The following is a 112,319-nucleotide window of genomic DNA, read 5'->3' on the forward strand; positions in this document are numbered from 1 at the left end:
CCAATGCGGTAGGCACGGCCGTAGTTCGGCTGTGCCGCAATCTGGGTTAGCCCTGCTGCGGACGTCTCGCCGCTTGCTACCTCACTGAACAGCGGCCCAAACTGCAGTTTATGAGCTCTCCTGTCTAGGTGTCCGAGGTCCTCCAGTCGCCGCTCCATGCGGAGAACTTGCTCTTCTGGAGGACTTCCAAGCTTTAACTCTCTGACCTTGGCTTGGATTGAGGAGAGCGCCGCCCTGAACCTACGCAAGAGCGCGAGCATCGCCCGATTTGCAGGGGTGTCGAAGGTAGGCGTGGAAGTTTGACTGCTGACCTGCAACGAGTCCATCGCATCCGAGGTGGGTGCAATGCCGCTGGCCATCGCGGCAAGCCTGCGGTCGTGAAGCGCCGAATGATGCAGCCGCCGAACCCTCGAGAGGGGCAAGACCTTCGCTTCTGCCGCGAGCGAGCGATGAGGAGACCTGGCGATGGCCTCTACAGCATCCAAGAACACCGGGCCGTGCTCCCTAAGCCTGGTCAGCAAGATGTCGTGAGCAAGTTTGCCAGGATTGCCTGAGTGTCCAAACCCCATCGATGCAGCGGACACACCGCCAAGCAAGCCTTGGTCGAAGCGCCGGATATCAGCCACCATGTCGTCAAACTCCGCCTGCCCGGCCTTAGATGGGCTCGGGCTGACGTCTAGGAAGTACCTGGTGCGCTGTTCCGCGGGAAGGACAATGTCCACCGCAACGCGTCCAGCATAGAAGCTGGGTCTCCACTTCAGCAATGAGGTCGACTCGCGGCGGAGTTCCACGTCGTCGACAAAGACGCGCGCTTCGGGCCTGGCTCCGGTGCTGAGTAGGTAGTCGGTGTCTTCAGTAAGGCCCGTCACTATCTCGCCGGGCGACAGCTCCGTCCACCCATCGCCAGGCACCTCAATTGCTTTGCGAAAGCTGAGCATTGCTTGGCCCCACCAGGCCTATCGCCAGAAGCGGGCTGACCCGCTGACTGAGAGGTCCTCCTGCATGCTTTTGACCTTGGCGCAGCACCTTGTGAGGCCATGGTCAGCCAGCGCCTTATGCGTTTCCTGCAGCGCCTTCTGAAACTTGACTGACGTCTCGCCCCGGAGCTTTGGTAGCACCTTCGCGTAGATGACATGGTCGAGGGCTGCCTCGTTGTTTGGTGCCAATGCGGCGTGGAAAGCGAGGTAGCTCACAACGTCATCGATTGTTCGCCAGCCAAAGTGGAGCCTAACTGGCGCGAGAGCGTCCCCCAATGCGACCAGTACAGCCTGTGTCTTCTCTTTCAGCTCGGGCGCCAGTGCGGTGGAGTTCCATCCGGGGAAGGCTTGAACGCTGATATTCCAGAACTCCAGCGTGAATGCACGGTCGAGCACCTTGTCGGAGAGACCGTGCGTGGTCTCGTCCATGTTGAGTGTGCCGATGATTGCCAGATTCGCCGGGTACTTGACCCGGGGGGGCGTTGGTACGGAGTCGTCCCCAAGCTGATGAAGGTCCAGCCAACCATGTGTTTCCATGGCAGAGAGGACAGGAGCCAGGTACTGCTCAGGGTGTGACAGGTTCATCTCGTCGAGGACGGCGACGTACGGGTTCTCAGGGTCGGCTGCTGCACGCAGCAGCAGTTCTAGGAACGGCGCGCTGCGATACGACGACTCCTGAATTGGATTGACATAGCCCAAAAGTGGGCTGGGGTCGTACCACCCGGGTTGAACGGGGATGACTCTGACGCGGTCGTTCTCCTCGGTCATGGCCATACCGCACAGAGCCGACGCGTAGTTCTGCGCGAGCTGTGTCTTTCCAGACCCAGATATCCCAGTCAACACAGCAAAGTGTCGAACGGGATGGAACCATAGACCCGCATGTAGTTGCTCAATCAATGATTGGTCCAGAACGAGCTTTCCTGCGACCAACTCTGCGAGCCGCTTGGAAAGGTCGGAAAACGAAGGTAGCTGGACCTTCTCAGCAACTTGAGCCTTGATTTCGGCGACAGTCTCCGCCTGCAATGGCAGGCTCTGCGGCACCCAGGTGACCAGTTCGGCCCATCGCTTACCGCGCTCAGTGGTTCGCAGAAGTTTTCTGCCGTTGATGTCCGCAGCTTCAATGAGTCCGAGGCTGATGAGCCAGCTGAGCAGCGCTGTCGGCGCATAGTCTGAGGTCCATCCGGGATGAACGGACTGGAGCAGTGTGACCAGTTGAGGCTTCGGTTGGGGCGCTTGATTCAGGACCGTCAGGACATGGTCGACCCCAAGCACTTTCGTGAGGAGGTGGTCGGCGAGTTCGTCTGGGTCCTGCGTTTCCAGAAGGTTGATACCGCGCGCACTTAGGCGATAGGTGTCTCCCTCCCGTTTGCACAGGTCAAATTCACGGGAGACTACGTTGATGCTCGTGTTTAGGCTGTTGGCTGCGAGTTCTGGATTCGCCTGCCTGATGAGGTCGGCGAACTCGTCCTTCGAGACACCTTCGTTGAGTTCCGGCAGGAGCCCCAGCAGTGTCTGAAAGCCGCCCTTCATGGAAGTCAGTCCCTTGCGCCTCAGCGTGGCCGGGAGCGGTTTGAGCGCCGGCTCGTCATCGGATGGGTTGGCAACAGATTCGGCCCCCTCATCGGCAATGCGCTCGTAGACCATCCAAGGCAAACATACCCGACGCACGAGGTCCATCTGGGTATCGCCAACTGGTCCAAGGATGGCGTCTACTCGCGCTCGAATTGCTTTGTGTGCACGGACCGGGTGGTCGTTTGCTCCGCCGCCCATCTCTTTGTGCAGATAGAGCAATTTGCCTTGGTCTGCGACTGAGGTGAAGTGCTCAGGGAAGAGCGCGCAGAGCACGCGATTGAGCTTCAGGCGTGGCGCTCGGCCGCAAAGGGCCTTTGTTCGGTCACGCAGGCCATTGTAGAACTCGGTCAAATGAGCTTCGATGGCCGCCGGGTCGCCTGGCAGTGGCTTCATCACCTCGCCCGCGAACCAGTCGCGGAAGCCTTCGTCCGCGATGGCGGGTGCGGTCTTAACCGAACCCATGCCAAGGCCTGCGACTGGATTCTCATCCCAGAGCTTCTTCAGGAACTGAACGTCGTGGAGGCGTTCAGGGATTGCTGCTTTGACTTCATCGAGGAAGCTGTGAAGCCTCGCATACCATTCTTGGGCTCCCTTGGACGCGGCGGTACCTGCTAAAGCCGCGTCAAGCTGGCTCTTCAGAGCGACATCGCTCTCGAGTTTTCCTGGCATTCTTCTCCCTCCGGCTTCTGCTCGGCCTACGGCAGAAATCGTTGTTGGACTTACATTGTGACAAGCTAGCCTATGACCGCGGTCGCTCAACCTCACGAGTGGTCTGTTCTGAAGGGCCCTCTCGAAGCTTACGTGTCAGTCGCATTCCGCCGGATGTCGCGACGACGTCACCTCTTTCTGGAGAGATGTCGTTGGCAACGGAGGCAAGTCGAGCGGCTTCGTCGGCAAAGCGGTTGAGGTCCAGCGCGCTGCTGACACGAACGAGGAACCCATCCGTTCGATAGTCGAGTGCCAGCTCGACGAGTTGATTGCGCTCCGGTGAATCGCGAAACCGCAGCGCATGCCCGGCGAGCTCCTTGTCCACTGCCTGCGTGAATGCGGCCTTAGGTCGAAGAGAGAAGCTTCGAAATTTCTCGCTTTCAATGGCATCTCTGGTGGCAACGAACAGGGCAAGACGGTCGCGGGCTTCAGCCTCCAGGGCAAGAAGTCCAGCTGGCAAGCTGGCGCGCACGCCCGGAAACTGGCGGCAATCCCGTTCCACCCAGCTCTCGCCAATGGTGGGCCGCAGCTCTGCAGGCATGTCTGTCAATGCGCGGAACTGGTCAATGGTCTCCAAAGTCTTCATCAGCACAGCGACTTCAGGGATTAGCGCTACCGGCTGAGACTCGGGACGCGAAGGCGCGTCTGCTGGCGGGTCGACGACTGTCACCTGTATTGGCTGGTTGGCATCGAGGCTGGCGTGCACGCAGGCCATCGAGGTAGCGGCGGCTGGAGGATGTGTAGCCCAGCCGATTTGCGGAACGGCGTTGAGCTGAAGTAGACCTTCAGTGACACGTCGCCATCTATCTCGCCTGACGCCACCTTTGCTTTCGAAGACATGCCAACCGCCCGACGCTGTCACGGCAAGGTAGTCTGGCCACTTGGTAGCGGTTGAGTTGTACTGGACGGGGCTTGGTGCCCCTGCAATCGCTTTCGTGAAGATGCCGACGTGGAGGAATTTATCAAGCCGCTCGCCCGCGGCGGACAACCACTCCCGCGCAGCAAGATAGGTCGCTATGCCGCCCGCCGCGAATGACATGGCGGCCTTCTCTGAAGTCTCCATGGTTTTGTAGAAGCCTCGGGGCGTGCGTGCGCCCTGACTGTCGATATAGATGCAGGAGAGAAGCATCTGGAGGCGGGCTAGCAGGTAGGCGGCGAGGTCTTGCGCCTCTGAGGGATTCAGCAGGAGCAAGGCTGTCCAATCGCGTCGTTTTCCATAGCCGCACTCCAGCGCGGCGCGAAGGACATCAATGTCTTGAATCGGCACGTTCTTTGGCAATCCACCCGGTGCGCCGAAGGGCGGGTGCGCCGTCACCTTGAAGTTCTTCTTGACGAACGTGGCGGGAGCCTTGACTGCCTTCGCTCCTGGGCCGATAGGTAACGCCGGTTTAGTTCCGGCGACTCTCGGGACATAGAACTCGAACCGATTTCCGTTGGTCTTGCTTGTCGGCTTGCGTGCTGGCACTTCTCACTTCCATGATGCTTGGGGCGGATTGTGCCGCTCGCGCGCTCGCTCATGCCTCAGATATCACATGCTTCACCGCTGCCAGGAAAGCTTGGGCCGGTGCTATACAGGTGTATGAGGTAAGTTGTTGTGGCGTTTGATTTTTCCTTCACCCAACGACATATTTGTCTGGGCTGGAAATCGACTTGGCGCAAAGCCAAGGACTATTTGTTCGATTGCCAAACGCCAAGGACTAATTGTCTAAACCAAGGACTAATTTGTCCCTAACCAACGAAGACTTCGGCGGCGGTCAGGCGGTCCATGATTTCATCGAATGAAGCAACAAAGCATTGCATGCTAGATGGTTTTTTAATCGAATGGAGCAACTTACGATGGCGGACATGGCGCTGCATCCCGCAGCGCTGCGCAGCACGAAAGAGGTTCTCCATGTCCAACATCGCCATCCTCGGCATCACCGGCAACGCCGGCTCCCGCATCGCGGCAGAACTGCTGGCGCGCGGCCACCGCGTGACCGGCATCGCGCGCGATCCGTCCAAGGCCCCGGCACGTGCAGGCCTCACGCTGGTGGCGGCCGACGCCACGCAGGCCGCCACGCTGGCGCCGCTGCTCGAAGGCCACGACGTGGTGGTCAGCGCCACGCGCTTCGTCGGCGGCATCGATGCCGCCACGCTGGTGGCGGCAGCCAGGCAGGCCGGCGTGCCGCGCATTGCCGTGGTCGGCGGCGCCGGCAGCCTGGAGGTGGCGCCCGGTGTGGCGCTGATCGACACGCCGCAGTTCCCCGAGGCTTACAAGGCCGAGGCCGGCGCGGGCCGCGTGTTCCTGCAGGCGCTGCGCGGCGAGCAGGGGGTCGACTGGACCTTTTTATCGCCGTCGGCGCTGTTCGCACCGGGCGAGCGCACCGGCAAATTCCGCCTGGGCGGCGACCAGCTGCTGGTGGATGCACAGGGCAACAGCCACATCTCGATGGAAGACTTCGCGATCGCGCTGGCCGACGAGATCGAGCGCCCGCAGCACGCGCGCCAGCGCTTCACGGTCGGCTACTGATCCGCCCGGCGCTCACTCGATCGCCACCTTCGCATCCTTCACGAGCCTGGCGTACTTGGCGGTGTCGTCCTTGATGCGTGCGGCCATCTGCTCGGCCGTGTCGCCCACGGGCTCGGCGCCGATCTCTTCCATGCGCTTCCTGAACTCGGGCGAGTGGATGATCTTCGCCATCTCGGTGTTGAGCCTGGCCACGGTGTCCCGGGGCGTGGCCGCGGGCGCGAGGATGCCGAACCAGGTGCCCTGGTCGAAGCCCGGCAGGCCGGACTCGGCCAGCGTGGGCACCTCGGGCAGCGTGCTGGAGCGCTTGGCCGTGGTCACGGCCAGCGCGCGCAGCTTGCCGCCCTTGATGTGCTGCACCAGCGGCGTCAGCGTGTCGAACGACAGGTCGATCTGCCCACCCAGCAGGTCGGTGGTCAGCGGTGCGCTGCCCTTGTAGGGCACGTGCACGAGCTCCACGCCGGCCAGGCCCGAGAACTGCGTGCCGATGAGGTGCTGCACCGTGCCGTTGCCGTTCGAGCCGTACGCCACCTTGCCCGGCGCCGCCTTGGCCAGCGCGATGAGGCCCTTCACGTCCGTGGCGGCCGACTTGGCGTTGACCACCAGCACATTGGGCACCAGGGCCACGGTGGTGATGGGCGCGAAGCTCTTCTCGAAGTCGTAGGGCAGCTTTTTGTAGACGCTGGTGGCGATCGTGTGGTGCACCGCGCCCATCAGCAGCGTATAGCCGTCGGCCTTGGACTTGGCGACGAAGTCCGCGCCGATGGTGGCGCCGGCACCGGGCCGGCTCTCGACGATGACGGGCTGGCCCAGCGCCTGCGACAGCGGCGTGGTCAGCGAGCGGGCCAGTGCATCGGAACTGCCTCCGGGCGGGAAGGGCACGATCAACGTGATCGGCTTGGTCGGAAAGGCCTGGGCGGCGGCAAGCTTGCAGGCCAGGGCCAGTGCCAGCATGGCGAAGGTGTTGCGGCGGTTCATGCGTGTCTCCAGGAATCAGCGGGCAAAGACCATCCCCGCAGCGCTTGGCGGCTGCTTCGTGGGCGAGGGAAGGACGCGGGCGTGAGCCCGCGGGAGTCAGGCTGTCAGGCGGCCTTGCGCTTGGCGCTGCCGGCCACCAGGGCGCAGACGGCCTGCGTGACCTGGGCCGTGGTGGCCCGGCCACCGAGGTCGCGCGTGTGCAGCCCGGGGTCGGCCGTGACCTGCTCGATGGCGGCCATCACGCGCTGGGCGGCGGCGTGCTCGCCCAGGTGCTCCAGCAGCATCACGACCGACCAGAAGGTTCCGACCGGGTTGGCCAGGCCTTGGCCCATGATGTCGAAGGCCGAACCGTGGATGGGCTCGAACATCGAGGGGTAGCGGCGCTCTGGATCGATGTTGCCGGTGGGCGCGATGCCCAGGCTGCCCGCCAGCGCGGCGGCCAGGTCGGACAGGATGTCGGCATGCAGGTTGGTGGCGACGATGGTGTCCAGCGTGGCGGGCTTGTTGACCATGCGGGCCGTCATGGCGTCCACGAGTTCCTTGTCCCACTTCACGTCGGGGAAGCCGGCCGCCACCTCGGCGGCGATCTCGTCCCACATCACCATGGCGTGGCGCTGGGCGTTGCTCTTGGTCACCACGGTCAGCTGCTTGCGCGGCCGGCTCTGGGCCAGCTGGAAGGCGTAGCGCAGGATGCGCTCCACGCCCACGCGGGTCATGATGGACACATCGGTCGCGGCCTCGATCGGGTGGCCCTGGTGCACGCGGCCGCCCACGCCGGAGTACTCGCCCTCGGAGTTCTCGCGCACGATGACCCAGTTCAGGTCGTCGGGCCCGCAGCGCTTGAGCGGCGCGTCGATGCCGCGCAGGATGCGCGTGGGCCGCACGTTGGCGTACTGGTCGAAGCCCTGGCAGATCTTCAGGCGCAGTCCCCACAGCGTGATGTGGTCGGGGATGTGCGGGTCGCCGGCGGAGCCGAACAGGATGGCGTCCTTGCCCTTGAGCGCCTCCAGGCCATTGGCCGGCATCATCTCGCCGTGGGCGCGGAACCAGTCGCCGCCCCAGCCGAAATCCTCGAAATCGAAGGCGATGCCGCTGCTGCTGGCGGCCACCGCCTCGAGCACTTCGCGGCCGGCCGGCACGACTTCCTTGCCGATGCCGTCGCCGGGGATGGTGGCGATCCTGTAGGTCTTCATGGTCCGTTTCCTTGGAGAGCAGTGTTGGGATGGATGGACTGTAAGAACCACGGCAGGTGCTGGATCGGCGCTAAAGTGAATCCATTCTTAACCTGGATTCAACACATGGGCCACGGCATCCAGCCCGCCGACCTGGGCTTCTTCTCCACATTGGCCGGTGCGGCCAGCCTCAGCGCGGCGGCGCGCGAACTGGGCGTGACGCTGCCGGCCGTCAGCAAGCGCCTGGCGCAGATGGAGGCACGGCTGGGCGTGCTGCTGGTGAACCGCTCCACACGCCGCATGGGCCTCACGCCCGAGGGGGAGATCTACCTGGAGCATGCGCGCCGCATCCTGGCGGACATCGACGGCCTGGGCGAACTGCTGGGCGTCTCCAAGGCCACGCCGCAGGGGCTGCTGCGCGTGAACGCCACGCTGGGCTTCGGCCGCAGCCATGTGGCGCCGCTGGTCTCGCGCTTCGTGCGCAGGAACCCGCAGGTGCAGGTCCAGCTGCAGCTGTCGGTCAGCCCGCCGGCGCTGACCGACGATGTGTTCGACGTCTGCGTGCGCTTCGGTGCGCCGCCGGACAGCCGCGTCATCGCGCGCAACCTCGGCGCCAACCGCCGGCTGCTGTGCGCCGCACCGGCCTACCTGGCGCGGCACGGCGTGCCCAAGGTGCCGCACGACCTCGCGGCGCACAACTGCATCGGCATCCGCCAGGGCGAGGAGGCCTATGGCGTGTGGCGGCTGACGCCGGCCAAGGGCAAGGGCCGCAGTGCCCGGCCCGAATCTGTGAAGACGCGCGGCAGCCTGGCGACCAACGACGGCGAGATCGCGGTGAGCTGGGCGCTGGACGGCCACGGCATCGTGATGCGTGCCGAGTGGGACGTGCAGCGCCACCTGCGCAGCGGCCGGCTGGTGCAGGTGCTGCCGCAGTACGACACGCCCGACGCCGACATCTACGCCGTCTACCCGCAGCGCCACCAGACCTCGGCCCGCGTGCGGGGCTTCGTCGACTTCCTTGCGCAGGCCTTCACGCAGCAGGGCGCGGCCGTGCCGGCCTGAATCTCACAGCCAGGCCAGCCAGAGATTGATCGTCAGGAAGGAGAGCGTCATCGCGGCCAGCAGCGCGGCCGCGCAGAGCCCTTCGAGCTGGTATTTCTGCGCCAGCACGGCGTAGACGCTCATCATGGGCACGCAGGCATAGACCAGCGCCGCCTTGGCCAGCTCGCCGTCGCCGGGCGGCAGCAGGGTGACGGCCAACAGCACCATGAGCGGATGCAGCACCAGCTTGCCCAGCGTGATGGCTGCGACATCGGCCAGCATGCCGCCGGGCTTCAGGCCGACGAGCGTGCCGCCGATCGCGAACAGCGCCAGCGGGCTCGCGCTGCCCGCGACGATGTTGATGGTCTGGTGCAGCACGGCCGGCACCGGCAGGTCCAGTGCCGAGACCGTGATGCCCACCGCGATGGCCACGACCAGCGGGTTGCGCACCATGGCATGGGCCAGGCCCGCGAGGCGACGCAGCACGCTGCCCGAGCCGCCGCCGCTGTCGGCCACCGACAGCGCGAGCGGGATCATGAGCAGGTTCTCCACCAGCATCACGAGCGCCAGCGCGACGCCGGCCGTGGGCCCCAGCAGCTGCGAGGCGATCGGGTAGCCCACGAAGGCGCTGTTGGAGCCCGACATGCCCATGCCCATGATCGCGGCCTTGGTCACGCCCTCGCGCCGCACCCTGCGCGCCCAGACGAAACCCAGCGCGAGCGCGGCAAGCGAGCCGGCCGCGTAGGCCACCAGGAAGCGCGGGCTCAGCACCTCGCCCAGCGGCCGGCTGGCCAGCGCGCGCAGCAGCAGCGCCGGCAGCGCGACCAGGGTGGCAAAGCGGCCCAGCACGCGCACCTGCGTGGCATCGAACACGCGCAGGCGAACGCACAGGAAGCCGGCCAGGATCAGCAGGTAGATCGGCCCCGTGGCCGCGAGCACATTGCCGACAGCGTTCATCTGGAGGGGAAAGGAGCGGCGCGCATCATCGGAAGCAGGCGGGATTCTGACCGGAGACGGCCATCACGCAAGTCGCGTGCCGTGCCGGTGCAGCGGGCCTCAACGCCGTGCCGCGTGCGCGAGGACCTGCAGCACCGCGCGATCGGATCGCGCGTCGAGTCCCAGCTGCAACAGCACGAACGAGGCCAGCAGGCCGAAGCCGCCCGTGAGCGCAACGATCAACGCCATCTGCAGCCGCGGGAAGCTGTCGCGGGAAAGGCGCTCCGTCATCAGCCGGATGACACGGGCGCGCGGATTCATCGGCGCCAGGCCTGCAGCAACGGCGCATGCAGGACGACGAAGGCCACCACGTTGAGCGCCACCGTGCCCCAGAACGCCGCACGGAACGCCGCCTTGCTGGTCTTGTGGCGCAGCAGTTGCTGCGCGACGATGGCGCCCGGCCAGCCGCCGGCCAGGCCCAGCAGGAGCAGCGTGCTTTCGGCGATGCGCCAGCGGCCCGCGGTGGCGGCCGACTTGTCGATGGCATAGGCCAGGAAGCAGGCGGCGCTGGCCACCAGGTACAGCCCCGCGACCCAGGCCGGAACGCGCCACAGCAGGGCCACGGCGGCGTAGACGAGGACGAATGCGGGAATGGCCAAGGCGCTCGCCGCGCTCCATGGCGCCGGGCTGTCCTGGCGCCGCGGTGCACGGGGAGCAGGCGCACGCGCCGCCTGCACCAGCGCGACCTTGCTGGCGCGCTTCTTTCCCTCGCGGCCGATCTCGACCTCGAAACTCACGCGCTGCCGCGGCTGTGGCCGGCCGTTGCGTGCCGGGAAAGACTTGATGTGGGCAAAGATTTCCGGCCCGCCCTGGTCGGCCTGGATGAAGCCGAAGCCGCGTTCGTCGTTCCAGGCGCTGACGGTGCCGGTGAAGCGCGGCGCAGCCATCAACGAACGGGCCGGCCGGTCATGAAAGCCGCGTTCCGTCCCGGGGGGAATCTGCGGGTGAACCGCTTCAAGACGGGCGCGCCTGCAGCATCGCCGCCATCTTCTGGTGCACGAGGTTGATGGCCTTGAGCGGGCGGATGAACACCTTGAATTCGGTGATGCGGCCTTCGGCGTTCCACCGCAAGCTGTCGATGCCGTTGACGGCGATGCCGTCGATGTCCACCACGAATTCCAGCACCGCCGAGGCCGGGCCCGTGGTTTCCTGGACGTAGCGGAAACTGTCGTTGAAGAAGACCTGGAAGGCCGCCGACAGGTACTGGGTCGTCACCGCCTTGCCGACCTGCGGGGTGTGGACCACAGGCGAGTGGAACACCACCTCGTCGGCCAGCAGATCGGCAAGGCCGCGGCTGTTGCGCGACGCGACCAGGTGGTGCCAGGTGGAGAGCGTGTCGATGGCCATGGGATCGCTTTCTGACGAAATCCTTCTCGGCCAAACTGTACTTGAAGGCGCCGAACGCCTACCGCAGCGCCGCGTGGATCAGGCCCTGCACCGCCAGCACCGGCCCCAGCTGGTCCGGGCGGTTGTAGTTGCCCATGAACAGCACATACACCAGCTGCTGCGACGGCACCACCACCAGCCGCTGCCCGCCCCAGCCGATGCCCAGCGAGCCGAAGGGCGTGCCGTCGGCGCGCTGCGCCAGGTACCAGTGGTAGCCATAGCGCACGCCCTCGAAGGCGGCTGTGCGCGGGGTCAGCGAGGCCGTGATCCACTCGGCCGGCACCACGCTGCGGCCCTGCCATCGGCCCTCGTCCAGCACCAGCTGGCCCACACGCGCGAGGTCGGGCGCGCGCATGCGCAGGCCCGAGGCCGCGGCGGCCTCGCCGTTGAGGCCGGGCGTCCATTCCACGTCCTCGATGCCCAGCGGCGCGAACAGCCTGGCGCGTGCGTAGTCCAGCAGCGGCATGCCGGTGCCGCGCGCGATCAGGTGGCCCAGCAGGGCGGTGGCGCCGCCGCTGTAGCGCCAGGCCGCACCCGGCACGCCGACGATGGGCTGCGACAGCACGTAGTGGTAGCGGTCGCTGCTGCGCTCCATCGCGATCTCGCTGTTGGCCGGGTCGGTGTAGGGCAGGTCCTCGTTCCAGGCCAGGCCCATGGTCATGGACAGCACGTGGGCGATGGTGATGGCGCGCCGGGCCGGCTCGGCGGCCAGGTCGGCGTAGCTGGGGAAGGCGTCCAGCACCGGCTGGTCGGGCGCGGGCACCTTGCCTTCGGCCAGCGCGATGCCGTAGAGCAGGCCCACGATGCTCTTGCTGACCGAGCGCAGGTCGTGCCGTGTGCGGTCGTCGAAGGCCACGCGGCCCAGCGGTGTGCCCCAGCGCTCGTCGGGGCCGGTGTAGTAGCGTTCCAGCACGATGGCGCCGCGCCGCACGACGACCGCCGCATGCAGGTCGGGGAACTTGCCGCCGCGCACCCCCTCGTCGAACTGGGTGCCGAGACCGGCGGCAAAGCTGGCGGCAGCCGCATCGGCGCGCGGCCAGGCGAAGTGGTCCACGGCCGGGGCGGCGATGGTGGGGGCGCAGGCCAGGGCGGCGGCCGCCTGCAGCAGCCTGCGGCGGTCGCATGCAGCGGGCTGCGCGGGCGGGTGCGCGGAGTGCATGGCGTGTTCTCGGGAGATGGGTTTCCGCGGCACTGTAGCGCCACCGCGCGGCGGCGCCTGTGTGCGGGCGTTACAGGCCGGGCAGGGCCGGCACAGCATCGCCTTCGGGGCATGCCGGCGAAATCCCGCATGCGCTGCCGGCCATTGCGGGCCCGGCGCATGATGCCGCGTCGCACCAACCGGAACCCACCATGGAAAGCCTGCAGGCCTTGTTCTCCAGCCCCGCCGCCTGGGCCGCACTTGCGGCACTGGTCGTGATGGAGGTCGTGCTGGGCATCGACAACCTGATCTTCATCTCCATCCTGTCGAACAAGCTGCCCGAGGACCAGCGCGCGCGGGCGCGGCGCCTGGGCATCGGCCTGGCGCTCATCATGCGGCTCGGCCTGCTCTCCATGATCGCCTGGCTCGTCGGCCTGACGGCGCCGGTGTTCGACCTGGGCTGGCAGGGCGATGTGGGTCCGGGCGGCCTGCCGAGCTTCGAGACCGAGTTCTCGTGGAAGGACATGATCCTGATCGCCGGCGGCCTGTTCCTGATCTGGAAGGCCACCAAGGAAATCCACCATGCCGTGGACCCTGTGCCCACGGGCAGCGTGTTCGAGAAGGGCGCCGGCACGGCGGCGCTGTCGTTCTCCTCGGTGATCGTGCAGATCATCCTGCTCGACCTGGTGTTCTCGATCGACTCCATCCTGACCGCCGTGGGCATGACCGACAACCTCGCGGTCATGGTCATCGCGGTGCTGGTGGCCGTGACGGTGATGCTGCTGGCCGCCGAGCCGCTGGCCAACTTCATCAACAAGAACCCCACCGTGGTGATGCTGGCGCTGGGCTTTCTGCTGATGATCGGCGCGGTGCTGATCGCCGAGGGCTTCGGCGTGCACGTGCCCAAGGGCTACATCTATGCGGCCATGGCCTTCTCCACGGTGGTGGAGATGCTCAACATGCTGTCGCGCCGCGCCAGGCAGCGCGGCACGGGCCAGGCTTCCTAGTCCGGCTGGATGTTGGCGGCCTTGACGACCTTGGCCCACTTGGCCAGGTCCGACTTGATGACCGCCGCATAGTCCTGCGGCGTGCCGCCCTGGATCTCGATGCCAGCGCCTTCGAGCTTGGCGCGCACGTCGGGCAGCTTCAAGGCCGCGTTGATCTCGGCGTTGAGCTTGTCGACGATGGCCTTGGGCGTGCCGGCCGGCGCGAGGAAGCCGCCGTTGGTGTTGGCGTCGTAGCCCTTGAGGCCTTGCTCGTCGGCCGTGGGGACGTCGGGCAGCGCCGCCGTGCGCTTGAGCGTGGACACCGCGACGGCGCGCACGTTGCCGGCCTTCACCTGCGACTGGATGGCGCTGATGGTGTCGATGTACAGCGCGGTGCGCCCGCCCAGCAGATCGGGGTGCGCGGCCGAGGAGCCCTTGTAGGGCACCAGCAGCATCTCGGCGCCCGACGCCATGCGGAACATCTCGGCCGCCATCTCCTGCGCGCTGCCGCGGCCCGAGGTGGCCACCTTGGCCTGGTCGGGGTGGGCCTTCATCCAGGCGATGAATTCGGGCAGGGTCTTGGCCGGGATCTGCGGGTAGATCGCGAACACCAGCGGCACGACGTGGGTGTAGACGATGGGCTCGAAGCTCTTCTCGGGGTCCCAGCCCAGGTTCTTGAACAGGAACTTGTTGATGTTGTGGCTGCCGCCCACGATGCCGATGGTGTAGCCGTCGGGCGGCGACTTGGCCAGCACGTCGGTGCCCAGGTTGTTGGAGGCGCCGGGCCGGTTGTCCACGATCACGGGCTGGCCCATGGAGACGGCGAGCTTGTCGCCGACGACGCGGGCCAGGGTGTCGATGGCGCCGCCCGGCGGGGCCGGCACGATGATCTTGATGGCGCGCGTGGGGTAGGCCTGGGCCGAGGCCAGGGCGGGCAGCAGGGCCAGCACGGCCGTGGCGGCCAGGGTCTTGATCAGGGTCTTGCGTTGCATGCGTGTCTCCTCAAAGTGGGGTTTCGGAAAATCGTCTTCAGCCGCGGCCGACGAAGGGCATGGCGCTGGCCATCACGGTCATGTTCAGCACGTTGGCCGACAGCGGCAGCGCCGCGATGTGGCGCACGGCATCGGCCACGTGCTTCGCATCCATCATGGGTTCAGGCGCCGTGGTGCCGTTGGCCTGCAGCACGCCGCGCGTCATGCGCTCGGACAGCTCGGTCAGCGCGTTGCCGATGTCGATCTGGCTGGCCACGATGTTGAAGGCGCGGCCGTCCAGCGCCAGCGACTTGGTGATGCCGCTCACGGCGTGCTTGCTGGCGGTGTAGGGTGCGGTGAACGGGCGCGGCACATGGGCCGAGATCGAGCCGTTGTTGATGATGCGGCCGCCCTGCGGCACCTGCTTGCGCATGAGGCCGAACGCGGCGCGTGCGCACAGGAACACGCCGGTCACGTTGGTGTTGAGCACGGCGAACCACTTCTCCAGGGGCAGCTCGTCCATGGGCACGGCGGGGGCGTTCACGCCGGCGTTGTTGAACACCACGTCGAGCCGGCCGTAGGTCTTCTCGATGGTGTCGAACAGCGCCTGCACGCTGGCCGGATCGGTCACGTCGGTGGGCACGGCCAGCGCGGCGTGGCCGCTGGACGCGGCCTGGTCGACGAGCGCGTTGAGGGGCTCGGCACGGCGGCCGGCCAGCACGACGGTGAAGCCGTCTTCGAGCAGGCCCAGTGCGGCGGCGCGGCCGATGCCGCTGCCTGCGCCCGTGACGAGGGCGATGCGGGGAGTGGTGGTGGTGTTCATGTCGGTTCCGAAGTGACGGTCATGGAGAAGTCGCCGATGCCGGTGATGCCGCCCGTGACGCGGTCGCCCGGTCGCAGTGGGCCGACGCCGGCAGGCGTGCCGGTGAAGATGAGGTCGCCCGGCAGCAGCGCGACCGAGCGCGACAGCATGGCCACGAGTTCGGGCACGGGCCACAGCAGGTCGGCCAGGTCGGCGCGCTGGCGTTGCGCGCCGTTGACCGCGAGCCAGATGGCGCCGCGGTGCGGGTGGCCGATGGATGTGGCCGGCACGAGCGGCGTACACGGCGCGGAGTGGTCGAAGGCCTTGGCCGGCTCCCAGGGGCCGCCCGCGCGCTTGGCCTGCTGCTGCAGGTCGCGCCGCGTGAGGTCCAGGCCGGCTGCGTAGCCCCAGATGTGTTGGGCCTCCACCTGGGCCGGATCGATGTCGCGCCCGCCTTGGCCGATGGCCACGACGAGTTCGATCTCGTGGCAGAAGTCCTGTGTCTGGGGCGGGTAGGGGAGCGTGCCTTGCGCCGGCACGACTGCATTGGCGGGCTTCATGAACCAGGCGGGCATGTCTGCCGGCTTGGGTTCACCCGCGCTCCAGGCGTAGTTGCGGCCGATGCAGACCACGCGGCCGACGGGGAACACGGCTGCGGTTCCCGCGACTGCCAGGGTGGTGGGCTCCGGTGGTTGGATGGCGAAGTGGGTCATGTCAGCGGCCTTGCGATCGGGTTGGATGGGGTGCCTGGGCCGACGCCACCGGGTGGCCTCTTCCGCTCATGTCACCCGCCTTCGGCTCCTTCTTTACTTCGCTGCAGAGGCCACCCGATGTCCTCGGCCCTGGAGACGTCGCGTGGTGCTGGCTTGTGCTGCGCGACGCCGATAGACCGCGTCGATGGTGTGCTCCGCGCAGCGAAATCAAGGAGGAGCCCCGGGCCGCCCGCGGCCCGGGGCGGGGGACATTCGCGGAGCGGAGTACACCGTCGGCGCGGTCGGGCCGCAAGCCTGCGCAAGCATGCATGTCGGCGCTCACTCGATCGTGATCTTGCGGGCGCGGATGATCTGCGCATAGCGCGCACGATCGTCTGCGATCAGCTTGCCGAACTCGGCCGGCGAGGTGGCGCGCGGCACGCCGCCCAGGGCCACGAAGCGCGCCTTCACGGCCTCGTCGGCCAGCACGGCGCGCACGTCGGCGGCGATCTTGTCCTGCACGTCCTGCGGCGTGCCGGCCGGCGCCAGCAGGCCGATCCACGAGATCGCGTTGAAGCCGGGGATGGTGCCTTCGGCCAGCGTGGGCACATCCGGGAACGCAGAGACGCGCTTGTCGCCGGTAACGGCCAGCGCACGCAGCTTGCCGGCCTTGATGTGGCCGGAGGCTTCCAGCACGGTCATGAACGACAGCTGCACATGGCCGGCCAGCAGGTCGGCGATGGCCGGGCCGCCGCCGCGGTAGGGCACGTGCAGGATGAAGGCGCCCGTCTGGTCCTTGAACATCTCGGCCGCCAGGTGCGGCGCGCCGCCCGCGCCCGAGCTGCTGTAGCTCAGCTGGCCCGGCTTGGCCTTGGCCAGGGCGACGAACTCGGCCGCCGTCTTCGCGGGCACGGCCGGGTTGACCATCATGGCCAGCGGCAGTTCGGCCACGAGCGAGACCGGGGCGAACGCCTTGTCGGCGTCGTAGGGCATCTTGGGGTAGAGCAGCGGGTTGATGGCCTGCGTGCCGATGTTGCCCAGCAGCAGCGTGTAGCCGTCGGGCCGGGCCTTGGCCACGAAGTCGGCTCCGATCTGGCCGGCCGCGCCGCCCTTGTTCTCCACGATCACGGGCTGGCCCCAGCGGCGGCCCAGCTGCTCGGCGATCACGCGCCCACCGGTGTCGGTGCCGCCACCGGGTGGGAAGGGCACGACCAGCGTGACCGGCTTGTTGGGAAAGCCCTGCGCGAACACGGGGGCAGCAAAGGCCAGAGCCAGCGCGATGAGAAGGTGGCGTTTGATCATGGGTTGTCTCCGCAAGGGTGTGGTCTCAGGTCGTGAGGCTCAGCGTGGGCCGCTGGCCGGCCAGGGCCTGGTCGACGCTGTCCAGCACCATCTGCGCCATGGCCGTGCGTGTCTCCCAGGTGGCGCTGGCGCGGTGGGCTTGCAGCGTCACCTGCTCGTGTTCGCGCAGTGCTTGCGGCACGCGCGGCTCGTCGACGAACACGTCCAGGCCCGCGCCGGCGATGCGGCCGGCCACCAGGGCCTCGGTCAGATCGGCTTCGTTGACGAGGCGGCCGCGCGCCACGTTGACGAGGAAGCCGCGCGGGCCCAGCGCGTCGAGCACGGCGGCGTTGACGATGCCCTCGGCCTTGTCTGCCGCGGCGCACAGCACCAGCGCGTCGGACTCGCGTGCCAGGTCGACCAGATCGGCGACGAAGCGGTGCGGCACGTCGTCCATGGCGCGCAGGTCGGTGTAGCTGATCGGGCAGCCGAAGGCGGCGGCGCGCTGGGCCACGGCACGGCCCACGCGGCCCATGCCGACGATGCCGACGCGCATGCCCGAGAAGCGGCGCGCCAGCGGGATCGCGCTGGGCGAGGGGTTCTTCTCCCACAGGCCGGCGCGCACGAAGCGGTCGCCCGCGCAGATGTTGCGGCAGGCCGCGATGAGCAGGCCGATGGCCAGGTCGGCCACGTCTTCGGTCAGTGCGCCGAGCGTGGCGGTGACGGGCAGGCCGCGCCCGCGGCAGTAGGCCAGGTCGACCGCGTCGGTGCCGACACCGTTGACGGCCACCACCTTGAGGTTGGGCAACTGCTCCAGCATGGCGCGCGAGATGCCGGTGTGGCCGCCCGTGGTGACGGCCTGGATCGACGCGCCGTGCTCGCGCAGCCAGCCCTCGGGATCCTTGAGCTCGAAGTGCTTGTGCACCTCGTAGCGCGCAGCCAGCTGCTCGTTGATGGCCGGGATCAGGATCGGGTTCAGTTGCAGGACACGCGGTTTCATGGCAATCAGGCTCGGTTGGCAGAAGGTGGCGCATGGTAGGTTTATGTTGATGTCAATGTAAATATTGATGTATAAAATCAACATATAGACATTTGCGACGACCGACCATGGCCTCCTGGATTTCGATGGACGAGGCGTGCCGCCAGCTCGGTGTGCGCGCGCAGACCGTGTACGCCTACGTCAGCCGCGGCAAGCTGGAGGTCATGCCCGACCCGGCCGACACGCGGCGCAGCCTGTACCGCGCCGAGCATGTGGCGGCACTGGCCAAGCGCAAGCAGGCCGGCCGCAAGCACGAGACGCTGGCGGCCAACACGCTGTTCGGTGCCGAGCCCAGCATTCCGACGGCGCTGACGGCCTTCTTCAAGGGCCGGCCGCACTACCGCGGGCGCGATGCGGTGGAGTTGGCCGAATCGGCCACGCTGGAAGAGGCCGCCCAGTGGATGTGGGAGGCCGAGCAGCCGGCGGACTTCGCCTCGCTGGGCGCCACCGCGCCCGTGTCGGCGCCGGGCCGCGCCGCTGCGTTCACCGCGCTGGCGCAGCTGGCGGCCTCCGGCCACTCCACGCGCGGCCGTCTCACCCGCGTGTTGCACCAGGAGGGCCAGGGCCTCGTGGGTTTGGTGGCCGATGCTTTCGGCGCCAAGCCCGGGAGCGGGCCGCTGCACCAGCGCCTGGCGCGCGGGTGGAAGCAGCCGCCCGCGGTGGCCGAGTTGCTGCGCACGGCCATGGTGCTGCTGCTCGACCACGAACTCACCAGCTCGGCCTTCGCCGCGCGCATCGCCTCGTCCAACGGCGCATCGCTGCCGGCCTGCCTGCTGGCCGGGCTGGCCACGCTCTCAGGCCCGCTGCACGGCGATGCCTCGGGCCGTGTGCGCGCGCTCTTCGCCGAGGTCGAGCGGCTTGGCGAAGAGCAGGTGGTGGCGCACTACCTGTCGACCGGGCAGCCATTCGCCGGCTTCGGCCACTTCCTGTACCCGGACGGCGATCCGCGCGGCGCGGCGCTGCTGGCGCGCTTCGCGCCGCCGCCCGTGATCGCGCGCTTCATCGAACGCGTGACCGCGCTCACCGGCCTGCAGCCCAACGTGGATGTGGCGCTGGCCGCCCTGGTGGCGCACCACGGCCTGCCGCCCGATGCGGCCTTCGGCATCATGGCCACGGCGCGCAGCGTGGGCCTGTTGGCGCACAGCCTGGAGCAGTTGGGCGTCACCCAGGTGATCCGGCCGCGCGGGCGCTATGTGGGCGCTGTGCCGGCCTGAGGCAGTGGCCGGCGTCCTCCCGCCGGTCCGGATGACCGTGCGCTTGCGGCACGCCCCTGCGTGTCAGTCCGCGATATTGCATTCCCGGCGCAGCAGCGCCAGCGCGTCCGCGGTGGCGTGCACCCGGTCGCTGCGCAGCACCGGCTCGGCTTCGGCGACGAAGGCGTTCCACAGCTTCAGGTAGTCGTTGCGCAGTGCGACCGGCGCATGCTGCCCGATGAACTGGCGCGGTGCGTCGGCGTCCAGGCCCGACTTCTGCACCTTCTTCACGAGGCCCAGCGCGGTCTTCTCGCTCAGCAGCGTGGCGTGCTTGCCGCCGGTCGCGATGCGCAGGAACAGGGTCAGCAGCGAACTGTCGTCGCTGTGGCCTTCGGTGGCCTTGTCCCACAGCGCGCTGTTGCTGCGCTCGAAATGCTCGAGGTCGGCCAGCGCATCCTCCGACCAGAAATAGCGGCCCAGGAAGGCCGGGGTCTGGTCGAACAGCTTGCGCACGCCGACGGCGGCATCGAGGATCCGGGGCAGGTCCTGCACGACGGAGGCCTGCACGGACTGCAGCACCTCGACATAGGCGGCGGGCAGGTCCCTGGGCAAATCGATCGGCACCTGGGCCGGCTCCGCGTACTTCTTGCGCAGGCCCAGCACCATCTTCTCGAAGGCGCGCCAGTCCGGCATGGCGCTGCGCCGGCAGGCGCGCACCAGCAGGGCGGTGCGCAGCACGGCTTCGGCGTCCTTGCCGGCGTCTTCCAGGTCGTCGGCGTCCAGGCCCAGCTGCGCGGCCATCCAGATGGCGGCCTCCACCAGCTTCGTGGCGTGGCTGCGCGCGGCGCGCTCGGCCTGGTACTCGGTCAGGCTGCGCAGGGTCCACTTGGCGAGCAAGGGGATGTGCTTGTCCTCGAAGGCGCCGTGTTCCTGCATGCCGAAGTGGCTGCTCTGCGGCATCACGATCAGCGCCTTGAGCATGTCCGATCCGCCCTTGGAGCGCGACAGCAGGCTGTGGTCGCGCAGCGATTCGGCGGCCAGGTCGAGGTCGCCACCGCTGCTGTGCTCCAGGTACAGGCTCACCAGGTTGACCAGCCGCGTGCGGGCCAGTTCGAGGTCGGGCCGCAGGTACTCGGTGCCGAAGTAGCGCGCGATCTGCACCATGCCCTTGGGGGCCTCCTGGCACATCGCGGCCAGCTTGTCGGGCACGAGGATGCCGTGGCGCACGCCGTGCTGCAGGGCCTTCTCGAAGAAGGGCCGCTCGTCGAACAGCGCGACGGCCTGGGCAGCCTGGTCGGGGTGGTCCATCAGATCGCGGATTCTTCGTCGTCTTCGCGCGCGGCGGGGGTGCTGCGGCCACGGTCGGTGTCGCTGGTCTCCACGCGCACGTCTTCCTCGCCGGCCTCTTCCTCGTCCTCCGTGCCCAGGTGGTGGGCGCGGGCCTGGGCGCGCAGGACCAGCAGGGTCTCGGTGAACAGGTCGGGGGTCTCGTAGCGCATGCGCCAGGCCAGCTCCATCCAGTCCTGGTCGGCCACCTCTTCCAGGTCGATCCGGGGGCTGGCGTAGGCCGAGCCCAGCAGCGCCTGCTCGGACAGCATCTCGCCGTCTTCCTCGACGGTGTCGAAGGTTCCGGTGCGCGCGAAGGCCTCGATGCGGGCCCACTTCTCCGCGAAGTAGTTGGCCATGGCCTCGCTGCCGCCTTCCAGGTCGCCGACGGCGGTGAGGAACGCCACGGGGTCGGCGTCCTCGCGGAAGATGATGGAGTTCACCATGCCGCGCAGGTGCGTGTGGGTGAGGTCCTTGTAGCGCTTCTCGATGACGATGGCCCGGGCGAACTGCTCGGGCGTGACCAGCAGGTTCACGACCGATTCGCGCGAGGGGTCGTACTCGCGCATGACCGCCAGGATGTCCTTGGGGGCCAGCTGGTCCAGCACCACCATCAGCGCGCGGTCGCCCTCGGCGTCGGCCAGTTCGGTAAGGGCCGACTCGGCGCCGGCGATGTCGCCTGCGGCGATCAGGCTCTGGGTCTTCTCGATCAGGGCGAGGTGGTTGCTCATGTTCAGTCCTTGCGGTCGAAGCCTTGCTCGGCCATCCAGTCGGCGCGGGCCTCTTCGCGGGTCTGGGCGTCGGCGTCGTCCAGGTCGTCGGCCGAGAGCGGCTGGCGCGCGTCTGCGTCCTGGTCGCCGTCGCGGTCGTCTTCGCGGTCGGCGTCGTCCGCGTCGTCGCCGTGGTCTGCACCGTCGGCGGCATGCCGGGTGCTGCCCACCATGTACTCCAGCGCGGCAGCCACGCTGAGGAAGTTGTCACCGGCCGGGTGCTGGCGCAGCGTCTGCACCGTGGCCTGCGCCCAGGGGGCGATCTCGATGCCTTCGCGCAGGCTGTCCCAGGCGGTCAGGTTGCCGGCCTCGCAGGCCAGCAGGCGCTCCATGGCCGGCCCGGAGCGGAACTGGAAGGCCTTGTGCAGCACCACGGCCACCATCTCGGGGCTGAGCTCCAGCATGGCGACCAGGAAGCTGAGTTCGCCGCGCCGTTCGGCCAGCCGCCGGTCGAGCACGTGCTGGCCCTCGGAGTCGTGGCGCATGTCGTCGAGTTCGGCCAGGTAGGCCGAGCGCAGGTTGCGGAAGAAGGGTGAAACGTGCATCGGGGGGGCTAGGTCAGCGTGCGGAAATAGTCTGCCCAGATCTCGCGCGCCGTTTCCAGCGGGTCGTCGAGCAGGTTGCGCTTACGGTTGGTGTCGTAAGCCTCGCGTTTGGCCTCGTCGCCCAGGATGTCGTAAGCCTCCTGGATGGCGCGGAAACGGGTGGCGGCATCGGCTGCGGTGCTGCGGTCCGGGTGGTGGAGGGCTGCCTGTTGGCGGTAGGCCTTCTTGATGTCCGCCAGGCTCGCGCCACTGCTGACACCCAGGGCGAGATAGTGGTCTTGCATGCGGTGTCTTGCTGCCGTCCGCAGGTTGGGGCGGGCGGCAAAAGGCGGCGATTGTAGGTGGCAGCGGTTTTTCAGCCGCCCGGGCTGTCCAAAGCCCGTACCGCCACGCCCATGTCGCGCCACAGCGCGCGGTGGCAGGTGAACAGCAGCACCTGGTGGCGCTGCGCGGCGTCGAACAGCACGCGCTTCATGCTGGCCAGGCGGTCGCTGTCGCTGTGCACGAGCGCGTCGTCCAGGATCAGCAGGGTGGGCCGGCCGGCCTGCTGCAAGAGGTCGGCATAGGCGAAGCGGCTGATCAGCCCCAACTGCTCGCGGGCGCCGAAGCTCAGCGCATCGACGGCGCCCGACTCGGCCGCACCCGTGCTGCGCGGGCGTGTCAACAGTGCCGGCGCCAGCTGCTCGTCGATCTGCACACTGGCGCCGGGCAGCAGCAGCGGCAGGTAGTGCTGCAGGCGCTGGGCGAGTGGCGCCTGCAACCGCGCCAGCGTGGCCTGGCGGCGTGCCTGCAGGCGTTCGCAGAGCAGGTCGAGCGCGGCGGCGCGGCGCTGCAGCTCGTGCTGGCGGCGCCATGCGCGCTGCAGTTCGCCGTCGCGTGCGGCGCGCTGCTCCTCCAGCCCCTGTGCGCCCGCCTGTTGCAGTGCGCTCTGCAGCACGAGGATCTGCTCGTGGCGCTGCTGGTGGCTGGCGCGCAGCTGCGCGATGCTGCGCGCCAGCCGCGCGATGTCCTGGGCCACGATGTCGGGCCGGGCCGACTGCAGGCTGGCCGCCGTCTGCGCCACGCGGGCATCGAGCGCCTGGTGCTCGGCCTGGGTCTGCAGCAGCTGCTGTTGCGCGGTGTCCTGCTGGGCGCTGCGCTCGGGCGCGGCGAGCCTGGCCTGGGCGGCCTGCAGTTCGGCGCGCGCGGCATCGCGCCGGCTGGCGGCCGCGGCCTGCTGGGCCTGGGCCTGGGCATGGGCGTCGCGCGCAATGGCCAGGGCCTGCTGCGCGGCCTTGTCGGCGGCGGCGGCCTCGGCCGCAGGCCGGGCGTCCTGTGGCGCTGCCGGCAGGCGGGCGAGGGCGGCGTCGGCTGCCTGGATGCGCGCCTGCACCTGGGCGCAGGCCGTGTGCAGTGTGTCCAGCCCTTGCGGCGCGACGATGGCCAGGGCTTGCTCGGCCAGTTGCACGGCCGCCTGCGCGGCGCTGCAGGCGGCCAGCCGGGCTTCGGCGTCGGCCAGGTCGGCCAGGCCCAGCGCGGCCAAGGCCTGCTGCAGCTGGTGGCTGGCCTGCTGGTCGGCTCGGGCGAGGTCGGCCAGGTCCTGCCCGCCGGGCGTGATGCGCAGCTCGCCGCCGCCGGGCAGGCGCAGCAGCGCGGGCGCCGTCAGCAGCAGTTCACCCTCGCCCTGCAGCGGCTGCGCGTCCAGTTGCAGGCCCTGGCCGGGCGGCAGCTGCCAGGCCAGCCGCGTGGCCACGGCCTGGTGGCGCAGGGCGGCCTGCTCGCGCGCCTGCACCAGCGTGCGCAGCTGCTGCAGCTGCCGGGGGGCGATGGGCTGCAGCGCGGCGGCCTGGGCCCGCTGCCTGGCAAGTTCGGCATGGGCCGCCTCTGCGCGCTGCAATGCCTGGGCGGCGCGCGCGGCATCGGCCTGCGCCTGTGCGCGCTGCTGCTGCAGGCTGTCGCGCAGCGCCTGTTGCTGGGCGGCCTGGGCCTGCAGCTGGGTGGTGTGCGCCTGGGCCAGGGCCGCCTCGGCGGTGTGCCGCGACAGCGCGGCGGCCGCGTCGGCCGTTTGCACGGCCGTCTCGGCCTGGTCCAGCGCGGCCTGGCGCCGGGCCAGGTCGTCTTCCTGCTGGCGGAACGCAGCCAGGCGCTGGCCCAGCAGTTCGCGCGTGCGGCCCAGGTCGGCCAGGCGCTGGCGGTCTTCGCCCAGCTGGCGCGCGCTGGCGTCCAGCGCGGCCTGCCGTTCGCGCGCCTGGGCCAGGTCGTGCTCCAGCGCGTCCCAGGGCTGCTGGCTGCTGTCGGCGGCATGCGCGCGGCGCAGCTGGTCGAGCCGGTCGACCTGCTCGCGGTACTGCGCGATCTGCGCGTCCAGTGCGGCGATCTCGGCCTGGTGCTGGGCCACGGTGTCGATGGCCTGCTTGTGCTCGCCAGTGGGCTTGCCGGTGCCCGTCAGCAGCTCGGCGCGGTCCTTGCGCAGGCGCTCGAGCAGCGCGTCGCCGCCGGTGGCGGCGAGTGCGCCTGCGGCTTCCCCCTGGCCGTGCAGCGCGTCGTGCAGGTGCTCGCGCGCGTGGCGCACGTCCAGTTCCTGCCCGCTGCCCTGTTCCACCCACAGCAGGCCCGGGATGCCCTGGTGCTCGGTCTTGCTGGCGCCCTTGGGCGAGTAGGCATAGCCGAACAGCTGGGCCAGGTGGTCCTCGGCCTCGGCGCCCTCCAGCTGGCGCGTGCCGATGGCCAGCACGCAGCGCTTCTTGCCCAGGAAGCTCTTGACCAGGTGGTGCGGCTGCCCGGCAAGCACGAAGTCGATCTCCACGCGCGGCGCGGCGCCGCTGCCCTCGTCCCAGGGCCGCAGGTCGTCGACCATGCTGGACTTGTGGCGCTCGAAGAAGGCCGCGCGGATGGCGCGCACCAGCGTGCTCTTGCCGGCCTCGTTGGGGCCGGCCAGGATGTTGAGGCCGGGCGTGAAGCCGCTGAGTTCCAGCGGCGCGCGGAAGCGGCGCAGCTGTTCGACGCGCAGGCGGGTGATCTGCATGGTCATGTCAATGCGCCGTCAGAATGCAGTGGCCGAGCGCAGGGATGGCCCGTGTGGGAGTTCCCCCTGTGCCCCTGCCGAGGAGCGCAGTGGACTGGGCGGCCGGCGGCATATCCCGGCCTCTGGTGCTCGTGCGAACGCAGTGTTTTCTATGCACACCACTTGCTGATCGGCGTTCGGAGGTGGGGCTATCCACCCCACACCCGGACTTACTTTTCTTGTCTCGCCAAGAAACGTAAGCAAAAGAAGGCGACCCCGGTGCCCCTGTCCCTGCGCTAGCGCTCCGGGCAACCTGCGGTGCTCGCGCCATGGGCTGCATTGCGCAACTCGCACCGTTCACTGCGGGAACGTAGATCGAACAAGCGCAATGAGTCCGTTCACGAAGCGCGAGGTTCCCCGCACAGCCCATGGCGCTGCGCTCCTCGGCAGGGGCACAGGGGAAATTCGCATCCGGGCCATCGCTGCGCTCGGCCTGGAGCTCGGGCCATCGCTGCGCTCGGCTTTGGAATGGGGGTGGGGGTTTTCTCATGCGCGCTCCGCCAGGAGCCCCGCCAGCAGGGCCAGCGCATCCTGCGCCTGTTCGGAATCCCCCTCGGCCCGCAGTTCGGCGATCACGTCGCCCAGGTAGCCATCGGCCTGCAGCCCGGCAATGTCGGCATCCGTGGGCACGAGGCGCAGCGCGGCCTGGTCGGCCTGCAGGTGGCGCACGCGTGCCTCGGCCGCGCCAAGCCCGGCCTGCAGCCGTGCGCGCGCCGCCAGGTCCAGCTGGCCGCGCAGGCGCAGGTCGACCACGTGCTGCGGCGTGAGCGCGGCCAGCTGGTCGAGCAGCGCATCCAGGTCGCTGTCGACCTGCAGCGCCGCATCGATCTGCTGCCAGCGGTACTGGCCCACGGCCACGCTGCGCACCTGCGGTGTGGCGCCCGGTGCGGCGATGTCCACCAACAGCGCGTTGCCAGCCTCGTTGGCGCGGAAGCGGTCGGGCTCCGGCGTGCCGGCGTACCAGATGCGCGCATCGATGGCCTTGGTGCCGTGCCAGTCGCCCAGCGCGAGATAGTCCAGCCGCGCGCGCACGGCGCGGTCCGGCGCGATCGGGTTCGCGGAGTCGATGTCCTCGGCCAGGATGCCTTGCACGCTGCCGTGCGCGATGCCGATGCGCAGCAGCCCGGCCGGCGTGTCGGCGGCATCGAACCAGGCCGTGAGGTCGTGGTGGGTGTGGCGCTGCGTGAGCGGTGCGGGCAGGGCAGCGAAGCCCTGGGCTTCGAAGCGCTGCACGCAGGGCTCCAGGAGCAGGTGGGCGTTGGGCGGCACGGCGCCCAGGCGCTGGGCGCGGCTCCAGACGCTTTCGGCCAGCGCCGCGTCGTGGTTGCCGGGCAGCAGCAGCCAGGGGCCGGCAAACCCGGCCAGTGCGTTGAACAGCCGGCGCACGGTGCGCTCGGAGACGGTCTGGGCGTCGAACACGTCGCCGGCCACGAGCACGGCGTCCACGCCCTCGGCGCTGGCCAAGGCCGCCAGGCGTTCGACAGCCTGCAGCCTGGCCTCGGCCAGCATGGGGGCGTTGTCGGGGGAGAGGGTGGCGAACTGGCGGCCGATCTGCCAGTCGGCCGTGTGCAGGAAACGGGGCATGGGCGCGGATTGTGCCGCGCGGGGTGATCCCGATCCGCCCCGCCTGCGTAGCACCCCCAGCTGCCGGCCGTGGTTGTTGCCGTGCGGAAAGCCGGCGCTACGATGCGCCATCGCGGCGGCCCGAAGGCGGCGCCCGGTCCGGCCCGTCCATCCGTCATGGCGGCCGCCTGTGCGTGCGATCGCTGGAACGTCTTGTAACCGGTAGGTGCGCAGTCCACGCAGTTCGGGGGAGACATGGCAGAGCGGTCTGCAGACGATTTTCTGGGCCAGGGCACGGCCGCCGGGCGCATCCGCGCGATCGATTGGGCCGCCACGCCCGTCGGCGCGATGGCGCAGTGGCCCGACAGCCTGCGCAGCGTGGTGGGCACGATGCTGCGCACGCGCCAGCCCATGGTGCTGCTGCTGGGCAGCGAACTCGTGCAGCTCTACAACGACGCCTACATCGAGCGCGGCCTGAGCCGCCACCCCCGGCAGATGGGCGCCCGCGTGGCCGACACCTGGCCCGAGAGCATCGGCGCGCAGGCCGGGCAGTTCGCCGCCGTGCTGCGCGACGGGCAGCCGGTGTTCCAGCGCGACACGCTGGTGCCGCTGATGCGCGCGGGCCGGCTGCTGGACACCTACTGGTCCTATGACTGCACACCCTTCATCGATGCCCAGGGCGTGGTGCAGGGCGTCCTGGTCAGCCCGGTCGAGACCACGCAGCGTGTGCTGGCCACGCAGCGCGCGGCGGCGCTGAAGGACTTCTCCGCGGCCATGGGCGCAGCCCGGGTGGCCGCGGAACTGCCCGACCTGGCGGTACAGGCCTTCGCCAACAGCACGCGCGATGCGACGCAGCTGAGCTGCCACCGCACGCCGCGCGCGCACTTCGTGCCCGAGCCGTGGTCCGGCGCCGGGCTGGCGCCCATGCCAGGCGCGCAGGCCATGCGCAACTGGATCGCCAGCGACCCGGACCTGTGGGACCGCCTGCGCAGCGGCGAAGACGTGCACGACGGCAGCATCGTGCTGGTGCCGCTGGCCGACAAGGCGGGCGCCGACGCGATCCGCTTTGCTGCGTTCGCGCTCGACCCCCGCCTGGCGCTGGACGAGCCTTACCGCCAGTACCTGCTGCAGGCCACCCGGCGCATCGGCCAGGCGTTCGACCGCATCGAGGCCGAATCGGCGCGCGCCAGCAGTGCCGGCGAGCTGGAGGCGCTGCTCATGGACGCGCCGGTCGGCGCCGCCATCCTGACCGGGCCCGACCTGGTTCTCACGCTGGCCAACACCGCCTGCCGCCACTGTGTGGGCCAGCGCGACCTGGTCGGCAAGACCTTCGAGCAGGCCTTCCCCGAGGTCGCCGGCACCGCGCTGCCGGGCATCCTGCACGCGGCCTACGACACCGGCACGCCCTATGGGAGCCCGGAGACGCTGGTCCGGCTGGACAAGCGCGGCGGCGGCGTGCTGGAGGATTGCTGGTTCCAGTTCAACCTGCAGCCGCTGCGCACGCTGGAAGGCGACGTCTACGCGCTGATGGCCATCGTGATGGACCTCAGTGAGCAGGTGCGCGCGCGCCAGGCCGTGCAGGACCGCGCCGCCCAGCTGGAGAAGACGGTGCGCGCCCGCACCCGGCTGTTGCAGGAGGCCAACCTCGCCATGGGCCGGGCCAACGAGGCGCTCAGGGCGGCGGTGGACCGCACGCACAACGTGACCGAGATGATGCCGGGCCGCATCGCCTACTGGGACGCCGACCTGCGCTGCCAGTTCGCCAACCAGCGTTTTTGCGACTGGGTCGGCAAGCGGCCCGACGAGGTGCTGGGCCTGCAGGCGCAGCAGCTGTACTCGCCCGAGACGCTGGCGCGCACCAGGCATTTCGTCGAGGGTGCGCTGGCCGGCGTTGCTCAGCACTTCGAGACGCGCACCGTGCGGCCCGACGGCCGCGTGGTCTACAGCCAGGTCGACTACGTGCCCGAGCGTTCTGCGGCGCCGCGTCGGCCGGGCTTCTACCTCATGTCCGTCGACATCACGCCGCTCAAGGAGGCCGAGATCGCGCTGCGCGACGCCAACGCCGACCTGGCGCGCTCGCGCGATGCGGCCGAGACGGCCAGCCGCACCAAGAGCGCCTTCCTGGCCAACATGAGCCACGAGATGCGCACGCCGCTCAACGCCATCATCGGCATGACGCATCTGCTGGCGCACCGCACGGTGGACGCCGACCAGCGGCGCAAGCTGGGCCAGGTGGACACCGCGGCCAAGCACCTGCTGGGCCTGATCTCCGACGTGCTGGACCTGTCCAAGATCGAGGCCGGCAAGCTCGTGCTCGAGCGCAGCGACTTCCTGCTCGCCGACGCCGTGCACTGGGCGCTGGACATGGTGCGCGGCACCGCGCAGGCCAAGGGCCTGGTGCTGCGGCACGAGACCGCGGCCCTGCCCACCCGCGTGCGCGGCGATGCGCTGCGGCTGTCGCAGATCCTCATCAACCTGCTGTCCAACGCCGTCAAGTTCACCGAACGCGGCAGCGTGGAATTGCGCGGCCATGTGCTGCAGACGCAGGCCGGGCGCTACCAGCTGTGCTTCGAGGTGCAGGACACCGGCATCGGCATCGCACCGGCCCAGCAGGCCCACCTGTTCGGCGCCTTCGAGCAGGCCGACAGCTCGATCACGCGCCGCCATGGTGGCACCGGCCTGGGCCTGGCGCTGTCGCGCGAACTGGCGCGCGCCATGGAGGGCGAGGCCGGTGTGGAAAGCCAGCCGGGCGTGGGCAGCACCTTCTGGTTCAGCGCCTGGCTCGAGGAGGCGCGCGGCGAGAGCGGCTTCGCCCCCCTGGGCGCCCTCGACCTGGACAGCCCCCTGCCATCCCTCGACCCGCAAGAGCGGCTGCGCCGCCAGTACCGCGGCCGCAGCGTGCTGCTGGCCGAGGACAACGCCGTCAACCGGGAGGTCGGCGTGGCACTGCTGGAGCATGTGGGGCTGCGCGTGGCCACCGCGGCCGACGGCAGGGAGGCCCTGGCCATGGTCCGCGCCGGCCGCTACGACCTCGTGCTCATGGACATGCAGATGCCGCACATGGACGGCCTGGAGGCCACGCGCGCGATCCGTGCAGACCTGAACACCGTGCCCATCGTCGCGATGACCGCCAACGCGCTGGTCAACGACCGCCATGCCTGCCTGGAAGCCGGCATGGACGACCACGTGGCCAAGCCGGTCAACCCGGAACTCCTCTACGCCGCGCTGCTGCGCTGGTTGCCCGGACCGGACCGCTGAGCGATTTGCGCAACAACTGTTACAAATTCAGGGGATTACCCGACTGTCTGATGAGCAGGTTGGTATGACATGTTCCAGGCCGGGAACAGTTTTTGCCCCTAACGAGAGGAGACCATGAAGAACGCCATGATCCGCGCCACGGTTCGCGCTGTGTGCGCCGCCACCCTGCTGCTGGCCGGCCACGCCGGTTGGGCCCAGCAAAAGGCCGAGGAGGAGCCCGGCTGGGCCAAGGGCCGGCCAAAGACCGACACCGCCATGCGCATGGCGCCGGTGCCGGCCTTCCCGATCCCCACCGCCGTCGACCAGCTGCCGACCAAGAAATTCAAGCTGCCGCCGGGCTTCAAGGTGGAGACCTTCGCCTCGGGCCTGCTCGACGCGCGCGGCCTGCGCCAGGGCGAGAAGGGCACGATCTTCGTCAGCACGCTGTTCGTGGGCAACAAGGTCTACGCGCTGCCGGCTGACGGCAAGGGCCAGGCCAAGACCATCATCGACAAGATGCCGTTCGCCACCGGCATCGAGTTCCACAAGGGCGCGTTGTACGTCGCCACCAACACCAAGATCCTGCGCTACGACAACGCCGAGGCCAACCTGGACAACCTGGGCGAGCCCAAGGTGCTGTACGACAAGCTGCCCGGCGGCGGCGACCACAGCTGGAAGTACCTGCGCATCCGTGACGAGAAGCTCTACTTCGCCATCGGCGCGCCCTGCAACATTTGCGACCCGGGCGAGTACGCCAAGATCTACCGCATGAACCTGGACGGCACGGGCATGGAGACCGTGGCCGCGGGCGTGCGCAACACCGTGGGCTTCGACTTCAACCCCAAGGGCGGGCAACTCTGGTTCACCGACAACGGGCGCGACTGGCTCAGCGAGGAGATCCCCAACGACGAGCTCAACGTGGTGAGCGGGCCGAACCAGCACTTCGGCTACCCGTTCTGCCACCAGGGCAACATCTCCGACCCGGAATTCGGCTGGGGCAAGGATTGCACCGGCAACGAGTTCGCCAAGCCGGCCGCGCTGCTGGGCCCGCACGCCGGCTCGCTCGGGCTGAAGTTCTACACCGGCAAGATGTTCCCGGCCAAGTACCAGGGTGCCATGTTCATCGCGCGCCACGGCCCGTGGAACCGCACCGTGAAGTACGCCGACGTGTCGGTCGCCTGGCCCGACGGCAAGGGCGGCGCCAAGGTCGAGCCGTTCATGACGGGCTTCGTCGAGAACAACACCTACCTGGGGCGCCCGGTGGACTTCATGGTGATGAAGGACGGCTCGCTGCTCGTCTCCGACGACCACGCGGGCGCGATCTACCGCATCACCTACGGCGGTAAATGAAGCCTCGGGCCAGCCTCAAGCCAGCCCTGGTCGTCGCCGCCGCGCTGCTGCTGCCGCTGGCGGCGGCGGCGCAGCAGCCGCCCGCCGCCGGCAACGCCTACGCCCAGCGCTTCGCCAGCGTGTGCGCGGCCTGCCACGGGGCCAACGGCCGCAACGACATGGCGCTGACGCCGGCCCTGGCGGGCCAGCACTCGTTCTACGCGATCACGCAGCTGTTCCTGTTCCGCGAAGGGCGGCGCAGCAACGAGGCCATGTCGGCCATCGCCAAGACGCTGACGGATGCCGACCTGCGCGGCTTTTCCGACTACATCGCCACCTTGCCGGCGGTGCCGGCGCCCCCGCCGGCCCAGCCGGCCGACGCCACCCGCATGGCGCGGGGCCAGTCGCTCGCGCAGGAGCACAAGTGCTTCGCCTGCCACGGCGCCGATCTGTCCGGCGGCCAGCAGGTGCCACGCATCGCGCAGCAGCGCGAGGACTACCTGCAGATGGCGCTGCAGGAGTTCAAGTCCGGCAAACGCCCTGGCTACACCATGGCCATGGGCGAGGCCGTGGGCCGCATCCCGGTCGAGGACTTGGACACCCTGGCCTACTTCGTCGCGCGCTTCACGCCCGCCGCTCCGGCCCGCAAGTAGCGCCGCGCTCCCGGCCTGCACCTGCTGCGGGCCGGGTTTTCGGCCGGTTTTTGCCGCATCCGATACAGTTCCGAACAAATGCCGGACGGCTTCCGTCAGGTAACTGCACAAATATGTGCTAGCACGGCACAATCCCCGCCGATGGGCCGGGCCGCCGTGGCGGGACGCCGGCGAGGGCCTGGGCAACACGGTGGGACATGGCTGAGACTGTTTTTCGATTCGACCGGGCCGAGCTGCGGCTGGACACACGTGAGTTGTGCGTGGACGGGGCGCCCGTGGCCGTGGGCGCGCGCGCCTTCGACCTGCTGCAGGCGCTGGTGACCCACCGCGACCGGCTGCTGACCAAGCACGAGCTCATGGAGCTGGTCTGGCCCCGGCTCGTCGTCGAGGAGAACAACCTGCAGGTGCAGGTCAGCACGCTGCGCAAGCTGCTGGGCAGCAAGGCGATCGCCACCGTGCCCGGCCGCGGCTACCGCTTCGCAGCCCCCTTGCTCGACGAGAGCCCCGCGCCGGCCGCGCCGCCGCGCGTGGTGGCGCCACCCGCCGCGCGCGGCCATGTCGGCAATTTGCGCCAGGGTGCGCCGCTGCTGGGCCGCGGCGCCGACCTCGCGGCCGTGGCCGCGCTGGTGCGCTCGCAACGCCTGGTCAGCCTGCTGGGCGCCGGCGGCATCGGCAAGACCAGCCTGGCCCGCGCGGTGGGCTGGGAGCTGGGCCATGCCTTCGCCGACGGTGTCTGGCTGGTGCCGCTGGCCGAGGTCGCCGAAGCCGCCACGCTGCCGCTGGCCGTGGCGCGCGTGCTGCAGATCAACCTGCCCGGCCCCGACCCGCTGGCCGCGCTGGCCGAGCGGCTGCCGCCCGAGGCGCTGCTGGTGCTGGACAACTGCGAACACCTGGCCGGCGCCGTGGCGGAGCTCGTGGAGCGCCTGTTGCAGGCCAGCCCGGGGCTGCACGTGCTGGCCACCAGCCAGGAGCCGCTGCGCCTGGTGCGCGAACAGCAGGTGCGGCTGGACGCACTGGCCGTGCCCGAACCCGGCGCACGCGAAGCGGCGCAGTCGCACGGTGCCGTGGCGCTCTTCCTGGCACGGGCCCAGGCCGCGCTGCCGGGCTTCGCCATCGATCCCGGCAACGAGGGCGCCGTGGTGGAGATCTGCCGCGCGCTCGACGGCGTGCCGCTGGCGCTGGAATTCGCCGCCGCGCGCGTGCCGCTGCTGGGGGTGGAGGGGGTGCGCCAGCACCTGGGCCAGCGCCTGCGCGTGCTGAGCCGTGGTGCGCGCGACGCGCCCGAGCGCCACCGCACGCTGCGCGCCACACTGGATTGGAGCCACGCGCTGCTGCGCGAGGACGAGAAGAAGGTGTTTCGCCGCCTCGGCGTGTTCGTCGGCGGCTTCGGCCTGGAGCTGGCCCAGCAGCTGGCGGCGGACGAGGCCACGGACGCCTGGGACGTCCTGGAACTCCTGGGCAACCTGGTCGAGAAATCCATGGTGGTGGTGGACACCGCCAGCGCCACGCCGCGCTACCGCCTGCTGGAGACCGCACGCGCCTATGCCTGCGACCAGCTCGATCTGGCCGGCGAGCGGCCCGCGCTGCAGCTGGGCCATGCCCGCGCCATGGTCGCCATGTTCGACCGGCGCACGCGCATGGAGCGGCTGGGCCTGGAGACCGTGGACCAGTGGATGCAGGCCTGCCAGAGCGAAGCCGACAACCTGCGCGCCGCCATCGACTGGGCCGTGGCCGGCGGCGAGCGCACGCTGGCGCTGGACCTGGCCAACACCGCGGCCGAGTTCATGTACGAGGCCGGCCGCTACCCCGAGTGCGTGGCCTGGATGCGCCGCGCCGAGCCGCTGATCGGTGCCGACACGCCCGAACTCGTGCAGGCGCGCTTCCAGTTCGGCCTGGCCATGGTCGGCCTGCACGGTGGCGTGGAAGGCGCCGAGCGCCTGCGCCTGCTGGACGCCGCGCTGGCCATCCTGGAGCGCCACCCGCCCTCCATGGTGCTGGTCTACGCGCTGTGCATGCGCGGCTACGTGGCCGGCATCTGCGGCGACCTGGCGCTGGCGCGCCGCACGCTGGACCGCGTGCACGCGCTCACGCAGCCCGCGCCCTTCGCGCCGCTGCGCGGCCTGCCGCTGTACATCGAAGGCATGGTGCGCCGCTTCGAGGGCCGATCGCACGAGGCGCTGAGCGCCTTCACCGAGGCGCTGCCTTACGTGCGCCGCCATGGCGACGGCCGCACGCTGTTCTACCTGCAGAGCAACATGGCCGCCGTGCACCACGAGATGGGCCACCTGGACGAAGCGGTGGACCAGTACCGCCGCGCCATCGTGGCGCTGGAGGATTCGCCGCGCACCGATGCCCAGATGATGTCCTTCGCGCTGCTCTGGTACGCCCATGCACTGACGGCGCAGGGCGCGCTGGACGAGGCGCTGGAGCAGGTGCGGCGCAGCCTGCCGTATTGCCGGCGCTCGGTCGGGCTCAGGCACTTCGCGGGCATGCTCGCGCTGCTGGCGGCGCGGCGCGGAAGGCTGCGCGAGGCGGCCTTGCTGCTGGGCTGCGACGACGCGGCGCGGCAGCGAAGGGGCGAGGTGCGCACGCCGTTCGACCTGCGCACCATGAAGTCCGTGCTGGCCCTGGTGGGGGCCGAGCATGCGGCCGAGCGCCTGGCGGTGTGGCGGGTGCAGGGCGGGGCGCTGGACGAGGGCGAGGCGGCAGAGCTGGTGCTGGGGGCATAGCCCGGCGCGAAGCCCCAAGGCGGGGCCGTGGAGCCTGGTCTGCGCGCGGTGTGTCGGGCCGCGGGCGCGGACTTCATGCCGGCACCGCCGACGGCGCGGGCGCCTGCTGCGCCGGTCCGTCCGGCCTGATCCTGAACCAGATCGCGTACATGGCTGGCAGGAACACGAGCGTCAGCACTGTGCCGGCGAGGGTGCCGCCGATGAGCGTGTAGGCCAGCGTGCCCCAGAACACCGAGTGCGTCAGCGGGATGAAGGCGAAGATGGCCGCCAGCGCCGTCAGCACCACCGGTCGCGCCCTCTGGACGGTGGCTTCGATCACCGCATCGAAGGCGGCCATGCCCTCCTGGGTGTTGTGGTGGATCTGGCCGATCAGGATCAAGGTGTTGCGCATGAGGATGCCCGACAGCGCGATCAGCCCGACCAGGGCGTTGATGCCGAAGGGCTGCTGGAAGATGAGCAGCGTGGGCACCACGCCGATGAGCCCCAGCGGACTGGTGGCGAACACCATGACCATGGCTGCGATCGAGCGCACCTGCAGGATGATGATGAGCAGCGTGAGCGCGATCATCACCGGGAACAACGGCAACAGTGCCGTGGTCGCCTTGGCGGACTCCTCGATGGAGCCGGCCTGCTCGATCCGGTAGCCGGCAGGCAGTTGGTCGATGATGGGCCGCAATTGCTTGAGCACGGCGTTGGACACGTCCGGCGGTTGCAGATGCTCGGCGATGTCGCCCCGGACCGTGATGGTCGGCGTGCGGTCGCGCCGGCGCAGGATGGGCTCTTCCATGCGCACGTCGACCGATCCGACCTGCGACAACGGAATGCGCTGGCCGGCGGCGCCCACCAACGTGAAGGCGGCGATCCTGGCCGGGTCGTGGCGGATCTCGCCGGCTGCACGGCCAACGACCTGCACCGAGCGGATGTCCTCGCGCACATCGGTCAGCGGCACGCCGCTGAGCAGGAACTGCAATTGCAGCGCCACCGAGCTGGAGGTGAGGCCGACGGCCTGGAGGCGGTCCTGGTCCAGGCTCATGTGCAGCGTGGGCACGCGCGGTCCCCAGTCGGAGTTGACCGTGCGCATCATCGGATCGGCATGCATGACCGCTTCGACCTGCGCGGCGATCGCGCGCAACTGCCCGGGGTCGGGGCCCATCACGCGGAAGGCCACCGGGAACGGAGACGGCGGGCCGAACACGATCTGCGTGGCCCGCACCCGGGCTTCGGGCACCAGGCCGTTCGCAACCGCCTCGCGCAAGCGCAGCTTGAGGGCCTCGCGCTCCGTCTGGTCGGCCGTGAGCACCACGATCTTCGCGAAGGAAGGATCGGGCAGCTCCGGCGCCATCGCCAGGAAGAAGCGCGGCGCGCCCTGGCCGATGTAGGCGGTGACCACCCGGGCCTCTGGCTGCCTGGCGAGCCAGGCCTCGACCTTGGCCGCCGCGGCACTGGTCTGTGCGATCGCGGTGCCATACGGCATCTGCACCTCCACCAGCACTTCGGGCCGGTCGGAGGTCGGGAAGAACTGCTGCTTCACCACGCCCATGCCCGCGACGGCCAGCACGAACGCGCACACCACCGCGCCTGCCACCAGCCACTTGCGGGCGATGACGTGGCCCAGCAGCTTGCGCAAGCGGTTGTAGTGGCGCGTGTCGTAGATGGCCGCGTGCCCGCCCTCGACCTTCTTGATGTCCGGCAGCATCTTCACGCCCAGGTAGGGCGTGAAGGCCACCGCCGCCACCCATGACGCGATCAGCGCGATGCCGACGATCCAGAACATGTTGCCGGTGTACTCGCCCGCGGTCGAGCGGGCGAAGCCGTTCGGCATGAAGCCGATGGCCGTGACCAGCGTGCCCGACAGCATGGGCGCGGCCGTGTGGCTCCAGGCGTAGGCGGAAGCGGCCACCCGGCTGTAGCCCTCTTCCATCTTCACCACCATCATCTCGATCGCGATGATGGCGTCGTCCACCAGCAGGCCCAACGCCAGGATCAGCGATCCCAGCGTGATGCGGTCGAAGTTCTTCCCGCTGGCACCCATGACGACGAACACCGCCGCCAGCGTCAGCGGCACGGCCGCCGCGACCACGATGCCGACACGCCAGCCCATGCTGGCGAAGCAGACCACCATGACCACCAGCAATGCGACGAAGAACTTCACCATGAACTCGTCCACCGCCGCGCTGATGTTGACGGACTGGTCGGTCACCTTGCCCAGGCGCATGCCCGTGGGCAGGCCGGCGTTGATGCTGGCGACTTCAGCCGCCAGCGACTTGCCCAGCTCCAGCCCGTTCCATTCGTCGCGCATCACGACGCCCAGCAGCAGGGCGGGCTCGCCGCCGTTGCGCACCAAGAAGGTGGAAGGGTCCTCGTAGCCGCGTTCCACGCTGGCCACGTCGGAGAGCTTGAGCGCGCGCCCCTGCGCCGCGATGGGGGTCTGGCGGATCTTCTCCAGGTTGTCGAACGCGCCGTCGACGCGCACGAACACCTGCGCGCCCTTTGTCTCGATCGAACCGGCCGGTGTCAGCAGGTTCTGCCCGTTCAACGCAGCGAAGATGTCTTGCGGGCTGACACCCAGGCTCGCCAGCCGGTCGTGCGAAAACGAAACGAAGATGCGCTCGGGCTGCTCCCCGATGATGTTGACCTTCTTCACGCCGGGCACGTGCAGCAGCTGCTGGCGCAGCGATTCCGCGTCGCGCACGAGCAGGCGCTGCGGCTCACCTCTGGCCTTGAGTGCGAAGAGCGCGAAGGTCACGTCCGCGTACTCGTCGTTGACGATGGGGCCGATGACGCCGGCAGGCAGCCGGCGCGCCTCGTCGGCCAGTTTCTTGCGCGCCTGGTAGAACTCCTCCTGGATTGCCGAAGGCGGGGCGCTGTCCAGCAGCGACAGCATGGTGAAGGCGACACCGGGCCGCGCGTAGGTCTCGCTGCGGTCGTACCAGCGCAACTCCTGCAGGCGCTTTTCCAGCGGCTCGGCAACCTGGTCCTGCATCTCCTGCGCCGTCGCACCGGGCCAGACCGTGACGATCGTCATCTGCTTGATCGTGAACGGTGGGTCCTCTGCCCGTCCGAGCTTGAAGAAGGCGAGGATGCCCGCGGCAGACACCAGCAGGATCAGGAACAGCGTGATCGCGCGCTCGCGTACCGCGAGCGCCGACAGGTTCAGGCGCCCCTCGCTCATGGGCGGCCTTCAGGCGCGGCGGCCTCGGCTGCGGCCATCGGCCGCACCACCTCGCCCTCGCGCAGCAGGTGGGCACCCAGCGCGACGATGGACTCGCCGACCTGCAGGTCGCCTGCCACCTGCGCCGACTCGTCGGTGAGGCCGAGCACCTGCACGGGGCGTCTGGCAAGCGTCGCGGGGTTTCCCTGGACGACCCAGACGCCCGGGCCCTTGCCCGGGTCGAACAGGGCCCCGATGGGGACCTGCAGGGAGGCGCTGGCCTTCGTCGCCGGCTGCACCTCGACCGCGACGGTGGCGCCGAGCGGCGCGCGGGCGAGGGTGCCTTCCAGGATGTAGCGCGCTTCGAAGGTGCGCGTGGCACGGTCCGCCGCGTCCGAGAGCTGTCGCAACCTGGCGGGCGTTGCGGCTTCCTGGCTGCCGTAGAGCCTTGCCTGGGCCACCGATCCCAGGGCGGGACGCAGGGTCTCCGGCAGGTGGACCAGGGCCTCCCGCTGTCCTGCCCGTGCCAGCCGCACGACGGGCTGCCCCGCACCGACCACCTGCCCGGGTTCGGCCAGGGTCTCGACGACGACGCCGTCGGCATCGGCTGCCAGGACCGCGTAGCCCGATGCGTTCTTCGCCACCTCGGCCTGTGCCTCCGCGGCCTGGAGTTGCGCACGTGCGGTGTCGGCTGCAGCCTTCATCTGGTCATAGGCGGATGCCGCAACGGCGCCGTCGCCCACCAAGCCACGGTAGCGCGCTTCGTCGTCGGCCGTTTGCTTGGCGCGCGCCCGCGCCGCGGTGACGGCTTCCTGCTGCGCGCGGGCCTGCAGCGCCAGGTCCGCGGGGTCGATCCGCATGAGGGCTTGCCCGCGCCGCACCGTCTGCCCGGCGTCGACCAGGCGCTCCAGCACCTTGCCGGACACGCGAAAGCCCAGGTCGCTCTGGACCCGCGCCGCCACCACCCCGGTGAAGGAGCGGGAGGTCGCCGCGGCTCTCTGCACGGCGGCCACCCTGACCAGCGCGGGCTCGGTGCGGACGTCGTGGACCGGGCTGTCGCTGCACGCGCTCAGCGCGAGCGGCAAGAGGCTGATGGAGGCTAGCTGGCGCCGAAGCATGGGGACCCTTCCTGATAGAACAGGGTCCGCATTGTTTATCGTGTGACCGAATTAGTCAATAGTCACTCATGGAGCGAGGCTGCGCAGGACGAGGCTGGAAAGCTGCCGCGTGGCCTGCGCTGCCCCGCTCAGGTTGTGCTGCAGCAGGAGCGGATTGACATAGGGCCGCATGACCAGATAGATGGCATCGGCCGTCTCGTCCAGCGGAGTCTTGCGCTCGAAGTCGCCGGCCTCCCGGCCATCGCGGACGATGCGCGTGACCAGTGCGCGCACGTGCTCATCGTAGGCACGCGCCGAAGGCCACATCTCGCCCGCCGACGTGGCGGCGATGTCCCAGAGCTTGCGGTCGTTGAAGAACAGCTCGCTGCCGGCCTCCACCAGTGTCTTGAACATGCGGCGGAGCTTCTCCGGGGCGGAAGCGGTCGTGCCGACGGCTTCGTCGACAGCGGCCATGATGGTGTGCAGGCGGTTCGCGCAGATCACCTCGCCGATGGCCTGCTTGGACTCGAAGAACTTGTAGATGTAGGCCTTGGAAAAGCCGATGGCCTTGGCCAGGTCGGACACGGTGGTCTTCTCGTAGCCATAGCGACCGAAGTACTCGGTCGCCGCCTCGACGATCTGGTCTCGGACATCGTGGTCGGACGGCCCGCGGACGGGGGGTGGCGAAGAAGGTGCGCTGTGCATGGCCAGAGCTTAACGCCAGCAAAAAACGGCTGCAACAGGTGACCAATACGTAATATAGTCACGCATTCGCAGCCATTTGCCGAGATGTCCATGCCCCTGCCCATGCGCAGCCCTTTTTCCTTCCTGCTCGCGGCGGCCCTGGCGACCGGTTGTGCGGTCGGTCCGCAGTACAAGCGGCCCGCTGCGCCCGTCGCTGGCCCCTACATCGGGCAGGCCGCGCCCGCGCCGATGGGAAGTGCGGCCGCGAACGGCCTGGAGGCTTGGTGGCAGCGCTTCGACGACCCGTTGCTGGCGCGCTTCGTCGTGGCGGCACTGGACCAGAACCTGGAACTGTCGCAGGCGCAGGCCCGCGTGGCGCAGGCCCGCGCCGGGCTCGGGGCGGCCCATGCGGCACTGCTTCCGTCCGGCAGCATCCAGGGCTCGGCCGCGCGGGCGTACCAGTCGGTGGAGACGCCGCTCGGCAAGCTGTTGAACGGCGCCCCTGGTTTCGACCGCTGGGGCAGCGCTTACGAAATGAACCTCGGGGCCAGCTGGGAGGCCGACCTGTTCGGTGGGCTTCGGCGCGGCCGGGAGGCGGCCGCGGCCGACTACCAGGCCGCCGAGGCAGGCGCCGTGGCGACGCGGCTTGCGGTTGCCGCGCAGACCGCCGACATCTACATCACCATCCGGAGCCTGCAATCGCGCCTGGGCATCGCCGAGCAACAGGTCCAGACGCAACGCAAGCTGCTGGCGTTGGTGCAGCGCCTGTTCGCGCACGGCATCGCGGCCGAGTACCAGGTGCGGCAAGCCGAAGGCGCACTGGCACGGGTGCAGGCGAGCGCACCGGCGCTGCAGACTGCGCTGGATGCAGCGATGAACGCGCTGGATGTGATGCTCGGCGCCCCGCCCGGCACGCACCGCGCGGACGTCCAGGCCCCGGCACCGACGCCGGCTGCGCCACGGATCGGCGACATGGGCTCGCCTGCCGAACTGCTGTCGCGGCGCCCCGACCTCATCGTGGCCGAGCGCCGCCTTGCCGCCAGCAACGCCAGGATCGGCGAGGCGATGGCCGAGTACTACCCCAGGTTCTCGCTGAGCGGCATGCTGGGAAGCGCGACGACGGTCGCCAGCGGCAACCTGCTGACGGGTGGCGCGAGCCAGGCGGCCGGCATGTTCGGGCTGCGGTGGCGGCTGTTCGACTTCGGGCGCATCGACGCGCAGATCCAGCTGGCCGAGGGACGCAACGCCGAGGCGCTGGCCGCCTATCGGCAGGCCGCGCTGCGTGCCACGGAGGATGTGGAGAACGCGTTCTCCGCGCTGGCCAAGCGCACGGAGCAGGCGGACACGCTGGCCCGGGCCGTGAATGCTCTCTCCAGCGCGAGGGCATCCTCGTTCGCCGCCTACGCGCGTGGGAGCACCAGCCTCATCGACGTGCTGCACGCCGACGACGCCGTGCTGCAGGCGACGGATGCACAGGCGCAGGCGCAGGCCGAAGCCGCCCGTGCGGCGGTCGCGGCATTCAGGGCGCTGGGGGGCGGCTGGCAGCCGTCGTCCGGCGCGGCCATCGCTGCGGTGGAGACGGGCGTGCTGAAGTAGCCGCCGCGTCGCCGCCTTGCGTGGCCGGCACGGCGGCGAGCCGGCCACTCCCGGCCCCGTCTCCGGACCGCCTCAATTGAACCGGTCCAACTCTGCCACCAGCCACGGATACACCTCCCGCGCTGCGCTGCGCCCGACGAACAGATCCATGTGCGCATACCCCTCGAACACCTGCCGCCGGTACAGCGCCGGATCGTTGTAGCGCTGCAGCCAGGCCTGCGTGCGCAGCGAGGTCTCGGGGAAGAAGAGCTGGTTGTCCGCACCCGCCATGAAGCTGATCGGCAGCGCGAGCCGCGGCGCGTTCGCCGGCGTCGTGTAGCAGTCGTTGCCGTCGGCATCGACGGCCTTGCCGCGCTGCATGATCACACTCAGCTGCTCGAAGGGATGCAGCGAGACGGTGCCGAACATGCCGGCCAGCGCCGTGTGCGTCGCGTGGTTGAGCTGGCTGTGCGTCCACGACGGGCCGAACACCGCGAACACGCGGCGGCACAGCGGGTTCTTGCAGGCCTCGCCCTCGGGCACGGGCAGCTGGTAGGCCAGCGTGTCGATCGTGCGGTCCAGGTCGGTCGTGCCGGGCACGCTGTCGAAACGGCCCTGCAGCGGGGCATAGCCTTCGAGCAGCCGCACCAGGCCGATGTCGGCCTTGGCCGCATTGAGCCAGTTGGTCACGGGGTGCAGCGTCAGTTGTGAGGCGATCAGCGAACGCACGCCCTGCAGGCCGTCGAGCAGCGCCATCAAGAGGCTCATGGCGCCCACGCAGTGCGCCATGGCCTGCACCGAGGCGGCGCCCGTGGCCGCCCGGATGGTGCGCACGGCTGCCGGCCAGTCCTCGCGCACGATGTCGTCGATCGTGAACGGCGCGACCGGGCTGCCGGAATCGCTGCTGGCGCGGTAGTCGAACAGCCAGCAGTCGTAGCCGCGCGCGCACAGCGCCTCCACGAGGTTCTGGTCGACGGTGTCGGTGGCGAAGGAACTCGCACGCACCGAGAAGCCGGGCGCCAGCACCACCGGGCCGCGCGTGCCGCCGCGGTAGCGCGTGAGCCGGATCTGGAAGCCGCGCGCCGGGTCGCCTACCGGCACTTGCAGCACTTCGGGCTGCGGCGCCCGCAGCATGCGGCGCGGCAGGTGCGGCGCATCGAGCGCAGGGAAGTTGTTGAGGTCGGCCAGCAGGCCGCCGTAGGCGCGCATCAGCGTGGTGCCGAAGAAGCCGGCGAACTTGCCCAGGTAGACCTGCGAGATCGCGTCGCGCGCACGCGGCACGGCGTTCTCGAGCTGGCCGATCCAGTTCGCCGGCGGCTCCAGCCGGATGGTCGAGGCCTGCCAGGCCAGGTCTTCCAGGCCCAGCGTGAGCAGGCCCTGGGCCACCAGCGGCATGGTGGCCGCGTCGAGGTCGTAGACCTTGACCATCAGCGTGGTGGTGTCGGTCCAGGGCGAGGAGCCGGGCTGCTGGCGCAGCACCTTGTGGCCCTTGAAGCGCAGGCGCGTGCCGTTCTCGCGCAGCAGCACCATCTCGTAGCCCATGGTCCAGGTCTCCACCTGCTGGGGGTCGACCGGGAACAGGTGGAACACACCGCTCTGCACGGTCATGGGCGCGGGGCTCAGCGCCGGGCAGGTGACGGTGCCGCGGATGTTGGCCGGGTGGGTGGGGTCGTCGAGCAGGCGCGCCAGGTCGTCGGTGTGGATGGTCAGCTCAAAAGCCATGGACTGGCCGGCCGCGCGGCCCCAGGCGGCTGCCACGGCGTAGTCGCTGGCCAGGCGCTGGTCGGCGTTGCTGCGCGCGGTCACGGCCTGCGTGCTGATCCAGCCCGACATCGTTTCGGTGAATTCGAAGCTGGGCGACAGGCGCGCGGGGTCGTGCTCGATGAGTTCGGCCACGGCCTTCTTGGCGGCGTCCAGCACGCCGTCCTCCAGCACGTCCAGCGCGCGCTGCCACCAGTGGCGGTGCTTGCCCGGTGGCGGCGCCGGCGCGGGCATGGGCTTGCGCGGGCCCAGCGTGGTGTCGATGGTCCAGCCGCGCGCATCGCACAGGTGCTGCAGCGCGCGTTCGGCCAGCGCGGAGATGGTCAGGAGCGGGTTCACGCCCACGGCGCCCGGCAGGATGGAGCCGTCGCAGACGAAGAGGCCCTCGTGCACGGCCGCGCCGGCGTTGCCAGCGAACACCCGGCCCAGGTGGTCGACCGCGCCGCGCGTGGCATCGTCGCCCATGCCGCAGCCGCCCATCGGGTGCACGGTGATGAGCTTGTTGCCCAGCGGCTGGCTCCACAGCGGGTTGGCGACGAACTGGCCCGCGATGGCCTGGCTGGCGAGGTTGAGCCAGTCGTTGTCGCGCACGATCGCCGGGCTGCTGCCGGCCCCGGGCCAGTGGATGCGCAGGCGGTCGTTCTGCAGGCGCAGCTCGCCGGCCGACTCGTCCACGCTCATGACCAGGTAGGTCTGCGTGCGGGCCACGGCGCCGGCATAGGCCGTGGCGGCGAGTTCGCCGGGGTGCTGCACGGCGTCGGCCATGGCCTGGGCGTCGAGCAACCGGGCCTTGGCCTGGCCGGCGCCGAAGCTGAACTCGCCGCCGCTCAGCGCCTCGTTGAAGAACAGCGCGGGCGTGAGCAGCGTGGCCAGCGCGCCGGGGATCACGCCTTCCTCGATCACCAGGCCGTCGGCCAGCTGCGGCGTGGCGCGCATGTCGATGAGGCCGGTGATGCACGGGCCGGGCAGCTGCTCCTTGGGCACGGGGTTGGTGCCGGCGCCCACGCCGTTGATGTTGCGGCGCTGGTCCTTGGCATCGGCGGTGCCCGGCTGCGGATCCCAGTCGGCATCGAAGCCCAGCCCCAGCACGTCGCCGTTGCCCGAGAAGCGCTGGCCCACGCGGTCGGACAGGGCCAGGCCTTGTTCGCGCGAGCGCAGCAGGATCTCGGTGGAGCCGAGCGCGCCGGCGCCCAGCAGCACGATGTCGGCATAGACGCTGTCGGGCGCCGCCGGGCCCGCCTCTGCATCGCGCAGCGCCACGGCCTCGAAGAACACGCGCCAGCCCTGGCCTTCGCGCGCCACATGGCGCACGCGCGCGCCGGTAAAGATCTGCGCGCCGTGCGCATGCGCGTCCGGCAGGTAGTTCATGCGCGTGGTGTTCTTGGCGCCCACGTTGCAGCCGCTGGTGCAGTCGCCGCACAGCGTGCAGGCCGGTTGCGGCACGCCGAAGGGGTTGGTCTGGTTCTCGAAGTTGACCGCGATGGGCGGGCGCGAGAAGGGCTTGCCCAGCACCTGGGCCGACTTGCGCAGGGCCTCGAGCTTGTTGAGCTTCGGGAAGTGCTCGGGGTAGGGCGTGGGCGCCAGCACCTGGCGCGCGCGCTCCACGTAGGGCGCGAGCAGGGCCGGGTCGTCGCGGAAGGGCTGGGGCCAGGCCTCGGTGGCGAAGTGGCGCGGATCCACCTCCAGCGCCACGTTGGCGTTGATCAGCGAGGTGCCGCCCAGGCCGCAGCCGACCATGGCGAGCATGTCGTCGCCCAGGTGCAGGTTGTACAGGCCGTCTGGCGCGCCGAGCCGGCCGCGTGCGGTGTCGACCTGCATGTCGGCGCGCGCGCTGGCCAGGCCGTCGGGGAACTGGCCGGGCAGGATCTCGCGTCCGCGTTCGAGCACGCAGACGGACTGGCCGGCCCGTGCCAGCCGCGCGGCCGCCACGCCGGCGCCGTAGCCCGAGCCGACCACGACAGCGGTGTAGCGCGCGCCGATGGCGTGCAGCGGGCGGGCGATGGGTTGCAGGTTCACGCGGTCTCCCGGGAGTCTTGTGGTTGCAGTTCGTTCATGCCGCTTCGGCCGTGTCGAAGAAGTCGTCGAGCAGTTGGCGCGCGCGCTGCTCCAGCGCCTGCTGGGCGCAGCCCGAGAACTGCTGCCAGGCGCCGGCGGTCTGGGCCAGTGCCTCGCCGAGTGCGGCCAGCATGGGGTTGGCCGCGTCGCTGAAATCGCCCACGCCGGCCGCGCGCACGGGCGCCATGCGGCCGTTGACCGGGTCGTTGAACAGGCGCAGCGCGGCCATGTTGAGCTCGGCATCCAGCAGCACCATGGAGGCGCCCTGCGTGGGTGTCAGCGTGGGCTGGTCCATCACCCAGCCGCCGGTGTTGAACACGGCCACGGGGCGCTCGAAGCCGGCCACGGGCAGGCTGTCCTCGAAGGGCTTGTGGGTGTGGCCGAAGACGAAGCCCAGGTCCAGCTTCTCGGGATGCAGGATGCCGCTGCGGCGCAGCTGGCGGCGGGTCGGGCCGCCGATGTACCAGGCCAGGTCGGCCGTGTCGGCGGCGCTCATGGTCTGGGCGTAGCTGGCGCGCTGCGACTGCGCCACCTGGCCCAGCGTGGCGTCCACCGCGCCCAGCACCAGCTGGTCCAGCGTGATGCCCTGCACCACGGCCGCACGGCCGCTGGTCTCGAAGGTCTTGCCGATCCAGGCCACGAGCTTGGTGGCGAGCTTGCGCGAGAAGCTGTGCGAGGCGCCGCCGTCGCGCATGATGTCGTACAGCCGCATGGCGGTGTGCCCGGTGGAGCCGGCGCTGCCCAGGTCCGACCACAGGAAGTCGACCCAGGCACCGTTTTCGGCCTCCAGCTGCGCCACCGTCAGCGAATCGGCCGGGCGGGGCGTGCGGGCCAGGCCGGGCAGCTGGGCGTTGAGCGTGGAGACCATGCGGTACATCGGGTCCACGTAGTGGCCGTGGTGCAGCACGCGGCAGCGCGTGCCGCCGGTGTCGAGCAGCGCGAGGTTGGGGTAGGCGATGTCGCAGCGCATGCCGGCCAGGCCCGGCACGCTGCGCAGCAGCCGCGTGAGCAGCGGCGAGGGTGGCAGCGGCGCGTCGGGCTGGTCGTACAGCGCGGTGTGCTGCAGCAGGTCGCGCGGGATGCGGCCGGTGTCCAGCGCGGCCTGGAACTGCTGGTCCTGCGCGGCGCGCCACAGGTGGTGGTCGTGGTTGCCGGGCACGCACAGCACGCGCGGGGCGAACAGCGGCTCGCCTCCGGCATCCACCAGCGCCTCGCGCGCGAACTGTGCAAAGGATTGCGCCACGGCCCCCATGGGCGACAGGCCCATGTCCAGCACATCGCCGAGCAGGACCAGGGTGGGGCGTTCTGCGCCAGGCGGCACCAGGCGCTGCAGCAGCTGGCGCATTGCGGCACCGAACGCGGCCAGCGTGTCGCTGCAGCGCGTGGGGTCGGGCTGGCCGCGCGCGTCGGTGCCGACGAGGCAGCTGTAGGCCGCACCCAGGTGCAGGTCGGAGAGGCAGAGGTAGCGCAGGGCGGGCATGGGATGCTCTTCTTGTCTAGGCGGGCTGTGCGGCATACCGCGGCGCCTGGCGTGGCACCTGGCGCGGCGACTGGGCCGGGGCATCCGCGGCAGGCAGATGGGCGCTGACATGGTGCCGCGGTGGCAGCACGTCCAGGTGGCGCGCGAAGAAGCTGGCCACGCGGATCTCGTAGGCCAGCGGCAGCGCGCGGTACGAGCCGCTGTGCCCCTCGCTGTCGGTGCGCCAGCATTCTCCGCCGCAGGCCGTGGCCAGCGCATGGGCGTCGGTGGCGGGCACGAAGCGGTCGCCCTGGCTGTGGATCACCAGCACGGGCCGGCCGCGCAGGCGCGGCATGCACGACAGCGGCTGCACGCGGCGCACGTCCACGCCCAGCAGCAGCCGGCCGGCGGCCAGCGTGCCGGGCAGGAACCAGCCCGGCAGCCGCGAGAGGCGCGAGAACTGGCGGCCCAGCATCTGCTCGAAGCTGGCGAAGGCGCTGTCCAGCACCAGCGCGCCGATGGCGGGCTCCTCGGCGGCGGCCAGGGCGGCGGTGCCGGCGCCCAGCGACACGCCCAGCACGCCGATGCGGCCGGGTGCATAGCCTCGGGCCCGCAGGAAGTCCACCGCGCCCAGCACGTCGTGGCGCTCGTGCCAGCCGTAGCTCAGGCGCGCCGGGCTGCTGCCGCCATGGCCGCGCAGGTCGATCAGCAACACCGACATGCCGACATCGCGCAGCCGTTCCGCCAGCGCCAGCGAAGGGGCCTTGCCCTGTTCGCCGCGGCAGGCGTCCTTGCCGTGCACCAGGATGACGGCGCCCTGGCGCGGTTCGGCCGGCAGGTACCAGGCGTCGATCCGGGCGCGGCCGTCGCGTGCGGCGAACTGCACGGCGTGCTCCTTCAGCTGGGGGTGGCTCTGGTGCGGCGAGCGGCGGTCGGCGCGCACCCGGGTGAAGCGGTGGGCGATGCAGGCGCAGGCCAGCGCATAGGCCAGGCCCAGCAGCGCGAACAGCGCCAGGGTGGCCAGGGGAGGGGCGAAATCGGAGAGGTTCATGGCGCGGTGCTTCGGTGAAGATCGGGCAGGCCGCTACTGTCGGGAAAACCCGCCCGAAAGTCCTGAAACGCGTCTGAAAGCTGCCTGAAACTTGGGTTTCAGCGGGCCGCGCGCAGTGTCGACGGTGTGTCCGGCAGGTCGAAGCGGTGCCAGGCGCGGCGCAGCTGGGTGTCCGAGGCGAAGCCGGCCAGCTCGGCCGCGCGCTGCACCTCCTGCCCGTTCTGCAGGGCGCGCTGCGCCACGGCCAGCCGGATGCGGCGCAGGTAGTCCAGCGGCGCCACCTGGGCGTGCTGCATGAACAGCCGCGTGAGGTGGCGCGGCGAGACATGGGCCACGGCCGCCATGCGCGGCACGCTCCAGTCGGCCTGCGGCGCGCCGCTCACGGCGTCCTGCACGCGGTGCAGCGCCGGGTGCAGGTGGCTGCGGTGCGCCAGCAGCGGAGAGAGTTCGGGGTCGTGCGGGCCGCGCCGCAGCGCCACCACCATGGCCTGGGCCACCTGGGCGGCGATGGCCTCGCCGCAGGCGTCGGCGATGCGGTGCAGCACGAGGTCGATGCCGGTGGTCACGCCGGCGCTGCTCCAGACCGGCGCATCCTCGACGAAGACGCGGTTGTCCACCACCTCGCAGGCCGGCTCCACTTCACGCAGTTCGTCCAGGTGGTGGTGGTGCGTGGTCACGCGGCGGCCGGGCAGCAGGCCGGCGTGGGCGGCCAGCAGCGTGCCGGCGCAGACCGTGAGCAGCTCGAGCCGGCCGCTGGCCAGGCGCAGGCCGCGCAGCCAGTGCAGCAGTGCGCGGGTCGGCGCGTTGTCGACGGCGATGCACCGGCCCGGCATGCCGACGAGCACCAGCCAGGTGCTGGCCGCGGGATCGGCCGGCAGCGCCTGCGCCAACGGCAGCAGGCCGGCGATGTGCGCGCCGACCGAGGACACGGTCTCGGCCTGCGGACCGGCGAAGCGCAGCAGGAAGCGCTCGGCCAGGCCCTGGGCGCGCAGGCACTGGTTGGCGATGCGCAGCGCCTCGGCCGGGCCGGCCCAGTCCAGGATCAGGCTGCCCGGCAGCAGCGCGAAGACGACGTGGATGGGCGGCGGCCCTGCCGATGCCATGCCCGCGGCATCCCCTGCGGTGCGGGCGCCTGCCGGCGGCCGGGCGGTGCTCACGGTGCCTGCTGCCAGGCGTAGTCCAGCTGGCGCGCCGTGCGCTCGGCCAGGGCCTGGCTGGCCAGCCGGGCGACCAGGTGCAGGCTCAGATCGAGGCCGGCGCTGATGCCGGCGCTGGTCCACAGCCGGCCGCCCGGGTCGTGCGCGACCCAGCGCGGGCCGCCCTGTACCTGCAGGGCAGGGAAGGCGCGGCGCAGGTCGTCCAGGTCTTCCCAGTGCGTGGTGACGGGGCCTGCGCCGTCCAGCAGGCCGGCCTGGGCCAGCAGGAAAGCGCCCGTGCAGACCGAGGCCACGGTGCCGGCGCTTGCTGCGGTGTGCGCGATCCAGGCCACGGTGGCGGGGCAGGCCAACGCGCTGTCGACCACGCCGCCGGGCACTACCAGGAGGTCGCTGGCCGGGGCGCTGGCGAAATCCGCGTCGGGCAGCACGCGCAGGCCGGCACGGGCACGCACCGGCGCCAGGTCGCGTGCGATGCAGCGCACCGCGAACGGGGCCGGCTGGCCCGGGTGCAGCCGCGCATGCATGCGCACGGCCGTGGTGAACACCTCGTAGGGGCCGGCGAAGTCCAGCGCCTCGACCTCGTCGAAGACGAGGATGCCGACGTTCAGCATGCCGGGGCCTCCAGCCGGGTGATGGCTTCGTCGACGCCGACGACCTGCGCGAAGCGGTCTTGCAGGACCGTCGCGGTGCGCGTGCGGATGTCGGCTGCCGCCAGCACGGAGCCGTCGGCGTTGCGCATGTCCCAGGTCAGCGTCGCGTCGGCGCAGAAATCGACGGCCCAGCCCAGGTCGGACGCATGGCGCGCCGTGGTTTCGCAGCACTGCTCGGTGCGGATGCCGCTCACGAGCAGCCGGGCGACGCCCTGCTGCGTCAGCCAGACATCCAGGCCCGTGCCCACCAGCGCGCTGTGGCGGCTCTTGTGGAAGCTGGCGGCCGGCGTGAACTCGGCCAGGCCCTCGATGGGCCGCACATGGCCGGAGGCCAGCGCGAAGGGGTTCTCGGCCGTCTGCGGGCCGGCCACATGCAGCACGCGCACGATGGGCACGCCGCGCTGCTGGCAGGCGGCGATCAGCGCGTTCTGCGCGGCGAGCCAGGGCGCCAGCGTGGCCGGGTCGAAGAACGGGCGGTGGCGGAACGAATCCTGGGCGTCGATCAGAATCAGACAGGTCTTCATGGTGTGCTCTGTGGCGATGGGAGTGGCGCATTCTTCCCGGTGAAGACGGCCTGCGCCATGGCGCCGCGGACCAGTTTCGATCAGATCAGGACATCATGCCATCGCTGCCGCTGCCATCGAGGGCGGCCAGCGTGCCGGTGCGCACCGGCACGAGCGGCGGGCGCGGGGCCGGCGGCGCCCAGCCGAACAGCACGCGCGCCGCCGCGCCGCAGACGCGGCCCTGGCACGCGCCCATGCCGCAGCGCGTTTGCAGCTTGGCTTCGGTCCAGTCGGCGCAGCCGGCCAGCGCGGACAGCGGCACGTCCTCGCAGCGGCACAGCAGCGTCTCGGGCGTGGCCAGCTGGCGCAGCGGCGCGCCGAGCGCAAAGCCCTGGTGCAGCCGCTCGGCGAAACGGTCCCAGTGCGCGAGCACGGGGCGCAGCGTTTGCGCCTGCCGGTTCTGCCCGACCGCGGCATGGCCGGCGATGGCGCCCTGGACGAGCGCGCGGTCGCTGCCGCCCACGCCCGTGCACTCGCCGGCCGCGTGGATGCGTGGCCGGCTCGTGGCCTGCCAGTCGTCCACCGCCAGGGCAGGCAGCCCGTGGCGTTCGACCGTGGCGCAGCCCAGCAGGCGGCCGAGCTCGGTGTTGGGCACAAGGCCGAAGCCGCAGGCCAGGCGGTCGCAGGCGATCTCCTCGCCGTGGCCGCGCGGGCCTTGCAAGCGCACGGCGCGCAGCGCGCCGTCGCCCAGCGCCTGCGCCACATGCAGGCCTGCGCGGTAGCCGGCGCCGCGCAACGCCAGCGCCTGCCAGGCCTTGCCGGGCCAGCGCGGCAGGCCCAGCGCGAAGCGGGCCAGTGCCGGCCATGCCGCCTGCTCGGCCACGCGCAGCACCTGGGCGCCGGCCTGGCGCGCCGTGGCCGCCGCGGCCAGCAGCAGCGGCCCGCTGCCGGCGACGACGATGCGCTCGCCGGCCACCGGCATGCCGGCCTTGACCAAAGCCTGCAGGCCGCCTGCGCCGGTCACGCCGGGCAGGGTCCAGCCCGGGAAAGGCAGCAGCAGTTCGCGCGCACCCGTGGCCAGCACGAGCGTGCCCCAGCGCAGCTGCCAGGCCTGGTCCGCGTCCTCGAGCAGCAGCTCGTCGGCGGCCGTCGCGGCCACCACGCGCACGCCGGTGTGCAGGCGCAGCGCGGCGTGGCCCAGCACACGCGCCCGCAGCTGGCGCGCCATGGCCGGCAGGTGCACGCCGGGCCCATCGCGCCAGATCTGGCCGCCGGGTGCCGGGTTGTCGTCGAGCAGCACGGTGCGCGCGCCGCTGGCGGCCGCGGCATCGGCCGCTGCGAGCCCGGCCGGGCCGGCCCCGACGATGGCCACATCGCAATCCACGCGCTTCATGGCGCGGTGCCCGTGGCGATCCGCATGCCGGCGGCCACCACGGTCTGGCAGGCCAGCTGGCGCCGGCCGTCGATGGCGACGCGGCATTCCTGGCACACACCCATGCCGCAGACCGGCGCGCGGAGCGCCCCGCCCACGCTGCGCCGCGTGGCGCCGCTGCCGGCGTGGCGCAGCGCCGCGGCGACCGAGATGCCGGCCGGCACCTCGACCGGCTGGCCATCCACCACGAGCGCGATGCGCGCCGTCATGCCGCGGCTCCGAGCAGCCGCGCGGGGGCGTAGGGCAGGGGGTCGAGCGGTGGCGCCGCACCCGTGACCAGCGCGGCCAGCAGCGCCGCACTGGCCGGCGCCGTGGTCACGCCCAGGCCTTCGTGGCCCAGGGCCAGCCACAGGCCGGCGTGGCGCGGGTGTGCGCCCAGCAAGGGCAGGCCGTCGGCGCTGGCCGCGCGCAGGCCGGTCCAGCTGCGGATGGCGTTGAGGTCCGCAAGGCCCGGCAGGTAGTGGATCGCACGGCGCAGCATGCGCGCGAGCATGGACGGCTCCACCGCAGGATCGACGGTGTCGAACTGGCGGGAGGAGCCGACCAGGAGCTGGCCCGTGGGCCGCGCCTGCACGTTGAAGGCCACCGAATCGCCCTCGGCATGGTGGGCGCTCTTGACGTAGCCGAGCTCCACCAGCTGGTGCCGCACGGTGCCGGGGTAGCGGTCGGTGATGAGCAGGTGGCCCTTCTTGGGCCGCAGCGCAATGTCCGCGCACAGCGTGGCCGCGTGCAGGCCGCACGCCAGCAGCCGGTGCGGGGCACGGCGCTGGCTGCCATCGGCCAGCTGCACGGCGTCGCCCTCCAGTGCGATGGCGCGGGCCTGTTCGCGGCGCAGGCGCGGGCCGGCCTCGCGCAGCAGCCAGGCGGCCGCGGCGGGCGCGTAGACCAGGCCGTCGCCGGGCACCTGCAGGGCGCCGAGCAGGCCGGGCCGCAGCGCGGGTTCGGCCGTGCGCAGCGCCTGGGCGTCGAGCCAGCGGCTGGCGACGCCGGCAGCGGCCAGGCGGGCCTGTTTGCGTTCGGCCTCGGCCGCTTCATCGGCATCGGCGGCGATCCACAGCGTGCCGCAGGCGCGCGCCTCGCAGGCCAGAGGCAGCCGGGGCGACCAGTCGCGCCACTGCGCGAGCGAGGCGATGCTGAGCGCGAGTTCGGCCGGGTTGTCGTCCATGGCGACCAGGTGGCCCATGCCCGCCGCCGTGGCACCGGGCTGGCCGTCGTCGAGCACCAGCACGTCCAGCCCCGCGGCAGCCAGCGCGCGGGCGCAGGCGGCACCGACGATGCCGGCGCCGATCACGATGCAGTCGGCGTCCACGGCCCGCGCCTCAGAGGCGAATTCCCCAGCCGAACGGGTCGTCGTCCTCGATCAGCAGCACGGCTTCGGCGCTCAGGTGGGCGCGGCCGCGGATGGTCGGGATGACCTGGCCCGCCTCGCTGGGCTCGTAGCTGGCCTCGAAGCGGCTGCCGATCACGCTGGCCTGGTGCCAGACCTGGCCGGGCGCGAGCTTGCCGTCCGCGGCCAGGCAGGCCACCTTGGCGCTGGTGCCTGTGCCGCAGGGCGAGCGGTCGTAGGCGTTGCCGGGACACAGCACGAAGTTGCGGCTGTCGGCCTCGGGATCGTCGGCGAACAGCTCGATGTGGTCGATCTCAGCGCCGTCGGCGCCCGTGATGCCCTGGGCCGCCAGCGCCTGGCGCAGTGCCGCCGTGTAGGCCGTCAGCGCGGCCAGGTTGCCGCCGTCCACGCGCTGGCCGTGCTCGGCCACCAGGAAGAACCAGTTGCCGCCCCAGGCCACGTCGCCACGCACGGTGCCGTGGCCCGGCAACTCGACCGCTACCTGCTTGTGCAGCCGGTAGGCCGGCACGTTGCGCACGCTGACGCTGCCGTCTGCATGCAGCGTGGCCGTGACCGTGCCCACGGGCGTCTCGATGCGGTGGGCGCCGGCCTGGATGCGGCCCAGGTGCGCCAGCGTGGCCACCAGGCCGATGGTGCCGTGGCCGCACATGCCCAGGTAGCCCGTGTTGTTGAAGAACACCACGCCGGCCGCGGCTTGGGGGTCTTGCGGCGCGCACAGCAGCGCACCCACCACCACGTCGCTGCCGCGCGGCTCCAGCACGGTGGCGGCGCGCCAGCGGTCGTGCTCTGCCGCCAGCAGCGCGCGCCGCTCGGCCATGCTGCCGCGGCCCAGGTCCGGAAAGCCGGCCAGCACCACGCGGGTGGGTTCGCCGCCGGTATGGGAGTCGATGACTTGGATGCGGTGCATGGGCCTTGCCTTCGGTTGCCGGTCAGTAGCTTGCCAAGGGCGACATCTTTCCGCCCTTGAAGGTCGACACCGTCACGGGCGCCTTCTGCAGGTTGCCCTGCGCGTCGTAGGCGTAGCTGGCGGCCACGCCCTGGAAGCTGTTCTTGTGCAGGTAGTCGGACACCTTGGCCGGGTCGGTGCTGCCGGCCTTGGCCATGGCTTCACCCAGGAACATGGTCTGGTCGTAGTAGGCCGGCGCGTAGGCGTCGGCGTCCTGGTTGAAGCGGGCCTTGTACTTGGTGCGGAAGGCCGCGGCCGGGCTGCCGTCCTTGACCATCGCGCCGGCCTGGGCGCAGAACACCGTGTCGTTGACCGCATCGCCGCCGAGCTTGCCCATCTCGGGGCTGCACAGCGTGTCGCCGCCCAGCAGCTTGGCGTTCAGCGCCAGCCGCTTCATCTGCGCCGTCATCGGCGCGGCCTGGGGCGCATAGCCGCCGAAGAAGACCACGTCGGGCTGCTTGCCCTTGAGGTTGGTCAGGATGGCCGAGAAGTCCGTCGCCTTGTCGGTCGTGAACTCCTTGCCGACCACGGTGAGGCCCTGCTTCTCGGCCTCCTTGACGAACTCGTCGGCCAGGCCCTGGCCGAAGGCGGTGCGGTCGTCGATCACGCCGACCTTCTTGACCTTGAGCACCTGCGCTGCGTAGACCGCCATGGACGAGCCGATCTGGTTGTCGCTGGCGATGATGCGGAACAGGTTCTTGTAGCCGCCCTGCGTGACCTTGGGGTTGGTGCCCACGGTGGACATCACCACGTCGCCGCCGTCGTACACGCGCGAGGCCGGGATCGCCACGCCCGAGCAGTACGGCCCGAGCACGAACTTGACATTGCTGTCGACCAACTTCTGCGCGACGCTCACGCCCTGCTTAGGGTCGCACTGGTCGTCCTCGGACACCAGCTCGAACTTCAGCGTCTTGCCGCCCGCCGTGAGCTTCTTTGCGTTGAGGTCCTCGATGGCCAAGCGCACGCCGTTCTCGTTGTCCTTGCCGGCGTAGGCGTTGGGGCCGGACAGCGGGCCGCTGTGGCCGATCTTGACGACCTGCTCCTGGGCCAGCGCGTTGCTGGCCAGGGCCAGGCCGGCAAGTGCGAGCACGGTGGTGGGATGGATGGCGAACGGCATGCGGTGGTCTCCTTCGGTGTGCTGGGGAGGCGCCAGGGCATGTGCCCCGGGCCGGTGCCATCGTACTGCGGTGTACGCAGCTGCGGGTTTGCCAGGAGGGGTATGCAGCGCCGCCTCAACGCCGCAGGTAGCTGCTGGGCGGCGCGCCGAACGCGCGGCGGAAGGTGGCGCTGAATGCGCTGGGGCTGTCGTAGCCATGGGCCAGCGCGACCGCGAGCACCGAGTCGCCGGCCGCCAGCCGCGGCAGGCTCAGCAACAGCCGCGCGTGGCGGCACCAGGCACCGAAGTTCATGCCGGTCTCGGTGAGGAACAGCCGCGCCAGCGTGCGCGGGTGCATGTGCAGCTGCGCCGCCCAGCCGGCCAGCGAAGCCTCGGCCGACGGATCGGCGATCAGCTTGCGGCACAGCCGCGCGAGCCGGGCATGGCGCGGCAGGGGCACATGCAGCGCCAGCGGCGGCGCGGCCTCGATCTCGTCGAGGATCAGCTGCATGAGGCGCTCCTCGCGGCCGCCGGTCGGGTAGTCCAGCGGCAGCGCGACGGCGCGCACGATGAGTTCGCGCAGCAGCGGCACGACCGCGATGACCTGGCAGTTCGGCCACAGGCCGGCGCGCGTGCCGGGTTCCACGAACACCGTGCGCATGGCCACGTCACTGGGCCCCATGCGGATCTGGTGCACGACGCGCGGCGGCACCCAGACCGCGCAGCCCGGCGGCACGACCCAGCTGCCCGCCGCCGCGCGCACCAGCATCACGCCTTCGGTGGCGTGCAGCAGCTGGCCGCGCCGGTGGCTGTGCGCCGCGATCTCGGCGTCCATGGCCATGTCCTGCGCATGGGCGACGACGGGGCGGGGCGTCTGCTCGCCGTGGATGGGCCGCAGCGCCGCGGCGTGGTCGATGGAAGCGGAAGGCACGCTGCGATTGTCCATTGCGCGACGATACCTGCCCATTCGTCGTGCGATGCACACGCGCCGGCTTCCTAGCATGGCCTTCCCCCTGCAATCCACTTCGAGGACATCCATGCATTCGAGATCCCCCCGCGCCAGCGCCGGAGCAAATCCATGAACCGCGCGCGGCTCGGCCTGCTGACCGGCACCCACGCGGTCAACGACCTCTACCAGGGCCTGGTGCCCGCGCTGCTGCCCTTCATGGTGGCCGAGCGCGGCTACAGCTACACGGCGGCCAGCGGCCTGGTGCTGGCGGCCACCGGCCTGTCCAGCGTGGTGCAGCCGCTGTTCGGCATTTATGCCGACCGGGCGCCGCGTCCCTGGCTGGTGCCGCTGGGCTTCGCCGTCGCCGCGCTGGGGCTGGTGCTGGCAGGCCTGGCCGGCAGCTACGCCGCCACCTGGTGCGCGGCTGCGCTGTGCGGGCTCGGCATCGCGGCCTACCACCCACCCGCCACCGTGGCGGCACGCCAGGCCGGCGGCGGCTCGCAGAAGGCCATGAGCGTGTTCTCGGTCGGCGGCGGCTGCGGCTCGGCCTGTGCGCCGCTGCTGGCGGCCGGCGTGGTCGGCAACGGCGCGCTGCACCGCAGCTGGTTGCTCGCGCTGCCCGCGCTGGCCATGCTGGCGCTGTGGTTCGCCGCGACGCGCCGCGATGCCCGCCCAGCTACCAGCGCGCGGCGCGCCGGCGTGCAGCACGGCGCGGCCAACGACTGGCGCGCGTTCGCGCTGCTGACGGCGGTGGTGGTGGGCTGGTCCATTCCCTACGTGACCGTGATGTCCATGCTCTCGCTGCTGGCCACGCGCGAGCTGGGGGCTGCGCCCGTGGTGGGCGCCGGCCTGCTGACGGCGTTCACGGCCGCCGGTGCGGCCGGCACGCTGCTGGGCGGCTGGCTCGGCGACCGCCTGGGCCGCATGCGCCCCATCCGCATCGGCTACGTGCTCGCGTTGCCGGCCTTGGCCGGCCTGGTGCTCGCGCCGTCGGCGGCCTGGGCCTGGCCCTGCGCGCTGGTGTTGGGCGTGACGATGTTCCTGCCGTTCGCGCCGCAGGTGACGCTGGCGCAGGATTACCTGCCGCGCAACCCGGCCACGGCGAGCGGCATCACGCTGGGCCTGGCGCTGTCGGTCGGCGGCATGGCGGCGCCACTGCTGGGCCTGTTGTCGGATGCGCAGGGCCTGCGTGCCAGCCTGGTGGCGGCGCTCTGCGTGCTGTGCATGGGCACGGCGCTGGCGCTGCGGTTGCGCGACCGGCGCAGCGTGGTGGCGACGGCCGCGCGCTGTTGAAGCAGGCACCCGCCGAGCGCCCGGTCCGGCCAAGCGTGCATGCCCGATGGCGACGGGATTTAGGCTGCGGCGGCACCGGGGCTGCCCCGCCAAGCGGCCGCCCCGGTGTACGCTCTCGGCCGCCTTTTCTCCGGCACGCCTTCCATGTCCTCCACCACCGACTACTTCGCCGCCAACCTCGCCAACTGGAACGAGCGCGCGGACATCCATGTGCGCGACGAAACCGGGTTCTACGGCATCGACACGCTGTTGGCCGGAGGCAACTTGCTGACGCCGATCGAGGCGTCCGAGGTGGGCGATGTGGCGGGCCTGCGGCTGGCGCACTTCCAGTGCCACATCGGCACCGACAGCCTGTCTCTGGCCCGCCTGGGCGCCGGCGTGGTGGGACTGGACTTCTCGCCGGCCGCCATCGCCCACGCCCGGCAATTGGGGCAGCTTTGCGGGTTACCGGCGCGCTTCGTCGAAGGCTCGGTCTACGATGCACCGGCGCTGCTGGGCACCGGCTTCGACCGCGTGTTCACCACCTGGGGAACGGTGTGCTGGCTGGACGACCTGCCGGCGTGGGCGCGCGCCGTGGCGGCCGTCTTGGCGCCCGGCGGCAAGCTCTACTTTGCCGACACGCATCCCCAGGTCTGCCAGTTCGAGGCCGACTCGGCCGGCGGCCTCGTGCTGCGCCAGCACTTCCGCACGGAGGCCACTGCGCCATTGGCGTTCGACGAGGCCACGAGCTACGACGGATCGCGTCAGCGCATCGCCAGCACGCGCACCTACGAGTGGGTGCACCCGCTGTCGGACATCCTGAACGCACTGGTCGGTGCCGGCCTGCGCATCGATTTCGTGCGCGAGCATGAGGCCCTGCCATGGCGCCCGTACCCGGACATGGTGGCTGGGGCGGATCGACTGTTCCGGCTGCCGGCGGGGCATGTGCGCCTGCCCTTGGCGCTGTCGATCGGCGCGACGCGTGCGGGCTGAACCTCACCAGGCTAGCCGCGCTGCAGCAGGTCGCCGAACACCGTGAACGCACCGTCCATGCGCTCACTGCCCGGTGCGTCGTACAGCACCGGAATCTTCAGGTACTCGGCGAAATGCGGATCGTCGGCCAGCAGTTGGGTCAGCGGGTCGGCGCGCGCCTTGCCTTCCAGCCGCAGCGCGCATCGGCCTTCGCGGGTCTGGCGCACCAGCGTGGGCGTGCCGTCCTCGCCTGGCTCGATCGGCAGGCGGGCCAGCAGCCGGCGGTTGCCATCCAGGCTCACCTTGGCCAGCCGCCTGGCGTTCTCGGCATGGTCGCGGCCGGGCTTGGCGTCTTGCATTTGAGGCTGTGCGAACCCGCGACCCAGAGCCAGCCATCGACCTCGGCCATGCTCTCCAGGTTGGCTTCCTCATCGGCAGCACCTAGCGGGTCGAGCAGGGTCGCCAGCGGAAATGCGCGGGCACCGCCGTAGCGCAGGCGCTCCTGGCCGACCGGTTCCAGCCGGCGCTTGCGTTCGATGCCGGCCCCTCGTCGCCGACCACCCAAAGCCACTCACCCGTGCACGCGGTGCCGGACAGGTTGGTATGCACGAGGCCGCCGGGCGGAAACTCCAGGCGGACGGCGTTGGCGGATCGGATGCTGGGCATGGCGGTCGTGTAACGAGGCAGGGGAGTCTGGGATGCCGCCTCCGGCGCTGGGGCTGCGCACAGGCTCACCCCTGCTGCGCCTTGCGGCGGGCGCGCCACTGCGGCGTGGTCACGCCGCCCACGCCCCAGTTTTCGAGTTCGATCTCCTCGATGACCACGAAGGTCGTGTCGTGCGGCTTGCCCATGACATCGTGCAGTAGCTGGGACACGCCCTGGATGAGCGCGCGCTTTTGCTCCAGCGTCGTGGCGTCGGCGCCGGGGGCGGTGCCCTCGCGCGTCACCTTGATATTGACGTAAGGCATCGACGTCTCCTTACCAGCGGCCGGCGTGCTGGCCGCCGTCGACGTTGATGGTCTCGCCCGTGACGAACGCTGCGTTCTCCAGGTACAGGATGGCGTCGGCGATCTCCGCAACCTCGCCCATGCGGCCCATGGGATGCATGCCCGCGAGGACCGCATGCGTTTCGGCCGGATGCATCGGCGTCTTGATGATTCCGGGCGCGACCGAGTTCACCCGCACGCCGGTCTGCGCGTACTCGATGGCCAGGCCACGCGTCACGGCATCCAGGCCGCCCTTGGTCAGCAGCGCAAGGCCAGCTGGCGCACCCGCGATGGCCTGGTGAACCAGGGTCGTCGTGATCTGCACGATGTGGCCACTGCGCTGGCGCAGCATGTGCGGCAGGACCAGCTGCGTGATGTGGAAGAACCCGGCGAGGTTCACCTCGGTCATGTTGCGCAAGTCGTCGACCGTGTACTCGGTGAAGGGCTTGCCAATGAAGATGCCGGCGTTGTTGACGAGGGTGTCGATGCGGCCGAAGCGCTTCAGCGCCGCTGCGACTACACGCTCGGCCACCGCGCGTTCGCGGATGTCGCCCGCGACGGCCAGCACGCCCTCGTCCGCGCCGGACTGGATGCTGCGGGAGGTCGCGACGACGGCGAAGCCGTTCTTGCGGTAGGCGGACACGATGCCGGCGCCGATGCCTTGCGATGCGCCGGTGACGATGGCGACTTTTTGCTGCTGCATGGAAGCTCCTGGAAGATGGTCTGAATGGACTGCGTCGGACTTGCCCGACGCAGTCCATAGCGTATGGACGCACCCCCGGAAGCGGTAGCCGCTATCCTTGCACAATGGCTGAGAGAAAACGCACAGAGGTCGACTGGCAGGACGTGCGCGTGTTCCTCGCGCTGGGGCGCTACCGCAGTCTGTCGGCCGCTGCACGGGCGCTGCAGGTCAACCACGCGACCATTGCGCGCCGCATCCAGTCGCTCGAGGGCAGCATGGGCGAAAAGCTCGTGGAACGCAGGCCGGAAGGCTACCTTCTCACCGCCGCGGGTGAGCGGGCGCTTGAGGCGGCGACGGGCATGGAGGCGGCGGCGCAGCTGCTGACGCGCAAGGACGGCGCCGACGACGGCGACGTGCGCGGTGTGGTGCGCATCAATGCACCGCCGGCGTTGGCGCATGCCTTCCTGGCCGCGCAGCTGGCCCGTGTGACTTCGGCGCATCCCGGCCTGGACATCGACCTGGCGACGGACCTGCACGCCGTCAGCCTCGACCGGCGCAAGGCGGACATCGCGGTGCGCATCGGCAGGCCGAACGACGGAGACCTCATCGCGCAGTCTGTCGGGAAGCTGGCCTGCGGGTTCTACGGGACCGACGAACGATGCGCAGAAGTGGAAGCAGGCTTGCCGCCTGTCTTCATCAGCTTCGACGAGCAGCATTCAGACATGCCGGAGGGCATCTGGCTGGCGCAGCAGTTCCCGCGTGCCCGGGTCGCCTTCCGGGCGGAGAACCAGCTCCTGCAAGCGACGGCTGCGCGCGCTGGCGCAGGCATCGCGCTGCTGCCGCACTACATCGCCAGACAGGTGCCAGGGCTGCGGCCCTGCGCGCTGACGCCGCTGCCGCCCGCGCGCGAGGTGGTGCTGCTCATCCGCGGCCAGGACCGCCATGCGCGTCCGATCCGCACCGTGATGCGGCACCTCGTCGATGCCTTCAAGGAGAGCCGGGCGCTGTTCGGCGCCTAGGCTTGCCGCCAGCGGCCGGTGATCGGCCTTGTCGATCCATGCCAGCCGCAGCGGCTGACGGACCCCTCAGTGGACCGCTTTCGCGTCCGGCCGCGTCTTGTAGAAGGTCATCGGCTGCGCCTTGGCTTCGTTCAGCACGGCGCGCTTGATCTCGCCCACCACATGCATCTCGCAGGGCTTGCAGTCAAAGCGCAGCGTGAGCTTCTGCCTGGTCGTTGAAGACATTGGCCAGGTAGGTCAGCGTGTCTTCGGGGTAGGGCGTGGGCGGCTCCGCCGCGGCGGCGCGCTGCGGGCGCTGGTAGGCCGACAGGCGCGCGGCCTGCAGCCGTTCGCAGGCCTCGAGGCGCAGCTGGTTGACGAGCGAGGCCGGCACGAACCAGGGCTGGGCCAGGTCGATCGTGGTGTCGCTGGGCGCGAAGTCGGTGGCGCGGAAGCGGCCCAGGTGCTCGCGCAGGCTGGCCAGGCCACGTTCAGCGTCGCACGCCGGTTCGTGCGCATGGCGCCTTGTGCAGGTCGTAGTAGCACAGGCCGTCGCCGTTGTGCAGCATGGTGGCGGCATCCATGGTCTCGATCTCTAACCAGCGTGTCGAAGGCGCCATGTCGTCCTGGCGGCCGGTGACGAAGTAGTCGGTGAACGCGCGGTCGAAGTTCTGGTCCGGGTCGGGCGTGAACGTGAACGTGGTGCGGCCGCTCTGCAGCAGGCGCAACGCCGGCATATCGGTATGTGCACCAATAGCGTGCGGACGCCGCCTGTGTTCCAGTTGCAGCCTTTGCGTGCCGAATCGGGCACACGATTTGCTGCACCTGTGCGACCGCCATGCGGCAGAACCACACACGGCATCACGCAACAGTGAAACATGACAAGCCCCTGGGCTGAAGACTGCCGCGGGGCAGGGCCGGTGAATCCCCAGCTGCGTTCCTCGATCCGCCGTGCCGCCTGGAAGGGCGCAGCCTGGCTGGCGGCGCTGGCCTTCGTGTGCCTGAGCGGCGCGCTCGGCTACCTGAGTTTCGAGCGCCGCGGCGTGCACAACCTGCAGGCCGACGTGCGCCACCGGCTGGAACTGTTCTCTTCCGCCGTGGAGGGCATGATCCAGCGGCTCGAGGACGTGCCGGCCACGGTGCAGCTCAGCGAGGAGATCCAGCGCCTGTTCCATGCGCCGCGCCGGGCCGCGGTGCGCGAGCGGGCCGACCGCTACCTGCAGCGCCTGAACGCCTTCATGGGCGGCATCGCCATCTACGTGCTGGACGAGCGCGGCGCCATCGTCGCCTCCAGTGCCCGCACCGGCCTGGGCGCGCTGCCCGAGGACGACTTCTCCTTCCGCCCTTATTTCCAGGAGGCGCTGTCCGGCCGCGTCGGGCGGCACTTCGCGATCAGCCTGGTCGGCAACCGGCCCGCGTACTTCGTTTCGCACCCCATCCGCGACGGCGCCAAGGTGGTGGGCGTGGCGGTGATCATGATCAACCTGGACCCGATCAACCAGATCTGGGACATGCTGGGCGCGCCCGCGCTGCTGGCCGACACCAACGGCGTGGTGATCCTGTCGTCCGACCCCACCTGGACCTACACCACGCTGCAGGATCTGCCGATCGAGCGCCGCGTCGACCTGCAGCTCAGCCGGATGTACAACCGCATGCCGCTGCCGCGCTTCCCGCTGGATGTGGAGCTCAAGGTCAACCCGGAGACGTTGTCCATCTACGGCAGCCTGCAGCGGACCAACCGTTACTTCGGCTTCCCGGAGATCGCGCAGATCGTCTCGGGCCGCAGCATCAACGGCATGGACTGGCGCGTGATGCTGTTCACCGACGTGGACGGCGCGCGCCGCGACGCGGTGCTGGCCGGCGCCGTCTCGGCGACCGGTGCCGCCTTCCTGATCCTGCTGGTGCTGTTCGTGTTGCAGCGCCGGCGCATCCACCGCCACCGGCGCGAGTCCGAGCGCTTGCTGGAGCAGGCCAACCTCTCGCTGGAGCACAAGGTCGGCGAGCGCACCGCGGCGCTCACGCTGGCCAATGCGCAGCTCGTCAAGGAGGTGGCCGAACGCAAGCAGACCGAGGCCACGCTGCGCGCCACCCAGGGCGAGCTGGTGCATGCCGGCAAGATGGCGGTGCTGGGCCGCATGGCCGCCGGCATCACGCACGAGCTCACGCAGCCGCTGGGCGGCGTGCGCACCTTCGCCGGCAATGCCATGGAGTTCGCCAAGCGCCAGGACCTGGAGAGCGTGCAGCAGAACCTGGAGATCATCGCGCGGCTGACCGAGCGCATGGGCACCATCATCCACCCGCTGCGCAGCTTCGCCCGGCGCACCGAGCCCTCGCTCTGCTTCATCGACGTCGGCCAGTGCATCGCCAACGCGCTGTTCCTCTACCAGACGCAGATGGCGCACCTGGGCGTGGTGGTGGACAACCGCACCGCGGGCGAGCAACTGCCGGCCTGGTGCGATGCGCACCGGCTCGAGCAGGTGCTCGTGAACCTGATCGGCAACGCCATCGACGCGATGGCCGAGACCCCCGCCAAGCAGCTCACGCTGGTGGCCGAGCGCGCGCCTGCGGCCGCCGAGGCGATGGCCGCCGATGGCCGTGCCTACGGCCTGCGCATCGACGTGGAAGACACCGGCTGCGGCCTGCCGCCGGACTTCGCCTCGCACCAGTTCGAACCCTTCTACACCACCAAGCAAAAGGGGCTGGGCCTGGGCCTGACGATCTCGCGCGACATCGTGCAGGACTTCGGCGGTGCGCTGCGGGCCTGGAACCACGACGGGCCCGGCGCTTGCTTCAGCATCTACCTGCCCTGCGCACCCCCATACGGAGAACAAGATGAATGACGAGATGACCGTGCTGCTGGTCGAGGACGACCCCGACATGCAACTGGCCTGCCGCCAGGCGCTCAGCCTGGCGGGCATCCGCTCCCGGGCGCTGGACGCGGCCGAGCCCGCGCTGCCCATCATCACGCCGGGCTACCGCGGCGTGGTCGTCACCGACATGCGGCTGCCCCAGGGCGACGGCCTCAGCCTGGTGAAGTACGCGCGCAGCGTCGATCCCGAGCTGCCCTGCATCATGATCACCGGGCATGGCGACATCAACCTGGCCGTCGATGCCATGCGCGAGGGGGCCTACGACTTCATCACCAAGCCGTTCTCGCCCGAGAAGCTGGTCGATTCGGTGCGGCGCGCGCTGGACAAGCGGCGCCTGGCCCTGCAGGCCGGCCAGGCCCGGTCTGCACCGGCACCCGCGGCGGGCAAGGGCAGCGATGGCCTGGGCCGTCTGGTGGGCTCATCGGCCGGCATGCAGGCCGTGCGGCGGCTCATCGCCGAGATCGCCGCCTCGCCCGTGGACGTGCTCGTGCACGGCGAGACCGGCACCGGCAAGGAACTGGTCGCGCAGTCGCTGCACGAACTCTCGGGCCGCAGCAGCGGGCCCTTCGTCGCGCTCAACTGCGGCGGCATGCCCGACAACCTGCTGGACAGCGAACTGTTCGGCCATGAGGCCGGCGCCTTCACGGGTGCGCAGAAGCGGCGCATCGGCAAGATCGAGCATGCCAGCGGTGGCACGCTGTTCCTGGACGAACTGGAGAGCATGCCCATGGGCATGCAGGTCAAGCTGCTGCGGGTGCTGCAGGAGCGCAAGCTCGAGCGGCTGGGTTCCAACACCTCCGTCGCGGTGGATGTGCGCGTGGTCGCCGCGACCAAGGAGAACCTGGTCGAGAAGGCGCGCAGTGGCCAGTTCCGGCTCGACCTGTACTACCGGCTCAACGTGGTCACTGTCGACCTGCCGCCGCTGCGCCGGCGCACCGATGACATCGCCGAGCTGCTCGCGCACTTCTTCGTGCTGGCCGCCAGCCGCTTCGGCCGGCCGGTGCCGCCGGTCAACGCCGACCTGCTCGAGCGGCTGGCCGGCTACGCGTGGCCCGGCAACGTGCGCGAGTTGCGCAACCTGGCCGACTGCATCGCGCTGGGCGTGTCCACGCCGCTGCTAGGCGCGACGCTGCAATACGCCTCCAGCGAGCTGGCGTCGCCGCGTTCGCTGGCCGAATCGGTGGAGGAGTACGAGCGCAAGCTGATCCTCGAGGAGCTGCAGCGCAACGACGGCAGCCTGGCCCGCAGCGCGCGTGCGCTGCGCGTGGCCAAGACCACGCTGAACGACAAGATCCGCCGTTACGGCATCAGCGTGGCACCGGCGGAGCCGCGCGAAGGTTGAGCGCGTGTGAACGAAGCGCCGGTCCGTTGCGGGCTTCAGCAGCCCGCGCGGTCGTGGCGCCAGCTGCGCAGGCGCTGCGGCGCGGCCAGCATCAGCGCGGCGCAGGCCAGGCCGAACACATGGGCCTGCACGATGATGTTGCCGCCCACCAGGGCTTCCTCGTGCCGGTCCGGCCCGCGGATCAGCTGGGCACCGAGCCAGGCGGCGATGGTGCACAGCGCCGCGATGCTCACCGGATCGAGCCGGCGCACGCCTGGCCACAGCGCCAGCAGGAACAGCCCGTACAGCACGCCTGACAGGCCGACATAGTGGGCCAGCCCGGGCAGCAGCAGCACGAACAGCAGCGAGATGCCCAGCGCCAACACGGCCACCTGGCGCAGCAGCACGCGCGGCGCCGGTGGCGCGTCGGCCAGCAGCACGCAGACCAGCAGGCCGAGCGCGTTGAGCGCCCAGTGGGTCCAGCCCAGGTGGACCAGGTGGCCTGTCCACAGACGCCAGAGTTCGCCCTGCAGCACGGCGCCGCGCTCGTAGCGCAGCACCTGCAGCCAGGCCTCGGGCAAGGCCTGCAGCGCGCCCAGCAGCAGGCCGGCCACGGCCACGGTGAGGAGGGTGCGCCGCGGGGCGCGTGCAGGGGCGGTTGGCATGGGCGGGACCTGGCTCAGGGCGCGTCAGTCGACGGCGTAGGCTTCCTTGGGCTTGTCGTTCAGGTTGGCCCAGGCGGCGCGCGTGGCGGCGGACGCCGGCATGTTCAGCGCCGTGTTGGTCGGCGGGATCGGCTGCATGAACCACTTGTCGTAGAGCTTGGCCACGGTGCCGTCCTGCACCTGGCGCGCAATGCTGGCGTCCACGGCCTTCTTGAAGGCCGGGTCGTCCTTGCGCAGCATGATGGCGATGGGCTCGACCGACAGCGGCTCGCCGACCAGCTTGTAGCCCTTGGGGTTCTTGGACCGCGCGATGTTGCCGGCCAGGATCTGCCCGTCCATCACGAAGGCATCGGCGCGGCCCGATTCCAGCAGCAGGAAGCTGTCGGAATGGTCCTTGCCCGAGAGCTCGCGGAAGTTCATGCCCTGTGCGCGCTTGTTCTGGCGCAGCAGCTGCACCGAGGTGGTGCCGGTGGTGGTGGCCACGGTCTTGTCGTTGAGATCGGCCACGGACTTGATCGGCGAGTCGGCCCGCACCGCGATGCGCACCTCTTCCACGTACAGCGTGTTGGCGAACGCCACTTCCTTGGCGCGGTTGGCGTCGTTGGTGGTGGAACCGCACTCGATGTCCACCGTGCCGTTCTTGAGCAGCGGGATACGGTTGGCCGAGGTCACGGGCTGGTACTGGATGGTCAGTTCGGACAGGCCCAGCTGGCGCCGCACGTCGCTGATGATGTTGCTGCAGACGTCGTAGTGGAAGCCGGTGTAGACGCCGGTGCCCAGCGTGTAGGCCAGCGCGCCCGAGGATTCGCGCACGCCCTGCACGATGGTGCCGGAGCTCTTGATCTTGGCCAGGGTGTCCGTGGTCTGGGCCTGGGCGCCGGCCACGGCGGCCAGTAGCGTGCAGGCCAGGGAAAGGGTGGAGAGTTTCATGGTTTCCTCGCGGGTTGGTGGCGCGCAGGCGCGCCGATGAAGAGAACTGGGAGTGCGGGGGGGCAGGTCATTGCAGCGGCCTGTCGTTGGGGTTGGCGAACAGCTCCAGCACGTCCTGCGACGGGGGCCAGTTCAGGTTCAGGCCCTTGGTGGTGATGGGCCGCTCGAACCACTTGCGGTACAGGGCCAGCAGCTCGCCCGTTTGCATGAGCCGCGCGATCTCCTGGTCGACGATGCGCTTGAGCTGCAGGTCGTCCTTGCGCATCATGCAGCCGTAGGCCTCGCGCGTCATGGGCTGGCCGACGACGGTCCAGTCCAGTGGCTGCTGGGCCTTGGCGCGCTCGCCGTAGAGCAGGGCGTCGTCCATCATGAAGGCGTCGGCCTGGCCGCGCTCCAGCGTGCCGAAGGATTCCTCGTGCTCGCGTGCCGTGAGGATCTGGAACTTGAGCCCGGAGGATTCGGAGAAGGTGCGGATCAGCCGCTCGGAGGTCGTGCCCGAGGTCACCACCACGCGCTTGCCGGCCAGGTCCCTGAAGTCGTGGATGCCGGAGTCCCGGTGCACCATGAGCCGCGTGCTGATGACGAAGAACGAGGTCGAGAACAGCACCTGGCGCGCGCGTTCCAGGTTGTGCGTGGTGGAGCCGCATTCCAGGTCGACGTTGCCGCTGACCACCATGGGGATGCGGTTCTGCGCCGTCACCGGCACCAGCTTGGTGGTCAGCGCGGGCAGCTGCAGTTCATGCCGGATGGCCTGCGAGACCAGCGTGGACAGGTCGTGCGCATAGCCGACCACCTGCTTGCGCGAGTCGTAGTAGGAGAAGGGCACGGACGACTGGCGGTGGCCCAGCGTGATGGTGCCGGTCTGCTGGATCTTGCGCAGCGTCTCGCTGGCCGATGTGGGCGCGCCACACAGCAGCGCCAGCGCGGCCGCGGCCGGCGCCAGCAAACGGCGCCGCTTGCCCAGCAGGAGCGCCAGCAGCGCCAGCAGCGGCCAGGAGGCCGCGCCGCCGCCGCCGGATGTGCCGTCCTGCGATTGGGGTTGCTCGGGCGCCTGCGCGGCGGCCACCGCCATGCCCGCGTCGAGCAGGCCGGCGCCGCAGGCCTGCGTGGTGCAAAAGCAGGTGCCCGGCATGCCCGGCTCGCAGACCGGATGGCCGGCCACATGCGGGCGGGCCTGCTGCTGCAGCAGCGCACGCAGAGCGGCCGGGTCCAGGGCGGGATCGGCCGCCAGCGCGAGCGCGGCCACGCCGGCCGCCAGCGGCGCCGCGAAGCTGGTGCCGGCGCCGTAGGCATGGATGTGCTGCGCGGCCACCGTGCGGCCGCTGTTGGACAGCGACCAGATGCCGTCGGCCGCCGTGCCGCCCGGGGCCAGCAGGCCCACGGCCGGGCCGAAGTTGGAGTAGTCGGCCTTCAGGCCGTTGCGCTGCGCCGCCGCGACGGCCAGCACGCCGCGGCAGTCGGCCGGCCGGCCGACGCTGCCGCCGCTCTCACCCGGCAGGCGGTTGCCGGCCGCGGCCACGATCAGCGCGCCCTGCGCACCGACCTCGTCGACCACGCGCTGGTACAGCGGCGAGCAGGCCGCATCGCCCTCGAAGCTCAGGTTGATGATGCGGGCCGGGTGTGGGTTGGCGGGCACGCCGGCGACGGGCAGGCCGGCGGCCCAGCGCACGGCGTCGAGCAGGTCGCTGAGCAGCGCGCCGCACTTGCCAGCGGCCCGCACCGGCAGGATGCGTGGCCGCGCGCCCAGCAGGCCCGCGGTGCCGATGCCGTTGCCGGCGCGTGCGCCCAGCTGGCCGGCGATGAAGGTGCCGTGCCAGCTGCTGTCGGCCGCGTCGCAGCCTGCGAACGCACCGTTCACGCGGGCCGCCTCGGCCGGCGTGACCCAGTCGCCCGGGTCGGTAGGGTCGGCATCGCGGCCGTCGCCGTCGTTGGCGTAGGCGAGGCCGAAGTAGGGATCGGCGGAGACGAAGTCGTAGCCCGGCAGCAGGGCGCCCTGCAGCTCGGGGTGGCCGGGCAGCACGCCGGTGTCGACCACGGCGACGACCACGTCCGTGGCCGGCACACGGGCCCAGGCGCGCTCGGCGTCGATGGCCGCTGCAGCGCCGGCCGAGGGGGGCTGCAACTCCCATTGCCGGGGAAATTCGGGATCGGTGACGGCGCTGGCGAGCCGGATGCGCACATTGGGCTCTACATGGCGCACGGCAGGGTCGGCCGCCAGGCGGGCGCGTTCGCGCTCGGCATCCTGGCTGTCCAGCGGGCGTTCGGCGCGCAGCACCAGCCGCGTCGGCCCCGAGCGTTCGCGGTCGACCGCATAGCCGCCGAAATGCGTGCGCGGTGCGCCAGCGTCGCTGCCCGGCGCGGCGCGGCGCTGGGCGCTCTGGGCCGTGTCGGCATCGCGCGCCGCGGCGGGTGGTGCCGCTTCGTGCAGCTCGACGATGAAACCTGCGGCCGGCCGGGCGTGGCCAGGCAGCGCGGTGGCCAGGCTCGCGGCAGTGAGCAGCAGTGCAAGAGGGGAAAGAAATCGCATGGACAGCAGGCAAGAACAGATCGGCCGCTCCGGCCGGCGCGCAGGCTGTCCACGCGCACCGGCCGGGCGGGGCACCGCGCAGTGGCGGTGCGTTCTCAGGTGCTCAGAAGGGCACCACGCAACGGGCGGTCGCGTCGGTCGGCCGGGCCGTGGGCACCATCGTCACGAAGCTGGCCGGCGTGCCGTAGACCATGCGCCGCTGCGCATAGGCTGCGGCAGCGCCGGTGCCGGTGCCGATCACGAAGTGCTTGAGGATGCCGTCGGACGGATCGATGTTGGAGAACGGGGCGGCTTTCGCCACGCAGGCCGCGGTGCTGACCGCGGCGGGGCGGTCGAACGCGACGACTGTTCCCGGTCCCTTGACGTACAGGTACTGCACGGTCTGTCCGGCGCCCGTGCCCGTGGTGAGGCTGAAGTAGCGCCCCGACCAGATGCGCGAACGCGTGGCCTCGCTGAAGCCCGTCACCGCCTGCGCGCCCAGCGTGCTGCCCAGCTTGACCAGCCGCAAGCCCGACAGCGAGATGCTGCCGTCGGACTGGACGTGGGCCACGCCCGGGTTGCTCGGCACCGACAGGTTGCCGTTGAAGTCGATGGTCGTCGCGCCGAACTCCACCACGTCGGCATTGCCGGCGCTGACGGCGTAGCTGCCGACCTGCATGCCCACGTTGCGGGCCGTCTCCAGCGCGGTGGCGCTGCCGGTCTGGCGGTCGTTCTGGTAGTAGAAGCTGCTGTGGGCGTAGGTGCCGTCCTCGAACATCACCATGTACTCGGGCCGGCTCAGGCCCATGGGGCGCACCCAGCCGCCGACCAGCGGGTTGCTGGCGCTGGCCACGCGGGTCAGGGCGGTGCCGTCCAGCGTCATGGCATTGCCCGAGACCGTGGCGCTGTGCGCGCCGGCGGCCGGGCCGCGCGCGTTGGCCGCTTCGATCAGTTCCAGCGTCAGCGTGGAGCCGCTCAGGCTGTAGCGGCCGTAGCGGTAGCCCAGGCCGTTGTCGAAGGCATAGTCGGCCCCGACCGGGGTGGCCACGACCTGGTGCACGAAGGTGCCGTCGCCGCCGAACAGGAACACCTCGCGCGTCGTGCCGTCGGTGCGGACCCAGGCCCCCTCGATGGGCTGGGCCGCCGTGGCCGCCTTGGCCTTGGCCGCACCGGCCAGCGTGGCGGCACTGGGCACCAGGCTGTCGCGCGTGGCCAGGAACAGCGACTCGCGCTGCTCGGGCGTCAGCGTGGTCGGGATCTGGTAGAGCAGCTGCTGCAGCGAGCCCGGCGCCACGGCGCTGTAGGCCTCGAAGGCGGCGCGGCTGCCGCTGCCCACTTCCGCAAAGCCGCGGGTGAGCAGCTGGCCCAGCGCCAGCATCTTCTGCTGCGCAGCGGTGGCCGTGGTGCCCTCGGCGGCCTGGTAGTTGTCGTAGAGCTGGATGCCGCCGACCTGGCCGGCCGTGCCGACCAGGAAGGACAGCAGCGTCTCCTCGGCCTGCGCCAGGTTGTCCGAGCGGCCCGAGTCGATCTCGGACTGCAGCAGCGTGGTGTAGGGCGTGATGACGGCGTGGCGGCCCAGCGGCGCGGTCAGCACGTAGGGTGCGACGACCGGGCCTTCGGAGGTGGTGCTGGTGGTGGTGGCCTGCACCAGCACGACGGCGTCGGCGGCCTGCGTGGTGTTGATCGTGAAGCTGCCGTTGCTGGTCATGGCCGACGGTTCGCTGGCGTCGCAGACGCGGTTGTCGTTCAGGTCCAGGCAGGCGGTGGCGTTGTTCAGGCCGCGGTCGAGCACGGTGCCGGTGACCTGGCGCTCGGCCGGGGCGGGCTCGTCATCGCCGCCGCCGCCGCCACAGGCGACCAGGAAGGTGGACGCGGCCAGGGCCAATGCCGAGAGCGCGTAGGTGTTGCGGGAATGCATGTGGTTTCCTCGAATTCGTTCTGGTGGGCTGCCGGGCCCGCGGCGCGGGCCCGGCGCATGGACTGGGCTCAGAAGCTGCTGGCCGCGGCCTGCTTGCGGCGACGCTGCAGGGCCACTGCAGCCAGGCCGGCCAGTGCGGCGGCGAGGCCGCCGACGGCACCGCCACCGCCGCCGCTCTTGGCCTCGGCGACTTCCAGGAACGCGGCCGACACGGCGCCCGGCTTGCCATCGCTGTTGGTGCCCTGCACATAGACCATGTGGCGGCCCGGTGCCAGGCCGGTCGTGTCGATCTGGCCGAAGGCGCGCTTGGTCGCGTCCGGGAAGTCGGACTTGGCCTGGTCGGAGGTGCCCAGTTCGAGCGGCTTGCCTTCGGCGCCGGCCTCCCAGGGCATCTGGTCGATGTAGACCTTGGCGTCGCGGATGTTGTAGACCACCGGGTAGGGCGGCGGCAGGATGCTGGCCTGGCCCGCGTTGCTGTAGCGGTAGCGGTTGTCGTCGACCAGCGCGGAGACGTTCACCTTCGTGCCGGCGGGCACGGCGGCGGTTTGCTCCACCTTCACGTCGACCGTGTCAGGGCCGAACGGCAGCTGGTAGACGCGGTGCAGTGCACGGCTCATGTAGTGGAAGCCGTTGAAGTTCTCCGGGTAGGTCTCGCGGTCGAACACGCCGCAGTCCTCGTAGAAGGAGCGGCCCATTTCCACCGTGTACGAGGGCGCGCCCAGGAAGCCGTAGAACGCGTCCTTGGTCGTGCCTTCGGTGTTGTAGCTGAGCAGCTGCTGCGACGAGTAGTTGTTGTGGTAGGCCAGGCGCTGGGCGATGACGGCCATGCCCTTGTTGTTGGGCGTGTGCGTGTTGAAGCCGTTCTCGGCGCGTTCGACGCCCCAGGGCCACAGGATGGCGCGCGCGTTGCTGTGCAGGTCCACGAACATGCCGCCCGTGTAGTCCTCGGAGGCGCCGGTCTGCCAGTCGAGCTCGCCGGTGCCGTTGTTGGCACGGTTCTCGATGTTGCAGTACGGGCCGGGGGTGCCCACGAGAGGCTTGCCCGCGCTGTCAACCGCCCACTTGTTGCGGCCGTCCGGCAAGGCGCCGCCTTCCCAGCGGCACTGCGCCTGGTTCCAGGTGCCGCGCACGTAGTTCAACACGGCCTGCGTCTCGGGCTCGGAGGCCGGTCCGGTGCCGCGGAAGGTCTCGCCGCAGATGTTGCCGTCCGAGCCGCCGGCGCCGCCGGTGGCCCAGCCGAACGGGTAGTTGCGGTTCAGGTCGACACCCGAGCCGAGCTGGCCGTTCGTGCCCGTGGTGCACAGCGCCGTCAGGTAGTTGGTGTTCTTGCGCTGGCGGGCCGAGCGGTCCTGCTCGGCGAGCTTGCGGCCGTCCGGGTTGTGGATGATGAAGTGGTACTGGTTGTTGTCCAGCATCATCGTGGCGTTGGGGTCCTTGCCGTAGTTGTCCAGCAGCCACTCGATGAACTTGGTGCCGACCTCCTGCGGGGCGTATTCGCGGGCGTGGATGCCGCCGGTCCAAACCATGCGCGGCACTTCCTTGCCTTCCTGCTTGGCGAAGTTGCCGACCACGATGGCGCGCACGTCGTGCGGCTGGGCCGGGAACAGCGACAGGTTGAAGCGCTGCAGCAGGGCTTGCGGGATGAACTTGGCCAGCAGGCTGGTGTAGCTCGACCAGGAGTTGTCGTACTGGTTGCCGACGACGGTGGGCTCCTTGATCTGCGTCTTCATCCAGGCCGGGCCCAGCGTCTTGAGCTGCACCAGGTCGGGGTACTTGGTCTTGAGCTCGTCGAAGGTGGCGTAGGTCTGCTCCACGGTGCGGTAGCAGGAGTGCGTGCCGTCGGCGACCGAGCTGGGCTGCTCGCGCGAGGAGCGCTGCAGCGCGCCCGAGGCCTGGTCGCGCGAACGCGATGCGATGAAGTCCTTGATGCGCGCGGTTTCCTCCACGTCGATCTGCACGCCGATGCCCAGGGCCTCGACAGCGTGGAGTTCGGTGTCGCTGACCTCGGCGTGGACCGTGCGCGTCTTCTGGTCCACGTAGGGGTGGTCCAGCATGGTCGTCAGCTTGGACAGCTGGTCTTCCGAGGCGTAGGGGATCTTGACCGCGTAGACCTGGTCCGGGTCACCGCCGTGGGCATGGATGGCCCCGGCAGCGCAAACCAGGACGGCGGTGGCCACGATGGCGGCGACCGGGGTCAGACGGGGTGGACAGAATCGTTTCATCGAACGCTAACTCCTCAAAGTGGACGGTTGGCTGTGCCTTGGTGCTTGGCGCACACCATCTACATGGCAGATCGCGTGCCAGCCACCGTTCACGAGAGATTGGCGTTCAAGTCATTGATTTGTAACGAACGCATGGTGCGGGTGCCGAACCGTCCCGTTCGGAAATCCGTCTGCCCGCGACGCGGCGTTCGGAAATCCGTGTCAGTCGAGCCGGATTCGCGCGTAGGCGGCGACCTTCTTCATCTTTTCGATCTCGCGCACGATCTGCTGCGAGAACTCGGCCGGCGTGCTGCCCGAGGGGTAGAGGCCCTGGCCCGCCAGGCGGTCGCGCACCTCTGGCTCCTGCACGGCCGCGGCCACTGCACGCTGGATGCGCAGCACCGCCTCGGCCGGCGTGCCGGCCGGCGCCACCAGCCCGAACCAGGACGGCTCGTTCGCCTGCGGATACCCCAGCTCGGCATAGGTCGGCACCTCGGGCAGCACGTCCAGGCGCCTGGGCCAGGAGACGGCCAGCGCGCGCAGCTTGCCGGCCTTCACGTGCGGCAGCGACGAGGCCACCTGGTCGAAGTACACCGGCACCTGGCCGCCCAGCACGTCGTTGATCGCCGGGCCGGCGCCGCGGTAGGGGATGTGCACCATGCTGGTTCCCGTGCTGCTCTTGAACAGCTCGCCCCACATGTGGCCGATGGTGCCGTTTCCCGGCGTGGCATAGGACACCTTGCCGGGGTTGGCCTTGAGGTACTTCACGAGCTCGGCGAAGTCTTTGACCGGCAGCACCGCGGGGTTGACGACGATCACGCCCGGCGCCTTGACGATCTCCGTCACGCCGGCGAAGCCGGTGATGGGGTCGTAGGGCAGCCTGGCAAACACCGCGGGATTGACGCCGTGCGTGGACAGCGTGGCCACGCCCACGGTGAGGCCGTCGGCCGGGGCGCGCGCCACCTCGGCCATGCCGATGGAGCCGCCGGCGCCGCCGCGGTTCTCGGTCACCACCGGCATGCCGAGCAGGCGCTGCAGCGGCTCTTGCAAGGCACGGCCCGTGATGTCGGTGGCGCCGCCCGGCGGGAAGGGAATGACGATGCGCAGCGGCCTGGCCTGGGCGAAGGACAGCTTGGGCGCGGCAGCGGTGGCGAGCAGGGCGGAAAGGGCGTGGCGGCGTTGCATGAATGAACTTCCTCTGGTGGACAAAACACGCAGGAAGGAGCAACACCCGTGCCGGGGTGCATCCAGGCGCGGCTCCAGCCCGCCGCTAGTGGATGTCCTGCGGGCCTGGCGCGCGCTTGCGGCCGGTGAACATGGCCAGCACGAGCTTGTCGCGGTGCTGCCAGCCCGTGAACGCGACACCGGCCAGGTGCACCGCGACCAGCGCCACGAGCAGCCAGCCCAGCACCACATGCGTCCAGTACAGCCAGCCGTAGCCCCAGAGCCAATCTGTCGTGTAGAGGAACCCCGAAAGGCACAGGCTGGCGACGCACGCCAGCAGGGCCAGCACCATCCAGCCGCCCAGCGGGTTGTGGCCCAGGTGGCGCAGGGCCCGGCCGGCCTGCACGCTGCGCGCATAGGCCCAGGTGGCCGAGGGGCCGCGCACGAACTGCGCGAAACGCGCGTAGCGGCTTGCGGAAAAGCCCCAGGCCAGGCGCCACGCCACCACGGCGGCTGCGGCATAGCCCAGGGCTTCGTGCCAGCTGTCGGCATCGCCGCCCGTCCACCAGGCGCAGGCCACAGCGAGGACCAGGGCCCAGTGCAACAGGCGCACCGGCCTGTCCCAGACCTTCAGGCCAGCGCCGGGCTGTGCAGGGTCACTTCTCTTCGACACGCTCGAAGGTCTTGGGGTCGAAGAAGGCTTCGACGCGCTTGCCCTGCGGGTCCTTGCCGTAGACCTCATAGCAGGTCTCGGTCTTTTCCATGCGGCGCACGGTCCAGCCGTCCTTGACGAGCTTGTCCTGCAGTTCGGTGTGCGAGCGCCACTCGGCCTTGGGGTACTTGCTGCAGGTGACGTTGCCGTGGGCCAGGGCATTGCCGGCCACCAGGGCCAGGGCCAGCGGCAGGGCGCGGATGAAAAGCGTCTTCATGGGGAACTCCTTGGCGGATCAGGTGGCGGCCCAGCGCCGCACCAGGTTGTGGTAGATGCCCATGAGCTTGAGCACGCGCGGGTCCTGCGCGGAGAGCGTGGCGCTCAGCTCCTGGATGGATTGGTCGAGGTCGTACAGCAGGGTGCGCGAGCGGTCGTCCTCGACCAGGCTCTCGACCCAGAAGAAGGCGGCCACGCGCGCGCCCGCCGTGACCGGCGTCACGCGGTGCAGGCTGGTGGCGGGGTAGAGCAGCATGTCGCCGGCCGGCAACTTGGCCGACTGCACGCCGTAGGCGTCTTCGATCTCCAGTTCGCCGCCCTCGTACTCGTCGGGCTCGGAGAGGAACAGCGTGGCCGAGAGGTCGGTGCGCAGGCTCTGGCCGCCTTGCAGCTGCATGATGGCCGCGTCCACGTGCGCGCCGTACTGGCCGCCGCCGGCATAGCGGTTGAACTTGGGCGGATAGATGCGCCGCGGCAACGCGGCCGAGACGAACTGCGGCGTCTCGCCCAGGCGGCGCAGCAGGTGCTCGGCCAGCTGCAGGCCGACTGCATCCTGCGCGCCGATCTGCTGGTTGTGCTTGACCTGGCGCGCGGCGCTGCCGGCGGTGGCGGCGCCGTCCTGCCATTCGGCACGGTCGAGATGGGTGCGGAAGTGGCGGACTTCGTCAGGTGTCAGCACCTGGTCGATGGCGAGAAGCATGGATGGGTTCTCCAACGGAACAATGCCGGGCAGGCCCGGCATTGTTCCATTGGCAGGTAGGTCAGAACTCGTAGTTCAGCGTCACGCGGGTGGCGCGGGCGTCACCCTTGTAGAGGAAACCGCCGGAGCGGTAGACCGCCGTGTAGAAGGTCTTGTCGGTCACGTTCAGCACGTTGAGCCGCACGTCCAGGTGCTTGTTGAAGCGGTAGGAAGCGAACAGGTCGTACTTGGTGAACGAGGGTACGGGCAGCGTGCAGGCGCCGGTGGCCGCATCGCGCGCGACGCCCTGGTCAGGCGAACCGCCGCACATGCTGCTCTGGTACTTGGCGGCGGCACCGAAGGAGAACGCGTCCGTCACCTGGTACTTGCCCTGCACCGTGACGCTCTTGTCGGCGAAGTTGGCCAGCGGCGCGCCCACCGTGGCAGGCGTGCCCAGCGACTTCGTGACCTTGGACTTCATGAGCGTCAAACCGGCTTGCACCGTGAACTTCGGCGTCACATTGCCCACGAGGCCGAACTCCAGGCCCTGGATGCGGTTGCCGCCGGTGTTCGCGCCAAAGGTCTCATATCCCGTCACGGGGCTGCCGGGGACGGTGACGGGCGGTTCCAGCACGTCGCTCTTGTTGGTGCGGAAGGCCGCTGCCGTGAAGAGCAACTTGTCGTCCAGCAGGTTCCACTTGGTGCCGATCTCGAACAGCTTGGAGCGCTCGGGCTTGCCGACCAGCTTGCCCTCGGCCACGATGGCGCCGCCATAGGCCACGCCGGTGCTGTCGGATTCGCCGCCATTGATGTCGGTGGACGTGGCGACGCTGGCGTAGACCATGCCCTGGGGGTTGATCTTGTACGTGACGCCCAGGTGGCCGTTGATCAGCGTGTCGCTGTCTCTGTAGTCCGCGGTCTGGGCGCCCGTGGCAGGCGTGAAGCTGCGCTGGCTGAACTTGTAGTGGTCGGCCCGCACGCCGGCGAAGGCGGTCCAGCGGTCGGTGAGGTCCACCGTGTCCATGAGCGATGCGGCCACCGTGCGGACCCGCCAGATGCGGCCCTTGTTGTTGCGCAGGATGTTGCGCTGGACCACCGAATCAATGTTCGGGATCACGGCGCCGCTGGCATCGGTGACGCAGAAGGCGTTGAGCGAGGTGTTGTTGGTGCTGCAGTTCTGCCCGCTGTTGTTGAGCGAGTAGCTGCCGAAGGTCGCCTCGTTGTCGGTGTATTCGAGGCCAGTGACGAACTCGTGCTTCATGCCGCCCAGGGTGGTGTTCCACAGCAGGTTGGTTTGGTGGGCGAAGTAGTCCACATCCTGCCAGCCGGTGTGGCCGCCGTCGACACGGATCGCGTTGTAGGGGGCTCCGCCAACGGTACTGCGCGATGCGCCATAGTTGGCGCCCGAGGTGATCCAGGAGTTGTCGGCCGTGCCGTAGCGCGTGCGGCTGACGATGCGGGCATCGGCGTTCACGCGGTAATTGATGCGTGCGGTGAATGCGTCCACATCGCTGGACAGCTGGTCGCTTTTCTGCGCATAGACGGGCACGTTGATGCCGGCCCACTCGGCCGGGATGCGGTTGGGCGCGGTGCCGACCAGGAAGCTGCCGATGTCGGGCTTCTTGTCCTTGGCGCGCAGGCCGTAGTAGTCCAGCGTGACGCTCAGGTCAGAGTTGATTTCCCACAGGCCCGACAGCGCCAGGCCCTTGCGCTCGCGCTCCGAGGGGCTGCGGTCCGGCACGTCCTCGCTGCCGTACAGGGCGTTCACGCGCAGCGCGAACGTGTCCGAGAAGCCTTTGTTGGCGTCCACAGTGACACGGCGGTGCTTGTCGGTGCCCAGCGCGACCGAGGCCCGCGTGAAGTCGTAGTCCAGCGTGGCCTGCTTGGTGATGACGTTCACTGCGCCGCCGGCCGTGCCACGGCCAGCGAAGCTGGAGTTCGGACCCTTGGAGATTTCGACCTGCTCGACCGCGAAGCTCTCGCGCGTGGTGATGCCGGGGTCGCGCAGGCCGTCGACGAACACGTCGCTGCGGGCTTCCTGGCCGCGGATGATGTAGCGGTCGCCGAAGGCATTGCCGTTTTCGCCGGTGCCCAGCGTGATGCCGGGTTGTGCGCTCAGGATCTGCTTGAGATCGGTGTGGCCCGAATCTTTGATGGCGTCGGCGGTGATGACCGAGATGGTCTGCGGCGTCTCGGCCAGGGGGCGGGTGTGGCGCTCGTCGCCCGAGGTCTTCGCCTTGTACGGAACGCCGACTTCGGCATTGGGGTTCGGGTCGATCTTGGTGGCCTGCACCTTGACCTCGTTCAGCGTGCCGCCGCTGGTGGCGGTCGTGGCCTGGGCCAGCACGCCCAGGGGCAGCAACATGACGGTGGACATGCCCAGTGCCATGCTGGCGCGGCCCACGGCTGGGGCGCCAGAGTTGGCGGCGGTGCGCAGGCTGCGCGGAATCTTCGATGTCGTCGTGGCGCGGTGCATGGTGTTTTCGTGTTGTCTTTTGGATTCGGGATGCGCCGTGGCCGGACGGCCGACTGCCCAGCCCACCGGGGCTAGAAATGACCCGTAGTGTTTGACGCGCAATGCGCGCCGACACGGTTTACACGCTGGGCGGTCTGTCGCCGAGCAGTAGCAAACGTAGTAAGAACATTTCTCATTCGATTCTACTTTTCGTTGCACAGGCTTCCGTGCCATTGCGCCAAGGTGTCGTATCGAACCAACAACTGCGGCAGCTTGACCGCCACACCGGGCGCCGCATAATGCTGTACAAATCATCAGTAAACCATGGGTTCCCTGCCTTCCTTCCTCCCGGAACGGGCCGATGTCTGGCGCGGCGATGCGCTGGGCCTGGCCCCGGCCGCTGCCTTGCCCAGTGGCCACGCGGTGCTGGACGCCGAGTTGCCCGGCGGCGGCTGGCCCGCGGCCGGGCTCACCGAGTTGCTGCAGGCGCCCGGGATGCAGGGGGCCTGCCACGACTGGCGGCTGCTGCTGCCGACGTTGGCGCGGCTGACGACGTCCGCCCAGGGCCCGGTGGCGCTGGTCGGGGCCCCCGATGGCCTGCAGCCCTTCGCACCGGCCCTGGCTGCGCAAGGCCTCCCGGCCACGCGCCTGCTGTGGGTGCAACCCGTGGACGACAAGGCGCTGCTGTGGGCTGGAGAGCAGGCCCTGCGCTGCGCCGACGTGCCGGCCGTGCTGGCCTGGTTGCCCCGGGCCCGTGCCGACGGGCTGCGCCGCCTGCACCTGGCCGCGCTGGACCACGGCAAGCCGCTGTTCGCCTGGCGGCCCGCAACGGCGCAGGCCGAGTCATCCCCGGCGCCGCTGCGGCTGCTGGTCGAGGCCGACGGCAGCACGCTGCAGGTGCTGGCCTTCAAGCGCCGCGGCCCGCCCATGGTCCGGCCGGTCGGGCTGGCGCCCCATGCGCCAGCGCTGGCCGCGCTGCTGGCGCTGCGCCGGCGCAGCCAGGCCGCGCAGCCGGCCAGCCCCGAGGTCCGCCATGTGCTGGGTCGCCCTGTCGCCGCCTGAAGATCACGTCACGCCCTGGTGCTGGCATGCGCTGCAGTTCACGCCACGCGTGGCGGTGGAGCAGGGCTTCGTGCTGCTGGACGTGTCGGCATCGCTGCGCCTGTGGGGCGGGCTGCGCGCGCTGCTGCTGCGCCTGCTGCAACCCCAGGGATTGCCCGCCTGTGCGGCCTGGGCCCGTGCCGGCACGGCGCCGGTGGCGCTGGCCCTGCTGCGCCTGAAGCTGGCGGGCCAGCCACGCCCCGGCCAGGTGCCCGACGGCCTGCCGCTGGACACGCTGGCCGCCGCCTGGCCCGCGCTGGCGGTGCTGGAGCGCACCGGCTGCCGCAGCTGGGGCCAGTTGCGTGCGCTGCCGCGCGCTGGCGTGGCGCGGCGCTTCGGAGCCGCGCTGCTGGAGGCGCTGGACCAGGCCTACGGCCTGCGGCCGACCAGTTATCCCTGGTGCCGGCTGCCGCCCGTGTTCGACCAGAACGTCGAACTGCCGGCCACCGCCACCGCGGCGTCCGAGCTGCTGTGGACGGGCCAGCGCCTGCTGGCAGCGCTGCACGCCTGGTTGCGTGCCGGCCAGCGCGGCGTGCTGGCCATGGAGCTGCAATGGACGCACGACCTGCGCCGGCTCGACGGCCGCACGCTGGCGCGCCAGGGCCTGTTGACGGTGCGCACGGCCCAGCCCACGCAGGACATGGCCCATCTGCGCCGCCTGCTGGCCGAGCACCTGGAACGCACGCCGCTGGCAGCGCCCGCCAATCACCTTCGGCTGCGCACCCTGGAGACGGCGGCCTACGCGCCCCTGTCCACCAGCCTGCTGCCCGAGGAGCACAAGCGCGGCGAACGCCTGCACGAACTCGTCGAGCGCCTGGGCGCACGGCTGGGTGTGGACCGCGTGCTGGTGCCCCAGCTGGTGGCCGACCACCGGCCCGAGTGCATGCAGCGCTGGGTGCCCGCGCAGGCGTCGCAGGGTGCCAGTACGCCACCGGCCCAGGCACTGGCCCCCGATGCCGCGCTGTACCCCGCCTGGCTGCTGCGCGAACCGCTGCCGCTGGCCATGGAGGACGGCCAGCCCGTGTTCCATGGCCCGCTGCGGCTGCTGGCGCGTCCGCGCCGCGTCGACGGCCCGGGCTGGTGGGACCTGGCCGCGCCCCAGCCCGCCGTGCGCGATTACCGTCTGGCGCTCAGCGCGCAGCTCGGTCTGCTGTGGCTGTACTGCGAGCGGCCGCACAGCGGCCAGCCCGATCCGCGCTGGTTCCTGCAGGGCGTGTATGCCTGATCCCTCGCACAACGCCCAGGAGAAACAGGAGGAGCGAGACGCCTGGAAGTGGCCGCTGCCACCGCCTTTGCCGGAAGGCGCCGATCCGCTCTGCGCCTATGCCGAACTGCATGCCCTGAGCAACTTCAGCTTCCAGCGCGGCGCCTCGCATCCGGCCGAACTCGTGGTGCAGGCTTACCGCCTGGGCTACAGCGGCCTGGCGCTGACCGACGAATGCTCGGTGGCCGGCGTGGTGCGGGCGCACATGGCGCTCAAGGATTACGAGGCGATGCTGGAGGAAGCCGAGAAAGCCCACCCGGGCCAGACCTACCGGCGCCCGTTCCGCTTCCTGCCCGGCAGCGAATTCGCCTTGCCCGGCTGCCGCCTGGTGGTGCTGCCGCACGACCTGGCGGGCTGGGGCCAGCTGTGCGAGCTGATCTCGCACGCGCGCCGGCACGCCGATGTGGACAAGGGCGACTACCGCGTCGATTGGGACGACGACTGGCCCGCCCTGGCGCACTGCGAAATCCTCTGCGTGCCCCAGCGCCACCCCGCGCCCGACACACTGGTGCTGCGCACCCACGTGCGTCGCCTGCGCGGCTGGTTCGGCGAACGGCTGTGGCTGGCCGCCGAACTCGTGGGCGAGGCCGACGACGTGCTGTGGCTGCAGCAGCTGCGCCAGCTGGCCGCGCTGACCGGCACGCCGCTGGTTGCGGCCGGCGGGGTGCTGATGCATGTGCGCTCGCGCAAGAGGCTGCAGGATGTGCTGACCGCCGTGCGGCTCAAGACGCCCGTGGCCGAATGCGGCTTCGCGCTCGAACCGAATGCCGAGCGCCGGCTGCGCCCGCGCGTGACGCTGGGCCAGGTCTATCCGGCCGAGCTGCTGGCCAACACCGCGGTGGTGCTGGCGCGCTGCCGGTTCGACCTGGGCGAGATCTCCTACCGCTATCCGCGCGAGACGCTGCCCGAAGGCCTCTCGCCCACCGAGGCCCTGCGCCAGCTGACCTACGCCGAGGCCGCGCGGCTGCGCTACCCCGATGGCATGCCCGAGAAGATCCGTGGGCTGGTCGAGAAGGAGCTGGCCCTCATCGCGTTCTGCAAGTACGAGATGTTCTTCCTGACCGTGCACGACATCGTTCGCTTCGCGCGCAGCCAGGGCATCTTGTGCCAGGGCCGCGGCTCGGCGGCGAACTCGGTGGTCTGCTACTGCCTGGGCATCACTGCCGCCGACCCGGAAGACTCGCATCCGCTCATGGAGCGCTTCATCAGCAAGGAACGCCAGAAAGAGCCGCCCGACATCGACGTCGATTTCGAGCACGAGCGCCGCGAAGAGGTCATCCAGTACATCTACGGCAAGTACGGGCAGGACCGCGCGGCCATCGCTGCGGTGGTCATCAGCTACCGGCGCCGCAGCGCGATCCGCGACGTCGGCACGGCGCTGGGCATCCCGGCCGTGCTGGTCGATGCCTTCGCCAAGGAGCACCACTGGTTCGATGCCACGCTGATCGGCGAGCGTCTGGAGCGGCTGCTGGACGAGTTGCAGATCGCCATCGACCCGCGCCGCGTGTTGCAGTGGCTGGAGCTGACCGAGCAGCTGCGCGGCTTTCCGCGCCACCTGAGCCAGCACGTGGGCGGCTTCGTGCTGACCGAGGGCAAGCTCACGCAGCTGGTGCCGATCGAGAAGGCCACCATGGAGAAACGCTCGGTGATCCAGTGGGACAAGGACGACCTGGACCGCATGGGCCTCATGAAGGTCGACGTGCTGGCGCTGGGCATGCTCACGGCACTCAAGCGCTGCCTGGACTTCGTGAACACCTTGCGTGGCCGGCGGTGGGACCTGGCCGGCATTCCCACCCAGGACAAAAAGACCTACGACATGATCTGCCAGGCCGACACCGTGGGCGTGTTCCAGATCGAGAGCCGGGCGCAGATGTCGATGCTGCCGCGCTTGAAGCCCCGCGTGTTCTACGACCTGGTGGTGGAGGTCGCCATCGTGCGGCCCGGGCCGATCGAGGGCGGCATGGTGCACCCGTACCTGAAGGCGCGCGCAATGCGCGACAGGGACGAGCCCATCCATTACGAGAAGCCCGCGCTGGAAGACGCCCTGGAGCGCACGCTGGGCGTGCCCATCTTCCAGGAGCAGGTCATGCAGCTGGCCGTGATCGCAGCCGGCTTTTCGCCGGGCGAGGCGGATCGCCTGCGCCGCTCCATGGCGGCCTGGAAGAAGGACGGGGACATCACGCCCTGGCACCAGCGGCTGGTCGACGGCATGCTGGGCAACGGCTACAGCGCCGAATTCGCGGAACGCATCTACAAGCAGGTCTGCGGCTTCGGCGAATACGGCTTCCCCGAAAGCCATGCCTACAGCTTCGCCTTGCTGGCCTACGCCAGCAGCTGGCTCAAGTGCCACGAGCCGGCCGCCTTCCTGGCCGCGCTGCTGAATTCGCAGCCTATGGGTTTCTACCCACCGTCGCAACTCGTGCAGGACGCGGTTCGCCACGGCATCGACGTGCGCGCGGCCGACGTGTCGCACAGCGACTGGGACGCCGCGCTGGAAGATGCGCCCGGCGTGCGCGCGCAGCCCGCCGCGCAAGGCCAGCCGGCCGTGCGCCTGGGGCTGCGCCTGGTCAAGGGCTTCAACGAGAAGGCCGCCCAACGCATCATGCAAGCCCGCGCCGCCGGCCCCTTCGCCGACGTCGAAGACCTCTCGTTGCGCGCCGCGCTCGACCGGCGCGAACTCGATGTGCTGGCCGCGGCCGATGCGCTGCAATCCCTGGCCGGCCACCGCCGCCAGCAGGCCTGGGAGGCTGCCGCGCGCCACCGTGCGCCGGCCCTGCTGCGCGGCGCGCCCGTGCACGAGGCCCAGCTGGCGCTGCTGCCGGCGCGGGAGGGCGAGGAGATCCTGTTCGACTACGACGCCACCGGCCTCACGCTGCGCCGCCACCCGCTGGCGCTGCTGCGCGAGCGCCTGTCGCGCTGGCGCATCCTGAACGCCGAACAGCTCAACGCCTTGCCCCATGGCCGGCGCGTGCGTGCCTGCGGCCTGGTCACGGTGCGCCAGCAGCCCGGCACGGCCAAGGAAACCATCTTCGTCACGCTGGAGGACGAGACCGGCCCGGTCAACGTGATCGTCTGGAAGCGCGTGCGCGAGCAACAGCGCGAGCCGCTCCTGAAAGCCCGGCTGCTGGCCGTCGAAGGCCTGTGGCAGCGCGACGTGGACAGCGGCGGCCAGGTGCGCCACCTCGTGGCCGAGCGCCTGCGCGATCTCACGCCCTTGCTCGGCCGGCTCGGGCAACTGCGCAGCCGCAGCAGGGATTTCCACTAAACAACGGAAAGTGCAAGCCCATACGCTCGGTTAGCATCCGAATCATCGAATGACACATTTGTTGCGCGCTGCCCCATGCCACTCGCCGGATCACAGAAACTGACCGAGGAATTGGGCTACTGCGTTGCGCGCATCGAATGCGACACGCCCACGGGCGTGCAATGCGGCACCGCCTTCTTCTTCGCCTTCCTGCTGGAGAACGGCAAGCGCAGCCCCTGCCTGATCACCAGCCGCCATGTGGTCCAGGGCGCGCGCAGCGGCCGCTTCTACATCGCACGCAAGGACGCCGACGGCCGGCCGCAGCCGCACCAGCCGCTGGAATGCCACATCCCCGATTTCGAGGACAAGTGCCACCCGCATCCCGATCCGTCGGTCGACCTGGTGCTGATCTTCGCCGGGGCCAGCCTGCAGGCCATCAAGTCCGAGGGCAACGACTACCACATCACCTATCTGTCCCGCTCGGCCATCCTGCCGCGCGAACAGCGCGCGGAACTGGCGCATCTGGAGACCGTGGTGGTGCTGGGCTATCCGCTCGGCCTGTGGGATCCGCAGCAGCTGCAGCCGGTGGCACGCACGGGCATCACGGCCACCCATGCCGACCTGCCGTATGCCGGCGCGTCCGAGTTTTTGGTCGATGCACCCTGCCACCCTGGCCTGGGCGGGGCGCCCGTGTTCCTGTGCACGCCGCCGCAGTCGGGCGAGGGGAGCGCAGGGGCACAGCGCTCGCCCGGCGTGGCCTTGCTGGGCGTGCTGTACGCGCAGCGCCACGCCCACCTGCAGGGCGAGACCGGGGTCGAACCCCTGGTTGGGCGGGTGCGTGCGGGCCGGCCCGTGCCGCCGCCCCAGCTGCCCGGCCCGGCGCCGCTGGGCGTGGTGCTGAGCACCGACAAGATCCTGGACTTCGAGCCGCTGGTGCGCGCGATGATCCACGGCTTCATCAGCAAGTACTGAGACGACGCGCTCCGTTGGCGCGCGGCCTGCCTGGGCCGCGGGCTCGCCATGCGCGACGACGGCCGGGACTATCGTCGGCGGGTGCCGCTGCGCGCAGTAAGATAATAAGAATCTTTCTCAACGAGCGCCGTGAACCCGCAGCAACCCCTGATCCAGTTCTACCAGCAGCACCACGGCTGGCTGCGTGGCTGGTTGCAGCGCCGGTTGGGCCATGCGGGCGACGCGGCCGACTTCGCGCACGACACCTACCTGCGCGTGATCGAGTCGCGCCAGGTGCTGGAGGACATCCGCGAGCCGCGTGCCTTCCTGACCACCGTGGCGCGGCGCGTCATGGTCAGCCACCTGCGTCGGCGCGAGGTCGAGCGCGCCTACCTCGCCGCGCTGGCCCACCTGCCCGAGAACCTCGCCCCCTCGCCCGAGGAGCGCGCCATCGTGCTGGAGACGCTGATGGAGATCGACCGCATCCTGGACGGCCTGCCGGCCAAGGTGCGCCAGGCCTTCCTGTGGGCCCAGCTCGATGGCCTGTCCTACGCCGAGATCGCCGAACAGCTGGGCGTCTCGCTGAGTTCGGTCAAGCAGTACATGGCGCGTGCCATCCGCCAGTGCTATTTCCGGGAGAGCGCTGCATGACGGCCGGCGCGCCGCTGCCGGCGGCGGTGGTCGATGCCGCCGTCGAATGGCTCGTGCACCTGTGGTCTGGCGAGGCCACAGCGGCCAGCCGTGCGCAATGGCAGCACTGGCGCGCCGCGGACCCGCTGCACGAGCAGGCCTGGCGCCATGTCGAAGCCACCGACACGCGCTGGCGCATGGGCGCTCCGGGCCTGGCCGCCGCGCTGGCCGGCCGGCCGCCGGCTCCGCAACGGCGCCGTGCGCTGGGCGGCATGGCCGCGCTGGCCGTGGCCGGCCTGGCGGTCTACGCCGGCCGCGAGCAGATGGCGGCACGCGGCTGGCTGTCCGAGCTGCGCACCGCCAAGGGCGAGCAGCGCCGGCTGCAGCTGCCCGACGGCACGCAGCTGCTGCTGAACACCGCCACCGCGCTCGACATCGATTTCAGCCCCGCGCTGCGCCGGCTGCAGCTGCGCGCCGGCGAGCTGCTGATCGCCACCGCGCCCGACACCCAGGCTCCTGCACGCCCCTTCGTGGTCGACACGCCCGCCGGCCGTGCCCAGGCGCTGGGCACGCGCTTCACGGTGCGCCACGACGTGGACGGCCCGGACGCCAGCGCCACCCGGGTCGCCGTGTTCGAGGGCGCCGTGGCGTTGCGCGGCGCGGCCTCCGAGCTGCGCATCAGCGCCGGCCAGGCCGCCCGGCTGCAAGCCGGTGGCGCGTCGGCCGAGGCACTGCCATCACCGTCTGCGCCGGCCTGGGCCGATGGCGTGCTGGAGGCCTCCGACATGCGGCTGGACGCCTTCGTGGACGAGCTGCGCCGCTACCGGCCCGGCCTGGTGCAGCTGGCGCCCGAGGTGGCCGGCCTGCGCCTGTCGGGCGTGTTCCCGCTGGCCGACACCGACCGCATCCTGCAGGCCCTGGTGCAGGTGCTGCCGGTGCAGGTGCATGTGCCCGTGCGCTACTGGGTGCGCATCGGCCCCGCCTAGGGCCTGTACCTTTTCGCTTCTCGCGCGACAAGGAGGGGAGAGCACCTTTTCCTCCTTCCTTCCCGAGCACCATGCACGCATTTCCCGCCACCTCGCCGGCCGCAGCACTCGCGGCCGTCTTCGCCATCGCCGGCCCGCTGGCCGCACCTGCCGCACAGGCCCAGGCGGCCACGGCACAGCCCCTGGCCTACGGCATCCCCGCTGGCCCGCTCGATGCGGCGCTGACCGCCTTCGCGCGCACGTCCGGCGTGCTGCTGGCCTACCAGCCCGACCTCGTGCGCGGCCTGGCCAGCCCCGGCGTGCAGGGCCGCCTGGCGCCCACGCAGGCCCTGGCCACGCTGCTGGCCGGCACCGGCCTGCAGGCCGCGGTGGCCGAGAACGGCACCTGGACGCTGCGCCGCGCCGCCGAACCGGCCGCCGCGGCACGTCCGGCCGCCGCCAGCGGTGCTGCCGGTGCCGCACTGCCCGAAGTCCGCGTGACGGCCCAGGCCGAGCGCGACGGCCGCACCGAGGGTACGCAGAGCTACACCGCCGCCGGCCCCAGCGGCGCCGCCACCGGCCTGGCGCTGACGCTGCGCGAGACGCCGCAGTCCGTCAGCGTCATGACGCGCCAGCGCATGGAAGACTTCCGCCTGGAAACCCTGGCCGACGTGATGGTGCAGACGCCCGGCGTCACCGTGACCCGGCAGGCCGACATGACCACCTTCCAGGTGCGCGGCTCCAGCGTCAACCTCAAGGTCGACGGCAACCGGCTGCTGTCCAGCGGCTGGGGTTGGAACAGCCACATCATGTATTCGCTGGACGACCTGGCCGAGATCGACCGCGTCGAGGTGCTCAAGGGATCGTCCGGCCTGGTCAATGGCGACGGCGACTACGGCGGCACCGTCAACCTCATCCGCAAGCGGCCCACGCGCGAGTTCCAGGCCAGTGCCAAGGCCAGCGTGGGCAGCTGGAGCGCCTACCGCGCCGATGCCGACATCAGCGGCCCGCTCAACGCTGCCGGCACGCTGCGCGGCCGCCTGGTCGCCGCGCACAAGGACGCCGATTCGTTCCGCGACCGCCAGCACAACCGCAACAGCACGGTGTACGGCACGCTGGAGGCCGACCTGACACCCGACACCGTGCTCGGCGTCGGCCTCACCTACAAGGAGCGCGCGCTGCGCAGTGCCACCGGCACCACGCCGATCCAGGCCTTCTCCGGCGACGGCGTGGCCGTGCCGCGCATGCCGCGCGGGTTCAACATCGGTGCGCCCTGGGCCGGCTACGACCAGGAAGCCCTGGGCCTGTTCGCGCGGCTGGAGCACCGTTTCGCCAGCGGCTGGACGGCCAAGCTGCAGCTGGCCCGCGACACCGTGGAAACGCCGGACATGCGCATCGGCTACCTGCGCTATGCGTTGCCGGGCCAGGTGCAATACAACCGCTACACCGACATCGACGACCGCAACGACAGCATCAGCCTGGACGTGCAGGGCCCTGTCCAGCTGTTCGGCCGCACGCACGACCTGCTGCTGGGTGCAGGCAGTGCGCGCTCGCGCACCACGCTGCTGCGCGGCAGCACCCTTGTCTCGACGCTGGCCGCGGCCGGCGTCGACTACGCCAGCGGCGGCGCCGGCATCGCCAAGCCGGACTGGAACCGCCTGGCGTATTCCAACGACCTGTTCAGCCGCAAGAACCGGTATGTCTACGCCGCCGGCCGCTTCAACCTGGCCGACCCGGTCAAGCTGATCGCCGGGGTGCGCGTGACCGACTACGACCAGGACGACGTCACCGACACCGGCTGGTACAACTACCAGCTGCGCGAGCGTGGCGTGGTCACCCCCTACGGCGGGCTGGTGGTCGACGTGGCGCCGAACATCTCCGTCTACGCCAGCTATGCCAGCATCTTCCAGCCGCAAAGCAACAAGGACGCGGCCGAGCGCACGCTGCCGCCCGAGGAAGGCCAGACCTACGAGATCGGCGCCAAGGGCGAGTTCTTCGACAAGCGCCTGAACGTGGCGCTGAGCCACTTCTGGATGCGCACCGACAACACCGCCGAAGAGGTGGGCCTGAACGACAACGGCGACAGCATCTACCGGGCCGTGCAGGGCGCGATGCGGCACGGCTACGAACTGGAACTCTCGGGTGAACTGATGCGCGGCTGGCAGGCCCAGGGCAGCTTCGTGATGAACACCAGCAACCTGGACAGCGCCTCCACCACGCCCGAGCACCAGTTCAAGCTGGGCAGCAGCTACCGCTTCGCGGGCGGCGCGCTGCAGGGCCTGACGGTGGGCGGCGGCCTGCGTTGGCAGAGCGCCATCTCCACCAGCCGCGGCACGGCCACGCTGCGCCAGGACGCCTACTGGCTGTTCGACCTCATGGCCCGCTACCAGGTCGACCGCCACCTGAGCTTCGCCGTCAACGTGGACAACGCGTTCGACAAGAAGTACTTCTCGGGCGTCACCAACTTCACGAGCCAGGGCCTGTTCTACACCTGGGGCATGCCGCGCAGCGTCAACGTCAGCGCGCGCTACGACTTCTGATCGGCCGCCAGAAAACGCGCAACGGCCGCCAGCACCGCTTGCGGCTGCTCGCGGTGCGGCACATGGCCGCAGCCCGGCAGCAGCAGTGCCTCGGCCGGGCCGGCCACACTGGCCGCGATGCGGCGCGGGTGCACCAGCGAGCCGTATTCGTCGTCCTCCCCGTGGATCGCCAGCACCGGGCAGCGCACGGCCGGCAGCAAGGCGTGGATCGACCAGTCGGCGAATGCGGGCGAGAGCCAGGTGCCGGTCCAGGCTTCGAGCACCCAGCGGGCCTTGTCGCCGTGGTACCGGGCGAGGCGTTCGAGCTGGCCGGGCTGCGCGAACTGCGCCTGCGCCACGCGGATGCCCTCCAGCGTGCAGTCTTCGGGAAAGGTCTGGGCCGATTCGGTGACCAGGGCCGTGCAGCGCTCGCCGAAGGCCACGGCGGTCTCCACCGCCATCGCACCGCCGACGCTGTGGCCGAACGCGACGAAACGGTCGATGCCGAGCTGCGCGCACAGGGCCGGGACGCTGACCAGGGACTCGTGCCGCACGAAGGCCGGCGTCAGTGCGTCGGCGCAGGCGTCGGACCGGCCGAAGCCCAGCCGGTCGTAGGCGAGCACGCGCCGGCCCGTGGCTTGCGCCAACGCAGCGGGAAAGTCGCGCCACAACTCCACGCTGCCCAGCGAGTCGTGGAACAGCAGCACCGGCGGAACGTGCAGATCTGCATCGGGTGTCCAGCTGCGGGCGAACAGACGGCCCGCCGGCGTGGCGACCGCGTAATCAGCGATGCTTGTGGCCCCCACGCTCCCCGCTGCGCGAGGTTCGCTGCCCCCCGAGGGGGCGCGAGCTTGCTTGGGGCGGCCCGGCGCGGCGGATATGGCCCCCACGCTCCCCGCTGCGCGAGGTTCGCTGCCCCCCGAGGGGGCGCGAGATTGCTTGGGGCGGCCCGGCGCGGCGCTCATGCCGGATCGCGCACATCCGCCACCGGGTTGGCGCCGAAGTCGGGCCGTGCCAGGTAGGCCAGCACGCGCGCAGCGGCTTCCTCGGGGGAGGTGAGCTGCCCGCCGGTGTGCATCTTGGCGAAGTTGCCCTGGTCCGGGAAGCGGGCCACGTCGGCGCCGCGCAGCTGGGCCTGCATGTCGGTGTCGATCACGCCCGGCGCCAGCGAGCAGACCTTGGCGCCGTTCGGCCGCGCCGCCTCGTCCAGCGCCAGGCAGCGCGTGAAATGGTCCATGCCGGCCTTGGCCGCGCAGTAGGCCGATTGCGAGGCCTGCGCGCGTCGGCCCAGGCCGGAGGAGATGTTGAGCACGCGGCGCTGGCCGCTCCAGCCGGCCGTGGCGCCAAGGAAGGCCGCGCTGAGCAGCATCGGCGCTTCCAGGCCCACGCGCAGCGCGCGTGCCAGCTCGGCCGGGTCGGAATCGCTGAGCGGCACCAGCGCCGGGATGACGCCCGCGTTGTTGATCAGCGTGGCGCTGGCCCAGCGCGCGCCGTGGTGGCCGCTGAGCCAGTGGTCCAGCCGCGCAGCCACGGCCGCGCCATCGGCCAGGTCGGCCTGCCACTGCGTGCAGTGGGCGCCGCCCAGCTGCTGCAGCTCGGCGTTGGCCTGGCGTGCGATGCACAGCAGGTGGTGCCCGCCCTGCAGCAGTTGCCGGGCCATGGCCAGGCCCATGCCGCGCGAGGCGCCGGTCAGGATGGTGAGGTGGGAAGAGGGGGTCATGGCTGCGTCTGGAGCGGGGAAGCGGCCATGTTAGGCCAGCGCGGTGGCGACACCCGCGGGCGCCGCCAGGCACGACACTGCGCGGTCGCGCCGCGCGCCGCGCGGCTGCACCCGCCAAGACGACAGGAGACACCCCATGCCCACATTCCGCCGCCAACTGATCGCCGCCGCCGGCCTGGCCCTGTGCGCCGCCGCAGCGCCGCCCGCCTTCGCGCAGGCCTGGCCCGACCGGCCGGTCCAGCTGGTCATCCCGTACCCGCCCGGCGGCAGCGCCGACCTCGTGGCCCGGCCGCTGTCGATCAAGTTGCAAGAGCGCCTGGGCCAGCCCGTGGTGCTGGAGTACAAGCCCGGCGCGGGCGGCACGCTGGCATCGCAGTACGCCGCACGTGCCAAGCCCGACGGCACCACCTTCATCATGGTGCTGGCCGCGCACGCGATCAACGCGAGCCTGTACCCCAAGCTGCCCTACGACACGCGCAAGGACTTCGCCCCCGTCTCGCTGGTGGCCAACCTGCCGCTGCTGGTCACGGGCAGCAGTTCGCTGCAGGCGCGCACCGTGCCCGAACTCATCGCCGAGGCCAAGGCCAACCCGGGCAAGGTCACCTTCGCCTCGGCCGGCAACGGCAACACCAGCCACCTGGCGGCCGAGTACTTCAGCACGGCGGCCGGCGTGAAGATGACACACGTGCCCTACAAGGGCAGCGCGCCCATGGTCAATGCACTGCTGGGCGGCGAGGTGAACCTGGCCTTCGACAGCGCCTCGACCTCGCTGCCGCACGTGAAGGCCGGCAAGCTGCACCCGCTGGCCGTGACCGGCGACCGCCGCATGCCCATGCTGCCCGATGTGCCGACCATGCAGGAGCTCGGCGTGCCGAACTTCGTGGTGAACGGCTGGTACGCCATCCTCGCGCCGGCCGGCACGCCGGCCGAGATCACCGGGCGGCTCAGCCGCGAGATCGCCGCCGTGGTGGCGCAGCCGGAGATCCGCGCCCAGCTGGAGGCCAGCGGCTACCAGCTGGTGGGGTCCACGCCGGCCGCATTGGGCGCGCACATCGACGCAGAACTCGTGCGCTGGGCCAAGGTGGTCAAGGACTCGGGCGCGCGCGTGGACTGAGCCCCCGGCGGGGCGGGCCGGCCTCCGCCGGTCTTCTTCTGCGCCGCGCTCTGGGCCTGTCGTTGCGCACAGCCGCACAGGCCACGCAAGCCTGCTGCTGACACGGAGACCGTCCGCACCCACCCTGGCCGGGTGTGCAGCAGGGGCGTGACAAGGTTGCGCAACATTCTGGTGGGGCAGGCGCTGGAGAATTCGCAGCCGCGCGGCGCACCCGCCCGCACTGCGCCCGCCCCGCCACTCCTGCACCGCCATGACACCAGCCCTTGCCGAGGTCAGCTACAACCATTGGGTCGTGGCGCTCTCGTTCCTGATCGCCAGCTACGCATCCTTCGTGGCGCTGGATCTGGCCCAGCGCGTGCGCGCGCAGGACCGGGTCATCGCGCGGGCCTGGCGCATCGGCGGCTCGCTGGCGCTGGGCACCGGCATCTGGTCCATGCACTTCGTCGGCATGCTGGCGGCCACGCTGCCGTTCACGGTCGGCTATGGCCATGCCGTCACGGGCCTGTCCTGGGTGGCGGCGGTGGCGGCCTCCGGCGTCGCGCTGCACACGGCCAGCCTGCCCAGCCTGAACCTTGCGCGGCTCGGCCGCGGCGCGCTGGCCATGGGCGCCGGCATCTGCGCCATGCACTACCTGGGCATGGCCTCCCTGGCGCTGGCACCCGGCATCCAGTGGGACTGGCTGCTCGTCGCGGCCTCTGCCGCCATCGCCGTGCTCGCTTCGGCCGTGGCGCTGGTGATCTTTTTCGCACTGCGCGGCTACCGCGGCGTGGCGGCGCGCAACCGCCAGGTGCTGGCCGCCCTGGCCATGGGCGCGGCGATCTGCGGCATGCACTACACCGGCATGGCCGCAGCCGCGTTTCCGGCCGACAGCGTCTGCTTGAGCGCCGACCAGCTGCGCGGCGACAGCGTCGGCGTGCTGGTCACGGTGGCCGCCACCATGCTCCTGAGCCTGGCCATGTTCACCTCGCTGCTGGACGCCCGCATGCAGGGCAGGACCGAGCGGCTGGCGGTGTCGCTGAAGGCAGCCAATGCCGAACTGCAGGAGATCGCCTTCCGCGATGCGCTGACCGGTCTGCCCAACCGGCTGCTGCTCGGCGAGCGCGTGGCCTCGGCCGTGGAACGCTGCCGGCGCGACCACACCAGTCTGGCGCTGCTGTTCATCGACCTGGACGGCTTCAAGCCCGTCAACGATTCCTTCGGCCACCACGTCGGCGACGCCGTGCTGAAGGAAGCCGGGCGCCGCCTGGCAGCGGGGCTGCGCGCCTGCGACACGGTGGCGCGCGTGGGCGGCGACGAGTTCGTGCTGCTGCTGGAGGGCGTCAGCGATTCGGCCGCCATCGCGCAGGCCGCGCAGCGGCTCATCGACGTGGTCAGCGCGCCGATGGAGCAGTGCGGGCACGAGGTGCGGCTGTCGTGCTCCATCGGCATCGCGCTGTTCCCCTCCGATGGGCCCGACGCCGAACTCATGGCGCATGCCGATGCGGCGATGTACGCGGCCAAGCGCGCCGGCGGCTCCGCCTATGCCTTCTTCGAGGCCCACATGAACGCCGGCGTGCGCGAGCAGATCGAGCTGCAGCGCGATCTGCGGCTGGCGCTGGAGCGCGGCGAACTCCTGCTGCACTACCAGCCCAAGGTCAGCGCCGGGCGCGAGGTCGTCACGGGTGTGGAAGCGCTGGTGCGCTGGCAGCATCCCACGCGTGGCATGCTGGGCCCGGCGCTGTTCATCCCCGTGGCAGAGCGCTTCGGGCTGATTTCGGCGGTCGGCAACTGGGTCATCGAAGAGGCCTGCCGCCAGATCGCGGCATGGCAGGAGCAGGGCCTGCGGCTGCGCGTGGCCGTCAACCTGTCGGTGCACCAGTTGCGCCAGGACGACTTCGTGCGGCGGGTGGCGGCCACCATCGCGCGGGCCGGCATCGACCCCAGGCAACTGACCTTCGAGATCACCGAATCGGTCGCGATGGAGGACGCCGAAAGCACCCTGCAGGCCTTCGAGGCGCTCTGCGGCATCGGCGTGCACCTGTCCATCGACGATTTCGGCACGGGCTACTCCAGCCTCGCCTACCTGCGCCAGCTGCAGGTGGGCGAGCTCAAGATCGACCGCTCCTTCGTGCAGGACCTGGAGTCCAGCGCCGACGCGCGGGCCATCGTCGAGGCCGTGATCCGGCTGGCCCATGCGCTGGGCCTCAAGGTGGTGGCCGAGGGCGTGGAGACCGCAGCGCAGCAGGACGTGCTGACGCGCCTGCAGTGCGACGACCTGCAGGGCTACCTGTTCGCGCGGCCCATGGCCGCCGAGCGCGTGGCCGAGTGGGCCGTGGCAAGCCGCCGGCCGAACCAGCTGCCGTTCGCGCTGTCGACCTACCGTCCGGCCGGCCTGGACATCAATCCTCCAGAACGGGCACCTGCAACCCCAGCTTGAGGCAGCCCAGCGCGACCGATGTGCGAAAGCGCCGCACGTTGTCGTCGCCGCGCAGCAGCCGCTCGGCAAGCGCGTCGTAGTCGGCCATCGAGGCCGCGGTGACGACCAGCAGGTAGTCGGCCTCGCCCGTGATCGCGTAGCACTGCTGCACGGCGGGCTCGGCCGCGATGCGCGCATGCAGGCCGGCCGTGTGCCGCGGGTGCTCGTCGTGCACATGCACCTCCACCAGCAGCGTGAGCGGGCGGCCGAGCCTGGCGGCGTCGAGCTGGGCCGCCTCGGCGCGGATCACGCCGGTCTCGCGCAGGCGCTGGATGCGCCGCTGCACCGCCGGTGCCGACAGGTGCACGGCCTGCGCGATCAGGCGCTGCGGCACGGTGTTGTCGCGCTGCAGGATGTCCAGGATGGCAAGGTCGAAGCCGTCCAGAGCGGCAGCGGCTTTTGCGGGCATGGGTGCGAGCGAAAATTGCGTTCGAGAGCGGAAAACCAAGCCAAAACCAGCGGCTTGGCGCAATACATTCTCTTCCATGTCGTCGCATCGCCCACTTGCCGGTTCTTCCCTCTGGTTTCCCTTCCTGGCCATCCTCGGCGCCGTCGGCTTCCTGGGCATCGGCACCTCCTGGGCCAAGACCGCCCTGTTCCCGCTGGTGGGCGCACAGGGCACGACGGCCGTGCGCGTCGGGCTGTCGGCCGTGGTGCTGCTTTTGTTGTGGCGGCCCTGGCGGCGCCTGCCCAGCCGCGCCGACCTGCGCGTGATCGCCTGCTACGGCGTGGCGCTCGGCGTCATGAACCTGGCCTTCTACATGTCGCTGCGCACGCTGCCCTTCGGTGTGGCCGTGGCCATCGAGTTCTCGGGTCCGCTGGCGGTGGCGCTCTACGGCTCGCGCCGGCCGGTGGATTTCATCTGGGTGCTGCTGGCCGTGGCCGGGCTGGCATTGCTGCTGCCCCTCGGGTCCAACGTCGGCACGCTCGACCCGACGGGCGTGGGCTTCGCGCTGCTGGCGGCGGTGTGCTGGGCCACCTACATCGTGTTCGGCAAGCGCGTGGGCCATGTGCCGGCGGGCCTGTCCGTCTCCCTCGGCCTGGCCGTGGCCGCGCTGGTGGTGCTGCCGGTGGGCGTGGCGCATGCGGGCACGGCGCTGCTCTCGCTGCCGGTGCTGGGCATCGGCCTCGGCGTGGCCATCCTGTCCAGCGCGGTGCCGATCTCGCTGGAGATGCTGGCGCTGCAGCGGCTGCCCAAACAGGCCTTCGGCATCATGATCAGCATGGAGCCCGCCGTGGCCGCCGTGCTGGCGCTGGGCCTGCTCGGCGAACGGCTCAGTGCGGCGCAGTGGCTGGCGATCGCGCTGATCATGGCGGCCTCGATGGGCAGTGCCGCCACGGCCAGGCCTGCCAGCGCCAGGCGGGCGGCCCTGGCGGCGGCTAGCGCCCCGTGAACACCGGCGTGCGCCGCGCTGCCATCGCTGCCACGCCTTCCTTGAAGTCCTCGGTGCCGAACTGGCGGTTCTGCTCGGCGCTTTCGGTCGCCACGGCCTGGCGGATCGCCTCGACCAGGCCGGCGCGCAGCGTCCTGCGCGTGGAGATGACGGCGAGCGGGGCCGAGGTGGCGATCTCCCCGGCCAGCCGCAGTGCCTCGGCACGCACCTGGTCCTGCGGCACCAGCAGGTCGACCAGCCCCATGGCCAGCGCCTCCTCGCCGCCGACGCGCCGGCCCGTGTAGAACAGCAGCGCAGCGCGCTGCGGGCCGACCAGGCGCGGCAGCGTGACCGACAGGCCGAAGCCGGGGTGGAAGCCGAGCCGGTTGAAGTTGGCGGAGAAGCGCGCCTCGGCGCAGGCCACGCGGAAGTCGGCCACCAGCGCCACGCCCAGCCCACCGCCAATGGCCGCACCGTGCACGGCCGCCACCACCGGCTTGGCGCAGGCGAACAGGCGCAGCGCCTCGTGGTAGAGCGGGTTCACGGCGCGCGGGCTGCGGTGCACGGCCGCATCGTCGTTGCGGGCGAAGTTGGCACCGGCGCAGAAGGCCGTGCCCTGGGCGGCCAGCACGATGGCGCGGCAGGCGGGCTCGGCGTCCAGCGCCTCGAAGATGTCGGCCAGGCCGCTGATCAGGGCCGCGTCGAAGAAGTTGTGCGGCGGGCGGCGCAGCTCGACGACGGCCACGTGGCCTTGCAGGTGCACGCCGATGTCGGGCAGGTTGGGCAGGTTGGGCAGGGTGCTCATGGGTCTTGTCTCCTTGGAAATCCTTGTCAGGCGTCGGGCGCGAGCGCAGCGGCAGGGGAGGGCGCAGGCGCGGCGAGCAGGGCGCGCAGCTGCGGCACCACCTCGTCGACGGCGCGTTCGAGCTGGGTGAACAGCCCGCCCACGCCGACGGCGTAGCTGGCGCCGGCCGAGCCGGCGGGCCCTGCCACCGCGACGATGCCGATGCCCTCGGTCACCACGCCCTTGGAGAAGGCGTAGCCCTGGCGGCGCACCTCCTGGATGCGGGCCGCCACGAAGTCGGCGTCCACGGCCTGGCCGCCGGCCTGCAGCCGCAGGTTGCTGCGGTGCACCGCGCGTGCCACATGCTCGTCGCTGCCGGCGGCCAGCAGGGCCCAGCCCATGCCCGACATGCACAGCAGCCGGCGCGTGCCGGGCTGCACGTTGAACTGCACGGCGCGCCCGCCCAGGAACACATGGACGTACTGCGCGTAGATGTCGTTCTCCACGCCCAGGATGGCCGTGAAGCCGGTCTTGCGGGCGATGTCGGCCAGCGCGTCCAGCACCTGGCCGCCCTGGAACAGGGTGTCCATGACCCAGTCCCCGATGGAGGCCAGCCGCGGCGTCGCCAGGTAGGCGCGCAGGGCCGAGTCGTAGCGCAGGTAGCCCAGCGTGGCGATGCTCTTGAGCAGTACCTGGGCACTGGACAGCGGGTAGGCGAGCTTCTCGGAGATCTCGCGCACCGTCACGGGCCGGCGCACCTCGCGCAGGTACTCCAGCACCTCGAACACACGTCCCGCCGTCTTGATGACCGATTGCTCCATGCCCACCCCGTTGTTGTCCACTGTCGGCATCTCGACACGGTCGTCCAGCCAAACGGCGGCCATGCTAGCGCAGCGCCGTGCGGCCCAGCGCCGCGATGGCCTCGGGCGCCAGGCCCGCTTCGTGCAGCACCTCGGCCGTGTGCTGGCCGATGGTCGGTGCCTGGCGGTACACGCGCGTGGGCGTGGCGGAAAAGCGCGTGGTCGGCCGCAGCTGGCGGACCGGGCCCTCGGTGGGGTGCTCGGCGTCCTCGAACAGGCCCACGGCTTCGAGCTGCGGGTGCTCGGGCAGTTCGTCCAGCGTGTAGATCGGCGTGGCCGGGATGTCCAGCCGTTCACACAAGGCCATCCAGTCGGCCGTGCTGCGCAGCGGCGTCAACGCGCGCAGCTGCGCATAGAGCGCGCGCACCTGGGCGTTGCGCTCGTGCCGGTCGCGGATGGCGTACTTCTCCGCCAGGTCGGGCCGGTCCACCTCCATGAAGAAGGCGGCCCAGTGGCGCTCGGTGTAGGGCAGCATGCTGATCCAGCCGTCGGCGGTGCGCGAAGGCTGGCGGCCGCCCTCCAGCAGCCGCGGATAGCCGGCCTTCACGTCCGAGCCGCGGAAGGTCAGCCCGCCCATGTGCTCGGCCAGCACGAAGGCGGCCATGGTCTCCAGCATCGGCACCTCCACGTACTGGCCGGGGCCGCCGCGGCTCCTGTGCAGCAGCGCGGCCATCACGGCGTTGGCCACCACCAGGCCGGTCGTCTTGTCGGCGATCAGGCTGGCGGTGTAGGCGGGCGTGTCGCCGCCGCCCGCGCCCAGGCTGGCCAGGCCGCAGCCGGCCTGGATGATGTCGTCGAAGGCCGGCTTGTCGCGGTGCGGCCCGTCCTGGCCGAAGCCGACGGCCGCGCAGTAGACGATGCCCGGGTTCAGCGCCGCCACGGCCGCATAGCCCAGCGCCAGCCGCTCGATGGCAGCCACGCGCATGTTGTGCACCAGCACGTCGGCGGTGGGGATCAGCGCCTGCAGCGCGGCCAGGCCTTCCGGCGTCTTGAGGTCCAGCGCGATGGAGCGCTTGTTGCGGTTGACGGCCAGGAAGATCGAGCTCATGCCCGGGTGCTGCGAGATGCCGTTGGCCCGCATCATGTCGCCCTCGGGCGGCTCGACCTTGATGACGTCGGCGCCGTAGTCGGCCAGGGTCTGCGTGGCCAGCGGGCCGAGCACGACGGCCGTGAGGTCGAGCACGCGGACGCCCTGCAGCGGGCCGGTGGGAGAAGAGGGATGGGTGGTCATCACGGCGATCAATTCGGAAGGCCGACCAGGTGGCGGCTCATCACCACGCGCTGGATCTGGCCCGTGCCTTCGACGATGTCCAGCGCCTTGACGTCGCGGAACAGCTTCTCGATCAGGTGCTCGCCGGCACCGCCGGCCAGGCCCAGCACCTCCATCGCGAACGCAGTCGCGTCGAACGCGGCGGGTGGCGCCATGGCCTTGGCGGCCGAGGCTTCGAGCATGTTGGGCTGGCGCTGGTCGGCCAGCCACGCGGCCTTGAGCGCCAGCAGCAGCGCGCCCTTGAGCTTGCGGCGGTGGCGCTCCAGCCGGTCGCGCAGCCGCTGGTCGGACCACAGGCCCTGGGCCTGCATCACTTGCACGGCTTCGTCGAGCGCGGCGCGGCCGATGCCCACCGCCATGCCCGCAATCGCCGGCCGGCCCGCATTGAAGGTGTTCATCGCGCCCTTGAAGCCGCCCGAGCGCTGCTGGTAGTACGCCTCGCCACCGAGCAGGTTGGCATGCGGCACGCGGCAGCCGGTCAGGAAGAACGAGGTGGACTCGTACGCCTTCAGTCCCATCTTCTTTTCGATGCGGAAATCGGTGAGGCCCGGCGTGCCGCGCTCGACCACGAAGGCGCGGTGGCCGGCGCGGCCCAGCGCCGGATCGATGGTGGCGAACACCACGATCCATTGGGCGCGTCCCGAGTTGCCCGAGAACGACTTGGCGCCGTCGAGGACCCAGTCGTCGCCGTCGCGGCGGGCCCGCGTCTTGATGTTGGCCACGTCCGAGCCGCCCGAGGGTTCGGTCATCGCGAAGGCGCCCCAGATCGGCTTGGCGGGATCGACGAAGGGCGCGAGGAAGCGCTGTTGCTGTTCGGGCGTGCCCATCGACAGGATGGCCGGCTCGCCCAGGCCCGGCCCCGGCAACGCCACGCCGATGCCGCGGTCCCAGTAGGCGCCTTCCTCGGCCAGCAGCACCTGGGTGACGGCGGACGCGGCCTTGTTCGGCGCCGCGGCCGCGCTGGCGGCGCTGCCATGCGGGCGCCAGCGCGTGCGGCCGAAGCCCTCGGCCAGCATGCGCGTGAAGAAGGCGTCGTCGGGCGGCAGCGGTGCGCCGGCGCGGTCGGCGCGCCAGCCGGCGGGCCGCATGTGTTCGCGGCCGAGGACGCGCAGGCGTTCGATCTGGGCGGCCTGGTCGGCGGTGATGGAGAAATCCATGGTCAGTGTTCCAGGGCGGCGGTCTTGAGGAAGGGGGGCAGTTCGCCCTCGGCCACGGCGTCGTCGCGCGCCGCGTCGGCACCGCCCAGCAGCAGGCCCAGGGCGCGCAGTTCGCGCAGGTGCTTTTCCACCGGCACGTCGCGCATGAAGCCGGCGCCGCCCAGGATCTGCACCGCGTTGGCGCCGATGAACAGCGCGGATTCGGCCGCCTCGATGAAGGCGGTGGCGGCAGCGGCCGTGTCCCGCGCGTCGGCGTCGATGCGCCATGCGGCCTCGTAGGCCAGCTGGCGCGCAGCATCGACGGCGATGTGCATGTCGGCGATCAGGAAGGCCAGCGCCTGGTGGTGCGCAATGGGACGGCCGAAGGCCACGCGCTCCAGCGCGTAGTGGCGCGCGTACTCGGCCGCCGCATGCATCTGGCCGACCACCAGGGCCGCCACGTGCAGCCGCGCCTGGGCCAGTGACTGCGCGGCGGCGGCGTGGTCGGTCCATTGCGCGTGGACCGGCGCCCGCTGCAGCCGCAACGCGGTGGCACCCGCGCCGCGCAAGCCGCTGCCGGGAACCGGCGTTGCGGCCAGGCCCTGGTCGACGAGCAGCAGGCCATCGCGCGTCAGCACGGCCAGCAGGTCGACGCGGGCACTGGGCAGCCAGGCCAGGGTACCGCTCACGGTGTCGCCGCTGCGCTGCAGCGCGCCGCGGTGGTCGAACACCAGGCAGGCGCGCCCGCCCGGCGCGCGGGCCAGGCGCTCGGCCTGTTCGCGCAGCAGCTGCGGGCCGCCGAACGCCAGCAGCGCATGGGCGACGCTGCCCATGGGTTGCAGCGCCAGCGTGGCGGCCGGGCAGCCCCCTGCCAGCGCTTCGAGCATGCGCACGCGGGCCAGCGTCCCCATGGCGGCACCGCCGCAGTCGTCGGGCCAATCGATGGTGTCGAAGCCGATGGCGGCGGCCTCGGCCGCCAGCGCCGCAGGCACGCCGCCCGCCGCCTCGAAAGCCCGCTGCTGCGGGGCGAGTTGCCCCTGCGCAAAGCGGCGGGCCGTCTCCAGCACCTGTTCCAGCGCTTCGTCCGTCGCGAAATCAAGCATCGGTACGGTCTCCTTATGGCAAACAAAACATGAGTGTGTTTTTATTAAACCATGGATGTATTATTAACGCGGCAGATTCCAACGACGAAGGAGACAAGGTGACATCAACGAGAAGACAGGTCTGCGCCGCCGGCCTGCTGGGGCTGGTGGCCGGCCTGGCCGCAGCGCAGGCGCCCGGCTATCCCAACCGGCCCATCCGGATCGTGGTGCCGTTCACGGCAGGCAGCGGTTCGGACAACTCCTCGCGCTACTTCGGCGAGCAGATCGGCGCGCTGCTGGGCCAGCCGGTCATCGTGGAGAACAAGCCGGGCGCCAACGGCATCATTGCCTTGCAGGCGGTCAAGAACGCCCCGGCCGATGGCTACACCGTGCTGCTGGCCAGCAATTCGCCGATGGCGGTGAACCCGCTGGTGATCAAGGAGCTGGGTTACGACTCGGTGAAGGACTACAAGCCGGTCTCGGGCCTCACGCGCGGCATGAACGTGGTGGTGGTGTCCAACGACTCGGCGTTCGCCGACATCGATGCGCTGCTGGCCGCGGGCCGCCAGCGCCCGCTCAACGTCGGCACCTATTCGGCCGGCTACGAACTCGCGGCGTCGTGGCTGTCCAGTGTGTCCGGCGCCAGGTTCACCAACGTGCCCTACAAGGGCCAGGCGCCGATCATGACGGACGTGATCGGCAACCAGCTCGACTTCGCGCTGGTCGACCTGGGCGGCGCGATGCCGCTGATCAAGGGCGGCAAGGTGCGCGCGCTGGCCGTGACCGGCGAGGCGCGCAATGGCGACCTGCCCAACGTGCCGACGGTGCGCGAACGCGGCTTCGACGAATACGTGCAGTACAGCTGGGTCTCGTTCTACGTGCACATGCAAACTCCCGACGACGTGACCGCGCGGCTGGCCGACGCGCTGCAGACCGCCCTGAACGCGCCCGGCGCGCGCGATTTCGTGCGCAAGAGCGGCGCCGAGCTGATGGCCTACGGGCCCGCGAAGATGCGCGCCTTCCACCTCGCGGAGATCGAGCGGTTTCGCAAGATCGCCGACGCCGCCGGCGTGCGGCCGCAATGACAAGGAACACCGCCATGGACTTCACGCGCCGGCGCATGGCCCAGGCCATCGCCCTTGGCTCCGGTCTTACCGCGCTGCAGGTGCGCGCGGCCGGCTTTCCGGAACGCCCGATCCGCATGCTCCTGCCGTTCTCGCCGGGCGGCGGCACCGACGAGAGTTCGCGCGCCTATGCGGACGAACTGCAAAAGCTGCTCGGCGTGCCCGTGGTGGCTGAGAACAAGCCCGGCGCCAGCGGCCTGGTGGCCATCAACACGCTGCTGGCCGCGCCGCCCGACGGCTACACCATGCTGGTGGCGACCAACTCGCTCGCGGCCGTGAACCCGGTCATGCGCAAGGATCTGCCCTACGACGCGTTCAAGGATTTGCAGCCCATCCACGGCCTGCTCAACAGCGCGCCCGTGATCTCTGCGCCGCTGGCCTCGGGCCAGATGCCGCTGCGGCAGATGCTGCTGCGCGCGAAGAAGGAGGGGCGATCGTTGTCCATCGGCAACTACTCCGAGGGCTACCAGCTGCTGGCCGCCTGGATCGGCACGCTGGAGCAGGTGCCGGTGGTGCATGTGCCGTACAAGGGTCCCTCGCCCATGCTGGTGGACCTGGTCGGCGGCCGGCTCGACTTCGCCATCAGCGACCCCACCAGCGCCATGGAGCTGGTGCGCACCGGCAAGCTGCGCGGCGTGGCCACCGGCGGCGCCGAACGCGAGCGCCAGATGCCCGACATGCCCACCATGATCGAGCAGGGCTATCCGGAGTTCGAGACCTATGTGTGGTCTTCGCTGTTCGTGCGCGCCGGCACGCCGCCGGACATCGCGAAGAAGCTGGCCGACGCCGTGGGCACCGCCCTGGTGGCGCCCGCCATCCAGGCGCGCAATGCCAACCGGCCGGGCACGCCCATGATGATGGCGCTGGGTGCGCTGGGCGACTTCCAGCGCCGCGAGTACGAGCGCTTCAGGAAGGTCGCCGAAGCCGCCGGGATGGCGCCACGCTGACCACGCCGGGGGCCGCGCCGGCCAGCAGGTGCTGCACGAACAGCTGGGCGGCCGGCGCGAGCGGCTCGTCCGCGCGCAGGCACAGCACCAGCTGGCGCGCGGCCCAGTCCTCGGCCAGCGGCACGCGCTGCACGCCGGTGCTGCGGGCGCAGCGCGCTGCCACCGCGCCCGGGACGATGCCCAGGCCGATGCCCTGGCCGACCAGCCGGCAGACCGATTCGAAGCTGCGCAGCCGCACGCGGTAGTCCAGGCGCCGGCCGATGCGGCGGGCATGCCGGGCCAGGTGGGCGTGGAAGGCACTGTGCTCGGCCAGGCCGACCATCGGCGTGTCCGCCACCTCGGCCAGCGTCACACCGGCGCGGCCCGCCCAGGCATGGCCGCGCGGCACCACGAGCACCAGTGGGTCGGGCCACAGCGGATGCACTGAGAGGCCCGCCAGATCGGCCGCGTCCGAGGCGAGGCCGATGTCGCACAGGCCCAGGCGCAGCGCGTCGGCGATCTCCTCGCTGGGCCGCTCCTCCAGATCCACCGAGATGCCGGCATGCGCCGCCAGGAAGCCGCTCAGCACGCGGGGCAGGTGCTCGGCCATGGCCGAGGTGTTGCACAGCAGCCGCACCTGGCCCTGCAGGCCTGCGCCGTAGCTGCCCATGTCGGCCTGCAGCCGCTCGATCTGCAGCAGCAACTGGCGCGCGTGCAGCAGAAGGCTGTGGCCGGCCGGCGTGGGCTGCACGCCGCGCGGCACGCGCACGAGCAGCGGCACGCCGAGCGAATCTTCCATGGCGCGGATGCGCTCGCTGGCCGAGGCCAGCGTCATGTGGCTCAGCGCGGCGCCGCCCGTGATGGAGCCGGCCGTGTGCACGTGGGCGAACAGGCGCAGGTCGGTGAGGTCGAAGCGCATGCCCGCACGCTAGCATGCGCGCGGCCCGGCAGCCTCAGGCATTGCCTGAGCCGGGCTGCGCGCATGCCGGCTGGTGGCCTGCGCCTGCGCTGCGCAGAATCGTGCCCATGGCCCTGTCGCACACCCTCGCCCAATCGCCCTTCGTCCTGCCCGCGCTCGTGGCCGGCGTGTTCCTGCTCGCCGGCCTGGTCAAGGGTGTGGTGGGCATGGGCCTGCCGACGGTGGCGCTGGGCCTGCTGGCGCTGTGGATGTCGCCGGCCGAGGCCGCGGCGCTGCTGATCGTGCCCTCGCTCGTCACCAACCTCTGGCAGATGCAGCCCTGGGGCCGGCTCGCGGCCATGCTGCGCCGGCTGTGGCCCATGCAGGCCGGCGTGGCGGCCGGCACGCTGGGGGGCGCCTGGGCCTTCGGCGCACTGGGCGCGGCCTGGGCGCCGGCAGCGCTGGGCGGGGCGCTGGTCGTCTACGCGCTGTGGGGCCTGTCGGGCCGGCGCCTGAGCGTCGCGCCTTCGGTCGAGGCGCTGGCGGGGCCGCTGGTGGGCGGCGCGACCGGCCTGGTGACCGCTGCCACCGGCGTCTTCGTGCTGCCTGCCGTGCCCTACCTGCAGGCGCTGCGCTGGAGCAGCGACGACCTGATCCAGGCCATGGGCGTCTCGTTCACGGTGTCCACGCTGGCGCTGGCCGCGGGCCTGCAGTTCGGCAGTGGCGCGGCGGACATGTCTTGGGGGCTGTCGCTGGCCATGCTGGTGCCGGCGCTGGCCGGCATGGCGCTGGGCGCGGCCCTGCGGCGCCGGCTTTCACCAGCGGTGTTCCGGCGTTGCTTCTTCCTCGGAACGCTGGCGTTGGGCGCGCACATGGTGGTGCGCGAGCTGCTGCGCGGCTGAGCGCGTGGCGCCAGGCCGCGCCAGGCAGCAGGGATCAGGCCAGGGCCTTGCCGAAGGTCGCCAGCAGGCGTGTCCAGGCGCGCTCGGACTGGGCGGCGTCGTAGACACGGGTGTCGGGCGGGCACCAGCCGTGCGCCGCGGCGTACACCTCCACCTCGGCCGGCAGCTTGGCGCTGTCCAGCGCTGCGCGCAGCGTGGCCTTGGCTTCGGGGTCCTTGGCGTCGTCGTTCTCGGCCACCGCGATCAGGTAGTGCGCCTGCGTCTGCGCCACCAGGCGGTGCGGGCTGTCGGGCGCCGCGGTCACCATGGCGGCGCCGTGGAAGCTGCCGACCGCGCCCACGCGGCCCGGCGCCACGGTGGCCGTGCGCACCGCGATCGGCCCGCCCATGCAATAGCCGGTGGTGCCGATCTTGCGCTGCTTGTCCACTTCGGCCTGGGCGTCGAGCCAGGCGACGAAGGCCTTGCCGTCGGCGAGGTGCATGGCCGGCGTCAGGGCCTGCATCAGCGGCATCACTTCGGCGATCGGCGTCTGGCCGCCCTGCGGCGCGGTGGGCGCCTTCTTCTGCCGGTAGAAGGGGTTGACCACCAGCACGCTGTAGCCCGACTCCGCCAGGCGCTTGCCCATCTGCCGGAAGGCGGGGCGCAGGCCGAACACGTCGGGCCACACCAGCACGCCCGGCGCGGCGCCCGAGGTCGGGGCGACGAAGTAGGCGTCGCAGCTGCCGTCCGGCGTGGCGATGCTGACTTCGCGCTCGGCCACGGCCGCGGCGTTGGCCACCATGGGCAGCGCGGTCAGCAAGCCGGCGGACGCGGCCCACGCGCCGAAGTCGCGGCGGGTGTACTTGTGGAGTTCTTCCTGGTCATTCAGATCGCACATGGTGGGTCCATTCCATTGAACAAAAAGGCACGGCAGCTTATGCGATGAACCGGGCCAGCAGCAACAAAGGGCATTGTTCCGGTAGCCACGATCCCCGAAGCCCACGCCTTGGAGCACGTGGAATATATATACTTCGTGTATGTTTCATATAGAGGTCATGCGATGGGCATCGTCAAGATTTCAGACCTGATGCACGAGAACCTGCGTGTGGCGGGCAACGCGCTCAGCAGGTCGATCAATGCCCAGGCCGAGCATTGGATGCGCGTCGGCATGCTGGCCGAGCTGCACCCCGGGCTGGACCACCGGGAGATCTGCCAGCTGCTGATCCAGAGCGAGCTGGCAGGCGGGCTGGACATCCTCGCGGCCATCGCGGGCCCGGCGACGGCGGCAGGCCCTGGCGCTGTGGCCGGCGGCAAACCGCGCGCCGCTGCGGCGCGCAAGCACTGATGCAGCGCGGCACGCCCATCAAGTCTGCCGAGCAGATCGCGATGGCGCGGCGGGCGGGCCATCTGGCCGCCGAGGTGCTCGCGATGGTCGAGCCGCACGTCGTGCCCGGGGTGAGCACGGCGGCGCTCGACCGCATCTGCCACGAGCACATCGTCAACGTGCAGGGCGCCATTCCGGCCAACGTGGGTTACCAGGGGTATCCCAAGACCATCCTCACGTCGGTCAACCAGGTCGTGTGCCACGGCATTCCGTCGGAGGACAAGATCCTGAAGAAGGGCGACATCGTCAACATCGATGTGGCCGTCATCAAGGACGGCTGGTTCGGCGACACCAGCCGCATGTTCTTCGTCGGCACGCCGAGCGTGGCGGCGCGGCGCCTGGTGGAGACCACCTACGAAGCCATGCTGGCCGGCATCCGCCAGGTCAGGCCTGGCGCGACGCTGGGCGATGTGGGGCACGCCATCCAGTCGGTCGCGCAGCGTGCGCATTTCAGCGTGGTGCGCGAGTACTGCGGGCATGGCATCGGGCAGGTCTACCACGAGGATCTGCAGGTGCTGCACTACGGGCAGCCCGGGCAGGGGCTGCGGCTGGAGCCCGGCATGGTGTTCACCATCGAGCCGATGCTCAACGCCGGCAGGCGCGAGACCCGGGAGCTGGCGGACGGCTGGACAGTGGTGACCAAGGACCGTTCTCTGTCTGCCCAGTGGGAACACATGGTGGCCGTGACGCCCGAGGGCTACGAGGTGCTGACCCCCTGGCCCGGCGGCACCGGCACTTACGCGCCGGTCTGACACGCTGCCCGCGCGGCACGCGAAGTAGGCCTGGCATGCCATAACGCACGCTCGGCAGGCCGGCACGTAGCATCGCGCGATGCCCAAGCTCTCCGCCCCTGTCCGCCGATCCCGCGGCCTGCCGCGCACGCTGGCCGCCTTCGCCCTGCTGGCGCTGTGTGGCGGCCTGGCCCATGCGCAGCCTGCGGCACCGCCGCCGAGCATCGCCCCAGCCGGCAAGGCATGGCGCAGCGGCGCGGGCTTCCAGTTCGCCGACAAGGAGAAGAGCACGCGCCGCTCCGTCAGCGGCATCGCCTGCGCGCCCGGTGCGGCGCGGGTGCCGGTGTGCCTCGTGGTGTTCGATGAAGGCATGGAGGCCCGCTTCGCCGAACTCGGGCACGGCAAGCTGAAGCCATTGGGCAGTGGCGTGCGCTTCGCGGTGCCGGGCAAGGAGCTCGACGCGGAAGGCGCCGCCACCGATGGGCGCTACTTCTACGTCACCGGTTCGCACGCCGTGAAGCGCAGCGATTGCCGGCCGAATCCTGCCAGCCGGCATGTGCTGCGGTTCCGCCGCGACCCGGCCAGCGGCCTGGCGCTGGGGGGCGCCGCAGGCAGCGAGGTGCCCGCCGGCTACCAGCAGACGACGCGCCTGCTGGATCTGATCAAAGGCGACGCGCAGCTGCGCAGCAGCCTGGACCGCGGTCGCTGCCTGGGCACGGGGGCGCTGGACATCGAAGCGTTGGCCGTGCGCGGCGGACGCCTGCATGTCGGCCTGCGCGGGCCGACGCAAGCCGGCCACGCCTTCATCGCCAGCGTCGATGCCGAGGCGCTGTTCGGCACGGGCGATGCGGCGCTGAGGGTCATCCGTGTGCCCGTGGGTGAACGCCGGGGACTGCGCGACATGGCGGTCGCCGAGGGCGGCATGCTGCTGCTGACCGGCCCGGACGACCAGGTGGACAGCGGCGATGCTGGCTGGGCCATCGTGCTGTGGAACGACAGGCGGCAGGCCGGCCTGCCCGCCGAGAGCCGCACGCTGGCCACGCTGGACCTGCGCCGCGTCCACCGCGGCGCCTGCGACAAGGAGACCAAGCCCGAGGCGTTGGCGCTGCTCCAGGAAACGGCGACGGCCTACCGCGTGCTGGTGCTGTCGGACGGCATGTGCGATGGCGCGCCGCTGGTGTTCGACATCCCGCGCTGAAGCACTGCGGGGCGCCGCTGCCCCTGTGCCGGATCAGGCCGGCGGAGCCGCCGACGTTGCCGGGGCCGCCGGCGGCGTCGCCGCCCGCGCGTTCATGTACTGGTTGGTCGTGAGCCCCATGGACACGTAGATGCTGGTCAGCCCCTCGATGCCCACGTCGGCGCGGCTCACCCAGTCCTCGGGCACGTAGAGCAGGCCACCGCCCACCGGCACCGGCGCCGTCGGCACGAGCACGCCCAGGTAGCGGCGGCCGCCGTCCATGACGACGGGCTCGGGCGTGCAGAGCAGCGCCAGCACGGCGATTTTCTGGCCGTCGGCCGGCTGTGCCTCGGGATCCGGGCGGCCACCGAAGTGCAGCCAGACCGGGCTCATGGAGCCCAGGCCGTCGCCGCTCTTGCGCGAGAACAGGTCGACCATGCGCTTGACCACGTCGTAGATGTTGCGCACCAGCGGAATGCGCTTCATGAGCCGGTCGACGATGCGCTGCAGCCCGCGCTGCAGACCGGCCTGCACCAGCACGCCCAGCACGTAGATGGCAGCGCACAGCAGCAGCAGGCCCAGCGCGTAGCCGATGGATTCGGAGCGCGTGACGGAAAAGCCGATCGCCACCAGCACCGAGCCGAACAGGCTGGACGGGCCGAACCAAGCCGCCAGCAGCTGCCAGAACCAGCCCAGCAGCGTCAGCGTGGCGGCCAGCGGCAGGACGGCCAGCAACCCGGTCAGGAAGGGACGGGCGAGGTGTTTGGACTGGGCCTGCAGGCGGGCGAGCATGGTGGTATGGCGACGGGTAGGGTGGGGGCGGGCGATGGTAAAGCCAGGGGGCGGCCGGCGAATGCCCGCAGCAACAGCGGTGTCAGCCCGTGCATGTCGGCCAGCACGGGGCCGCGTGGCGCCAGGCCCGCGTCGAAGCCGGCATCCAGCAGGCGCTGGCGCAGCAGCGGGTCGTGCGCGATCACGTGCACGGGCACGTCCCATGGCGCCTGGTCGCCGCTGACGCCGGAGAAGGCCTGGTGGTCGCCCAGCACGATGGTCACCAGGCCCGGCGGCGCCATCCGCTGCAGGTAGTCGCCGAGCCAGGTCCATGTGCCGGCGATGGACTGCACGTAGGCCGGCACGGGCGTGCGCAGCGAGACCGGCTCGTCCAGCGCCACGGCGTGCTGCTGCGCGGTGTAGGGGGCCGGGCCTGCGAGCTGCGCCCAGTCGGCCACGAAGGGTGCGAGCGGGCGGAACGGCGCATGGCTGTCCAGCGTGGGAAAGACGACGAAGCGCGGCGCGCGCGGTTGCGGCCCGGCCAGCTCCTGCGCGTGCAGCAGCGCCATGGCGGCCTGGTCCGGCAGCCGTGCGGGGCCGAACAGCGGGCCGGCGTAGCCCATGCTGCGTGCGTCGGCGATGCGGTCGAAGCCGAAGAAGCGGCCCTCGGGCCAGTCGCGCTGCAGCCCCGGCATCCAGCCCACGGTGCGCCAGCCGTGCGTGCCGAAGTGCTGCACCAGCGTGCGGCGCTGGCTGCTGAGCAGCAGTTCGTAGTCCAGCGGGTCGCGCGTGTCCACGCCGCTGAGCAAGGCGCCATGGGCCAGCCAGGAGCCACCGGCGAAGGTGGGCGAGCGCACGCGTGCCGAGACGGCCCAGCGGCCACTCGCGGCGATGGCCTGGGCCAGCGCGGCGCGCGGAGCGGCGAGTGCGGCGTCCTGCGCCGGCCGGTCCAGCGTGCTGACGCCGTAGGACTCGGAGAACAGCAGCAGCACGTCCGCGCCCTGCAGGCCCGCCAGGTCGCTGTCGAAGGCCGGGCTGGGTGTCAGGCGTTGGGCCGCTGCATCGCGCGGCAGCAGCAGCGCCGTCAGTGCGAGCTGGCGGGCCAGCACGGGCGTGATGCTGCCGGCGAACCAGCGGTACCGGTCCAGCCCGTGCACGCCGTGCGCGGCGAACACGGCCAGCAGCATCGCGCTGGCGCCCAGCGCCGCGTGGCGCAGCGGCCGGACGGTGAGCGCGCTGCCCAGCATGCGCCAGTTCGCCAGCAACAGCCGGTACAGCAGCCAGCCGGCCAGCGCGAGCGCGCCTGCGCCCAGCACCACCTGCCAGCGCGCGACACCCTGGTCGGCCAGCGCCTGGCCCAGGTGGCGGCCATCCCAGTAGATGTGCAGCGTGCGGCCGTACAGCGCGGCCGAACTGACCTCGGCCAGCCGCACCACCGCCAGCACGGTGCAGGCGAGGGCCAGCGTGCGCACCAGCCACTGCGGTACGCCGCCACCCCAGCCGGCCCAGGCCGCGGCCAGCAGCAGGGCCGCGCAGAGTTCGGGCGCGATGCGCGCCGTCGGCTGCGGCCAGGGTGTGGGGCCGGGGTTGACCAGCGTCAGCAGCGCGTTGACCAGCAGCAGCGGGACGGCCAGCTGCAGCAGCGGTCGGCTGCCGTTCACCGGCGGATGGCCTCGAACTCGATCAGCAGCTGCACCTCGTCGCCGACCCAGCCGTTGGCCACGCCGTAGTCCATGCCGAAGGCGCTGCGCTTGAGGCTGCCGCGCGCCGAGACGCCCATGGTGTGGACCTTGGTGATGGGCGAGGGCGCGCTCTTGTTCCAGGTCGCGGTGAGGGTCAGCGGCTGCTTGCGGCCCAGCAGCTCGAGCTCGCCGGCGATCTCGTACTGGCGCTCGCCCGTGCGCTTGCCGCCGGTCGCGGTGAAGACCATGCGCGGGAAGGTCGATGCGTTCAAGAAGTCGGCGCCGCGCACATGCCGGTCGCGGCCGTTGTGCTGGGTGGTTGCGCTGTCGGTCTCCACCTCGATGCGCACCGCGCCGAGCTGGCCGCTGGCCTCGTCGAAGCTGTAGCTGCCACTGGCCTTGCGGAACTGGCCCAGCACCTTGGCGTAGCCGATGTGCTCGACGAGGAAGGCCAGCGTCAGGTGGTCGGGGTCGATCTCGTAGCGCGCGCTCTGCGCGAATGCAGGCAAGGCCGTGAAGAGCAGGCCGGCGCACAGGCTGGAACACAGGGCACGGCGCAGGCTGGAGCGGGATGCGGTCATGGGTGGAACTCCGTGGGTGCCGGCGCGCGCGCCAGGCAGGCGATGTCGATGGTGTCTAGACGCCCGCAGGCAAGGCATTGATGCCGTAGCCGGCGAGGGCGGCGACCAGGTTGGCCGGTGTGTGGTTGTTGGCCGAGCCCGCGCCGTTGTTGGCAAGCTGGTTGCGGGCCGCCGTGGCCGCCAGGAATTTGGCGTCGGCGTCGCCGTTCGTCGTCGCGAACACACGCAGGATGGCAGCGTGCCCGGCCAGCTCGCGGGCTGCGGCCGCCTGCGTGCTGCGCAGCCCCGAAAGATCCCCGATGGCGTCAAGCCGGCGCCGGTTGGCGCTCTTGAAGTGCGCCGTGAGCTGGTTCTGCCGGTCCGGCGTGCAGTTGATCCGGATGTCGACCTCGTGGGCGCGGGTGATCTCGTTGTGGCCAGCGACACCCGAGTGCGCGAGCGCTGCCGTCACCGCCGCGTTCAGCGGATGTTCCAGCTTGCCGATCACGGCCGTGACGGCGTTGATCACGGGCCGGGGCGCCGACGACCACGCGTGGTGCCACGACTGGTCGACGCCGGCGCCGGCGTCGCCGGCCCGCATGTGCGGCACCAGGGCCGGGTCCACGGCCATTGCGGCGGCACGCTTGCTGCCATACATCTGGAAGTACCAGCGGTCTCGGGGCGCAGCGTCCCCGGCGGCTCCGACGACCCCCGCATCTTCCACCTTGCGGTTGTAGTTCTCCAGCGTCACATGGTCGCCGCCGCTCTTCATGACGACACCACCGAAGTGCGTGCCCCAGCTTTCCTGGCTGGCGCGCATGTACTGGTTGGTGGCTTCGTCGAACTGACGCACGCCGAGGCCGCCGAGGTCGCGCAGCGCCCCCAGGGACATGCTGCCGTACATGTCGCCGATGTCGGGATCGGCGTATGCGTTGATGCCGAGTGCCTGTTCGCGGCCTTCCATGGTGGCGGCGAGACCGCCGGGATGGGCGCGCTCGTGGGCGACCTGGTTGTTGATGTTGTTGGGGTCAGGCAGTGGCACGTGCAGCGCACCCATGACGTTGCCGACGTCCCTGGCATGGGCGTTCAGAATGGCCGTCGTCGAGGGAGTGCCGCGCGCGACATGGTGTGCAAGCTGGTCATACACGCCGTCGGTGCGCGCGCCGCTGGGGGCGTTCGCGGGCGCGCCCACACCGAGCTTGACGTCGGTCGTCGAGTCGCTCGCACCCGTCAGCCCCAGGGCCACCGCGTCGCAGTTCATGTCCGTCTGAAAGTTCGCGGGCACCACTTCGACGAGTTGGTGCGCGGCCGCCATGTTGGCGGCATCCGGCACCCGCACGGTGTTGGCCGGGTTGATCGCGAGCTTGTCGGCGCCGCCGCGTGCCCGCAGCTGCTCGTTGGCGTGCACCACGAGGGCGGCGTCGGCGAAGAACACGCGGGGCTGGCGTCCCGTGAGGTCCACGTCCTCGATGGCCAGGCGGCCGTCGTCGGAGATGCGCAGATCGGCCGTCGGCCCCGGGCCCAGCGCCGGGTTGTCGTCGACGAGGTTCAGGTTGCCGGCGAAATCGCGGTACGAATTGGTGCCCGCATGCTGCTCCATCGCTGGCAGGGTCGACGCGATCT

The 112,319-nt window shown here is 70.7% G+C and carries 94 protein-coding genes and 3 pseudogenes (2 of these 97 cut by a window edge); 30 read left to right on the forward strand and 67 right to left on the reverse strand.

All coding sequences use genetic code 11. The features are described 5' to 3' along the window. From DES41_RS21120 to DES41_RS38480, 4 genes are all read right to left on the reverse strand, one after another. A protein-coding gene (locus DES41_RS21120; RefSeq protein WP_114469646.1) for a DUF2357 domain-containing protein crosses the window boundary here: on the reverse strand, positions 1-938 show its 5' portion. Its footprint begins 604 nt before the window's first position; only the first 938 of its 1,542 coding nucleotides appear in the window; its start codon is at positions 936-938; its stop codon lies beyond the left edge, outside the window. A gap of 18 nt (positions 939-956) precedes the next feature. Then, a complete protein-coding gene (locus DES41_RS21125) occupies positions 957-3,218 on the reverse strand; it encodes an McrB family protein (RefSeq protein WP_147282913.1) in 2,262 nt (753 codons plus the stop codon). Between the two features lie 70 nt (positions 3,219-3,288). Then, the gene (locus DES41_RS37885; RefSeq protein WP_147282914.1) at positions 3,289-4,722 is read right to left on the reverse strand and encodes a hypothetical protein; all 1,434 of its coding nucleotides are present in this window, start codon (positions 4,720-4,722) and stop codon (positions 3,289-3,291) included. A gap of 263 nt (positions 4,723-4,985) precedes the next feature. Beyond that, the gene (locus DES41_RS38480; protein ID WP_170168247.1) at positions 4,986-5,150 is read right to left on the reverse strand and encodes a hypothetical protein; all 165 of its coding nucleotides are present in this window, start codon (positions 5,148-5,150) and stop codon (positions 4,986-4,988) included. Between DES41_RS38480 and DES41_RS21135 the strand changes: the two genes are divergently transcribed. After that, positions 5,149-5,766, forward strand: a complete 618-nt coding sequence (locus tag DES41_RS21135) for an NAD(P)-dependent oxidoreductase (protein WP_114469649.1) — start codon at positions 5,149-5,151, stop codon at positions 5,764-5,766. The genes DES41_RS38480 and DES41_RS21135 overlap by 2 nt on opposite strands. A gap of 12 nt (positions 5,767-5,778) precedes the next feature. Here the strand turns inward: DES41_RS21135 and DES41_RS21140 are convergent, their stop codons facing one another. Further along, positions 5,779-6,741 (reverse strand): tripartite tricarboxylate transporter substrate binding protein, encoded by a 963-nt coding sequence (locus DES41_RS21140; RefSeq protein ID WP_114469650.1) that lies wholly within the window; start codon positions 6,739-6,741, stop codon positions 5,779-5,781. A 104-nt stretch (positions 6,742-6,845) separates the two neighbouring features. Continuing rightward, positions 6,846-7,934 carry a tartrate dehydrogenase gene (locus DES41_RS21145; protein WP_114469651.1) on the reverse strand — a complete coding sequence of 363 codons (1,089 nt, stop codon included), beginning with the start codon at positions 7,932-7,934 and terminating at the stop codon, positions 6,846-6,848. Positions 7,935-8,039: 105 nt separating this feature from the next. Between DES41_RS21145 and DES41_RS21150 the strand changes: the two genes are divergently transcribed. Further along, entirely contained in the window at positions 8,040-8,975 is a 936-nt protein-coding gene (locus tag DES41_RS21150) for a LysR substrate-binding domain-containing protein (RefSeq protein WP_114469652.1), read from the forward strand. Between the two features lie 3 nt (positions 8,976-8,978). On the opposite strand, the gene DES41_RS21155 is transcribed toward DES41_RS21150, so the two are convergent. From DES41_RS21155 to DES41_RS21170, 5 genes are all read right to left on the reverse strand, one after another. Further along, positions 8,979-9,911, reverse strand: a complete 933-nt coding sequence (locus DES41_RS21155) for an AEC family transporter (RefSeq protein ID WP_114469653.1) — start codon at positions 9,909-9,911, stop codon at positions 8,979-8,981. A gap of 99 nt (positions 9,912-10,010) precedes the next feature. Then, positions 10,011-10,211 carry a hypothetical protein gene (locus DES41_RS37890; protein ID WP_147282915.1) on the reverse strand — a complete coding sequence of 67 codons (201 nt, stop codon included), beginning with the start codon at positions 10,209-10,211 and terminating at the stop codon, positions 10,011-10,013. Then, on the reverse strand, positions 10,208-10,837 hold the full coding sequence (locus tag DES41_RS21160; protein WP_114469654.1) for a DUF1294 domain-containing protein: 630 nt from the start codon (positions 10,835-10,837) through the stop codon (positions 10,208-10,210). The genes DES41_RS37890 and DES41_RS21160 overlap by 4 nt, the downstream gene beginning before the upstream one ends. Positions 10,838-10,904: 67 nt before the next feature. Beyond that, positions 10,905-11,297, reverse strand: a complete 393-nt coding sequence (locus DES41_RS21165; protein WP_114469655.1) for a nuclear transport factor 2 family protein — start codon at positions 11,295-11,297, stop codon at positions 10,905-10,907. A 58-nt stretch (positions 11,298-11,355) separates the two neighbouring features. Further along, the gene (locus tag DES41_RS21170; RefSeq protein ID WP_211333033.1) at positions 11,356-12,495 is read right to left on the reverse strand and encodes a serine hydrolase domain-containing protein; all 1,140 of its coding nucleotides are present in this window, start codon (positions 12,493-12,495) and stop codon (positions 11,356-11,358) included. Between the two features lie 191 nt (positions 12,496-12,686). Here DES41_RS21170 and DES41_RS21175 point away from each other — a divergent pair, with 191 nt between their 5' ends. Then, positions 12,687-13,481: a TerC family protein gene (locus DES41_RS21175; protein ID WP_114469656.1), complete on the forward strand. Its 795-nt coding sequence runs from the start codon at positions 12,687-12,689 to the stop codon at positions 13,479-13,481. Here the strand turns inward: DES41_RS21175 and DES41_RS21180 are convergent. The 5 genes from DES41_RS21180 to DES41_RS21200 all read right to left on the reverse strand — a co-directional run bounded on the left by DES41_RS21180 (position 13,478) and on the right by DES41_RS21200 (position 18,206). Continuing rightward, positions 13,478-14,452 carry a Bug family tripartite tricarboxylate transporter substrate binding protein gene (locus tag DES41_RS21180; RefSeq protein ID WP_114469657.1) on the reverse strand — a complete coding sequence of 325 codons (975 nt, stop codon included), beginning with the start codon at positions 14,450-14,452 and terminating at the stop codon, positions 13,478-13,480. The two genes, DES41_RS21175 and DES41_RS21180, sit on opposite strands and share 4 nt — an antisense overlap. 37 nt (positions 14,453-14,489) lie before the next feature. Further along, positions 14,490-15,254, reverse strand: a complete 765-nt coding sequence (locus DES41_RS21185; RefSeq protein WP_114469658.1) for an SDR family oxidoreductase — start codon at positions 15,252-15,254, stop codon at positions 14,490-14,492. Further along, positions 15,251-15,946, reverse strand: coding sequence for a fumarylacetoacetate hydrolase family protein (locus DES41_RS21190; protein WP_114469659.1), 696 nt, complete (start codon positions 15,944-15,946; stop codon positions 15,251-15,253). The genes DES41_RS21185 and DES41_RS21190 overlap by 4 nt, the downstream gene beginning before the upstream one ends. Positions 15,947-16,264: 318 nt before the next feature. After that, positions 16,265-17,227 (reverse strand): Bug family tripartite tricarboxylate transporter substrate binding protein, encoded by a 963-nt coding sequence (locus tag DES41_RS21195; protein WP_114469660.1) that lies wholly within the window; start codon positions 17,225-17,227, stop codon positions 16,265-16,267. A 25-nt stretch (positions 17,228-17,252) separates the two neighbouring features. After that, positions 17,253-18,206 (reverse strand): 2-hydroxyacid dehydrogenase, encoded by a 954-nt coding sequence (locus tag DES41_RS21200; protein ID WP_114469661.1) that lies wholly within the window; start codon positions 18,204-18,206, stop codon positions 17,253-17,255. Positions 18,207-18,313: 107 nt separating this feature from the next. On the opposite strand from DES41_RS21200, the gene DES41_RS21205 reads away from it, so the two are divergent. Next, positions 18,314-19,459, forward strand: a complete 1,146-nt coding sequence (locus tag DES41_RS21205; RefSeq protein WP_114469662.1) for a citrate/2-methylcitrate synthase — start codon at positions 18,314-18,316, stop codon at positions 19,457-19,459. A gap of 63 nt (positions 19,460-19,522) precedes the next feature. Here the strand turns inward: DES41_RS21205 and DES41_RS21210 are convergent, their stop codons facing one another. The 6 genes from DES41_RS21210 to DES41_RS21235 form a co-directional block, all read right to left on the reverse strand. Continuing rightward, positions 19,523-20,746, reverse strand: a complete 1,224-nt coding sequence (locus tag DES41_RS21210; RefSeq protein ID WP_114469663.1) for a hypothetical protein — start codon at positions 20,744-20,746, stop codon at positions 19,523-19,525. After that, complete coding sequence (locus DES41_RS21215) at positions 20,746-21,495, reverse strand: hypothetical protein (RefSeq protein ID WP_114469664.1); 750 nt, start codon at positions 21,493-21,495, stop codon at positions 20,746-20,748. The genes DES41_RS21210 and DES41_RS21215 overlap by 1 nt, the downstream gene beginning before the upstream one ends. 2 nt (positions 21,496-21,497) lie before the next feature. Beyond that, positions 21,498-22,079, reverse strand: a complete 582-nt coding sequence (locus tag DES41_RS21220; RefSeq protein ID WP_114469665.1) for a hypothetical protein — start codon at positions 22,077-22,079, stop codon at positions 21,498-21,500. A gap of 8 nt (positions 22,080-22,087) precedes the next feature. Then, complete coding sequence (locus DES41_RS21225; RefSeq protein ID WP_114469666.1) at positions 22,088-22,363, reverse strand: DnaJ domain-containing protein; 276 nt, start codon at positions 22,361-22,363, stop codon at positions 22,088-22,090. A 71-nt stretch (positions 22,364-22,434) separates the two neighbouring features. Then, positions 22,435-25,089: an AAA family ATPase gene (locus DES41_RS21230; protein ID WP_114469667.1), complete on the reverse strand. Its 2,655-nt coding sequence runs from the start codon at positions 25,087-25,089 to the stop codon at positions 22,435-22,437. Positions 25,090-25,608: 519 nt separating this feature from the next. Beyond that, entirely contained in the window at positions 25,609-26,706 is a 1,098-nt protein-coding gene (locus DES41_RS21235; protein WP_114469668.1) for a metallophosphoesterase family protein, read from the reverse strand. 234 nt (positions 26,707-26,940) lie between these two features. On the opposite strand from DES41_RS21235, the gene DES41_RS21240 reads away from it, so the two are divergent. The 4 genes from DES41_RS21240 (at position 26,941) to DES41_RS21255 (ending at position 34,633) form a co-directional block, all read left to right on the forward strand. Continuing rightward, on the forward strand, positions 26,941-29,943 hold the full coding sequence (locus tag DES41_RS21240; protein ID WP_114469669.1) for a PAS domain-containing hybrid sensor histidine kinase/response regulator: 3,003 nt from the start codon (positions 26,941-26,943) through the stop codon (positions 29,941-29,943). A 114-nt stretch (positions 29,944-30,057) separates the two neighbouring features. Then, on the forward strand, positions 30,058-31,272 hold the full coding sequence (locus DES41_RS21245) for a PQQ-dependent sugar dehydrogenase (protein ID WP_245965808.1): 1,215 nt from the start codon (positions 30,058-30,060) through the stop codon (positions 31,270-31,272). Then, a complete protein-coding gene (locus DES41_RS21250; RefSeq protein ID WP_114469670.1) occupies positions 31,269-31,904 on the forward strand; it encodes a c-type cytochrome in 636 nt (211 codons plus the stop codon). The genes DES41_RS21245 and DES41_RS21250 overlap by 4 nt, the downstream gene beginning before the upstream one ends. 197 nt (positions 31,905-32,101) lie before the next feature. Next, positions 32,102-34,633: an ATP-binding protein gene (locus DES41_RS21255; RefSeq protein WP_114469671.1), complete on the forward strand. Its 2,532-nt coding sequence runs from the start codon at positions 32,102-32,104 to the stop codon at positions 34,631-34,633. 73 nt (positions 34,634-34,706) lie between these two features. Here the strand turns inward: DES41_RS21255 and DES41_RS21260 are convergent, their stop codons facing one another. The 3 genes from DES41_RS21260 to DES41_RS21270 all read right to left on the reverse strand — a co-directional run bounded on the left by DES41_RS21260 (position 34,707) and on the right by DES41_RS21270 (position 39,586). After that, positions 34,707-37,805, reverse strand: a complete 3,099-nt coding sequence (locus tag DES41_RS21260) for an efflux RND transporter permease subunit (protein ID WP_114469672.1) — start codon at positions 37,803-37,805, stop codon at positions 34,707-34,709. Next, positions 37,802-38,902, reverse strand: a complete 1,101-nt coding sequence (locus tag DES41_RS21265; protein WP_114469673.1) for an efflux RND transporter periplasmic adaptor subunit — start codon at positions 38,900-38,902, stop codon at positions 37,802-37,804. The genes DES41_RS21260 and DES41_RS21265 overlap by 4 nt, the downstream gene beginning before the upstream one ends. A gap of 66 nt (positions 38,903-38,968) precedes the next feature. Then, a complete protein-coding gene (locus DES41_RS21270; RefSeq protein ID WP_114469674.1) occupies positions 38,969-39,586 on the reverse strand; it encodes a TetR/AcrR family transcriptional regulator in 618 nt (205 codons plus the stop codon). A 90-nt stretch (positions 39,587-39,676) separates the two neighbouring features. On the opposite strand from DES41_RS21270, the gene DES41_RS21275 reads away from it, so the two are divergent. Further along, positions 39,677-41,161, forward strand: a complete 1,485-nt coding sequence (locus DES41_RS21275; protein WP_211333034.1) for an efflux transporter outer membrane subunit — start codon at positions 39,677-39,679, stop codon at positions 41,159-41,161. Between the two features lie 72 nt (positions 41,162-41,233). Here the strand turns inward: DES41_RS21275 and DES41_RS21280 are convergent, their stop codons facing one another. The 12 genes from DES41_RS21280 to DES41_RS21335 all read right to left on the reverse strand — a co-directional run bounded on the left by DES41_RS21280 (position 41,234) and on the right by DES41_RS21335 (position 55,514). Next, positions 41,234-44,917 (reverse strand): alpha/beta fold hydrolase, encoded by a 3,684-nt coding sequence (locus tag DES41_RS21280; RefSeq protein ID WP_211333035.1) that lies wholly within the window; start codon positions 44,915-44,917, stop codon positions 41,234-41,236. 34 nt (positions 44,918-44,951) lie between these two features. Then, the gene (locus DES41_RS38795; protein ID WP_211333036.1) at positions 44,952-46,436 is read right to left on the reverse strand and encodes a metallophosphoesterase; all 1,485 of its coding nucleotides are present in this window, start codon (positions 46,434-46,436) and stop codon (positions 44,952-44,954) included. Positions 46,437-46,452: 16 nt separating this feature from the next. Then, positions 46,453-47,466 carry an alpha/beta hydrolase gene (locus DES41_RS21290; RefSeq protein WP_114469677.1) on the reverse strand — a complete coding sequence of 338 codons (1,014 nt, stop codon included), beginning with the start codon at positions 47,464-47,466 and terminating at the stop codon, positions 46,453-46,455. 98 nt (positions 47,467-47,564) lie between these two features. Continuing rightward, positions 47,565-48,569 (reverse strand): GlxA family transcriptional regulator, encoded by a 1,005-nt coding sequence (locus tag DES41_RS21295; RefSeq protein ID WP_114469678.1) that lies wholly within the window; start codon positions 48,567-48,569, stop codon positions 47,565-47,567. A gap of 50 nt (positions 48,570-48,619) precedes the next feature. Next, positions 48,620-49,234 (reverse strand): DJ-1/PfpI family protein, encoded by a 615-nt coding sequence (locus tag DES41_RS21300; protein ID WP_114469679.1) that lies wholly within the window; start codon positions 49,232-49,234, stop codon positions 48,620-48,622. After that, entirely contained in the window at positions 49,228-49,797 is a 570-nt protein-coding gene (locus DES41_RS21305; RefSeq protein WP_114469680.1) for an isochorismatase family protein, read from the reverse strand. Before DES41_RS21305 ends, DES41_RS21300 begins: the two co-directional genes overlap by 7 nt. Positions 49,798-49,882: 85 nt before the next feature. After that, on the reverse strand, positions 49,883-51,169 hold the full coding sequence (locus tag DES41_RS21310) for an NAD(P)/FAD-dependent oxidoreductase (protein ID WP_114469681.1): 1,287 nt from the start codon (positions 51,167-51,169) through the stop codon (positions 49,883-49,885). Further along, complete coding sequence (locus DES41_RS21315) at positions 51,166-51,417, reverse strand: (2Fe-2S)-binding protein (RefSeq protein ID WP_114469682.1); 252 nt, start codon at positions 51,415-51,417, stop codon at positions 51,166-51,168. Before DES41_RS21315 ends, DES41_RS21310 begins: the two co-directional genes overlap by 4 nt. Beyond that, positions 51,414-52,517: an NAD(P)/FAD-dependent oxidoreductase gene (locus tag DES41_RS21320; protein ID WP_114469683.1), complete on the reverse strand. Its 1,104-nt coding sequence runs from the start codon at positions 52,515-52,517 to the stop codon at positions 51,414-51,416. Before DES41_RS21320 ends, DES41_RS21315 begins: the two co-directional genes overlap by 4 nt. 10 nt (positions 52,518-52,527) lie before the next feature. Beyond that, positions 52,528-53,463: a 4-hydroxyproline epimerase gene (locus DES41_RS21325; RefSeq protein WP_114469684.1), complete on the reverse strand. Its 936-nt coding sequence runs from the start codon at positions 53,461-53,463 to the stop codon at positions 52,528-52,530. A gap of 22 nt (positions 53,464-53,485) precedes the next feature. Continuing rightward, the gene (locus DES41_RS21330; protein ID WP_114469685.1) at positions 53,486-54,619 is read right to left on the reverse strand and encodes a branched-chain amino acid ABC transporter substrate-binding protein; all 1,134 of its coding nucleotides are present in this window, start codon (positions 54,617-54,619) and stop codon (positions 53,486-53,488) included. 115 nt (positions 54,620-54,734) lie between these two features. After that, a complete protein-coding gene (locus DES41_RS21335; protein ID WP_425466382.1) occupies positions 54,735-55,514 on the reverse strand; it encodes an AraC family transcriptional regulator in 780 nt (259 codons plus the stop codon). A gap of 162 nt (positions 55,515-55,676) precedes the next feature. On the opposite strand from DES41_RS21335, the gene DES41_RS21340 reads away from it, so the two are divergent. Beyond that, positions 55,677-56,840 carry an MFS transporter gene (locus DES41_RS21340; protein WP_114469687.1) on the forward strand — a complete coding sequence of 388 codons (1,164 nt, stop codon included), beginning with the start codon at positions 55,677-55,679 and terminating at the stop codon, positions 56,838-56,840. Positions 56,841-56,984: 144 nt separating this feature from the next. After that, positions 56,985-57,812, forward strand: a complete 828-nt coding sequence (locus DES41_RS21345; protein ID WP_114469688.1) for a class I SAM-dependent methyltransferase — start codon at positions 56,985-56,987, stop codon at positions 57,810-57,812. A gap of 11 nt (positions 57,813-57,823) precedes the next feature. Here the strand turns inward: DES41_RS21345 and DES41_RS39845 are convergent. From DES41_RS39845 to DES41_RS21360, 4 genes and pseudogenes are all read right to left on the reverse strand, one after another. Next, positions 57,824-58,329 (reverse strand): annotated as a pseudogene (locus tag DES41_RS39845) (DUF3616 domain-containing protein). Then, entirely contained in the window at positions 58,233-58,457 is a 225-nt protein-coding gene (locus DES41_RS39165) for a DUF3616 domain-containing protein (protein WP_245965810.1), read from the reverse strand. The pseudogene DES41_RS39845 and the gene DES41_RS39165 overlap by 97 nt, the downstream one beginning before the upstream one ends. A 65-nt stretch (positions 58,458-58,522) precedes the next feature. Continuing rightward, positions 58,523-58,759, reverse strand: a complete 237-nt coding sequence (locus DES41_RS21355; RefSeq protein WP_114469689.1) for a tautomerase family protein — start codon at positions 58,757-58,759, stop codon at positions 58,523-58,525. A gap of 10 nt (positions 58,760-58,769) precedes the next feature. Further along, complete coding sequence (locus tag DES41_RS21360) at positions 58,770-59,480, reverse strand: SDR family NAD(P)-dependent oxidoreductase (RefSeq protein ID WP_114469690.1); 711 nt, start codon at positions 59,478-59,480, stop codon at positions 58,770-58,772. Between the two features lie 104 nt (positions 59,481-59,584). Here DES41_RS21360 and DES41_RS21365 point away from each other — a divergent pair, with 104 nt between their 5' ends. Further along, the gene (locus DES41_RS21365) at positions 59,585-60,478 is read left to right on the forward strand and encodes a LysR family transcriptional regulator (protein WP_114469691.1); all 894 of its coding nucleotides are present in this window, start codon (positions 59,585-59,587) and stop codon (positions 60,476-60,478) included. Positions 60,479-60,544: 66 nt separating this feature from the next. Here the strand turns inward: DES41_RS21365 and DES41_RS39170 are convergent. Next, positions 60,545-61,200 (reverse strand): annotated as a pseudogene (locus tag DES41_RS39170) (DUF3656 domain-containing protein); the annotation flags it as partial. A 135-nt stretch (positions 61,201-61,335) separates the two neighbouring features. Here DES41_RS39170 and DES41_RS21375 point away from each other — a divergent pair. Together DES41_RS21375 and DES41_RS21380 are read left to right on the forward strand one after the other, a co-directional pair. Then, complete coding sequence (locus tag DES41_RS21375; protein ID WP_114469692.1) at positions 61,336-63,297, forward strand: sensor histidine kinase; 1,962 nt, start codon at positions 61,336-61,338, stop codon at positions 63,295-63,297. Continuing rightward, positions 63,290-64,669, forward strand: a complete 1,380-nt coding sequence (locus tag DES41_RS21380) for a sigma-54-dependent transcriptional regulator (protein WP_114469693.1) — start codon at positions 63,290-63,292, stop codon at positions 64,667-64,669. The genes DES41_RS21375 and DES41_RS21380 overlap by 8 nt, the downstream gene beginning before the upstream one ends. Positions 64,670-64,704: 35 nt before the next feature. On the opposite strand, the gene rrtA is transcribed toward DES41_RS21380, so the two are convergent. The 11 genes and pseudogenes from rrtA to DES41_RS21430 form a co-directional block, all read right to left on the reverse strand. Then, positions 64,705-65,313 carry a rhombosortase gene (gene rrtA, locus DES41_RS21385; RefSeq protein ID WP_114469694.1) on the reverse strand — a complete coding sequence of 203 codons (609 nt, stop codon included), beginning with the start codon at positions 65,311-65,313 and terminating at the stop codon, positions 64,705-64,707. A 24-nt stretch (positions 65,314-65,337) separates the two neighbouring features. Beyond that, positions 65,338-66,243 (reverse strand): transporter substrate-binding domain-containing protein, encoded by a 906-nt coding sequence (locus tag DES41_RS21390; RefSeq protein WP_114469695.1) that lies wholly within the window; start codon positions 66,241-66,243, stop codon positions 65,338-65,340. A gap of 67 nt (positions 66,244-66,310) precedes the next feature. Further along, positions 66,311-67,207, reverse strand: coding sequence for a transporter substrate-binding domain-containing protein (locus DES41_RS39850; RefSeq protein ID WP_425466383.1), 897 nt, complete (start codon positions 67,205-67,207; stop codon positions 66,311-66,313). Positions 67,208-67,426: 219 nt separating this feature from the next. Continuing rightward, positions 67,427-68,770, reverse strand: a pseudogene (locus tag DES41_RS39855) (S8 family serine peptidase); the annotation flags it as partial. A gap of 103 nt (positions 68,771-68,873) precedes the next feature. Then, complete coding sequence (locus tag DES41_RS21400) at positions 68,874-70,667, reverse strand: hypothetical protein (RefSeq protein ID WP_114469697.1); 1,794 nt, start codon at positions 70,665-70,667, stop codon at positions 68,874-68,876. A gap of 68 nt (positions 70,668-70,735) precedes the next feature. After that, positions 70,736-72,889, reverse strand: coding sequence for a M14 family zinc carboxypeptidase (locus DES41_RS21405; protein ID WP_114469698.1), 2,154 nt, complete (start codon positions 72,887-72,889; stop codon positions 70,736-70,738). Positions 72,890-73,090: 201 nt separating this feature from the next. Next, positions 73,091-74,053, reverse strand: a complete 963-nt coding sequence (locus tag DES41_RS21410) for a tripartite tricarboxylate transporter substrate binding protein BugE (protein WP_114469699.1) — start codon at positions 74,051-74,053, stop codon at positions 73,091-73,093. A gap of 85 nt (positions 74,054-74,138) precedes the next feature. Further along, positions 74,139-74,705 (reverse strand): cytochrome b/b6 domain-containing protein, encoded by a 567-nt coding sequence (locus DES41_RS21415; protein ID WP_245965811.1) that lies wholly within the window; start codon positions 74,703-74,705, stop codon positions 74,139-74,141. After that, positions 74,689-74,961: a PepSY domain-containing protein gene (locus tag DES41_RS21420; protein ID WP_114469701.1), complete on the reverse strand. Its 273-nt coding sequence runs from the start codon at positions 74,959-74,961 to the stop codon at positions 74,689-74,691. Before DES41_RS21420 ends, DES41_RS21415 begins: the two co-directional genes overlap by 17 nt. Before the next feature lie 18 nt (positions 74,962-74,979). Continuing rightward, positions 74,980-75,660: a Fe2+-dependent dioxygenase gene (locus tag DES41_RS21425; protein ID WP_114469702.1), complete on the reverse strand. Its 681-nt coding sequence runs from the start codon at positions 75,658-75,660 to the stop codon at positions 74,980-74,982. A gap of 61 nt (positions 75,661-75,721) precedes the next feature. Continuing rightward, complete coding sequence (locus DES41_RS21430; RefSeq protein ID WP_245965812.1) at positions 75,722-78,115, reverse strand: TonB-dependent receptor; 2,394 nt, start codon at positions 78,113-78,115, stop codon at positions 75,722-75,724. A 303-nt stretch (positions 78,116-78,418) separates the two neighbouring features. Here DES41_RS21430 and imuA point away from each other — a divergent pair, with 303 nt between their 5' ends. The 7 genes from imuA (at position 78,419) to DES41_RS21465 (ending at position 88,789) form a co-directional block, all read left to right on the forward strand. Further along, the gene (imuA, locus tag DES41_RS21435) at positions 78,419-79,156 is read left to right on the forward strand and encodes a translesion DNA synthesis-associated protein ImuA (protein ID WP_114469703.1); all 738 of its coding nucleotides are present in this window, start codon (positions 78,419-78,421) and stop codon (positions 79,154-79,156) included. Then, entirely contained in the window at positions 79,128-80,420 is a 1,293-nt protein-coding gene (locus tag DES41_RS21440) for a DNA polymerase Y subunit UmuC family protein (RefSeq protein ID WP_114469704.1), read from the forward strand. The genes imuA and DES41_RS21440 overlap by 29 nt, the downstream gene beginning before the upstream one ends. Beyond that, the gene (locus tag DES41_RS21445) at positions 80,413-83,724 is read left to right on the forward strand and encodes an error-prone DNA polymerase (RefSeq protein ID WP_114469705.1); all 3,312 of its coding nucleotides are present in this window, start codon (positions 80,413-80,415) and stop codon (positions 83,722-83,724) included. The genes DES41_RS21440 and DES41_RS21445 overlap by 8 nt, the downstream gene beginning before the upstream one ends. Before the next feature lie 75 nt (positions 83,725-83,799). Next, positions 83,800-84,675: a S1 family serine peptidase gene (locus tag DES41_RS21450; RefSeq protein WP_114469706.1), complete on the forward strand. Its 876-nt coding sequence runs from the start codon at positions 83,800-83,802 to the stop codon at positions 84,673-84,675. 129 nt (positions 84,676-84,804) lie between these two features. Beyond that, positions 84,805-85,305 (forward strand): sigma-70 family RNA polymerase sigma factor, encoded by a 501-nt coding sequence (locus DES41_RS21455; RefSeq protein WP_114469707.1) that lies wholly within the window; start codon positions 84,805-84,807, stop codon positions 85,303-85,305. Further along, the gene (locus tag DES41_RS21460) at positions 85,302-86,270 is read left to right on the forward strand and encodes a FecR domain-containing protein (RefSeq protein WP_114469708.1); all 969 of its coding nucleotides are present in this window, start codon (positions 85,302-85,304) and stop codon (positions 86,268-86,270) included. The genes DES41_RS21455 and DES41_RS21460 overlap by 4 nt, the downstream gene beginning before the upstream one ends. Before the next feature lie 71 nt (positions 86,271-86,341). After that, on the forward strand, positions 86,342-88,789 hold the full coding sequence (locus DES41_RS21465; RefSeq protein ID WP_114469709.1) for a TonB-dependent siderophore receptor: 2,448 nt from the start codon (positions 86,342-86,344) through the stop codon (positions 88,787-88,789). Here the strand turns inward: DES41_RS21465 and DES41_RS21470 are convergent. After that, on the reverse strand, positions 88,777-89,574 hold the full coding sequence (locus DES41_RS21470; protein ID WP_425466379.1) for an alpha/beta fold hydrolase: 798 nt from the start codon (positions 89,572-89,574) through the stop codon (positions 88,777-88,779). The genes DES41_RS21465 and DES41_RS21470 overlap by 13 nt on opposite strands. Positions 89,575-89,729: 155 nt before the next feature. Further along, positions 89,730-90,488 (reverse strand): SDR family NAD(P)-dependent oxidoreductase, encoded by a 759-nt coding sequence (locus tag DES41_RS21475; protein ID WP_114469711.1) that lies wholly within the window; start codon positions 90,486-90,488, stop codon positions 89,730-89,732. Positions 90,489-90,624: 136 nt separating this feature from the next. Here DES41_RS21475 and DES41_RS21480 point away from each other — a divergent pair, with 136 nt between their 5' ends. Next, positions 90,625-91,602: a tripartite tricarboxylate transporter substrate binding protein gene (locus DES41_RS21480; RefSeq protein ID WP_114469712.1), complete on the forward strand. Its 978-nt coding sequence runs from the start codon at positions 90,625-90,627 to the stop codon at positions 91,600-91,602. A gap of 250 nt (positions 91,603-91,852) precedes the next feature. After that, positions 91,853-94,018: a putative bifunctional diguanylate cyclase/phosphodiesterase gene (locus DES41_RS21485; RefSeq protein ID WP_114469713.1), complete on the forward strand. Its 2,166-nt coding sequence runs from the start codon at positions 91,853-91,855 to the stop codon at positions 94,016-94,018. On the opposite strand, the gene DES41_RS21490 is transcribed toward DES41_RS21485, so the two are convergent. Next, complete coding sequence (locus DES41_RS21490; protein ID WP_114469714.1) at positions 93,981-94,466, reverse strand: Lrp/AsnC family transcriptional regulator; 486 nt, start codon at positions 94,464-94,466, stop codon at positions 93,981-93,983. The genes DES41_RS21485 and DES41_RS21490 overlap by 38 nt on opposite strands. A 76-nt stretch (positions 94,467-94,542) precedes the next feature. On the opposite strand from DES41_RS21490, the gene DES41_RS21495 reads away from it, so the two are divergent. Then, entirely contained in the window at positions 94,543-95,451 is a 909-nt protein-coding gene (locus DES41_RS21495; protein WP_114469715.1) for an EamA family transporter, read from the forward strand. Here DES41_RS21495 and DES41_RS21500 read toward each other — a convergent pair. The 5 genes from DES41_RS21500 to DES41_RS21520 are packed head-to-tail and all read right to left on the reverse strand — an operon-like array spanning position 95,438 to position 100,583. Beyond that, positions 95,438-96,235 (reverse strand): enoyl-CoA hydratase/isomerase family protein, encoded by a 798-nt coding sequence (locus DES41_RS21500; protein ID WP_114469716.1) that lies wholly within the window; start codon positions 96,233-96,235, stop codon positions 95,438-95,440. The genes DES41_RS21495 and DES41_RS21500 overlap by 14 nt on opposite strands. 26 nt (positions 96,236-96,261) lie before the next feature. Next, positions 96,262-97,098, reverse strand: a complete 837-nt coding sequence (locus DES41_RS21505) for an IclR family transcriptional regulator (RefSeq protein WP_114469717.1) — start codon at positions 97,096-97,098, stop codon at positions 96,262-96,264. A gap of 1 nt (position 97,099) precedes the next feature. Next, entirely contained in the window at positions 97,100-98,305 is a 1,206-nt protein-coding gene (locus DES41_RS21510) for a CaiB/BaiF CoA transferase family protein (protein ID WP_114470008.1), read from the reverse strand. A gap of 8 nt (positions 98,306-98,313) precedes the next feature. Then, positions 98,314-99,501: an acyl-CoA dehydrogenase family protein gene (locus tag DES41_RS21515; protein ID WP_114469718.1), complete on the reverse strand. Its 1,188-nt coding sequence runs from the start codon at positions 99,499-99,501 to the stop codon at positions 98,314-98,316. Positions 99,502-99,503: 2 nt separating this feature from the next. Further along, positions 99,504-100,583 carry an acyl-CoA dehydrogenase family protein gene (locus DES41_RS21520; RefSeq protein WP_114469719.1) on the reverse strand — a complete coding sequence of 360 codons (1,080 nt, stop codon included), beginning with the start codon at positions 100,581-100,583 and terminating at the stop codon, positions 99,504-99,506. Positions 100,584-100,681: 98 nt separating this feature from the next. On the opposite strand from DES41_RS21520, the gene DES41_RS21525 reads away from it, so the two are divergent. Further along, complete coding sequence (locus tag DES41_RS21525) at positions 100,682-101,647, forward strand: Bug family tripartite tricarboxylate transporter substrate binding protein (RefSeq protein ID WP_245965813.1); 966 nt, start codon at positions 100,682-100,684, stop codon at positions 101,645-101,647. Positions 101,648-101,661: 14 nt separating this feature from the next. Beyond that, the gene (locus tag DES41_RS21530) at positions 101,662-102,633 is read left to right on the forward strand and encodes a Bug family tripartite tricarboxylate transporter substrate binding protein (protein ID WP_170168250.1); all 972 of its coding nucleotides are present in this window, start codon (positions 101,662-101,664) and stop codon (positions 102,631-102,633) included. Here DES41_RS21530 and DES41_RS21535 read toward each other — a convergent pair. After that, positions 102,593-103,531, reverse strand: coding sequence for a LysR family transcriptional regulator (locus DES41_RS21535; protein WP_114469722.1), 939 nt, complete (start codon positions 103,529-103,531; stop codon positions 102,593-102,595). The genes DES41_RS21530 and DES41_RS21535 overlap by 41 nt on opposite strands. A gap of 107 nt (positions 103,532-103,638) precedes the next feature. Between DES41_RS21535 and DES41_RS21540 the strand changes: the two genes are divergently transcribed. Continuing rightward, positions 103,639-104,412, forward strand: coding sequence for a sulfite exporter TauE/SafE family protein (locus DES41_RS21540; RefSeq protein ID WP_114469723.1), 774 nt, complete (start codon positions 103,639-103,641; stop codon positions 104,410-104,412). A 34-nt stretch (positions 104,413-104,446) separates the two neighbouring features. Here DES41_RS21540 and DES41_RS21545 read toward each other — a convergent pair whose 3' ends face one another. Then, complete coding sequence (locus DES41_RS21545; RefSeq protein ID WP_114469724.1) at positions 104,447-105,289, reverse strand: dienelactone hydrolase family protein; 843 nt, start codon at positions 105,287-105,289, stop codon at positions 104,447-104,449. 162 nt (positions 105,290-105,451) lie between these two features. Between DES41_RS21545 and DES41_RS21550 the strand changes: the two genes are divergently transcribed. From DES41_RS21550 to DES41_RS21560, 3 genes are all read left to right on the forward strand, one after another. Further along, the gene (locus DES41_RS21550; RefSeq protein ID WP_114469725.1) at positions 105,452-105,736 is read left to right on the forward strand and encodes a ParD-like family protein; all 285 of its coding nucleotides are present in this window, start codon (positions 105,452-105,454) and stop codon (positions 105,734-105,736) included. Beyond that, entirely contained in the window at positions 105,736-106,527 is a 792-nt protein-coding gene (gene map / locus DES41_RS21555; RefSeq protein WP_114469726.1) for a type I methionyl aminopeptidase, read from the forward strand. The genes DES41_RS21550 and map overlap by 1 nt, the downstream gene beginning before the upstream one ends. Before the next feature lie 79 nt (positions 106,528-106,606). After that, the gene (locus DES41_RS21560) at positions 106,607-107,704 is read left to right on the forward strand and encodes a DUF3616 domain-containing protein (protein WP_114469727.1); all 1,098 of its coding nucleotides are present in this window, start codon (positions 106,607-106,609) and stop codon (positions 107,702-107,704) included. Between the two features lie 33 nt (positions 107,705-107,737). Here DES41_RS21560 and DES41_RS21565 read toward each other — a convergent pair whose 3' ends face one another. The 4 genes in view from DES41_RS21565 to DES41_RS21580 are tightly spaced (at most 55 nt apart) and all read right to left on the reverse strand, a layout consistent with a single transcriptional unit that may run on beyond the window. After that, on the reverse strand, positions 107,738-108,475 hold the full coding sequence (locus DES41_RS21565) for a DUF502 domain-containing protein (protein WP_114469728.1): 738 nt from the start codon (positions 108,473-108,475) through the stop codon (positions 107,738-107,740). Then, positions 108,424-110,115, reverse strand: coding sequence for an alkaline phosphatase family protein (locus DES41_RS21570; RefSeq protein WP_114469729.1), 1,692 nt, complete (start codon positions 110,113-110,115; stop codon positions 108,424-108,426). The genes DES41_RS21565 and DES41_RS21570 overlap by 52 nt, the downstream gene beginning before the upstream one ends. Continuing rightward, positions 110,112-110,717 (reverse strand): YceI family protein, encoded by a 606-nt coding sequence (locus DES41_RS21575; RefSeq protein ID WP_114469730.1) that lies wholly within the window; start codon positions 110,715-110,717, stop codon positions 110,112-110,114. The genes DES41_RS21570 and DES41_RS21575 overlap by 4 nt, the downstream gene beginning before the upstream one ends. 55 nt (positions 110,718-110,772) lie before the next feature. Further along, positions 110,773-112,319 carry the 3' portion of a hypothetical protein gene (locus DES41_RS21580; RefSeq protein ID WP_114469731.1) on the reverse strand. It continues 469 nt past the right edge of the window, so only the last 1,547 of its 2,016 coding nucleotides appear in the window; its start codon lies beyond the right edge, outside the window — the gene reads right to left on this strand; it ends in the stop codon at positions 110,773-110,775.

It is taken from the genome of Pseudorhodoferax soli, assembly GCF_003337555.1.
In the GTDB taxonomy this organism is placed as follows: Bacteria; Pseudomonadota; Gammaproteobacteria; order Burkholderiales; family Burkholderiaceae_C; genus Pseudorhodoferax; species Pseudorhodoferax soli.

What these genes read in the sequence shown, in the direction of transcription:
- DES41_RS21125 (WP_147282913.1), bottom strand. Translation starts at nt 3,218, where the DNA reads ATGCCAGGAAAACTCGAGAGCGATGTCGCTCTGAAGAGCCAGCTTGAC.
- DES41_RS21135 (WP_114469649.1), top strand. Translation starts at nt 5,149, where the DNA reads ATGTCCAACATCGCCATCCTCGGCATCACCGGCAACGCCGGCTCCCGC.
- DES41_RS38480 (WP_170168247.1), bottom strand. Translation starts at nt 5,150, where the DNA reads ATGGAGAACCTCTTTCGTGCTGCGCAGCGCTGCGGGATGCAGCGCCAT.
- DES41_RS21140 (WP_114469650.1), bottom strand. Translation starts at nt 6,741, where the DNA reads ATGAACCGCCGCAACACCTTCGCCATGCTGGCACTGGCCCTGGCCTGC.
- DES41_RS21145 (WP_114469651.1), bottom strand. Translation starts at nt 7,934, where the DNA reads ATGAAGACCTACAGGATCGCCACCATCCCCGGCGACGGCATCGGCAAG.
- DES41_RS21150 (WP_114469652.1), top strand. Translation starts at nt 8,040, where the DNA reads ATGGGCCACGGCATCCAGCCCGCCGACCTGGGCTTCTTCTCCACATTG.
- DES41_RS21155 (WP_114469653.1), bottom strand. Translation starts at nt 9,911, where the DNA reads ATGAACGCTGTCGGCAATGTGCTCGCGGCCACGGGGCCGATCTACCTG.
- DES41_RS37890 (WP_147282915.1), bottom strand. Translation starts at nt 10,211, where the DNA reads ATGAATCCGCGCGCCCGTGTCATCCGGCTGATGACGGAGCGCCTTTCC.
- DES41_RS21160 (WP_114469654.1), bottom strand. Translation starts at nt 10,837, where the DNA reads ATGGCTGCGCCGCGCTTCACCGGCACCGTCAGCGCCTGGAACGACGAA.
- DES41_RS21165 (WP_114469655.1), bottom strand. Translation starts at nt 11,297, where the DNA reads ATGGCCATCGACACGCTCTCCACCTGGCACCACCTGGTCGCGTCGCGC.
- DES41_RS21170 (WP_211333033.1), bottom strand. Translation starts at nt 12,495, where the DNA reads ATGCACTCCGCGCACCCGCCCGCGCAGCCCGCTGCATGCGACCGCCGC.
- DES41_RS21175 (WP_114469656.1), top strand. Translation starts at nt 12,687, where the DNA reads ATGGAAAGCCTGCAGGCCTTGTTCTCCAGCCCCGCCGCCTGGGCCGCA.
- DES41_RS21180 (WP_114469657.1), bottom strand. Translation starts at nt 14,452, where the DNA reads ATGCAACGCAAGACCCTGATCAAGACCCTGGCCGCCACGGCCGTGCTG.
- DES41_RS21185 (WP_114469658.1), bottom strand. Translation starts at nt 15,254, where the DNA reads ATGAACACCACCACCACTCCCCGCATCGCCCTCGTCACGGGCGCAGGC.
- DES41_RS21190 (WP_114469659.1), bottom strand. Translation starts at nt 15,946, where the DNA reads ATGACCCACTTCGCCATCCAACCACCGGAGCCCACCACCCTGGCAGTC.
- DES41_RS21195 (WP_114469660.1), bottom strand. Translation starts at nt 17,227, where the DNA reads ATGATCAAACGCCACCTTCTCATCGCGCTGGCTCTGGCCTTTGCTGCC.
- DES41_RS21200 (WP_114469661.1), bottom strand. Translation starts at nt 18,206, where the DNA reads ATGAAACCGCGTGTCCTGCAACTGAACCCGATCCTGATCCCGGCCATC.
- DES41_RS21205 (WP_114469662.1), top strand. Translation starts at nt 18,314, where the DNA reads ATGGCCTCCTGGATTTCGATGGACGAGGCGTGCCGCCAGCTCGGTGTG.
- DES41_RS21210 (WP_114469663.1), bottom strand. Translation starts at nt 20,746, where the DNA reads ATGGACCACCCCGACCAGGCTGCCCAGGCCGTCGCGCTGTTCGACGAG.
- DES41_RS21215 (WP_114469664.1), bottom strand. Translation starts at nt 21,495, where the DNA reads ATGAGCAACCACCTCGCCCTGATCGAGAAGACCCAGAGCCTGATCGCC.
- DES41_RS21220 (WP_114469665.1), bottom strand. Translation starts at nt 22,079, where the DNA reads ATGCACGTTTCACCCTTCTTCCGCAACCTGCGCTCGGCCTACCTGGCC.
- DES41_RS21225 (WP_114469666.1), bottom strand. Translation starts at nt 22,363, where the DNA reads ATGCAAGACCACTATCTCGCCCTGGGTGTCAGCAGTGGCGCGAGCCTG.
- DES41_RS21230 (WP_114469667.1), bottom strand. Translation starts at nt 25,089, where the DNA reads ATGACCATGCAGATCACCCGCCTGCGCGTCGAACAGCTGCGCCGCTTC.
- DES41_RS21235 (WP_114469668.1), bottom strand. Translation starts at nt 26,706, where the DNA reads ATGCCCCGTTTCCTGCACACGGCCGACTGGCAGATCGGCCGCCAGTTC.
- DES41_RS21240 (WP_114469669.1), top strand. Translation starts at nt 26,941, where the DNA reads ATGGCAGAGCGGTCTGCAGACGATTTTCTGGGCCAGGGCACGGCCGCC.
- DES41_RS21245 (WP_245965808.1), top strand. Translation starts at nt 30,058, where the DNA reads ATGAAGAACGCCATGATCCGCGCCACGGTTCGCGCTGTGTGCGCCGCC.
- DES41_RS21250 (WP_114469670.1), top strand. Translation starts at nt 31,269, where the DNA reads ATGAAGCCTCGGGCCAGCCTCAAGCCAGCCCTGGTCGTCGCCGCCGCG.
- DES41_RS21255 (WP_114469671.1), top strand. Translation starts at nt 32,102, where the DNA reads ATGGCTGAGACTGTTTTTCGATTCGACCGGGCCGAGCTGCGGCTGGAC.
- DES41_RS21260 (WP_114469672.1), bottom strand. Translation starts at nt 37,805, where the DNA reads ATGAGCGAGGGGCGCCTGAACCTGTCGGCGCTCGCGGTACGCGAGCGC.
- DES41_RS21265 (WP_114469673.1), bottom strand. Translation starts at nt 38,902, where the DNA reads ATGCTTCGGCGCCAGCTAGCCTCCATCAGCCTCTTGCCGCTCGCGCTG.
- DES41_RS21270 (WP_114469674.1), bottom strand. Translation starts at nt 39,586, where the DNA reads ATGCACAGCGCACCTTCTTCGCCACCCCCCGTCCGCGGGCCGTCCGAC.
- DES41_RS21275 (WP_211333034.1), top strand. Translation starts at nt 39,677, where the DNA reads ATGCCCCTGCCCATGCGCAGCCCTTTTTCCTTCCTGCTCGCGGCGGCC.
- DES41_RS38795 (WP_211333036.1), bottom strand. Translation starts at nt 46,436, where the DNA reads ATGCCCGCCCTGCGCTACCTCTGCCTCTCCGACCTGCACCTGGGTGCG.
- DES41_RS21290 (WP_114469677.1), bottom strand. Translation starts at nt 47,466, where the DNA reads ATGAACCTCTCCGATTTCGCCCCTCCCCTGGCCACCCTGGCGCTGTTC.
- DES41_RS21295 (WP_114469678.1), bottom strand. Translation starts at nt 48,569, where the DNA reads ATGGCATCGGCAGGGCCGCCGCCCATCCACGTCGTCTTCGCGCTGCTG.
- DES41_RS21300 (WP_114469679.1), bottom strand. Translation starts at nt 49,234, where the DNA reads ATGCTGAACGTCGGCATCCTCGTCTTCGACGAGGTCGAGGCGCTGGAC.
- DES41_RS21305 (WP_114469680.1), bottom strand. Translation starts at nt 49,797, where the DNA reads ATGAAGACCTGTCTGATTCTGATCGACGCCCAGGATTCGTTCCGCCAC.
- DES41_RS21310 (WP_114469681.1), bottom strand. Translation starts at nt 51,169, where the DNA reads ATGAAGCGCGTGGATTGCGATGTGGCCATCGTCGGGGCCGGCCCGGCC.
- DES41_RS21315 (WP_114469682.1), bottom strand. Translation starts at nt 51,417, where the DNA reads ATGACGGCGCGCATCGCGCTCGTGGTGGATGGCCAGCCGGTCGAGGTG.
- DES41_RS21325 (WP_114469684.1), bottom strand. Translation starts at nt 53,463, where the DNA reads ATGCACCGCATCCAAGTCATCGACTCCCATACCGGCGGCGAACCCACC.
- DES41_RS21330 (WP_114469685.1), bottom strand. Translation starts at nt 54,619, where the DNA reads ATGCCGTTCGCCATCCATCCCACCACCGTGCTCGCACTTGCCGGCCTG.
- DES41_RS21340 (WP_114469687.1), top strand. Translation starts at nt 55,677, where the DNA reads ATGAACCGCGCGCGGCTCGGCCTGCTGACCGGCACCCACGCGGTCAAC.
- DES41_RS21345 (WP_114469688.1), top strand. Translation starts at nt 56,985, where the DNA reads ATGTCCTCCACCACCGACTACTTCGCCGCCAACCTCGCCAACTGGAAC.
- DES41_RS39165 (WP_245965810.1), bottom strand. Translation starts at nt 58,457, where the DNA reads ATGCCCAGCATCCGATCCGCCAACGCCGTCCGCCTGGAGTTTCCGCCC.
- DES41_RS21355 (WP_114469689.1), bottom strand. Translation starts at nt 58,759, where the DNA reads ATGCCTTACGTCAATATCAAGGTGACGCGCGAGGGCACCGCCCCCGGC.
- DES41_RS21360 (WP_114469690.1), bottom strand. Translation starts at nt 59,480, where the DNA reads ATGCAGCAGCAAAAAGTCGCCATCGTCACCGGCGCATCGCAAGGCATC.
- DES41_RS21365 (WP_114469691.1), top strand. Translation starts at nt 59,585, where the DNA reads ATGGCTGAGAGAAAACGCACAGAGGTCGACTGGCAGGACGTGCGCGTG.
- DES41_RS21375 (WP_114469692.1), top strand. Translation starts at nt 61,336, where the DNA reads ATGACAAGCCCCTGGGCTGAAGACTGCCGCGGGGCAGGGCCGGTGAAT.
- DES41_RS21380 (WP_114469693.1), top strand. Translation starts at nt 63,290, where the DNA reads ATGAATGACGAGATGACCGTGCTGCTGGTCGAGGACGACCCCGACATG.
- rrtA (WP_114469694.1), bottom strand. Translation starts at nt 65,313, where the DNA reads ATGCCAACCGCCCCTGCACGCGCCCCGCGGCGCACCCTCCTCACCGTG.
- DES41_RS21390 (WP_114469695.1), bottom strand. Translation starts at nt 66,243, where the DNA reads ATGAAACTCTCCACCCTTTCCCTGGCCTGCACGCTACTGGCCGCCGTG.
- DES41_RS21400 (WP_114469697.1), bottom strand. Translation starts at nt 70,667, where the DNA reads ATGCATTCCCGCAACACCTACGCGCTCTCGGCATTGGCCCTGGCCGCG.
- DES41_RS21405 (WP_114469698.1), bottom strand. Translation starts at nt 72,889, where the DNA reads ATGAAACGATTCTGTCCACCCCGTCTGACCCCGGTCGCCGCCATCGTG.
- DES41_RS21410 (WP_114469699.1), bottom strand. Translation starts at nt 74,053, where the DNA reads ATGCAACGCCGCCACGCCCTTTCCGCCCTGCTCGCCACCGCTGCCGCG.
- DES41_RS21420 (WP_114469701.1), bottom strand. Translation starts at nt 74,961, where the DNA reads ATGAAGACGCTTTTCATCCGCGCCCTGCCGCTGGCCCTGGCCCTGGTG.
- DES41_RS21425 (WP_114469702.1), bottom strand. Translation starts at nt 75,660, where the DNA reads ATGCTTCTCGCCATCGACCAGGTGCTGACACCTGACGAAGTCCGCCAC.
- DES41_RS21430 (WP_245965812.1), bottom strand. Translation starts at nt 78,115, where the DNA reads ATGCACCGCGCCACGACGACATCGAAGATTCCGCGCAGCCTGCGCACC.
- imuA (WP_114469703.1), top strand. Translation starts at nt 78,419, where the DNA reads ATGGGTTCCCTGCCTTCCTTCCTCCCGGAACGGGCCGATGTCTGGCGC.
- DES41_RS21440 (WP_114469704.1), top strand. Translation starts at nt 79,128, where the DNA reads ATGTGCTGGGTCGCCCTGTCGCCGCCTGAAGATCACGTCACGCCCTGG.
- DES41_RS21445 (WP_114469705.1), top strand. Translation starts at nt 80,413, where the DNA reads ATGCCTGATCCCTCGCACAACGCCCAGGAGAAACAGGAGGAGCGAGAC.
- DES41_RS21450 (WP_114469706.1), top strand. Translation starts at nt 83,800, where the DNA reads ATGCCACTCGCCGGATCACAGAAACTGACCGAGGAATTGGGCTACTGC.
- DES41_RS21460 (WP_114469708.1), top strand. Translation starts at nt 85,302, where the DNA reads ATGACGGCCGGCGCGCCGCTGCCGGCGGCGGTGGTCGATGCCGCCGTC.
- DES41_RS21465 (WP_114469709.1), top strand. Translation starts at nt 86,342, where the DNA reads ATGCACGCATTTCCCGCCACCTCGCCGGCCGCAGCACTCGCGGCCGTC.
- DES41_RS21475 (WP_114469711.1), bottom strand. Translation starts at nt 90,488, where the DNA reads ATGACCCCCTCTTCCCACCTCACCATCCTGACCGGCGCCTCGCGCGGC.
- DES41_RS21480 (WP_114469712.1), top strand. Translation starts at nt 90,625, where the DNA reads ATGCCCACATTCCGCCGCCAACTGATCGCCGCCGCCGGCCTGGCCCTG.
- DES41_RS21485 (WP_114469713.1), top strand. Translation starts at nt 91,853, where the DNA reads ATGACACCAGCCCTTGCCGAGGTCAGCTACAACCATTGGGTCGTGGCG.
- DES41_RS21490 (WP_114469714.1), bottom strand. Translation starts at nt 94,466, where the DNA reads ATGCCCGCAAAAGCCGCTGCCGCTCTGGACGGCTTCGACCTTGCCATC.
- DES41_RS21495 (WP_114469715.1), top strand. Translation starts at nt 94,543, where the DNA reads ATGTCGTCGCATCGCCCACTTGCCGGTTCTTCCCTCTGGTTTCCCTTC.
- DES41_RS21500 (WP_114469716.1), bottom strand. Translation starts at nt 96,235, where the DNA reads ATGAGCACCCTGCCCAACCTGCCCAACCTGCCCGACATCGGCGTGCAC.
- DES41_RS21505 (WP_114469717.1), bottom strand. Translation starts at nt 97,098, where the DNA reads ATGGCCGCCGTTTGGCTGGACGACCGTGTCGAGATGCCGACAGTGGAC.
- DES41_RS21510 (WP_114470008.1), bottom strand. Translation starts at nt 98,305, where the DNA reads ATGACCACCCATCCCTCTTCTCCCACCGGCCCGCTGCAGGGCGTCCGC.
- DES41_RS21515 (WP_114469718.1), bottom strand. Translation starts at nt 99,501, where the DNA reads ATGGATTTCTCCATCACCGCCGACCAGGCCGCCCAGATCGAACGCCTG.
- DES41_RS21520 (WP_114469719.1), bottom strand. Translation starts at nt 100,583, where the DNA reads ATGCTTGATTTCGCGACGGACGAAGCGCTGGAACAGGTGCTGGAGACG.
- DES41_RS21530 (WP_170168250.1), top strand. Translation starts at nt 101,662, where the DNA reads ATGGACTTCACGCGCCGGCGCATGGCCCAGGCCATCGCCCTTGGCTCC.
- DES41_RS21535 (WP_114469722.1), bottom strand. Translation starts at nt 103,531, where the DNA reads ATGCGCTTCGACCTCACCGACCTGCGCCTGTTCGCCCACGTGCACACG.
- DES41_RS21540 (WP_114469723.1), top strand. Translation starts at nt 103,639, where the DNA reads ATGGCCCTGTCGCACACCCTCGCCCAATCGCCCTTCGTCCTGCCCGCG.
- DES41_RS21545 (WP_114469724.1), bottom strand. Translation starts at nt 105,289, where the DNA reads ATGTGCGATCTGAATGACCAGGAAGAACTCCACAAGTACACCCGCCGC.
- DES41_RS21550 (WP_114469725.1), top strand. Translation starts at nt 105,452, where the DNA reads ATGGGCATCGTCAAGATTTCAGACCTGATGCACGAGAACCTGCGTGTG.
- map (WP_114469726.1), top strand. Translation starts at nt 105,736, where the DNA reads ATGCAGCGCGGCACGCCCATCAAGTCTGCCGAGCAGATCGCGATGGCG.
- DES41_RS21560 (WP_114469727.1), top strand. Translation starts at nt 106,607, where the DNA reads ATGCCCAAGCTCTCCGCCCCTGTCCGCCGATCCCGCGGCCTGCCGCGC.
- DES41_RS21565 (WP_114469728.1), bottom strand. Translation starts at nt 108,475, where the DNA reads ATGCTCGCCCGCCTGCAGGCCCAGTCCAAACACCTCGCCCGTCCCTTC.
- DES41_RS21575 (WP_114469730.1), bottom strand. Translation starts at nt 110,717, where the DNA reads ATGACCGCATCCCGCTCCAGCCTGCGCCGTGCCCTGTGTTCCAGCCTG.